At 72.9% G+C, this 114,218-nt stretch carries 97 protein-coding genes and 3 pseudogenes (1 of these 100 running past the window's edge); 45 read left to right on the forward strand and 55 right to left on the reverse strand.

What is annotated here, in order from left to right; all coding sequences use genetic code 11:
• Positions 1–126: 126 nt before the first annotated feature.
• Complete coding sequence (locus ACFY2L_RS36825) at positions 127–543, reverse strand: NTP pyrophosphohydrolase (protein WP_390662006.1); 417 nt, start codon at positions 541–543, stop codon at positions 127–129.
• Positions 544–620: 77 nt separating this feature from the next.
• Between ACFY2L_RS36825 and ACFY2L_RS36830 the strand changes: the two genes are divergently transcribed.
• Positions 621–1,637 carry a hypothetical protein gene (locus tag ACFY2L_RS36830; protein WP_390824516.1) on the forward strand — a complete coding sequence of 339 codons (1,017 nt, stop codon included), beginning with the start codon at positions 621–623 and terminating at the stop codon, positions 1,635–1,637.
• A gap of 144 nt (positions 1,638–1,781) precedes the next feature.
• On the opposite strand, the gene ACFY2L_RS36835 is transcribed toward ACFY2L_RS36830, so the two are convergent.
• From ACFY2L_RS36835 to ACFY2L_RS36850, 4 genes are all read right to left on the reverse strand, one after another.
• Entirely contained in the window at positions 1,782–3,911 is a 2,130-nt protein-coding gene (locus tag ACFY2L_RS36835) for a 3-hydroxyacyl-CoA dehydrogenase NAD-binding domain-containing protein (protein WP_390662008.1), read from the reverse strand.
• Positions 3,908–5,125, reverse strand: coding sequence for a thiolase family protein (locus ACFY2L_RS36840; RefSeq protein ID WP_390662009.1), 1,218 nt, complete (start codon positions 5,123–5,125; stop codon positions 3,908–3,910). Before ACFY2L_RS36840 ends, ACFY2L_RS36835 begins: the two co-directional genes overlap by 4 nt.
• Positions 5,126–5,252: 127 nt before the next feature.
• Entirely contained in the window at positions 5,253–6,314 is a 1,062-nt protein-coding gene (locus ACFY2L_RS36845; protein WP_390662010.1) for a LacI family DNA-binding transcriptional regulator, read from the reverse strand.
• Entirely contained in the window at positions 6,311–8,692 is a 2,382-nt protein-coding gene (locus tag ACFY2L_RS36850) for a glycoside hydrolase family 2 protein (protein WP_390824517.1), read from the reverse strand. The genes ACFY2L_RS36845 and ACFY2L_RS36850 overlap by 4 nt, the downstream gene beginning before the upstream one ends.
• Before the next feature lie 152 nt (positions 8,693–8,844).
• On the opposite strand from ACFY2L_RS36850, the gene ACFY2L_RS36855 reads away from it, so the two are divergent.
• From ACFY2L_RS36855 to ACFY2L_RS36865, 3 genes are read left to right on the forward strand one after another with little or no spacing between them, the layout of a single operon-like run.
• Positions 8,845–10,158 carry an extracellular solute-binding protein gene (locus tag ACFY2L_RS36855; RefSeq protein ID WP_390824518.1) on the forward strand — a complete coding sequence of 438 codons (1,314 nt, stop codon included), beginning with the start codon at positions 8,845–8,847 and terminating at the stop codon, positions 10,156–10,158.
• On the forward strand, positions 10,158–11,120 hold the full coding sequence (locus tag ACFY2L_RS36860; RefSeq protein WP_390824519.1) for a carbohydrate ABC transporter permease: 963 nt from the start codon (positions 10,158–10,160) through the stop codon (positions 11,118–11,120). The genes ACFY2L_RS36855 and ACFY2L_RS36860 overlap by 1 nt, the downstream gene beginning before the upstream one ends.
• A complete protein-coding gene (locus ACFY2L_RS36865) occupies positions 11,117–11,947 on the forward strand; it encodes a carbohydrate ABC transporter permease (protein ID WP_390662014.1) in 831 nt (276 codons plus the stop codon). Before ACFY2L_RS36860 ends, ACFY2L_RS36865 begins: the two co-directional genes overlap by 4 nt.
• Before the next feature lie 34 nt (positions 11,948–11,981).
• On the opposite strand, the gene ACFY2L_RS36870 is transcribed toward ACFY2L_RS36865, so the two are convergent.
• The 3 genes from ACFY2L_RS36870 to ACFY2L_RS36880 all read right to left on the reverse strand — a co-directional run bounded on the left by ACFY2L_RS36870 (position 11,982) and on the right by ACFY2L_RS36880 (position 15,026).
• Positions 11,982–13,271, reverse strand: coding sequence for an HRDC domain-containing protein (locus ACFY2L_RS36870; protein ID WP_390662015.1), 1,290 nt, complete (start codon positions 13,269–13,271; stop codon positions 11,982–11,984).
• A gap of 121 nt (positions 13,272–13,392) precedes the next feature.
• Entirely contained in the window at positions 13,393–14,055 is a 663-nt protein-coding gene (locus ACFY2L_RS36875; protein ID WP_003993737.1) for a response regulator transcription factor, read from the reverse strand.
• 302 nt (positions 14,056–14,357) lie between these two features.
• Positions 14,358–15,026 carry a DUF3000 domain-containing protein gene (locus tag ACFY2L_RS36880; protein WP_390662016.1) on the reverse strand — a complete coding sequence of 223 codons (669 nt, stop codon included), beginning with the start codon at positions 15,024–15,026 and terminating at the stop codon, positions 14,358–14,360.
• Positions 15,027–15,201: 175 nt separating this feature from the next.
• Here ACFY2L_RS36880 and hemE point away from each other — a divergent pair, with 175 nt between their 5' ends.
• The gene (gene hemE / locus ACFY2L_RS36885) at positions 15,202–16,269 is read left to right on the forward strand and encodes a uroporphyrinogen decarboxylase (protein WP_390662017.1); all 1,068 of its coding nucleotides are present in this window, start codon (positions 15,202–15,204) and stop codon (positions 16,267–16,269) included.
• 80 nt (positions 16,270–16,349) lie between these two features.
• Here the strand turns inward: hemE and ACFY2L_RS36890 are convergent, their stop codons facing one another.
• Complete coding sequence (locus ACFY2L_RS36890; protein ID WP_390662018.1) at positions 16,350–17,162, reverse strand: rhomboid family intramembrane serine protease; 813 nt, start codon at positions 17,160–17,162, stop codon at positions 16,350–16,352.
• Between the two features lie 124 nt (positions 17,163–17,286).
• Here ACFY2L_RS36890 and ACFY2L_RS36895 point away from each other — a divergent pair, with 124 nt between their 5' ends.
• Positions 17,287–17,556: a hypothetical protein gene (locus ACFY2L_RS36895; RefSeq protein ID WP_390662019.1), complete on the forward strand. Its 270-nt coding sequence runs from the start codon at positions 17,287–17,289 to the stop codon at positions 17,554–17,556.
• A gap of 81 nt (positions 17,557–17,637) precedes the next feature.
• On the opposite strand, the gene ACFY2L_RS36900 is transcribed toward ACFY2L_RS36895, so the two are convergent.
• Positions 17,638–19,020, reverse strand: a complete 1,383-nt coding sequence (locus ACFY2L_RS36900) for an FAD-dependent oxidoreductase (protein WP_390662020.1) — start codon at positions 19,018–19,020, stop codon at positions 17,638–17,640.
• A 27-nt stretch (positions 19,021–19,047) separates the two neighbouring features.
• Positions 19,048–20,037 carry a DUF4349 domain-containing protein gene (locus ACFY2L_RS36905; protein ID WP_390662021.1) on the reverse strand — a complete coding sequence of 330 codons (990 nt, stop codon included), beginning with the start codon at positions 20,035–20,037 and terminating at the stop codon, positions 19,048–19,050.
• Between the two features lie 163 nt (positions 20,038–20,200).
• Here ACFY2L_RS36905 and hemG point away from each other — a divergent pair, with 163 nt between their 5' ends.
• Entirely contained in the window at positions 20,201–21,658 is a 1,458-nt protein-coding gene (gene hemG / locus ACFY2L_RS36910; RefSeq protein ID WP_390662022.1) for a protoporphyrinogen oxidase, read from the forward strand.
• Positions 21,659–21,663: 5 nt separating this feature from the next.
• A complete protein-coding gene (hemQ, locus tag ACFY2L_RS36915) occupies positions 21,664–22,395 on the forward strand; it encodes a hydrogen peroxide-dependent heme synthase (RefSeq protein ID WP_390824520.1) in 732 nt (243 codons plus the stop codon).
• An 81-nt stretch (positions 22,396–22,476) separates the two neighbouring features.
• On the opposite strand, the gene ACFY2L_RS36920 is transcribed toward hemQ, so the two are convergent.
• From ACFY2L_RS36920 to zapE, 12 genes are all read right to left on the reverse strand, one after another.
• Entirely contained in the window at positions 22,477–24,093 is a 1,617-nt protein-coding gene (locus ACFY2L_RS36920; RefSeq protein ID WP_390662024.1) for an alpha/beta hydrolase, read from the reverse strand.
• Positions 24,094–24,247: 154 nt separating this feature from the next.
• On the reverse strand, positions 24,248–25,060 hold the full coding sequence (locus ACFY2L_RS36925) for a TIGR04222 domain-containing membrane protein (RefSeq protein ID WP_390824521.1): 813 nt from the start codon (positions 25,058–25,060) through the stop codon (positions 24,248–24,250).
• Positions 25,061–25,150: 90 nt separating this feature from the next.
• On the reverse strand, positions 25,151–25,918 hold the full coding sequence (locus tag ACFY2L_RS36930) for a DUF4142 domain-containing protein (protein WP_390824522.1): 768 nt from the start codon (positions 25,916–25,918) through the stop codon (positions 25,151–25,153).
• 115 nt (positions 25,919–26,033) lie between these two features.
• Positions 26,034–27,473 (reverse strand): DUF692 domain-containing protein, encoded by a 1,440-nt coding sequence (locus ACFY2L_RS36935; RefSeq protein ID WP_390824523.1) that lies wholly within the window; start codon positions 27,471–27,473, stop codon positions 26,034–26,036.
• 117 nt (positions 27,474–27,590) lie between these two features.
• Positions 27,591–28,307: a peptidyl-tRNA hydrolase gene (locus ACFY2L_RS36940; RefSeq protein WP_390824524.1), complete on the reverse strand. Its 717-nt coding sequence runs from the start codon at positions 28,305–28,307 to the stop codon at positions 27,591–27,593.
• Between the two features lie 304 nt (positions 28,308–28,611).
• Complete coding sequence (locus ACFY2L_RS36945) at positions 28,612–29,487, reverse strand: polysaccharide deacetylase family protein (protein ID WP_390824525.1); 876 nt, start codon at positions 29,485–29,487, stop codon at positions 28,612–28,614.
• Positions 29,488–29,565: 78 nt separating this feature from the next.
• Positions 29,566–30,942, reverse strand: a complete 1,377-nt coding sequence (locus ACFY2L_RS36950; RefSeq protein ID WP_390662030.1) for a PhoX family protein — start codon at positions 30,940–30,942, stop codon at positions 29,566–29,568.
• Between the two features lie 90 nt (positions 30,943–31,032).
• Entirely contained in the window at positions 31,033–32,001 is a 969-nt protein-coding gene (locus tag ACFY2L_RS36955) for a slipin family protein (RefSeq protein WP_390824526.1), read from the reverse strand.
• Positions 32,002–32,124: 123 nt separating this feature from the next.
• Positions 32,125–33,630, reverse strand: coding sequence for a SulP family inorganic anion transporter (locus tag ACFY2L_RS36960; RefSeq protein WP_390662032.1), 1,506 nt, complete (start codon positions 33,628–33,630; stop codon positions 32,125–32,127).
• A gap of 8 nt (positions 33,631–33,638) precedes the next feature.
• The gene (locus ACFY2L_RS36965) at positions 33,639–34,220 is read right to left on the reverse strand and encodes a carbonic anhydrase (protein WP_390662033.1); all 582 of its coding nucleotides are present in this window, start codon (positions 34,218–34,220) and stop codon (positions 33,639–33,641) included.
• Positions 34,221–34,312: 92 nt separating this feature from the next.
• The gene (locus tag ACFY2L_RS36970) at positions 34,313–34,720 is read right to left on the reverse strand and encodes a hypothetical protein (protein ID WP_390662034.1); all 408 of its coding nucleotides are present in this window, start codon (positions 34,718–34,720) and stop codon (positions 34,313–34,315) included.
• Between the two features lie 185 nt (positions 34,721–34,905).
• Positions 34,906–36,051 (reverse strand): cell division protein ZapE, encoded by a 1,146-nt coding sequence (gene zapE, locus ACFY2L_RS36975; RefSeq protein WP_390824527.1) that lies wholly within the window; start codon positions 36,049–36,051, stop codon positions 34,906–34,908.
• On the opposite strand from zapE, the gene ACFY2L_RS36980 reads away from it, so the two are divergent.
• The 4 genes from ACFY2L_RS36980 (at position 36,050) to msrB (ending at position 39,347) form a co-directional block, all read left to right on the forward strand.
• On the forward strand, positions 36,050–36,832 hold the full coding sequence (locus ACFY2L_RS36980) for a pyrimidine reductase family protein (protein ID WP_390662036.1): 783 nt from the start codon (positions 36,050–36,052) through the stop codon (positions 36,830–36,832). The two genes, zapE and ACFY2L_RS36980, sit on opposite strands and share 2 nt — an antisense overlap.
• A 155-nt stretch (positions 36,833–36,987) precedes the next feature.
• On the forward strand, positions 36,988–37,461 hold the full coding sequence (locus ACFY2L_RS36985) for an indole-3-glycerol phosphate synthase (RefSeq protein WP_390662037.1): 474 nt from the start codon (positions 36,988–36,990) through the stop codon (positions 37,459–37,461).
• Positions 37,462–37,540: 79 nt separating this feature from the next.
• Positions 37,541–38,926 (forward strand): UDP-N-acetylmuramate--L-alanine ligase, encoded by a 1,386-nt coding sequence (murC, locus tag ACFY2L_RS36990; protein WP_390824528.1) that lies wholly within the window; start codon positions 37,541–37,543, stop codon positions 38,924–38,926.
• A gap of 13 nt (positions 38,927–38,939) precedes the next feature.
• A complete protein-coding gene (gene msrB, locus ACFY2L_RS36995; RefSeq protein ID WP_390662039.1) occupies positions 38,940–39,347 on the forward strand; it encodes a peptide-methionine (R)-S-oxide reductase MsrB in 408 nt (135 codons plus the stop codon).
• Between the two features lie 89 nt (positions 39,348–39,436).
• Here msrB and ACFY2L_RS37000 read toward each other — a convergent pair whose 3' ends face one another.
• Positions 39,437–40,891 carry a sensor histidine kinase gene (locus ACFY2L_RS37000; protein ID WP_390662040.1) on the reverse strand — a complete coding sequence of 485 codons (1,455 nt, stop codon included), beginning with the start codon at positions 40,889–40,891 and terminating at the stop codon, positions 39,437–39,439.
• Positions 40,888–41,580, reverse strand: coding sequence for a response regulator transcription factor (locus ACFY2L_RS37005; RefSeq protein ID WP_390662041.1), 693 nt, complete (start codon positions 41,578–41,580; stop codon positions 40,888–40,890). The genes ACFY2L_RS37000 and ACFY2L_RS37005 overlap by 4 nt, the downstream gene beginning before the upstream one ends.
• 151 nt (positions 41,581–41,731) lie before the next feature.
• Here ACFY2L_RS37005 and ACFY2L_RS37010 point away from each other — a divergent pair, with 151 nt between their 5' ends.
• Genes ACFY2L_RS37010 through ACFY2L_RS37020 form a run of 3 tightly spaced genes read left to right on the forward strand, consistent with a single transcriptional unit; the run spans position 41,732 to position 44,253 of the window.
• On the forward strand, positions 41,732–43,069 hold the full coding sequence (locus ACFY2L_RS37010; protein ID WP_390824529.1) for a ferric reductase-like transmembrane domain-containing protein: 1,338 nt from the start codon (positions 41,732–41,734) through the stop codon (positions 43,067–43,069).
• A 19-nt stretch (positions 43,070–43,088) separates the two neighbouring features.
• Entirely contained in the window at positions 43,089–43,481 is a 393-nt protein-coding gene (locus ACFY2L_RS37015; protein WP_390824530.1) for an FMN-binding protein, read from the forward strand.
• Between the two features lies 1 nt (position 43,482).
• Positions 43,483–44,253, forward strand: coding sequence for an FAD:protein FMN transferase (locus ACFY2L_RS37020; protein ID WP_390824531.1), 771 nt, complete (start codon positions 43,483–43,485; stop codon positions 44,251–44,253).
• Positions 44,254–44,788: 535 nt separating this feature from the next.
• Here the strand turns inward: ACFY2L_RS37020 and ACFY2L_RS37025 are convergent.
• Entirely contained in the window at positions 44,789–46,885 is a 2,097-nt protein-coding gene (locus ACFY2L_RS37025) for an ArnT family glycosyltransferase (protein ID WP_390824532.1), read from the reverse strand.
• Positions 46,882–47,742 carry a glycosyltransferase gene (locus ACFY2L_RS37030; RefSeq protein ID WP_390824533.1) on the reverse strand — a complete coding sequence of 287 codons (861 nt, stop codon included), beginning with the start codon at positions 47,740–47,742 and terminating at the stop codon, positions 46,882–46,884. Before ACFY2L_RS37030 ends, ACFY2L_RS37025 begins: the two co-directional genes overlap by 4 nt.
• 209 nt (positions 47,743–47,951) lie before the next feature.
• On the opposite strand from ACFY2L_RS37030, the gene ACFY2L_RS37035 reads away from it, so the two are divergent.
• From ACFY2L_RS37035 to ACFY2L_RS37045, 3 genes are read left to right on the forward strand one after another with little or no spacing between them, the layout of a single operon-like run.
• Positions 47,952–49,091 carry an ABC transporter ATP-binding protein gene (locus tag ACFY2L_RS37035; RefSeq protein ID WP_390824534.1) on the forward strand — a complete coding sequence of 380 codons (1,140 nt, stop codon included), beginning with the start codon at positions 47,952–47,954 and terminating at the stop codon, positions 49,089–49,091.
• Positions 49,088–49,768: an ABC transporter permease gene (locus ACFY2L_RS37040; protein WP_390662048.1), complete on the forward strand. Its 681-nt coding sequence runs from the start codon at positions 49,088–49,090 to the stop codon at positions 49,766–49,768. The genes ACFY2L_RS37035 and ACFY2L_RS37040 overlap by 4 nt, the downstream gene beginning before the upstream one ends.
• Positions 49,765–50,439 carry an ABC transporter permease gene (locus ACFY2L_RS37045; protein WP_390824535.1) on the forward strand — a complete coding sequence of 225 codons (675 nt, stop codon included), beginning with the start codon at positions 49,765–49,767 and terminating at the stop codon, positions 50,437–50,439. The genes ACFY2L_RS37040 and ACFY2L_RS37045 overlap by 4 nt, the downstream gene beginning before the upstream one ends.
• 80 nt (positions 50,440–50,519) lie before the next feature.
• Here the strand turns inward: ACFY2L_RS37045 and ACFY2L_RS37050 are convergent, their stop codons facing one another.
• The 4 genes from ACFY2L_RS37050 to ACFY2L_RS37065 are packed head-to-tail and all read right to left on the reverse strand — an operon-like array spanning position 50,520 to position 55,059.
• A complete protein-coding gene (locus ACFY2L_RS37050; protein WP_390662050.1) occupies positions 50,520–51,119 on the reverse strand; it encodes an ATP/GTP-binding protein in 600 nt (199 codons plus the stop codon).
• Positions 51,106–51,546 (reverse strand): DUF742 domain-containing protein, encoded by a 441-nt coding sequence (locus tag ACFY2L_RS37055; protein ID WP_390662051.1) that lies wholly within the window; start codon positions 51,544–51,546, stop codon positions 51,106–51,108. Before ACFY2L_RS37055 ends, ACFY2L_RS37050 begins: the two co-directional genes overlap by 14 nt.
• A 31-nt stretch (positions 51,547–51,577) precedes the next feature.
• The gene (locus tag ACFY2L_RS37060) at positions 51,578–52,054 is read right to left on the reverse strand and encodes a roadblock/LC7 domain-containing protein (protein WP_390662052.1); all 477 of its coding nucleotides are present in this window, start codon (positions 52,052–52,054) and stop codon (positions 51,578–51,580) included.
• Positions 52,051–55,059: an ATP-binding protein gene (locus ACFY2L_RS37065; RefSeq protein ID WP_390824536.1), complete on the reverse strand. Its 3,009-nt coding sequence runs from the start codon at positions 55,057–55,059 to the stop codon at positions 52,051–52,053. Before ACFY2L_RS37065 ends, ACFY2L_RS37060 begins: the two co-directional genes overlap by 4 nt.
• Before the next feature lie 355 nt (positions 55,060–55,414).
• Here ACFY2L_RS37065 and ACFY2L_RS37070 point away from each other — a divergent pair, with 355 nt between their 5' ends.
• The gene (locus ACFY2L_RS37070) at positions 55,415–56,374 is read left to right on the forward strand and encodes an ABC transporter substrate-binding protein (protein WP_390662054.1); all 960 of its coding nucleotides are present in this window, start codon (positions 55,415–55,417) and stop codon (positions 56,372–56,374) included.
• Positions 56,375–56,413: 39 nt separating this feature from the next.
• The gene (locus tag ACFY2L_RS37075; RefSeq protein ID WP_390824537.1) at positions 56,414–58,081 is read left to right on the forward strand and encodes an aromatic amino acid lyase; all 1,668 of its coding nucleotides are present in this window, start codon (positions 56,414–56,416) and stop codon (positions 58,079–58,081) included.
• Between the two features lie 12 nt (positions 58,082–58,093).
• On the opposite strand, the gene ACFY2L_RS37080 is transcribed toward ACFY2L_RS37075, so the two are convergent.
• Positions 58,094–59,464 (reverse strand): glycoside hydrolase family 43 protein, encoded by a 1,371-nt coding sequence (locus ACFY2L_RS37080; protein ID WP_390662056.1) that lies wholly within the window; start codon positions 59,462–59,464, stop codon positions 58,094–58,096.
• 196 nt (positions 59,465–59,660) lie between these two features.
• Here ACFY2L_RS37080 and ACFY2L_RS37085 point away from each other — a divergent pair, with 196 nt between their 5' ends.
• Positions 59,661–60,125, forward strand: a complete 465-nt coding sequence (locus tag ACFY2L_RS37085) for an ankyrin repeat domain-containing protein (protein ID WP_390824538.1) — start codon at positions 59,661–59,663, stop codon at positions 60,123–60,125.
• Between the two features lie 229 nt (positions 60,126–60,354).
• Here ACFY2L_RS37085 and ACFY2L_RS37090 read toward each other — a convergent pair whose 3' ends face one another.
• The 9 genes and pseudogenes from ACFY2L_RS37090 to ACFY2L_RS37130 all read right to left on the reverse strand — a co-directional run bounded on the left by ACFY2L_RS37090 (position 60,355) and on the right by ACFY2L_RS37130 (position 67,630).
• Positions 60,355–60,945, reverse strand: coding sequence for an ATP/GTP-binding protein (locus tag ACFY2L_RS37090; RefSeq protein WP_390662058.1), 591 nt, complete (start codon positions 60,943–60,945; stop codon positions 60,355–60,357).
• On the reverse strand, positions 60,932–61,288 hold the full coding sequence (locus ACFY2L_RS37095) for a DUF742 domain-containing protein (protein ID WP_390662059.1): 357 nt from the start codon (positions 61,286–61,288) through the stop codon (positions 60,932–60,934). The genes ACFY2L_RS37090 and ACFY2L_RS37095 overlap by 14 nt, the downstream gene beginning before the upstream one ends.
• Before the next feature lies 1 nt (position 61,289).
• A complete protein-coding gene (locus ACFY2L_RS37100; RefSeq protein ID WP_390662060.1) occupies positions 61,290–61,724 on the reverse strand; it encodes a roadblock/LC7 domain-containing protein in 435 nt (144 codons plus the stop codon).
• An 11-nt stretch (positions 61,725–61,735) separates the two neighbouring features.
• Positions 61,736–64,525: a nitrate- and nitrite sensing domain-containing protein gene (locus tag ACFY2L_RS37105; protein ID WP_390824539.1), complete on the reverse strand. Its 2,790-nt coding sequence runs from the start codon at positions 64,523–64,525 to the stop codon at positions 61,736–61,738.
• A gap of 68 nt (positions 64,526–64,593) precedes the next feature.
• Complete coding sequence (locus ACFY2L_RS37110) at positions 64,594–65,616, reverse strand: substrate-binding domain-containing protein (RefSeq protein WP_390824540.1); 1,023 nt, start codon at positions 65,614–65,616, stop codon at positions 64,594–64,596.
• Between the two features lie 316 nt (positions 65,617–65,932).
• Positions 65,933–66,283 (reverse strand): annotated as a pseudogene (locus tag ACFY2L_RS37115) (SAM-dependent methyltransferase); the annotation flags it as partial.
• Positions 66,169–66,624, reverse strand: a complete 456-nt coding sequence (locus ACFY2L_RS37120; RefSeq protein ID WP_390824557.1) for an SAM-dependent methyltransferase — start codon at positions 66,622–66,624, stop codon at positions 66,169–66,171. The pseudogene ACFY2L_RS37115 and the gene ACFY2L_RS37120, both read right to left, overlap by 115 nt.
• Complete coding sequence (locus ACFY2L_RS37125; protein WP_390662063.1) at positions 66,513–66,965, reverse strand: DUF6114 domain-containing protein; 453 nt, start codon at positions 66,963–66,965, stop codon at positions 66,513–66,515. The genes ACFY2L_RS37120 and ACFY2L_RS37125 overlap by 112 nt, the downstream gene beginning before the upstream one ends.
• On the reverse strand, positions 66,962–67,630 hold the full coding sequence (locus tag ACFY2L_RS37130) for a DUF6230 family protein (protein WP_390662064.1): 669 nt from the start codon (positions 67,628–67,630) through the stop codon (positions 66,962–66,964). Before ACFY2L_RS37130 ends, ACFY2L_RS37125 begins: the two co-directional genes overlap by 4 nt.
• Before the next feature lie 685 nt (positions 67,631–68,315).
• Between ACFY2L_RS37130 and ACFY2L_RS37135 the strand changes: the two genes are divergently transcribed.
• On the forward strand, positions 68,316–68,951 hold the full coding sequence (locus ACFY2L_RS37135; protein WP_390662065.1) for a Tat pathway signal sequence domain protein: 636 nt from the start codon (positions 68,316–68,318) through the stop codon (positions 68,949–68,951).
• Positions 68,952–68,969: 18 nt separating this feature from the next.
• Here the strand turns inward: ACFY2L_RS37135 and ACFY2L_RS37140 are convergent, their stop codons facing one another.
• Complete coding sequence (locus ACFY2L_RS37140; protein ID WP_390824541.1) at positions 68,970–69,917, reverse strand: lytic polysaccharide monooxygenase; 948 nt, start codon at positions 69,915–69,917, stop codon at positions 68,970–68,972.
• A 372-nt stretch (positions 69,918–70,289) separates the two neighbouring features.
• Here ACFY2L_RS37140 and ACFY2L_RS37145 point away from each other — a divergent pair, with 372 nt between their 5' ends.
• Positions 70,290–72,095: a S8 family serine peptidase gene (locus ACFY2L_RS37145; RefSeq protein WP_390824542.1), complete on the forward strand. Its 1,806-nt coding sequence runs from the start codon at positions 70,290–70,292 to the stop codon at positions 72,093–72,095.
• Positions 72,096–72,181: 86 nt separating this feature from the next.
• Here ACFY2L_RS37145 and ACFY2L_RS37150 read toward each other — a convergent pair whose 3' ends face one another.
• Positions 72,182–72,832, reverse strand: coding sequence for a ScbR family autoregulator-binding transcription factor (locus ACFY2L_RS37150; protein WP_390662068.1), 651 nt, complete (start codon positions 72,830–72,832; stop codon positions 72,182–72,184).
• Between the two features lie 181 nt (positions 72,833–73,013).
• Here ACFY2L_RS37150 and ACFY2L_RS37155 point away from each other — a divergent pair, with 181 nt between their 5' ends.
• The 3 genes from ACFY2L_RS37155 to ACFY2L_RS37165 all read left to right on the forward strand — a co-directional run bounded on the left by ACFY2L_RS37155 (position 73,014) and on the right by ACFY2L_RS37165 (position 75,874).
• The gene (locus ACFY2L_RS37155; RefSeq protein WP_390662069.1) at positions 73,014–73,916 is read left to right on the forward strand and encodes a ScbA/BarX family gamma-butyrolactone biosynthesis protein; all 903 of its coding nucleotides are present in this window, start codon (positions 73,014–73,016) and stop codon (positions 73,914–73,916) included.
• A gap of 70 nt (positions 73,917–73,986) precedes the next feature.
• Positions 73,987–74,634, forward strand: a complete 648-nt coding sequence (locus ACFY2L_RS37160) for a ScbR family autoregulator-binding transcription factor (protein WP_390662070.1) — start codon at positions 73,987–73,989, stop codon at positions 74,632–74,634.
• A 52-nt stretch (positions 74,635–74,686) separates the two neighbouring features.
• Entirely contained in the window at positions 74,687–75,874 is a 1,188-nt protein-coding gene (locus ACFY2L_RS37165; protein ID WP_390824543.1) for a damage-control phosphatase ARMT1 family protein, read from the forward strand.
• Between the two features lie 13 nt (positions 75,875–75,887).
• Here ACFY2L_RS37165 and ACFY2L_RS37170 read toward each other — a convergent pair whose 3' ends face one another.
• Both ACFY2L_RS37170 and ACFY2L_RS37175 read right to left on the reverse strand, forming a co-directional pair.
• On the reverse strand, positions 75,888–77,156 hold the full coding sequence (locus ACFY2L_RS37170) for a cytochrome P450 (protein ID WP_390662073.1): 1,269 nt from the start codon (positions 77,154–77,156) through the stop codon (positions 75,888–75,890).
• A complete protein-coding gene (locus tag ACFY2L_RS37175; protein WP_390824558.1) occupies positions 77,153–77,929 on the reverse strand; it encodes an alpha/beta fold hydrolase in 777 nt (258 codons plus the stop codon). Before ACFY2L_RS37175 ends, ACFY2L_RS37170 begins: the two co-directional genes overlap by 4 nt.
• 162 nt (positions 77,930–78,091) lie before the next feature.
• Between ACFY2L_RS37175 and cyc2 the strand changes: the two genes are divergently transcribed.
• Positions 78,092–80,269 carry a germacradienol/geosmin synthase Cyc2 gene (cyc2, locus tag ACFY2L_RS37180; RefSeq protein WP_390662074.1) on the forward strand — a complete coding sequence of 726 codons (2,178 nt, stop codon included), beginning with the start codon at positions 78,092–78,094 and terminating at the stop codon, positions 80,267–80,269.
• Here cyc2 and ACFY2L_RS37185 read toward each other — a convergent pair.
• Positions 80,257–80,991 carry a hypothetical protein gene (locus tag ACFY2L_RS37185; RefSeq protein ID WP_390824544.1) on the reverse strand — a complete coding sequence of 245 codons (735 nt, stop codon included), beginning with the start codon at positions 80,989–80,991 and terminating at the stop codon, positions 80,257–80,259. The genes cyc2 and ACFY2L_RS37185 overlap by 13 nt on opposite strands.
• A gap of 87 nt (positions 80,992–81,078) precedes the next feature.
• Here ACFY2L_RS37185 and ACFY2L_RS37190 point away from each other — a divergent pair, with 87 nt between their 5' ends.
• The 4 genes from ACFY2L_RS37190 to ACFY2L_RS37205 all read left to right on the forward strand — a co-directional run bounded on the left by ACFY2L_RS37190 (position 81,079) and on the right by ACFY2L_RS37205 (position 85,171).
• Positions 81,079–81,945, forward strand: coding sequence for a LysR family transcriptional regulator (locus ACFY2L_RS37190; protein WP_390662076.1), 867 nt, complete (start codon positions 81,079–81,081; stop codon positions 81,943–81,945).
• A gap of 320 nt (positions 81,946–82,265) precedes the next feature.
• Positions 82,266–82,895: a LysE family translocator gene (locus ACFY2L_RS37195; protein ID WP_390662077.1), complete on the forward strand. Its 630-nt coding sequence runs from the start codon at positions 82,266–82,268 to the stop codon at positions 82,893–82,895.
• 152 nt (positions 82,896–83,047) lie between these two features.
• Complete coding sequence (locus tag ACFY2L_RS37200; RefSeq protein WP_390662078.1) at positions 83,048–84,175, forward strand: M24 family metallopeptidase; 1,128 nt, start codon at positions 83,048–83,050, stop codon at positions 84,173–84,175.
• Positions 84,176–84,238: 63 nt separating this feature from the next.
• A complete protein-coding gene (locus ACFY2L_RS37205; RefSeq protein WP_390824545.1) occupies positions 84,239–85,171 on the forward strand; it encodes an aminoglycoside phosphotransferase family protein in 933 nt (310 codons plus the stop codon).
• On the opposite strand, the pseudogene ACFY2L_RS37210 reads toward ACFY2L_RS37205, so the two are convergent.
• Together ACFY2L_RS37210 and treZ are read right to left on the reverse strand one after the other, a co-directional pair.
• Positions 85,168–85,719, reverse strand: a pseudogene (locus tag ACFY2L_RS37210) (IS5 family transposase); the annotation flags it as partial. The gene ACFY2L_RS37205 and the pseudogene ACFY2L_RS37210 overlap by 4 nt on opposite strands.
• Positions 85,720–86,240: 521 nt before the next feature.
• The gene (gene treZ / locus ACFY2L_RS37215; RefSeq protein ID WP_390662082.1) at positions 86,241–87,986 is read right to left on the reverse strand and encodes a malto-oligosyltrehalose trehalohydrolase; all 1,746 of its coding nucleotides are present in this window, start codon (positions 87,984–87,986) and stop codon (positions 86,241–86,243) included.
• A 174-nt stretch (positions 87,987–88,160) separates the two neighbouring features.
• Between treZ and ACFY2L_RS37220 the strand changes: the two genes are divergently transcribed.
• From ACFY2L_RS37220 to ACFY2L_RS37235, 4 genes are all read left to right on the forward strand, one after another.
• Positions 88,161–88,715, forward strand: a complete 555-nt coding sequence (locus tag ACFY2L_RS37220) for an FHA domain-containing protein (protein WP_390662083.1) — start codon at positions 88,161–88,163, stop codon at positions 88,713–88,715.
• Positions 88,716–88,867: 152 nt separating this feature from the next.
• Positions 88,868–90,187 (forward strand): M14 family zinc carboxypeptidase, encoded by a 1,320-nt coding sequence (locus ACFY2L_RS37225; protein WP_390824546.1) that lies wholly within the window; start codon positions 88,868–88,870, stop codon positions 90,185–90,187.
• Positions 90,184–90,639: an SSI family serine proteinase inhibitor gene (locus tag ACFY2L_RS37230; RefSeq protein WP_390824547.1), complete on the forward strand. Its 456-nt coding sequence runs from the start codon at positions 90,184–90,186 to the stop codon at positions 90,637–90,639. Before ACFY2L_RS37225 ends, ACFY2L_RS37230 begins: the two co-directional genes overlap by 4 nt.
• A gap of 253 nt (positions 90,640–90,892) precedes the next feature.
• Complete coding sequence (locus ACFY2L_RS37235) at positions 90,893–91,330, forward strand: DUF4241 domain-containing protein (RefSeq protein WP_390824548.1); 438 nt, start codon at positions 90,893–90,895, stop codon at positions 91,328–91,330.
• A 104-nt stretch (positions 91,331–91,434) separates the two neighbouring features.
• On the opposite strand, the gene ACFY2L_RS37240 is transcribed toward ACFY2L_RS37235, so the two are convergent.
• The 3 genes from ACFY2L_RS37240 to glgX form a co-directional block, all read right to left on the reverse strand.
• On the reverse strand, positions 91,435–92,685 hold the full coding sequence (locus tag ACFY2L_RS37240) for a M14 family zinc carboxypeptidase (RefSeq protein ID WP_390662087.1): 1,251 nt from the start codon (positions 92,683–92,685) through the stop codon (positions 91,435–91,437).
• Between the two features lie 309 nt (positions 92,686–92,994).
• A complete protein-coding gene (gene treY, locus ACFY2L_RS37245) occupies positions 92,995–95,340 on the reverse strand; it encodes a malto-oligosyltrehalose synthase (RefSeq protein ID WP_390824549.1) in 2,346 nt (781 codons plus the stop codon).
• 284 nt (positions 95,341–95,624) lie between these two features.
• Complete coding sequence (gene glgX / locus ACFY2L_RS37250) at positions 95,625–97,745, reverse strand: glycogen debranching protein GlgX (RefSeq protein ID WP_390662090.1); 2,121 nt, start codon at positions 97,743–97,745, stop codon at positions 95,625–95,627.
• 191 nt (positions 97,746–97,936) lie between these two features.
• Between glgX and ACFY2L_RS37255 the strand changes: the two genes are divergently transcribed.
• The 4 genes from ACFY2L_RS37255 (at position 97,937) to ACFY2L_RS37270 (ending at position 102,301) form a co-directional block, all read left to right on the forward strand.
• The gene (locus ACFY2L_RS37255; RefSeq protein ID WP_390824550.1) at positions 97,937–98,749 is read left to right on the forward strand and encodes a Tat pathway signal sequence domain protein; all 813 of its coding nucleotides are present in this window, start codon (positions 97,937–97,939) and stop codon (positions 98,747–98,749) included.
• 58 nt (positions 98,750–98,807) lie between these two features.
• Complete coding sequence (locus ACFY2L_RS37260) at positions 98,808–100,124, forward strand: copper amine oxidase (RefSeq protein WP_390662092.1); 1,317 nt, start codon at positions 98,808–98,810, stop codon at positions 100,122–100,124.
• 102 nt (positions 100,125–100,226) lie between these two features.
• On the forward strand, positions 100,227–101,465 hold the full coding sequence (locus ACFY2L_RS37265; protein ID WP_390662093.1) for an SAV2148 family HEPN domain-containing protein: 1,239 nt from the start codon (positions 100,227–100,229) through the stop codon (positions 101,463–101,465).
• 110 nt (positions 101,466–101,575) lie between these two features.
• Complete coding sequence (locus tag ACFY2L_RS37270; RefSeq protein ID WP_390662094.1) at positions 101,576–102,301, forward strand: 3'-5' exonuclease; 726 nt, start codon at positions 101,576–101,578, stop codon at positions 102,299–102,301.
• A 7-nt stretch (positions 102,302–102,308) separates the two neighbouring features.
• Here the strand turns inward: ACFY2L_RS37270 and ACFY2L_RS37275 are convergent, their stop codons facing one another.
• A complete protein-coding gene (locus ACFY2L_RS37275) occupies positions 102,309–103,172 on the reverse strand; it encodes a phosphotransferase enzyme family protein (RefSeq protein ID WP_390662096.1) in 864 nt (287 codons plus the stop codon).
• A gap of 100 nt (positions 103,173–103,272) precedes the next feature.
• Between ACFY2L_RS37275 and ACFY2L_RS37280 the strand changes: the two genes are divergently transcribed.
• The 4 genes and pseudogenes from ACFY2L_RS37280 (at position 103,273) to mgt (ending at position 107,578) form a co-directional block, all read left to right on the forward strand.
• The gene (locus ACFY2L_RS37280) at positions 103,273–104,220 is read left to right on the forward strand and encodes a carbohydrate ABC transporter permease (protein ID WP_390662097.1); all 948 of its coding nucleotides are present in this window, start codon (positions 103,273–103,275) and stop codon (positions 104,218–104,220) included.
• On the forward strand, positions 104,217–105,050 hold the full coding sequence (locus tag ACFY2L_RS37285) for a carbohydrate ABC transporter permease (RefSeq protein WP_390662098.1): 834 nt from the start codon (positions 104,217–104,219) through the stop codon (positions 105,048–105,050). The genes ACFY2L_RS37280 and ACFY2L_RS37285 overlap by 4 nt, the downstream gene beginning before the upstream one ends.
• Positions 105,050–106,324, forward strand: a complete 1,275-nt coding sequence (locus ACFY2L_RS37290; protein WP_390662099.1) for an ABC transporter substrate-binding protein — start codon at positions 105,050–105,052, stop codon at positions 106,322–106,324. The genes ACFY2L_RS37285 and ACFY2L_RS37290 overlap by 1 nt, the downstream gene beginning before the upstream one ends.
• A 20-nt stretch (positions 106,325–106,344) precedes the next feature.
• Positions 106,345–107,578: pseudogene (gene mgt / locus ACFY2L_RS37295) on the forward strand (macrolide-inactivating glycosyltransferase).
• 69 nt (positions 107,579–107,647) lie between these two features.
• Here the strand turns inward: mgt and ACFY2L_RS37300 are convergent.
• Positions 107,648–109,903 carry an MMPL family transporter gene (locus ACFY2L_RS37300; protein ID WP_390662100.1) on the reverse strand — a complete coding sequence of 752 codons (2,256 nt, stop codon included), beginning with the start codon at positions 109,901–109,903 and terminating at the stop codon, positions 107,648–107,650.
• Positions 109,904–110,152: 249 nt separating this feature from the next.
• Between ACFY2L_RS37300 and ACFY2L_RS37305 the strand changes: the two genes are divergently transcribed.
• Together ACFY2L_RS37305 and ACFY2L_RS37310 are read left to right on the forward strand one after the other, a co-directional pair.
• Positions 110,153–110,701 carry a DUF1697 domain-containing protein gene (locus tag ACFY2L_RS37305; RefSeq protein ID WP_390662101.1) on the forward strand — a complete coding sequence of 183 codons (549 nt, stop codon included), beginning with the start codon at positions 110,153–110,155 and terminating at the stop codon, positions 110,699–110,701.
• A 28-nt stretch (positions 110,702–110,729) separates the two neighbouring features.
• Positions 110,730–111,746, forward strand: a complete 1,017-nt coding sequence (locus ACFY2L_RS37310; protein WP_390824551.1) for a ketopantoate reductase family protein — start codon at positions 110,730–110,732, stop codon at positions 111,744–111,746.
• Between the two features lie 22 nt (positions 111,747–111,768).
• On the opposite strand, the gene ACFY2L_RS37315 is transcribed toward ACFY2L_RS37310, so the two are convergent.
• Together ACFY2L_RS37315 and ACFY2L_RS37320 are read right to left on the reverse strand one after the other, a co-directional pair.
• The gene (locus ACFY2L_RS37315; RefSeq protein WP_390824552.1) at positions 111,769–112,575 is read right to left on the reverse strand and encodes a hypothetical protein; all 807 of its coding nucleotides are present in this window, start codon (positions 112,573–112,575) and stop codon (positions 111,769–111,771) included.
• Positions 112,572–114,218, reverse strand: the end of a protein-coding gene (locus ACFY2L_RS37320) for a hypothetical protein (protein ID WP_390824553.1). The gene runs 2,349 nt beyond the window's last position; the window shows 1,647 of its 3,996 coding nt (coding positions 2,350–3,996); its start codon lies beyond the right edge, outside the window; the stop codon is at positions 112,572–112,574. The genes ACFY2L_RS37315 and ACFY2L_RS37320 overlap by 4 nt, the downstream gene beginning before the upstream one ends.

The raw sequence follows: 114,218 nt of genomic DNA on the forward strand, positions 1-114,218 counted from the left end.
GCCCGGCACGCACCCTCGCCGCACCGGCCGAAGACCCAAGCAGCTCCGCTACGAGGGCCTTCGTCCGGCACGCCGAGGGCACGCACCGAACACCGAGGGCACCGCACAGGACTTTCGAAACACCCCCTAGGTGTGCCGCCCCGGAGGACGGGGACCCCGGCCCGGGTCCGCGGGGCCCCGTACCGTCCGAGGCCCCGTCACCTCCGCGCCCAGCTCCGTCACCCGGCGCCGCAGTTCGCGGTCGGCGGTGACGACCAGACACGGGCGGCCGTCGGCCCGGGCGACCACGGCGACGATGTGGTCGTCCCCGCTGCCGGCCGCCGACTCGACCCGTACCCCCGGCACCGGCTCCACCCCGCGCGCCGCGCCCTCGACGACGAGCACGATCTCCACGGGCCCGGGACGCCCCGGCAGCCCGTCCGCGGCCAGCCGGTCACGCAGCCGCTCCGCGGCGCCCCGCCGGTCCCGCCACCATCCGTCGGGCACCGACCCGACCACGTTCGCGGCGTCCACGATCACGAGAAGCGCGGGGCTGTCGTCCATGCGGCCAGGGTCCCACGGAGGCCCCGACGACGGGCCCGCCGGGCGTGGCGGGGAGGCCGCCGACATAAAGTGAACGGGTGAACGGCGACTGGCTCATACGTGGCCGCGACGGGCGGCTCAGTGTCTACCTGACGTCGGACGACGCCGTCCTGTGCCGCGCGGAACGCGCGCCGGGCGGGTCCTGGGACGGCCCGCGCAGGGTCGGCGGCAACCAGAAGGTGCACCCGGTGCTCGCCGTCGGCCAGGGCGCCGACGGCTACGCCCATCTGGTGTCCTGGCGGCCCACCGTGAAGGCGGAGGCGGGCCTGGTGCACTCCACCCACTACCGGCCCCTGCTCGCCCCCCTGGACTGGGCGCCGGTCGGCCACCCCGACAAGAAGGGCGCCCGCACCGGACCTCCGGCCGTCGCGGTGGACGCCCAGGGCCGGGCCCATGTCTTCGTCCGCGACACGGCCACCGGGATCCGCATGGTCGCCCAGAAGGAGAAGGGCGGCTGGGAGCCCTGGCGGGACCTGAAGGGCGAGGGCGTCGAGGGAGCGCCCGTCGCGGTGACGGGGGAGCGCGGACGGGTCGAGGTGTACGCGGCCGTGCCCGGCGGGGTCCTGCACTGGCGGCAGGGGGAACCGGGCGGGCAGCCGGTGCTGGAGGAGGCCCTGGAGGCGCCGGTCCGCCCCGGCACCCTGCGCGCGCTGGCCACCTCCCCGGAGCACACCACCCTCTTCTACACGGACGACTCCGGCGATCTGTGGGCCTGGCGGCCCGGCACCAAACCCGCCCCCCTGCTCGCCGCGGCGGGGGCCGGTCCGGTCGCCGCGATCCGCTGCGAACTCGACGGCCACGACTGCACGTTGCTCGCCCAGCGCTCCGCGAGCGGCCGGGTCGCCTTCGCCGCCTACCCCACCGAACAGGAGTCGGCCGGCGCCTGGTGGACCGAGTCCGGGCCGCCCCTGCCGGCCGACGCCGAGGTGGCGCTGGCGACGGACCACGAGGACCGGGTGGTCGCCGCCACCCTGTCCCCGTCGACCGGCCGCCTGCTGCTCAGCCGCCGCAAGGACGAGCCGGTGCTCGCGCTGACGGCCTGGCAGGAGGTGTGACCCCGGGCCCCCTCCGCCCGGCGTCGAAGCCACGGTGACCCGCACGACCCCCTCGGCGCCGCCGGAGACGGATGAGGTGGCGGCGTGAGACGGCGGAGGGCCTCCGCCCGGCAGGCGGAGGCCCTCTTCACTTCCGTGCGACGGTCACGCCGGGACCGACGCCACGCCGGGAGCGAGGAAACGCTTCCCGTTCACCCGCTCGGAGACGCCCTCGCGGTCCAGGTACGGCGTGATGCCGCCCAGGTGGAAGGGCCAGCCCGCGCCGGTGATCAGGCAGAGGTCGATGTCCTGGGCCTCGGCGACGACGCCCTCGTCCAGCATCAGCCCGATCTCCTGCGCCACCGCGTCCAGGACGCGCGCCCGCACCTGCTCCTCGGTGAGGACCGAGTCGCCCTGCTCGAGCAGCGCGGCGACCTCGGGGTCCAGCTCGGGCTTGCCGCTGTCGTAGACGTAGAAGCCGCGCTTGCCGGCCTCGACGACCGCCTTGAGGTTCGGGGAGACCGTGAAGCGGTCCGGGAACGCCCGGTTGAGCGTCTCCGAGACGTGCAGACCGATCGCCGGGCCGACCAGCTCCAGCAGGACCAGCGGGGACATCGGCAGACCCAGCGGCTCCACCGCCTTCTCCGCGACCTCGACCGGGGTGCCCTCGTCGATGACGTTCTGCACCTCGCCCATGAAGCGGGTCAGGATGCGGTTCACGACGAACGCCGGGGCGTCCTTCGTCAGCACCGCGGTCTTCTTCAGCTTCTTGGCGACGGCGAACGCGGTGGCCAGGGAGGCGTCGTCGGTCTGCTCGCCGCGGACGATCTCCAGGAGCGGCAGGACCGCGACCGGGTTGAAGAAGTGGAAGCCCACGACCCGCTCGGGGTGCTGGAGCTTCGAGGCCATCTCGGAGACCGAGAGGGAGGAGGTGTTGGTGGCGAAGATGGCGTGCGCCGGGGCGACCGCCTCGACCTCCGCGAACACCTGCTGCTTGACACCGATCTCCTCGAACACGGCCTCGATGACGAAGTCCGCGTCCGCGAAGCCCTCGGCCTTGTCCAGGACACCGCTGACCAGCGCCTTGAGGCGGTTGGCCTTGTCCTGGTTGATGCGGCCCTTGCCGAGCAGCTTCTCGATCTCGGCGTGGACGTAGCCCACACCCTTGTCGACGCGCTCCTGGTCGATGTCGGTCAGGACGACCGGGACCTCCAGGCGGCGCAGGAACAGCAGCGCCAGCTGCGAGGCCATCAGACCGGCGCCGACGACACCGACCTTGGTGACCGGGCGGGCCAGGCTCTTGTCCGGGGCGCCGGCCGGGCGCTTGGCGCGCTTCTGCACCAGGTTGAACGCGTAGATGCCGGCGCGCAGTTCACCGCCCATGATCAGGTCGGCGAGCGCCACGTCCTCGGCGTCGTAGCCCTGCTGGAGGTCGCCGTTCTTCGCGGCGGCGATGATGTCCAGCGCGCGGTAGGCGGCCGGGGCCGCGCCGTGCACCTTGGAGTCGGCGACGAACCGGCCGCGCGCGACGGCCTGGTCCCAGGCCTCACCGCGGTCGATCACCGGGCGGTCGACGACGATCTCGCCCTTGAGGACGGCCGCCGTCCAGATCAGCGACTGCTCCAGGAAGTCGGCGCCCTCGAAGAGCGCGTCGGCGATCCCGAGCTCGTAGACCTGCTTGCCCTTGAGCTGCTTGTTCTGGTTGAGGCTGTTCTCGACGATCACCGAGACGGCCTTGTCCGCGCCGATCAGGTTCGGCAGCAGCGTGCAGCCGCCCCAGCCGGGCACCAGGCCGAGGAAGACCTCGGGCAGCGAGAAGGCGGGCAGCGCCGCGGACACCGTGCGGTAGGAGCAGTGCAGACCGACCTCGACGCCGCCGCCCATCGCCGCGCCGTTGTAGTAGGCGAAGGTGGGGACGGCCAGCGTCGCGAGGCGCTTGAAGACCTCGTGGCCGCCCTTGCCGATGGCGAGCGCGTCCTTGTGCTCCTTGAGGAGCTCGACGCCCTTCAGGTCCGCGCCGACGGCGAAGACGAACGGCTTGCCGGTGATGCCGGCACCGACGATCTCGCCGGCCGAGGCCTCCTTCTCGACCTGGTCGATCGCGGCGTTGAGGTTCGCGAGGGACTGCGGCCCGAAGGTGGTCGGCTTGGTGTGGTCGAAGCCGTTGTCGAGGGTGATCAGGGCGAAGCGCCCGGCCCCGGCCGGCAGGTCCAGGTGACGTACGTGCGCCTGGGTGACGACCTCGTCCGGGAACAGCTCGGCCGCACCCTTCAGCAGCTCAGCGGTGGTGCTCACTTGTCCCCCTCGAAGTGCGGGTTCTCCCAGATGACCGTCGCGCCCATGCCGAAGCCGACGCACATGGTGGTCAGGCCGTAGCGGACGTTCGGCTGCTCCTCGAACTGGCGGGCCAGCTGCGTCATCAGACGGACGCCGGAGGAGGCCAGCGGGTGGCCGAAGGCGATGGCGCCGCCGTACTGGTTGACGCGCTCGTCGTCGTCGGCGATGCCGTAGTGGTCGAGGAAGGCGAGGACCTGGACGGCGAAGGCCTCGTTGATCTCGAACAGGCCGATGTCGGAGATGGACAGGCCCGCCTGCGCGAGGGCCTTCTCCGTGGCCGGGATCGGGCCGTAGCCCATGACCTCCGGCTCGACGCCCGCGAAGGCGTACGAGACGAGGCGCATCTTGACCGGCAGGTCGTTGGCGCGGGCGAAGTCCTCGGACGCGATGAGCGAGGCGGTGGCGCCGTCGTTCAGACCGGCCGCGTTACCGGCGGTGACCCGGCCGTGGACGCGGAACGGCGTCTTGAGGCCGGACAGGTTCTCCAGGGTCGTGCCAGGGCGCATCGGCTCGTCGGCGGTGACCAGGCCCCAGCCCGTCTCGCCCGCCTCGGGGTTGGTACGACGGACCGAGACCGGCACCAGGTCGGCCTGGATCTTGCCGTTGGCGTACGCCTTGGCGGCCTTCTCCTGGGAGCGCACCGCGTACTCGTCCGCGCGCAGCTTGGTGATCTGCGGGTAGCGGTCGTGCAGGTTCTCCGCGGTCATGCCCATGAACAGCGCGGACTCGTCGACCAGCTTCTCGCTGACGAACCGCGGGTTCGGGTCGACGCCCTCGCCCATCGGGTGGCGGCCCATGTGCTCGACACCGCCCGCGACGGCGATGTCGTACGCGCCGAAGGCGACCGAACCGGCGACCGTGGTGACGGCGGTCAGGGCACCGGCGCACATGCGGTCGATGGAGTAACCGGGCACCGACTGCGGCAGACCGGCGAGGATGCCGGCCGTACGGCCGATGGTCAGGCCCTGGTCACCGATCTGCGTGGTCGCGGCGATGGCGACCTCGTCGATCTTCTTGGGGTCGAGACCGGGGTTGCGGCGCAGCAGCTCCCGGATCGCCTTCACGACGAGGTCGTCGGCACGGGTCTCGTGGTAGATGCCCTTCGGGCCCGCCTTGCCGAACGGGGTACGGACGCCGTCTACGAAGACGACGTCCCTGACGGTACGAGGCACGATGGCTCTCCTCCAGGGTGCGGGATGGCACTGCTGCTGCGGCGCGCCAGCGCTGAGCGCGCGCTCAGGAGCCATGCTACTTGTGGGTAACGTGACTGCCCAGTCCCGGAGGCCCAAGCGGCGAAGGTCACACCTTCGGGGGTGCCGTCGACCCGCGCGGAGTCAGCACCGGAGTGGGCACCGGATGGGATCCGGGTCCCTTCCGCAGGATTACGCCGAACAGGGTGCGCGCCGCCTCCGCGCCGAATCCGTGCACGTCATGGCTCATCGCGGAGAGGGTGGGATGGGTCAGCCGGCACAGCTGGGAGTCGTCCCAGGCGAGCAGGGAGACGTCCCGCGGGACGCTCAGCCCCATCTCGGCCGCCACCGCCAGTCCGGCCACCGCCATGATGTCGTTGTCGTAGACGATGGCCGTCGGCCGGTCCCGCGGGGCGGCGGTCAGCATGGACCGGGTGGCCCGCGCCCCCGCCTCCCCGGAGTAGTCGGTGGCCACCTGCCACGCCCCGGCCAGCCCCAGGCTCCGCGCCGCCGCGTCGAAGGCCGCCGTCCGCATCACCGTGTGCCCGAGCGCGGCCGCGCCGCCGACCCGGGCGATCCGGCGGTGGCCGAGCGCCGCGAGATACCGCACCGCCTCCGTCACCGCCGTCGCGTCGTCCGTCCACACCGACGTCAGACTCCCGGTCAGCGACGGGTGTCCCACCGCCACCACCGGCATCCCGAGCCGCTCGGCCGCCGCCACCCGGGGATCGTCGGCCCGGAAGTCCACCAGGATCGATCCGCCGATCTGCCGCCCCCGCCACCACGACTCGAGGAGCCCGGCCTCCTCCTCCACGTTCCTCACCAGCCGCAGCAGCAGCGAACAGGAGTGCTCCGTCAGCACGCTCTCCACCCCGGAGACGAACTCCATGTAGAACGGCTCCAGCCCCAGCATCCGCGCCGGCCGGCAGATCGCCAGCCCCACCACGTCCACCCGCGAACTCGACAGTGACCGTGCGGTCAGGTTCGGTTCCCAGCCCAGCTCCCGCGCCGCCGCGAAGATCCGCTCCCGGGTCGCCTCGGCCAGGCCCGGCTTGCGGTTGAACGCCAGCGACACGGCCCCCTTGGACACACCGGCGCGCGCGGCGACGTCCTTGATGGTGACGCGGGGAGAGGAGGACGGGAAAGGAGACGGCGACGGGGACGCTGTCATCGAGCGGGCTCCAGGCAGTACAGGACGGCACGGGCGGCGTCGGCATCGGGAGTCTCCCAGCCCTCGACCCCGATCGTCACGCGTTCCCCCGGAAGCAGCGTCACCAGCCCCCGGTCGGCCCGCACGTCCGGTCCCAGCCGGTCGGCCTGCAGCAGCAGATCCCTGACGAGCGTACGGGCCGTCACCGTGACGCTCCCCGGCGCGACGGCCACCTCGAAGTCCGGGATGGGATAAGGCACTTCACGGTCGGCCACCGGAAAGTGCAGGGCCCGCAGCCCGTCCGCGTCCGCCACCAGGAACTCCTTCGCCCCCGCCGGCGCCAGCTCCGCGGGCACCCGCACCACCCCCACCTCCCGTGCCCCCGCCGCCAGTTCGGCACGCGACGACCCGAGCACCTCCCCCTCGACGGACATCCGCCGCAGCTCCACGACGGCCGTCCACGGCCGCGCCGACTGGTTCACGGCCGCCAGCACCGGCTCCCCGTCCCGCACCTGAAGCGTCAGCAACCGGTCCGCGTAGAGCCGCCGCAGCTCGTGGTACAGCGGCTTCTCCCGCCCGTCCCCGTCGATCGCCGACCAGGACGTCACCGGCCAGCAGTCGTTGAGCTGCCAGACGACCGTCCCCGCGCACACCGGCCAGTGCGACCGCCAGTGCTCGATCCCGGCGGCCACCGCCCGCGCCTGGTTCACCTGCGTCAGATAGTGCCAGCGGTCGAAGTCCCCCTCCGGCACGGCGAAGTGCCGGGCGAGCCCGCGCTCCAGCTTGCCGTTGCCGTCCTCCGCCTTCTGGTGGTGCAGCATCCCGGGGGAGTCCGCCGCGAGTTCCTCACCCGGCAGCGCCCGCCGCAGGGTGGCGTACGCGGGCGGCGCCTGCCAGCCGAACTCCGCGACGAACCGCGGCACTTCACTCCGGTACTCGGCGTAGTCCCGGCGGTTCCACACCTCCCAGGAGTGGTGTGTGCCGTGCGCCGGGTCGTTCGGATGGTGCGCCCACGACCCCGACCAGGGACTGCCGGCCGTGTACGGCCGCGTCGGATCCGACTCGGCCACCACCCGCGGCAGCACGCCGAGGTAGTACCCCTCTCCCCAGGAGTCCCCGGCGAGCCGCCCCTCCCACCCCCAGTCCCGGAACCCCCACAGGTTCTCGTTGTTGCCGTTCCACAGCACCAGCGAGGGGTGCGGCATCAGCCGGACGACGTTCTCCCGGGCCTCCGCCTCCACCTCGCCGCGCAGCGGCTGCTCCTCGGGGTAGGCGGCGCACGCGAACGGGAAGTCCTGCCACACCATGAGGCCCAGCTCGTCGCAGGCGTCGTAGAAGTCCTCGCTCTCGTAGATCCCGCCGCCCCACACCCGGACCAGGTCCACCCCGGCGCCGGCGGCCTGCCGCAGCCGGCCGCGGTAGCGCTCCCGGGTCGTCCGGGACGGGAAGACGTCGTCCGGGATCCAGTTCACGCCGCGCGCGAAGAGCCGCTCCCCGTTGACGACGAGGGTGAAACCGGTGCCGTGGGCGTCGGCGGAGGTGTCCAGCACCACCGTGCGGAAACCGATGCGCCGCCGCCACAGATCGAGCGGGGCGTCGCCGTGGAGCAGGGTCAGCTCGACCTCGTACAGCGCCTGCCCGCCGTACCCCCGCGGCCACCACAGCTCGGCGTCCGGCACCTCCAGCCGCACCACGCCCCGGGTGCCCGTCACCTCGCCCCGCACCCGTACGTCCCCCACCCTGGCCCACAGCGTCAGCGCGGCCTCCACCCGGGTGCGCTCCACCTCGACGTGCAGTTCCACGACACCGGTGCCGTCGCGGACGGTGACGAGCGGCCGTACCCGGGCGAGCCTCGCCGTGGACCAGCGCTCCAGCCGCACCGGCCGCCAGATCCCGGCCGTGACCAGCGTCGGCCCCCAGTCCCAGCCGAACGAGCACGCCATCTTGCGGAGGTACTGGTAGGGCTCGGCATAGGCGGCCGGCCGCTCGCCGGTCCTCCCGCGCACGGCCTCCGCCTCGGCGTAGGCCGAGGCGAACCTGACCGACAGCGGCCCGCTCGACCCCGTCACGTCGAACCGGTGGGAGCGGTGCATGTTCCGGGTCCGGCCCAGCAGCCGGCCGTCCAGACGGATCTCGGCGGCGGTGTCGAGCCCGTCGAAGACCAGGTCCGTCTGCTCGTGCCCGGACGGCCCGGCCGGCAGCTCCGTCTCGTACGTCCACTCCCGCCGCCCGACCCACGCGACCTCGGTCTCGTTCCGCCCGAGGAACGGATCCGGGATCAGGCCCGCGGCCATCAGATCGGTGTGCACGCACCCCGGCACCACGGCCGGAAGCGCCTCCGCCGCGCTGTCGGGGTGTCGCAGGGTCCATCCGTCGGTGAGCGGTGTGGCCTCCAGCATGCGCGCTCCCTGAACCGGTCGAGCCGAGTATGGGGTGCCGTCTCTTCATCGTTGGCGGGAATGGGACTTTACCGGTTGAGAAAGCGCTGTCAGAGTGCCGAATCAGCCAACCCCGCACGTGCTCGTCCGTCCCTAGAACGGAGCTGATGCACATGAACCGCCGTACAGTCCTGGCCATGGCCGTGGGAGCCGCCCTGCTGGTCCCCGGCTGCACCGGCACGGGAGGAAGCGCGAAGGGCGCCGACGCCGAGGCGCCCGGCGATCCTTCCAAGGTGAGCGGCACCATCACGGTCCTCACCGTGCGCACCGACCTCGTGCAGGACGGCACGATGAAGAAGTACGCCGCCGAGTTCAACAAGACGTACCCGAAGGTGAAGGTCGAGTTCCAGGCCCTCACCAACTACGAGGCCGAGATAAAGATCCGGATGAACACGGAGGACTACGGCGACGTCCTCCTGATCCCCGGGGTCATCAAGAAGAGCGACTACCCGAAGTTCTTCGCCTCCCTCGGCACCCGGGCCGAGCGCAGCAAGAAGTACCGCTTCACCGACTTCACCACCGTAGACGGCAAGGTGTACGGACAGAGCCCGGTCGGTGTCATGCCCGGCTTCGTCTACAACAAGAGGGTCTGGAAGGAGGCCGGGGTCACCGACTGGCCGGCCACCCCGGCCGCGTTCCTCGCCGCTCTGAAGGCGATCAAGTCGAAGACCGACGCGATCCCCTACTACACCAACTTCGCCGCCCAGTGGCCGCTGACCTCCTGGACCTTCGTCAACGGCTCCGTCTCCTGCGACCCGCAGGCCACCACCCGGCTGGCGGAGGGCGACCCGTGGGCGAAGGGCAGCGACCTGCGCACGGGCGACACCCTGCTGTACGACATCGTCAAGGAGGGGCTCGCGGAGAAGGACCCGACGACCAGCAACTGGGAGGAGTCCAAGCCCCGGACGGCCAGGGGCGAGATCGCCACCCAGTGGCTCGGCACCTGGGCGATCGTCCAGTTCCAGGACGCCGCCCGGAAGGCCGGGGTGAACCCGGACGACATCGGCTTCATGCCGTTCCCCGCCCAGACGGGCGGGACGTTCTGCGCGACCGTGGGTCCCGACTACAACCAGGCCGTCAACGTCCACTCCCCGCACAAGGAAGCGGCCCGCGCCTGGATCGACTGGTTCACCGACAAGTCCGGCTACGACAAGGACAACCTCGCCATCTCCCCGCTCAGGTCCGCTCCGATGCCCGAGGTCCTCGAGCCGTACGAGGACGCGGGCGTGAAGCTCATCGAACTGGACGACTCGGCGGGCGCCGAGGTGAAGCTGATCGACGACGAGTCCGAGGTCGGCATCAACAAGCCCGAGTACCGCCAGGACCTCGTCGACCTCGCCCGCGGAGCGAAGAAGGGCAGCCTGGACGAGTTCTTCGCCGGTCTCGGCGAGAAGTGGACCGACACGCAGAAGACCGTGGGCGACTGATGACGCACACGCACCCCCACCCCACCGGGAAGGCCCACTCCGGGGCCGCGGCACCGGCCCCGAAGGGCGCCGCCCCCGCTCCCGCACCACACCGGACGCGCGTCCGGCGGTGGCCGACCCCCTGGCTGTTCCTGCTGGCCCCCCTCGTCCTGCTGGTCACCTTCACCTATGCGCCGATCGTCAACATGCTGGCGTACAGCGTCACCGACTGGGACGGTGTGAGCCCCGAACTGCACTACACGGGCGCCGAGAACTACGCGGAGATCTTCACCCGGGAGGACCTCTTCCAGGTCTTCTTCGTCAGCGGCTACTACCTGGCGGCCTCGGCGGTCCAGATCGTCGCCGCGCTGTACTTCGCCACGGTCCTGAGCTTCAGGGTCCGGTTCCGCAACTTCTTCAAGGGCGTGATCTTCTTCCCGTCCCTGGTGAACGGGGTGGCCATCGGGTTCGTCTTCCTCTACTTCTTCCAGGACGGCGGGACCCTCGACACGGTCCTCGCTCTCTTCGGCGTCCACACCGACCACGCCTGGCTGGGCACCCCGTTCTCGGCGAACGTCTCCCTCGCCGGCGTCTCGGTCTGGCGCTACCTGGGCATGAACTTCGTCCTGTTCCTCGGCGCGATCCAGTCCATCCCGGGCGAGCTGTACGAGGCGTCCGAACTGGACGGCGCGAACCGCTGGAACCAGTTCCGCCACATCATCCTGCCCGGCATCAAGCCGGTGCTGACGCTGACCGTGATCCTCTCGGTCTCCGGCTCCCTCGCGGCCTTCGAGATCCCGTACGTCATGACGGGCGGCGCGACCGGCACCGAGACCTTCGTGATCCAGACGGTGAAGCTGGCCTTCCAGTTCAACAAGACGGGCCTCGCCTCGGCGGCGGCCGTCGTGCTGCTGCTGATCACCCTGCTGGTGACCTGGGTGCAGCGGCGCCTCGTCCCCGACGACAGGGTGGATCTCGTATGACGCGCCGAGCCGTTGCCCGCACCCTCGTGTACCTGTCGCTGGCCGCCGCGGCGGTGATCGTCCTGCTGCCGCTCGGCGTCGTCCTGCTCACCTCCCTGAAGACGGAGCACGAGACGGCGAACAGCGGCGGGGCGCTCACCCTGCCCGAGGACCCGCTGAACTTCCACAACTACGTGGCGGCGTTCCAGGACGGCGGCATGCTCAGGGCGTTCGGGAACACCGCCCTCATCCTGGTGATCTCCGTCGGCGGGACCGTCCTCATCGGTTCGATGACGGCGTACGCGATCGACCGCTTCACGTTCCGGTTCCGGAAGCTGGTGATCGCCCTGTTCCTGGTGGCCGCCCTGGTCCCGGGCGTCACCACCCAGGTGGCCACCTTCCAGATCGTCCACAGCCTCGGCATGTACGACACCCGCTGGGCCCCGATCGCCCTCTACATGGGCACGGACATCGTCTCGATCTACATCTTCCTGCAGTTCGTCCGGTCCATCCCGGTCTCCCTGGACGAGGCGGCCCGCCTGGACGGCGCCAACGCGTTCACCATCTACCGCAAGGTGATCTTCCCGCTGCTGAAACCGGCGGTCGCGACGGTCGTGATCGTGAAGGGGATCGCCGTCTACAACGACTTCTACATCCCCTTCCTCTACATGCCCTCACAGGATCTTGGCGTGATCTCGACGTCCCTGTTCCGCTTCAAGGGTCCCTACGCCGCCCACTGGGAGACGATCTCGGCAGGAGCCGTGCTGGTGATCCTGCCGACCCTGATCGTGTTCCTGGCGCTGCAGAAGTACATCTACAACGGCTTCATGCGGGGAGCGACCCGGTGAGAGCCCCCCGGGGGAACGGCCCGGGGGAGCGGCCTCAGCCGGAGAGGGCCGCGACCAGCACCGGCGTGACCTGCTCCACCTGCCACGGCCGGGCCCCGAGCGCCACGAGCGCGCCGCCCACCGACTCGGCGTCCAGCGGCTGGGGCGGCTCCCAGCAGACCCTGCGCACCGAGTCCGGCGCGATCAGATTCTCCTGGGGCATGGTGAGCTCCTCGGCCAGCGCGGAGACGGCGGCCCGCGCGGCGGACAGCCGGGCGGCGGCCGCCGGGTCCTTGTCGGCCCACGCCCGCGGCGGCGGAGGGCCGGCGACCGGCTGCCCCGGCTGCGGCAGCTGGGACTCGCTGAGCGCCTTCGCCCGGTCGACCGCCGCCTGCCACTGCTCCAGCTGCCGCCGGCCCATCCGGTGCCCGAAGCCGTTCAGCGCCGCCAGCGCGTGTACATTGGCCGGAAGCGAGAGCGCGGCCTCCACGATGGCCGCGTCCGAGAGCACCTTGCCCGGCGAGACGTCCCGCCGCTGGGCGATCCGGTCCCGTGTCTGCCACAGCTCCCGCACCACCCCGAGCTGCCGCCGCCGGCGCACCTTGTGCATGCCGGAGGTACGGCGCCAGGGATCCTTGCGGGGCTCCGGCGGCGGGGCGGACGCGATCGCGTCGAACTCCTGGCGGGCCCACTCCAGCTTGCCCTGCCGGTCCAGCTCCTTCTCCAGCGCGTCGCGCAGGTCGACGAGGAGCTCGACGTCCAGGGCGGCGTACCGCAGCCAGGGCTCGGGCAGCGGCCGGGTCGACCAGTCGACCGCGGAGTGTCCCTTCTCGAGGACGAAGCCCAGCACGCTCTCGACCATCGCGCCGAGGCCGACCCGCGGGAAGCCGGCGAGCCGCCCGGCCAGCTCGGTGTCGAACAGGCGGGTCGGCACCAGGCCTATCTCGCGCAGACAGGGCAGATCCTGGGTGGCGGCGTGCAGCACCCACTCGACGTCGGAGAGGGCCTCGCCGAGCTTCGACAGGTCCGGGCAGGCCACGGGGTCGATCAGCGCGCTGCCGGCGCCCTCGCGGCGCAGCTGCACCAGATAGGCGCGCTGTCCGTAGCGGTAGCCGGAGGCGCGCTCGGCGTCCACGGCGACGGGGCCGGTGCCGGCGGCGAAGGCGGCGATCGTCTCGGCGAGCGAGTCCGCGTCCGCGATCACGGGAGGAATGCCCTCGCGCGGTTCGAGCAGAGGTGTCGGCGCCCCGGAAACAGGAGAAGCAGTAGTTCCGCCGTCGTCCGGAGGGGCGCCTCCGGTGGTTCGCAGTGAGCTGGCTGCTGCGGTTTCTTGGGCGTCGGTCACCTGTCAAGGGTATCCGTGAGTGGACGGGACCCGCCGACGGAACGTTCCGCCGACGGGTGCCCCAGGGTCGTAAACCGGTCAGGGTCGGGAGGGAGCCGCGGGGAACGGTCCCGCCGGTGGATCAGTGGATGATGCCGGTCCGCAGCGCGACCGCGACCATGCCGGCACGGTCGCCCGTGCCGAGCTTGCGGGCGATGCGGGCGAGGTGGCTCTTGACGGTCAGCGCGGACAGGCCCATCGAGACACCGATGGCCTTGTTCGACTGGCCTTCGGCGACCAGGCGCAGCACCTCGACCTCGCGGCCGGAGAGCTCGCGGTAGCCGCCCGGGTGGCTCGGGGCACCCGGGGGGCGGCGGTGCAGACGGGCGGCCGCGGCTCCGATGGGGGCCGCACCGGGCCGGGTGGGGAGCCCGACGTTGGTGCGGGTGCCGGTGACGACGTAGCCCTTGACGCCGCCCGCGAGGGCGTTGCGCACGGCACCGATGTCGTCGGCGGCGGAGAGGGCGAGCCCGTTGGGCCAGCCCGCGGCGCGGGTCTCCGACAGGAGGGTGAGGCCGGAGCCGTCGGGCAGGTGGACGTCGGCGACGCAGATGTCGCGGGGGTTGCCGATGCGGGGACGAGCCTCCGCGATGGACGAGGCCTCGATGACATCGCGCACACCGAGCGCCCACAGATGTCGGGTGACGGTGGAACGCACGCGCGGGTCGGCCACGACCACCATGGCGGTGGGCTTGTTCGGGCGGTAGGCGACCAGGCTTGCGGGCTGCTCGAGGAGAACGGACACCAGGCCTCCTGGGTGGGGGGACGGAGCCGGTTCGGGGGCTGGTGGGGAGGGAGCCGGGACGAACCGTGCTTTCAAGGTCACAGTCGTCTTCGGCAGCGGGCCCGGGGTCCTTTAGAAAATGATCACGATCTAGTGAGTAACAATACGTGCAATTCGGACACGCGATCGATCATCCGAAGATCGAATCGGTTTGGGTGGATGTCGTACAGGATCGAAAGTGGCCGTATCGACAAAGAGATGGTCAATCAGGACGGCCGAACGGGTCGGTCGCCGTTTACCGGCGACCGGTCCACCCGAATCGCTCAGCGCGACTGCGGCCCCCGCCGCTGCGGCAGCGTCACCACCGACGCGTCCCCCGGCCCGGCCGGCGGCAGCCCCGCCACCTGCGCCAGCAGATCGCACCAGGACGCCAGATGCGCCCCGGAGTCCGGCACCCCGCCCCGCCCCTCACGGGGCGTCCAGGAGGCCCGGATCTCGATCTGCGAGTTCGCCGGGCGCTCCGCGAGCCCGCCGAAGTAGTGCGAGCTCGCCCGTGTGACCGTCCCGCTCGGTTCGCCGTACGCGAGACCGCGTGCCTGCAGCGCGCCGGTCAGCCAGGACCAGCACACCTCCGGCAGCAGCGGATCGGCGGCCATCTCCGGCTCCAGCTCGGCCCGGATCAGCGTCACCAGCCGGAAGGTGCCGCGCCAGGCGTCGTGCCCGGCCGGGTCGTGCAGCAGCACCAGCCTGCCGTCGGCCAGGTCCTGCTCGCCGTCCACGACCGTCGCCTCCAGCGCGTACGCGAACGGGGCGAGCCGCTTGGGGGCCGGGGTCGGCTCGACCTCGATCTGCGGCCGCAGCCGCGCGGTCCGCAGCGCGTCGACGGCGGCCCGGAACGGCAGCGGTGCCGACCTGCTCCCATCGCGGTCCCCCTCGTTCGCCTCGTCCATCCCGCCAGCGCCGTCCGACAGTCGTCCCTGAGCCGCAGCCATGCGGGGAAGATTAAGGGGAACCGGGGCCTCGCGCAGGGCAAGACACCCGCGCGCGGGCCGCGGGCGGCTGCGCGCTGGGCGAACACGACCCCGGACCGCAAGGGCCGAACGGGTGTCTCCGGGGCACGGCAGGGGGCGACGCCACCGCCTCCGGCGCCGTGGGAGACTTGCCGACGTGAGCCTGAACGAGAGCCCTGCGGGCCGGCAGCCGACAGCGACGTACGACAGCGCCTTCCTGAAGGCGTGCAGGCGGGAACCCGTGCCGCACACACCCGTGTGGTTCATGCGGCAGGCCGGGCGCTCGCTGCCGGAGTACCGCAAGGTCCGTGAGGGCATCCCGATGCTCGAGTCCTGCATGCGGCCCGAACTGGTCACCGAGATCACCCTCCAGCCGGTCCGCCGGCACGGCGTGGACGCGGCGATCTACTTCAGCGACATCGTCGTCCCGCTCAAGGCCATCGGCATCGACCTCGACATCAAGCCCGGCGTCGGCCCGGTCGTCGAACAGCCGGTCCGCACCCGCGCCGACCTCGCCCGGCTGAGGGACCTCACCCCCGAGGACGTCTCCTACGTCACCGAGGCCATCGGCCTGCTGACCGCCGAACTCGGCGCCACCCCCCTGATCGGCTTCGCGGGCGCGCCCTTCACGCTGGCGAGCTACCTCGTCGAGGGCGGACCGTCGCGCACGTACGAGAACGCCAAGGCGATGATGTACGGCGACCCCGGGCTCTGGGCCGACCTCCTCGACCGTCTCGCCGAGATCACGGCCGCGTTCCTGAAGGTCCAGATCGAGGCGGGCGCGAGCGCCGTCCAGCTGTTCGACTCGTGGGCCGGCGCGCTCGCCCCCGGTGACTACCTCCGCTCGGTGCTGCCCGCCTCGGCGAAGGTCTTCCGCGCGGTCGAGTCCTACGGCGTCCCGCGCATCCACTTCGGTGTCGGCACCGGTGAACTGCTGAAGCTCATGGGCGAGGCCGGCGCGGACGTCGTCGGCGTCGACTGGCGCGTCCCGCTGGACGAGGCCGCCCGCCGGGTCGGCCCCGGCAAGGCCCTGCAGGGCAACCTCGACCCGACCGTCCTGTTCGCCGGTACCGAGGCCGTCGAGGCCAAGACCCGCGAGGTGCTCGACACGGCCGCCGGCCTGGAGGGCCATGTCTTCAACCTCGGCCACGGCGTGATGCCGTCCACCGACCCGGACGCGCTGACCCGCCTCGTCGAGTACGTCCACACGCAGACGGCCCGCTAGGCCGTGTCTGACAATTCCCGTCTGCCCCGCGGGGCGACGACGCGAATTGTCAGACACGGCCCTGGCCGTACCGGGAGCGCTCACCACGTGTGCCGGGGACGGGCCCGCCTGCCGAACAGCAGGCCGCGCGGCTCCGGCGGCGGGGGTGTGCCCGGCTTGAGCGGCCAGGCCAGCAGCATGCCGGCGAGGAAACCCACGATGTGCGCCGCGTACGCCACGGTGCCCGCCGCGGAGACGCCCTCGCCGGAGGAGTACACCGCCTGGAGCACGAACCAGAAGCCCAGCACCAGCCAGGCCGGCAGCCGCAGCGGCAGGAAGACCAGGAACGGCACGAGCACCCACACCCTGGCCTTCGGATACAGCACCAGATAGGCGCCCAGCACCCCCGCGATCGCCCCCGAGGCGCCGATCAGCGGGTCGCCCGAGTCGGCGTTCAGGACCGCGAAGCCGTACGACGCCGCATAGCCGCAGGCGACGTAGAACAGCGCGAAGCGGACGTGGCCCATACGGTCCTCGACGTTGTTGCCGAAGATCAGCAGGAACAGCATGTTGCCCAGCAGGTGCAGCCAGCCGCCGTGCAGGAACATCGCGCTGAGGACGCTCAGCGCCGGGGACTTGTCGTACTCCGGCGGGCCCACCAGACAGCCTCCCGCCCGCACCTCTCCCGTCGGGACCACCTGCGGGAACTGATGGTGGATCAACTCGCGCGGCACGGCGGCGTACTGCTCCAGGAAGGCGTGCAGATGACATGTCTGCGCCAGCGTGCTGTCGCCGGCCACCGACCCGGACAGGCCCGGCATGAACAGGAAGACGAGGACGTTGGCGGCGATCAGCGCGTACGTCACCACCGGCGTACGCCGCACCGGGTTCACGTCATGGACGGGGATGACCACAAGGAAGTACTGCCCCCGATCCGTTCGGCGAATCGGTGAACACGGCTCCCCGCGGGCGCGTATGAACCGTCAACCGTCCGCGGCACGGGGATGCGGGTCGCGGGGACGACGTGAGGAACAGGCGATGAACGACCGAGTTACCCCTCCGATGCACGCCATGCCCGACGGTGAGGCGGAGATCGCTCTGGTGATCCGGCTTCCCTGGGAGGACGTGGCGCGGCTCGGCCAGGAGGCCGGGCGGCTGGCCTCGCAGATGCAGCGGCCGGTGACGCTGGACGAGGCCGTGTCCCACCGGCTGCGGTCGCGGCCCGCGGCCGCCGCGCACGCGAAGCCCGCCGAGCAGCCGGCCTCGGCGCCGGTCTCCGCGTTGCCGCGGCTCAGCGGTACCGCGTAAGCGGCGTCGTCGGGTGCGGGCGCGGGTGCGTGGGGGCCGGTCGCGCCCCCGCGCCCCCAGGTCGGTCGCCCGCGCGCCCGCCTAGGAGTTCCGTACCCTGGCCGCGGCCTTGCGGGCCGCGACCAGCACCGGATCCCACACAGGGCTGAACGGTGGGGCGTAGCCCAGGTCCAGGGCTGTCATCTGGTCGACCGTCATGCGTGCCGTCAGGGCCACCGCGGCGATGTCGACCCGCTTGCCCGCGCCCTCCCTGCCGACGATCTGGACGCCCAGGAGGCGGCCCGTGCGGCGTTCGGCGAGCATCTTGACCGTCATGGGGGAGGCACCGGGGTAGTAGCCGGCCCGGCTGGTGGACTCGATGGTGACCGTCTCGTACTGCAGGCCCACCCTGCGCGCGTCCTTCTCGCGCAGGCCCGTGCGGGCGATCTCCAGGTCGCAGACCTTGCTGACGGCGGTGCCGACCACGCCGGGGAAGGTGGCGTAGCCGCCGCCGACGTTGGTGCCGATGACCTGGCCGTGCTTGTTGGCGTGGGTGCCGAGCGCGACATGGCGCTCCTGGCCGGACACCAGGTCGAGGACCTCCACACAGTCGCCGCCCGCCCAGACCGTCCCGTCGGCGAGAGGGCCGCGCACCCGCATCGCCAGGTCGGTGAGCAGCCCGCCGTGCGCGCCGAGGGGCAGGCCGGCGGCCTGGGCCAGGGTGGTCTCCGGGCGGACGCCGATGCCCAGGACGACCACGTCCGCCGGGTACTCGGCGTCCTTCGTGACCACCGCCCGCACCCAGCCGTCCTCGCCGGTGAGCAGCTCGGTGACCTCCGCGTCGTTGACCATGGTGACGCCCAGGCCCTCCATGGCCTCGTGCACGAGCCGGCCCATGTCCGGGTCCAGGGTCGACATCGGCTCACTGCCCCGGTTGACGACGGTCACGTCGTAGCCGCGGTTGATCAGCGCCTCGGCCATCTCCACGCCGATGTAGCCCGCGCCGACGACCACGGCCCGCTTCCCGCGCGCGCGTGCCAGCGTGTCGAGGAGTGCCTGGCCGTCGTCCAGGGTCTGCACCCCGTGCACACCCCGCGCGTCCATGCCCGGCAGGTCGGGCCGGACCGGGCGGGCCCCGGTCGCGATCACGAGCTGGTCGTACGACGTCCAGGACCCGGCCCCGGTCTCGACGTCACGCGCGTGCACCCGCCGCCCGGCCACGTCGATCTCCGTGACCTCGGTGCGCAGCCGCAGGTCGATCCCGCGCGCGCGGTGCTCCTCGGGAGTGCGGGCGATCAGTGCGTCCCGGTCGGCGACGTCGCCGCCCACCCAGTACGGGATGCCGCACGCGGAGAACGACGTGAAGTGGCCGCGTTCGAAGGCGACGATCTCCAGCTCCCCGGGGCCCTTGAGGCGACGGGCCTGGGACGCCGCGGACATGCCCGCCGCGTCCCCGCCGATGACGACCAGTCGTTGCATGCTCATGCGAACACGCTACGGGGCAGGCCCCGTTCAGTCCCGCCCGGGCGCGCTCCCCGGCATCGCCGGGCCCGTCGTGCCCGCGGGCTCTCCCGCGCCCACCGGGCCGTCCGCGTTCGCAGCGTCCGCCCCGTTCGCCGCGTCCGCCGTCCGGCGGCGCGGGCGCAGCAGCCGCAGCCACGCCAGCACGAGCAGCACGCCCACCACCAGGAACGGCAGCACCGCGCCGAAGGCGACGGCCAGCCAGCGCAGCATCGTCACGAACGCGCCCCAGCCACCCGCCAGCGCGTCGAGGAAGCCGGGGTCGTCGTCCTCGGCGGCCCGTACGACCGGCTTCTCGGACAGGGTCAGCGTGATGGTCGCCAGGCTGGTGCGGTCCTTGAGGGACGCCTGCTGGGCGAGCAGCGCCTCCAGGTCGGCCTCACGGCTGCTCAGCTCGCCCTCCAGGGCGACCACGTCACTCAGCTTGGTCGCGCGGTCCATGAGCTCACGGACCCGGGCGACACTGGCGCGCTGCGACGAGATCCGGCTCTCGACGTCGACGACCTGGTCGGTGACGTCCTGGGCCTTCGCGGTGCGCTCCAGCAGCCTGCCCGCGCCCTGCAGGCCGGCGAGGACGGTGTCGTAGCGCTCGACGGGCACCCGCAGCACGACACGGGTGCGCTCGCCGCCGTCCGGGTCCCGGGTGGTCGCCTCCTCACCGACGTATCCGCCCGCGGCCTCGGTGGTCGCGCGCGCCTCGCCGAGGGCCTTCGGGACGTCCTTGACCTGCACGGTCAGGGAAGCGGTGCGGATGATGCGGTTCGCGGTGAGCTCGGGCGCCGAGGAGGCCCTGGAGCCGCTCGCCCCGGCGCCCTGCTTGGCGTCCTCCTGGACGCCGGCGTCCCCGACGGCCGCCTTGTCGGCGGAACTGGCGCTGCCGCCCGAGTCGCTCGCGCCGCTGCATCCGGTGAGCGCGAGGGCGGCGGCGAGCAGGATCCCCGCCACCGCGGGAACGGGTCGTGCCGGACGTCGTGTGCGCATGTGGGTGTACCCCCCGAGGGTCGTGGTGACGACTGACGTTCCTTCGACGCCGGGACGGCCCGGGACGTTGGCGGGAATCGGTTCCGAAGCGGTCACGGTAGGGACTCGGCAGGGCCACATGGCCCTGGCGGGCGTGTCGGTGGGGTCTGAGAGAGTGGGAGGCATGAGCGCAACGGGTTCGGCTGCGGGGCAGCACGTCGTCGTCATCGGAGCCGGGATCGCCGGTCTGGCCGCCGCCCACCGGCTTGTGCGGCGCGGGACGCGGGTGACCGTGCTGGAGGCGTCCGAGCGGGTGGGCGGCAAGCTCCTGCCCGGCGAGATCGCGGGCGTGCGGGTGGACCTCGGCGCCGAGTCGATGCTGGCCCGCCGCCCCGAGGCGGTCGCCCTCGCGCGCGAGGCGGGACTGACCGACCGGCTCCGGCCGCCGGCCACCGCCACCGCCTCGATCTGGACCCGCGGCGCCCTGCGCCCCATGCCCAAGGGCCATGTCATGGGCGTTCCCGGCACCGCCGCGGCCCTGTCCGGCGTGCTGTCCGACGAGGGCCTCGCCCGCATCGAACGCGACGCCGACCTGCCGCGCACGGAGGTCGGCGAGGACGTGGCGGTCGGGGAGTACGTGGCCGCGCGCCTCGGCCGCGAGGTCGTCGACCGCCTGGTCGAGCCCCTGCTCGGCGGGGTGTACGCCGGTGACGCCTACCGCATCTCGATGCGCTCGGCCGTCCCGCAGCTCTTCCAGGCGGCACGCACGCACACCTCGCTGACCGAGGCCGTACGCGAGATCCAGGCGAAGGCCGCCGCCGCGGCGCAGACCGGACCCGTGTTCATGGGCATCGAGGGAGGCGTGGGCTCGCTGCCCCTCGCGGTCGCGGCGTCCGTCACGGCACGCGGCGGAGAGATCCACACGGGCGTGCCGGTGACCGGGGTGCGCCGGGAGCCGGACGGCGGATGGCGGGTGACCGCCGGGGACCGCGTCCTGCGGGCCGACGCCGTGGTGGTCGCCGTGCCCGCGCCCGCCGCCGCCGGGCTGCTGGCCGCCGAGTCCCCGGCGGCCGCCGCCGAGCTGCGCACCGTCGAGTACGCCTCGATGGCCCTGATCACCCTCGCCTACCGCCGCTCCGAGACCGACCTGCCCGAGGGCAGTGGCTTCCTCGTCCCGCCCGTCGACGGCCACACCATCAAGGCGTCGACGTTCGCCTCCCGCAAGTGGGGCTGGATCGCCGACGAGGACCCGGACGTGACCGTGCTACGCACCTCCGTCGGGCGCTACGGCGAGACGGAGATCCTGCAGCGCGACGACGCCGGCCTCGTCGAGGTCTCCCGGCACGACCTGCGCGCGGCGACCGGCCTGGACGCCACCCCGCTGGAGACCCGCGTCACCCGCTGGACGGACGGCCTGCCCCAGTACCCGGTCGGCCACCACGCGCGCGTGGCCCGCATCCGCGAGCACCTCGCCAAGCTCCCCGGCCTCGCCGTGTGCGGCGCGCAGTACGACGGCGTCGGCATCCCGGCCTGCATCGCGAGCGCGTACGCGGCCGTCGACCAGATCCACGGCGACCTGAGCGCCGTACGGGAACTCACCGCCGACCCGGTGCAAAGTCTGCACGGCGGAGCAGGAGAATAAGAACCATGAGTGACGACGCCCCCACCACCGAGTCCGGCAGGATCCCGAACAAGGGCAAGCTGGCCAAGGACCTGAACGAGGTCATCCGCTACACCCTGTGGTCGGTCTTCAGGCTGAAGGACGTGCTGCCCGAGGACCGCGCGGGCTACGCCGACGAGGTCCAGGAGCTGTTCGACCAGCTCGCCGCGAAGGACGTGACGATCCGCGGCACCTACGACCTGTCCGGTCTGCGCGCCGACGCCGACGTCATGATCTGGTGGCACGCCGAGACCAGCGACCAGCTCCAGGAGGCGTACAACCTCTTCCGCCGTACGAAGCTGGGCCGCGCCCTGGAGCCGGTCTGGTCGAACATGGCGCTGCACCGCCCCGCCGAGTTCAACCGCTCGCACATCCCGGCCTTCCTCGCCGACGAGACGCCCCGCGACTATGTGAGCGTCTACCCCTTCGTGCGCTCCTACGACTGGTACCTGCTGCCCGACGAGGACCGCCGCCGCATGCTCGCCGACCACGGCAAGATGGCCCGCGGCTTCCCGGACGTCCGCGCCAACACGGTCGCCTCGTTCTCGCTGGGCGACTACGAGTGGATCCTGGCCTTCGAGGCCGACGAGCTGTACCGCATCGTCGACCTCATGCGTCACCTGCGCGCCTCCGAGGCCCGTATGCACGTCCGTGAGGAGATCCCGTTCTTCACGGGCCGCCGCAAGTCGGTCGGGGACCTGGTCGCCGGCCTCGCCTAGAGCGCCCCGCAGAGGCGTGGGGAACCGCCCGACCGGCCGTGGCCGGCCGGGCGGTTCCCCACGGCCCCGCCCCTCACGTCTTCACTTCTTCGAGGCGTTCGCCTCGGGCTCGGCATGTCCCGCGCACGCGGCCCGCCGCACCGGCAGACGGTCCTCCAGCAGATACGCGTCGAGATGCCCGTTGACGCACCGGTTGGGCCCGCCCGCGATGCCGTGCGTACCGGAGTCCCGCTCGGTCACCAGCACCGAGCCCGCCAGCCTGCGGTGCATCTCCAGCGCCCCGTCGTAGGGCGCCGCGGCGTCCCGCTCGGCGGCGAGAATCAGCGTCGGCGGGAGCTCACCGGCCTCGGTCCGCACCTCCACCGGCCGCTGACGCGGTGCGGGCCAGTACGCGCACGGCAGGTTCGCCCACACGTTGTCCCAGGTCTCGAACGGCGCCACCCGCGCGAGCCGGGTGTTGTCGCGGTCCCACACCTTCCAGTCCGTCGGCCAGGGCGCGTCGTTGCACTCCACGGCGGTGTAGACGGCGGCGGAGTTCTCCGCCTCCGCCGCGGCCTCGGTCACCGGCCCGGCCTGCGCGACCAGCTCCGCCGGGTCGCCCTTGAGGTAGTCCGACAGCGCCCGCGCCCGGTGCGGCCAGTAGTCGTCGTAGTACCCGGCCTGCAGGAACGCGCTCTGCAGCTGCGCCGGCCCGACCTTCCCGCCCGCCGGCTCCGCGGCCAGCCGGGCCTGGGCGCGCTCGTAGCTCGCCAGCACCTTGCGGGCCGTGTCCCCCAGCCCGTACACCTTGTCGTGCTTGGCGATCCACTCCCGGAAGTCCGCCCAGCGGCTCTCGAACGCCATCGACTGGTCGAGGTTGTTGCGGTACCAGATCCGCGCCGGGTCCGGGTTCACCGCCCCGTCGAACACCATCCGGCGTACGTGCGAGGGGAACAGCGTGGCGTACACCGCGCCGAAGTAGGTGCCGTAGGACGCGCCCATGAAGTTCAGCCGCTTCTCGCCCAGCGCGGCCCGCAGCACGTCCAGGTCGCGCGCGTTGTTCAGCGAGTTGTAGTGCTGCAGGGCGGCGCCGGCCCGCTGGGCGCAGCCGCGCGCGTACGCCTTCGCCTCGGCGATGCGCTCCCGCTTGTACGACTCCGAGGGGTGGGTGGGGGCGGGGGAGGGGCCCTTGAAGAAGTGCTTGGGCTCCTTGCAGGACAGCGGAGCGGAGCGGCCGACGCCGCGCGGGTCGTAGCCGACGAGGTCGTAGGCCGCGCCGATGCGCTTCCACTCCGGGAGCAGGCCGATCAGCGGGAAGTACAGGCCGGAGCCGCCCGGACCGCCCGGGTTGAAGACCAGCGCGCCCTTGCGGGGCACCCGGTGCTTGCTGTTGTGCGGGTCCCGGTGGGTGGCCTCGACCCGGCTGACGGTCAGTTCGATCTGCTTGCCGTGCGGCCGCGCGTAGTCGAGCGGAACCGCGACCGTGCCGCACCGCACGCTGCCGGGCAGGTCCTGTGCGTCGGCGCACTTGCCGAAGGTGACGCCCTTCGCGGCGGCCCGAGCGGCGGCGATCGCGACACCGGCGGGGGCTGCGCCGGCAGCCGGGGCACCCGGGGCTCCAGGGACGCCCGGGCCGGCCGGGAGGCCGTCTGCCGGGGCGACGGAGAGGGTGGTCAGGAGCATGGCTCCCATGGCCGAGTAGAGCGCGGCAGCTCTCATTCGCGTGTCCCTTCGGTGCGCGGCGGCGACAAAAGGGATGTTTCGTACGGCCGTGGAGGAAGGCAAGCACCGCCCCCTGGTGTCGGCGCCAATGCTCCAAGTGCGCCCCCCGGGAGGCGAACAGGCGCCCCGTGCCCCGCCGGGCGGACACGACCTAGTGCTCGCGGTACGCGAAGGCCGCCCGCAGGTCCGGCTCGCCGACCGCGCGGACGCCGAGCACGGCGACGGAGGTCAGATACGAACGGTCGTCCTCGGCCCCCGAGGTCCCGCCGGCCGTGCCGGTCCGGCTCCGGCCGCCCGCCCGCCGGGCCAGCGCGCCCAGGAGGCGCTGCCCGGCCGGTGAGGCCCAGCGCGTGTACGGGTGCACCTCGACGCGCGCCATGGCCAGACAGCTCAGCGTGAGCGCGAGGGGCAGGGCGAACCACAGGGCGATCAGGCCGCGCGGCATGTCGGTGCCGGCCGCGGAAGCCGTCGGCATCAGCAGCGCGACCGCGGCCACCGCCGAGACGAACACGGCCGCCAGCCGCACCTGCCGCACCCCTGCCGCCACCGTGGTGCGGGCTCCGTCGGGCACCGCGAGGCCGGCGCTGACGAGCCGGTCGGAGAGGCCGCGCACCGCGTCCGCCGCCGCCGTGGCGGCGCGCACCGGCGCTATACGGGACTGTCCCCCGGGGCCGATGGCCCCGATCACGGAGCGCTCCATCTCGTCGCGCCCGCGCGGGTCCACGACGGTCGCCCAGCCGGTGCGGGCGAGCAGCAGCCGCCGCTGCCGTGCCATCGACACCATGGTCAGATCGGCGACCCGGCCCGGCCCGCCGGACAGGAACGCCGCCTCGTAGAGCGTCAGGTCGTGTCCCTGACCCGCGTCCGCGTCGACGGCCGCGGCACGTACGGCGGCCAGGCACAGCCGGGTGCACGCGGCGCCGGCCACGGCCCAGGCCAGAAGCAGCAGAAGGACCCAGAACATGCCACGTTTCTATGCCGGGTGCACCGGAAGACGCCATGCCTTGTTCACCATCCGGACCGAGCGTCGTGGGTGTGTGACGTTCCGCTCGGTTCAGGTGCCGGCGGGCGCCGGACTCGCCGCGGCGGGCGGCAGCGTGTACGTCGGCGACGGCGTCACCGGCACGACGGTCCCGGGGCCGGCCGCGGGGGCGGAGGCGCCTGCCGCGGGGGCGGAGGTGCCGGTCGCCGCCATGTCCCGGGCCAGGGCGTCGAAGTCGACGAACCCGGTGGCCTCCAGGATCTTGATGTGGTCCAGGACGGTCGTGTTGGCGTCGTCGGCGAGTTCGCGCACCAGGGAGTTCTGGGTGACGGCCCGCACCTGCGCGACGACGGAGAACACGCGGCCGTGCGCGAGCCGCAGCGTGTTGGCGAACGTCCGGTCGTAGTCCATGCCCTGAGCCGCGTTCAGCTCCGCCAGCCAGTCCTTCTGCTGGTCGTTGGGCTCGTTCGGCAGGGAGACCCCCAGCTTCGCCGCCACCTCGCGCACCCGCTCGTCGAGGAAGGTGTGCCCCTCGACGAGGTGCTGCCCCGCCGTCCGCACGGCCACGGTGGTGCCCTTCAGCCGCGCCTGCTGCCCGGCGGGCAGCTCCCACAGCCCGGCCAGCCGGACCTTCGTGAGGAACTCCTGGTCGAGTGCGGACAGCGGTCCGTACTGCGTCGCCACGGTCTGGGCGTTCAGTACGTCGGCGCCGGTCCCCGACTGGTTCTCGTACGACCAGACCGGGAAGATCAGCGCCGCGAGGGTCGCCGCCAGACCCGTGACGATGATTCCGGTGCCGCTGAATATGCCTCTGCCCTTGACGGGGGGTCGCGGTCGCATGGTGCCTCCTGCTCACGGCACCGCTCGCCTGTGCGCTGCGGGTGCGGTTGCGGAAAGGCATATTACTGCCCAGGCAACCTCGAGTTCCCTGCCGGGGCCGCGGGCGGGCGGAGGGCTACCGCCGGATCAGCGCCCTGCCGATCCGGCCCACCCGGGCCAGCGGCGACCGCGCCCTCGGCGCCGGCCCCGACCGGTCCAGCCACCAGGTGCGCAGCTCCCGCCTCGCCCGTCCCTCCTCCAGCCGCCCGTCGAGCAGCACCTGCTCCGCGAAGTCCAGGGCGTCCTGCCGGTAGCCCCCGCGCATCGGACGGCCCTGGGCGTACGCGAGGAACGCCGGACGGTATCCGTCGCCGAGGATGACCGGCAGCTCCGGCGCCACCTTGGCCACCACACCGGCCCGCTTCGCCGCCAGCGCCCGCGCCTGCACGCCGAGCCGCACCCGGTCGAACCCCTCCGGCACCGGTGTCCCCGCGACCAGCGCGGACAGCAGCGCCGCCTGGGCGACACCGAGCCGCTCCCGGACGGCCCCGTCGACGGCGTCCTCCTCCGCGCCCGGGCCGGCCTGCACCGGCTCCGCCGACGGCGCCGGCTCCGCCACCTCCGCGGCCGGGCGGACCGGCAGTGGTCCCGCCGCGTCCGCCGTCCCCTCCGCGTCCCGGTGGAGCCGCGCGTGCCGTGCCGCCGACGCGTCCTGGCCGAGCCGTACCAGTTCCCGCTTCACCGCGCTCCGCTCCCCGTCCCGCACGGCCTCCCGGATCGCACCCAACTCCCGCTCCAGCTCGGTTGGTTCGGGGAAGTTCTCGTCGCGCTCCAGCAGCACACCGGGCGGCGAGACCCGGGACGCGAGGTCGGTCAGGACGTCGAGGACCGGACGCGGGACGGGGTGGGCGTGGCTGTCGTGCCAGACGCCGTCCCGTTCGAAGCCCCCCGCGACATGGACGTAGGCGATGGCCTCCAGGGGCAGTTCCGCGAGCGCCTTGGCGGGGTCCTCACCGCGGTTGACGTGGTTGGTGTGCAGGTTCGCCACGTCGATGAGCAGCCGTACGCCCGTCCGGTCGGCCAGCTCGTACAGGAACTGCCCCTCCGTCAGTTCCTCGCCCGGCCAGGCGATGAGCGCGGCGATGTTCTCGACGGCGAGCGGCACGGGCAGCGCCGCCTGCGCGATGCGCACGTTCTCGCAGAGCACGTCCAGGGCGTCCCGGGTGCGCGGCACCGGCAGCAGGTGCCCGGCCTCCAGACTCGGGCTGGCGGTCAGCGGGCCGCCCGCGCGGACGAACGCGATGTGCTCGGTGACCAGCGGCGAGCCCAGCGCCTCGGCACGCTCGGCGAGCGCGGTCAGCCGCCCCTCGTCCGGCCGCTCGGCACCTCCCAGCCCCAGCGAGACCCCGTGCGGGACGACGGTGACCCCCCGCTCGCGCAGCCGCCCCAGCGACTCCGGGAGGTGTCCGGGGCAGGTGTTCTCCGCCACGACCTCCACCCAGTCGATGCCCGGCATCCGCTCCACGGCGTCCGCGATCTCCGGCCGCCAGCCGATCCCCGTCCCCAGTCGCGTCATCGTCACCGTCTCCTTCGGTCCCCCCGGTGGTGACGGGGGTATGACCCCGCCGTCGCGCGCCGAACCGCCCGGGACGCACCTTCAGAGCAACATTTGAGGTTCGGCGCGGCGGGAGCCTCAGCGCAGGGCGGGATGGTCGGCGACGACCGTGCAGCTGCCCGGCGCGATCTCGGTGAATCCCGCGTCACGCACCAGCGGCAGCCCGCTCGCCGTCAGCTCCGGCCACCGCTCGGCCCCGGCGGTCCGCACGGCGAGCGGGAATCCGGCCTCGCGCCAGGCGTTCCGCTCCTTCTCGGATAGCTCCCACCAGGCGAGCTGGACGCCGTGCCCGGCCTGGGCCATGGCCTTGCCGGCGGACATCCCGAGCTCCGGGTTCAGCCAGATGACCGGGGCCGAGGGGCCGGCGGCGGGCGGCGGCTCCGGGTCGTCGAGGTCGGTCCCGGAGACCTGGAGCTTCGCCAGCTCCCTGGGCCAGCCGTCCAGGGGCACGGGCGGGAACACCCGCACCTCGGCCGTCCCGCAAGTGACGGTGATGCCGGGCAGCGCCTCGGCCCGCCGCCACTCGGCTCCCCGGGCCCGCCGCACCACCTTGCGTATCCGGGCGTCCTGCCAGTCCCGCATCGCCTGCGCCCACTCCCCGTCCCCGAGGGACCGCTCGTCGCTCAGCATGACGAGCACCGCCCGGGCGGCGGCCTCCAGCGCGTCGGTACGAGCGGGCGGCGCCGTCTTCTCGATGCGCACGACGAGGGGCAGCACGAACTGCGGCGCGCGGTCGCGGGCACTCGGCTCGGCCCGGAAGGGACTGTCACCGGGGGACTTATGAACAGGGCTCACACCGGCCCACCCTAAAGGGCGCGGGGGCTGTGCCGATGTGCGGCTCCGCCCGGGGATCAGCCCACCGCTGCTCCCGCTCGCCGCCGCGGCCGTCCTCACCGCGGCGGCGATCGCCGCGGCCTGCGCGCTCACCTCCCGCAGATCACCCTGAACAAGCGGTCCGCTGTGCCTCCTGCCTCCCCCACTCTCGGCTTCGCCCGAGCGGGGGGACCCCCGTCGCACTGGGCGGCCCGTCGGCCTGCGGCGGCTTCGCCGGGCCGATCAGGCAGCAGGAGTCCTCGCCCATACCTCCAGCGTACGAGCCCTACGGCCGCCCCCGCGCCGCCCCGATCAGCTCCGACACCTTCACGAACCGGTAGCCGCGCCGGCGCAGCTCGGGCACGATCGTGCGCACCGCACGCTCGGTCGCCGGGGCGGCGCTGCGGGTGCAGTGCATGACGACCACGGACCCCGGCCGCACCCCGTCCAGCACCTCGCGGGCCACCGCGTCCGCGTCCGTCGCGAACGCGTCCCCGCTCACCACGTCCCACTGCACCGCGGTCACGCCGGTGCCGCTCACCGCCCGCAGCGCCCGCCGGTCGTAACAGCCACCGGGGAAGCGGAAGTACGGCATCGCGTCCGGCACCCCCGCCTCGCGGAACGCCGTGTACGCCCGCTCCACGTCCGCCCGCATCCGGTCGGCGGCGACGGTCGGCAGGCCGTAGCAGTCGTCGGTGAAGGCGTAGTGGCTGTAGGAGTGGTTGGCGACCTCGAAGAGCGGGTCCCGCCCGAGGGAACGGGCCTGGTCCGGGTACTCCTCGGCCCATCGCCCCGTCATGAACACGGTGGCCGGCACCTTCAGCGTCCGCAGGGCCGCGATCAGCCCCGGATTGTCGAAGTGCTCCCCGGCCGCCGCCCGCGGCCCCTGGTCGGCGGTCATGTCGGCGTCGAAGGTCAGGGCGACGGTTTTGCCGAGGGTGCGGGGACCGTTCCGGAACACGGGGGTGAGACCGGCCGGTCCCGGCGCCAGGGTCGGCGGCCGGGAAGGCGCCGCGGAGGGCGACGGCGAGGCCGGGGCGGGTGCCGCCGGGCGGGCGGCCGGGGGTGCCGGGGGTGCCGGGGGTGCCGGGGAGGTGCCGCAGGCGGTGAGAGCGGCACCGAGGGCCCCCACGGCGGCCAGACGACGTACGGGAGTGATCACCGTATGACGGTAGGAGAGGCCAAGCTGTAAGTAGGACCATATGACTCAGCCTCTCCGGTGGCGTCACCCGCCCGGCCGCTACCTCCGCCAGGGCCCCGTCACCGCGAAGGTCGTCCCCGGTGTGTAGCAGTTGACGTACATCGTCCCGCCGTCCGGGGAGAAGGTGACGCCCGCGAACTCGCCCCACTCGGGCTGGTCCGGGGTGCCGATGTTCTGGCGGCCCCGCGCCATCGGGTAGACCTCGCCGCTCCTCGTCACGCCGAAGACGTGCTGGGCGCCGTTGCCGTCCTCGCAGACCATCAGGCCGCCGCTGGGCGCCAGGCAGATGTTGTCGGGGGACTCGCCGGGGAGCTGGACGTCCGTGTCGGGACCGAAGACGATCACCAGGGTGAGCCGGCGGCGCGCGGGGTCGTAGCGCCAGATCTGGCCGAAGTGGTCGGCCGCCGAGCCGTCCGCGCCGCGGGCGAAGGAGGAGACGAAGTACACGCAGCGGCCGCCCCAGTAGCAGCCCTCCAGCTTCTGCGCGTGGGTGATGCCCTTCGGGCCGAAGTCCTGCAGGCGGATGGGGGTTTCGGCGGCCAGCGGGTCCGGGACGTCGACCCACTCGATGCCCTCGAACACCGCCCCGGTCTCCTGGATCGAGGACAGGTCCGGCACCCCGGGGACGCGCATGGCCTGCAGCCGGCCGCCCGCGCGCAGGGAGCCCACCCCGCCCAGCGGCTTCTCCGGCAGGAAGCGGTAGAAGAGGCCGAACGGCTTCAGGAACGCGTCCTCCGTCTCGTAGACGACCCCGAGGTGCGGGTCGACGGCGATCGCCTCGTGCTGGAAGCGGCCCATCGCGGTCAGCGGGACGGCTCCCGTGCGGCGCGGATCGGAGGGGTGGACCTCGAAGATGAAGCCGTGGTCCTTGGTGTACCCGTTGGTGCCGGCCTTGTCCTCGGTCTCCTCGCAGGTCAGCCAGGTGTGCCAGGGGGTGGGCCCGCCCGAGCAGTTGACGGCCGTGCCGGCGATCGCGACCCGCTCCGACAGCACCCTGCCCCGGGAGTCCAGGGTCAGGGCCGTACAGCCGCCCTTGCCGGCCGGGTCGTACGTCAGACCCTCGACGGTCGGGACCGGGTACTTCGCGGTGGGGCGGTTCTCGTGGTTGCGGACCAGGTGGACGCGGTGGTGGGGCCCGGGCAGGGCGGTCATGCCGTCGTGGTTGGAGGGGACCGGGCCCTCGCCGGAGCGCAGCGGGTCGCCCTCGCGGGACAGGACGCGGTAGCGGAAGCCCTTGGGGAGGTCGAGGAGACCGTCCGGGTCGGGGACGAGCGGGCCGTAGCCGGCGTGGCCGAGGTTCTGTGCGGCGGCGGTGCCCGCGAAGAGGTCGGAGAGGGCGCCGGTGAACGCGATACCCGCTCCCAAGGCACCGGTACGGGCGAGGATCTGACGTCGAGTCGCTGACGAGCTGGACATGCGGAAACCTTCCTGCTGGCGGACAGGAACTGTGATCCCGCTGTGTCTATCACCCCGCGCCCGCCCCGGGAACCACGCCTGTACCACGTGTCACGGCTCGGCGTCGGAGGCCGTCGGGGGCGCAGGGAAGGCCGGGGGAGACCCGTCGACGGCCGGAGGAGGCGCATCGACGGCCGGAGGAGCGACCTCCGGGGCCTCCCTGGCCTCCCTGGCCTCCCGGGTCTCCCTGGCCTCCCTGTTCTCCCGGGTCTCCCGGGTCTCCCGGGTCTCCGAGGAAGCCTCCAGGGAGGCCGGTGCCGGCTGGGCGCCCTTCTCCAGGAAGCGCAGCAGCTCCACCGGGATGGGCAGCACCAGCGTGGAGTTCTTCTCCGCCGCCACCGCCATCACCGTCTGCAGCAGCCGCAGCTGGAGCGCCGAGGGCGTGTCGGCCATCTGCTGCGCCGCCTCGGCCAGCTTCTTCGAGGCCTGGAACTCGGCGTCCGCGTTGATGATCCGGGCGCGGCGCTCACGGTCGGCCTCGGCCTGGCGGGCCATGGACCGCTTCATGGTGTCCGGCAGGGACACGTCCTTGATCTCGACCCGGTCGATCTGCACCCCCCAGCCCACGGCCGGGCTGTCGATCATCAGCTCCAGGCCCTCGTTGAGCTTCTCGCGGTTGGACAGCAGGTCGTCCAGCTCGCTCTTGCCGATGATCGAGCGCAGCGAGGTCTGCGCCATCTGGGAGACGGCGAAGCGGTAGTCCTCGACGTTGATGACGGCGGCCGCCGCGTCCACGACCCGGAAGTAGACCACCGCGTCGACCCGCACCGTCACGTTGTCGCGGGTGATGCCCTCCTGCGCCGGAACGGGCATGGTCACGATCTGCATGTTGACCTTGCGCAGCCGGTCCACGGCCGGGATCACCAAGGTGAACCCCGGTGCGCGCACCTCCCCGCGCAGCCTGCCGAGCCTGAGGACCACCCCGCGCTCGTACTGCTTGACCACCCGCGCGGCCGCCCCGAGATACACGATGCCCGCGGCGCCCGCCGCCAGGGCCACGCCCAGCAGCTCCTGGAGCATGACGACCTCCTCGGCAAGAGGGCCGATCCGTCTGCTCCTGCAACGATATGCCCGCCGTCCGGCCCGGGCCATGCTCCGGGCCGGACGGCGGGCGCCGCGGCGGTGCGGGCGGTTCCGCCGTGCTCAGACCGCCGTGGCCCGTACCGGCTCGGTGACCCGCACCGGTTCGGTGCCGGCCGCGCTGTGCTGCTGGGCCCAGGTCTCCAGGGCCGTGCGGCAGGCGTGGTCGAGGTGGTGCAGGCCGGTGAGGTTCAGCTCGACCGGGCGGTCCTGCGGCAGGGCCTCCAGGCTGTCGAGGATCTTCGGCAGCTTCAGGAAGGTCGCGTTGCCCGACAGGTACGCCTGGATCGGGCCCGCACCCTTGTCGACGACCTCCAGCCGGATGTGCGAGGCCTCCCACGCCGTCTTCACCACGGCCAGCGCGAGACCGATGAGGACGCCCTCGAACATGCTGACCGTGACGATCGACACGGCCGTGACCACGAGGATCAGCGCCTCGCCGCGGTGCTCGCGCCACAGGGCGGCGAGCGCGCGGACCGGGACCAGCTTGGCACCGGCGTGGACCAGGACGCCGGCGAGCGCCGGGAGGGGGATGTAGGCCAGTGCGTCCGGGAGCAGTGCCGCGAACAGCAGCAGCCACACGCCGTGCAGCACCCGGGACGCCTTCGTCCGGGCACCCGCCTGGACGTTGGCCGCGCTGCGCACGATCACCGCGGTCATCGGCAGCGCGCCGAGCACACCGCACAGGGCGTTGCCCGCGCCCTGCGCGACCAGTTCCCTGTCGTACTCGGTGCGCGGACCGTCGTGCAGCCGGTCCACGGCCGCCGCGCTGAACAGCGACTCGGCGGACGCGATCAGCGTGAACGCGACGATCGTGCCGAGCAGGCCGATGTCCGCCAGCTCGCCGAAGGCGGACGGTGACGGCGGCTGGATCGAGCCCAGCAGGCCCCGCACCTCCACGGTCGCCACCGGCAGGTTCAGCACCAGCGCGGCCAGCGTCGCGAGGCCCACCGCGGCGAGCGGGCCGGGCACGACGCGCACCTTCGCCGGCATCCGCCTCCACAGCACGAGCACGGCGACGGTGCCGGCGCCGAGGGCGAGCGAGGCCGACGCGGCGGTGTTCCCGGCCGCGTCCACGAGCGCCCCGGGCAGCCCGGCGATCTTCTCCGGGCCGGTGTCCGGCGCCTTGGCGCCGACCACCGAGTACAGCTGTCCGGCGATCAGCACCAGGCCGATGCCGGCGAGCATGCCCTCGACCACGGAGACCGAGATGGCCCGGAAGTAGCGGCCCAGCTTCAGGGTGCCCATGGCGATCTGCAGGGCGCCCGTGGCGAGCACGATCACTCCGAGGGCGGGCAGGCCGAACTCCTGCACCGCCTCGAAGACCAGCACGGTCAGACCGGCCGCGGGACCGGACACCTGCAGGGAGCTGCCCCGCATCAGACCGGTGACGATGCCGCCGACGATGCCGGTGACGAGCCCGAGCTCGGCCGGCACGCCGGAGGCCACGGCCACGCCCACGCACAGCGGGAGCGCGACCAGGAAGACGACGAGTGACGCGGCGAAGTCCTGCCGCAGATGGGGGAACCTGGCTATTCGGCCGGTGTTCCGGCCGGACGTGTCGTTCATCGCGGCGCTCACAGGGCCTCGAAGCCGTCCGTGTCCACGCGGTGTTCGAGCACCGCTCCGGTGTGGACCTCGTAGTACCAGCCGCGCACCCGCAGCCGGCCGTCCGCGAGCCGCTTCTCCACGCAGGGGTAGGAGCGCAGCCGCAGCAGCTGGGCGAGGACGTGGTGCTGGACCGCGGCGGCGACCGTCGGGTCGTTCGGGTCGGCGGCTCCCGGCTCGTCCGCGGCGTGCGCGAGCCAGTCGCGTACGGCGGGAACGGCGTCGAGGTCGTCGCCGCGCACCAGCGCGCCCACGGCACCGCAGTGCGAGTGGCCGCAGACGACGACGTCCTGGACGCCGAGAACCTCCACCGCGTACTCGATGGTGGCGGCCTCGCCGGTGGGACGCTCGGAGCCGTACGGCGGCACGATGTTGCCCGCGGTGCGCAGCTCGAAGAGCTCGCCGGGCCGGGCGCCCGTGATCAGGGCGGGGACGACCCGCGAGTCGGAGCAGGTGATGAACAGGACCTGCGGGGACTGGCCTTCGGCCAGCCTGGCGAACTCCTCAGGGCGCTGTCCGAACGTACGGGCGTTGTCGATGAGGGGCTGCATGATGTCGTGACTCCTCCTGGCGCGCTGTGGGGGCGCGTCGGACGTGCAGGAAAACAGGACAGGTGGGGGAACTGCTGTTCTGCTCCGTGCTCTCAGCAGCGGAAGACCTGAAGTGCCGCCGGAGAGTGGGCCGTCGACGATCTCGACGAGCGGTGATGGGGGTCGGCGGGCCGCACGGGTTCGTGCACGGCGGCCGGATCCAGTGCCAGCAGCGCGCGCTCGGGCTCCTGGGGGCCCGAGGCCGCGCCGGCGGTGGCGCGGTGGCGGTCGCGGGAGCGCAGGGGGTCCGTCGGCCCCCCGGTGCGGCCGCAGTCGCGGACCGTGACGTACTCGTCGCGCAGCGGCGTGCCGGAGGGTTTGATTCCGGTCTTGGTCTTGGCCTCCACCTGACGCACGGTGTGCGCGTGTGCGAAGGAAGACGTGGGTGCGAAGAACGGGAGGGCGAGCAGGACGGCGGCGAGGAGGGCGAGAGCGGTCCGGGCCGTCGCACCTCGGAACATGTGCCCCCCTCCCGGCGGTACCCGCCTCTAGTCCAGACCAACGGTTGGTCAATGGCTGGTCAAGAAACACGTTAACCCTGCGAAGTTGTTTGCAGGGTTAACTCGGCGTTTCGAGAAGAAGTGCGCCTCAAAAGCGAGGGGTATGTGGCGCGAACCGACTCTTGACCGGGAGGGGGGGAGATCCTTTACCGGGGCTCGACGAGCCGCCTGGCGTCCCGGGCCAGCGCGGTGAGACGGGAGATCGCCCGGAAGTACTTCTTGCGGTAGCCGCCGTTCAGCATCTCCTCGCTGAACAACTGGTCGAAGGGGAGCCCGGAGGCCAGCACCGGGACCTCGCGGTCGTAGAGCCGGTCGGCCAGCACGACGAGCCTGAGCGCCGTCGACTGGTCGGGAATCGGCCGTACCTCCGTGAGACACACCGCCTTCAGGCCATCGGTGAGCGCTCCGTAACGGCTGGGGTGGACCTTGGCGAGGTGCTCCAGCAGGTGCGGGAAGTCGTCGAGCGAGGCGCCCGGGGTGGCGTACGCCGTCTTGGTCACCTGTTCGTCGGAGTACGGCGCCGGCGCCTGCGGCAGACCGCGGTGGCGGTAGTCCTCGCCGTCGATGCGCAGCGTGCGGAAGTGCGCCGACAGCCCCTGGATCTCGCGCAGGAAGTCGGCGGCCGCGAACCGGCCCTCGCCCAGCTTGCCGGGCAGGGTGTTGGAGGTGGCCGCGAGCGCCACGCCCGCGTCGACCAGCTTCCCGAGCAGGGTCGAGACGAGCACGGTGTCGCCCGGGTCGTCCAGCTCGAACTCGTCGATGCACAGCAGCCGGTGGCCGGAGAGCGTCTGGACCGTCTTCTGGAAGCCCAGGGCGCCGACCAGGTTGGTCAGCTCGACGAACGTGCCGAACGCCTTCAGCGCGGGCTCGGCCGGGGTGGCGTGCCACAGGGACGCGAGCAGATGGGTCTTGCCGACGCCGTAGCCGCCGTCGAGGTAGACCCCGCGCGGGCCGGCCGGCGCCTTGGCCGCCCTGGCCCTCCCGAAGCCGAAGAAGCCCCGTTTGCCGCCGCCGACCGCGTGCGCCCCGCCGAGACCGCCCGCGAAGCCCTCCAGGACGCCGACCGCCTCGGTCTGGCTCGGCTGGTTCGGGTCCGGGAGGTAGGTGCTGAAGCGCACCGAGTCGAAGCGCGGCGGCGGCACCATCTCGGCGACCAGCCGGTCCGCGGGGACGTACGGCTCACGGGCGCACAGGGACAGGGGGGCCGCGTCGGCTATCTCGTCGACAGGGGCGGCTGGGATGGAGGACGACACGGTTCCCCATGCTAATCCGCGTGCCAGACTGCGAGGCATGCGACGGCTGTTCCCTGTGACCGACCAGACACCCGCCACGGCCCCCGGCGACCGGGAGTGGAGCCTCGACGAGCTCGCCGACGCCTACGCCTACCCCGAGCCCCCGCCCGGGGAGCCGCGGCCCTGGCTGCGGGCCAACATGGTGTCCACGCTCGACGGCGCCGCCCAGCACGAGGGCCGCTCCCAGCCCATCTCCACCGCCACCGACATGCGGATCTTCGGCACGCTGCGAGGGCTCGCGGACGTGGTGGTCGTGGGCGCGGAAACGGTACGCCAGGAGGGGTACCGGCCGGCCCGCGCGCGGGAGGACTTCGCCGCGCGGCGGGAGGCGGCCGGACAGGGGCCCGCGCCCGCGATCGCGGTGGTCACCGCCGCCCTGGACCTCGACTTCTCGCTCCCGCTGTTCACCTCGCCGCTGGTGCCGACGCTGCTGCTGACCGGTGCCGCGGCCGCCCCCGACCGGGTGGCCGCCGCGGAGAAGGCGGGCGCGCGGGTGGTGATCGCCGGTGACGGCATGGGCGTGGAGCCCGCGCGGGCCGTACGGGCGCTCGCCGAGCTGGGGCACACCCGGCTGCTGACCGAGGGCGGACCCCGGTTGCTGGGCCAGTTCGTCGCGGCGGGGGTGCTGGACGAACTCTGTCTGACCGTCTCGCCGCTGCTCACCGCGGGGGACGCGCAGCGGATCGCGGGCGGCCCCCAGGTCGCGGTGCCGCAGCGGTTCGCGCTGGTGTCCCTGCTGGAGGAGAACGGTTTCCTCTTCAGCAGGTACGGCAGGGTCTGAAACGGCCCCGTGGGGTTAGGTGTGCAGGTGCGACACCCCAGGGCCCCGAAACGGCGGAATCTGCCGTTCCGGTTAGCCCCGGGTGGGCAGACTAGGACTCGCAGTTCCCGTGCCGGCACGGGCAAGGATGGCTTCCGCAGGAGAATGGGGCTCTGGTGTTCACAAGCGTTTTGATGATCGAGAAGGCCCTGACGTCCGCCGACGTGGAGTTCGTCACGACCCTGCACGGGGACGAGGCGGTCTCCTTCCACGTCCTGCTCCAGCCGCGCGGCGACCAGGCCGACCGGCTGCTGCGGGCCATCGACGACGTGGCCCTCGGAGAGCTGGACGAGGCGGCGCGCGAACGCGAGACGCCGGAGGGGGAGGAGGCCAAGGGGTTCGGGGAGAGAGCCCTGGAGGTCTCCCTGCAGGCGCTGCACGCGGCCGGCAGCGAGGCGCGGGGACGGCTGGTCGAGGACCATCCGCTGGACGCGCTGAAGACGCTCGTGGCGGAGGTGGACGCGGACGAGGTGATCGTCCTGACCGATCCGCACTACGTGGAGGAGTTCTTCCACCGGGACTGGGCGTCGCGGGCACGGCACAAGGTGGGCGTGCCGGTGCTGAAGCTGTTCTCGCACAGCAAGGCGTGAGGCGTTCCGTGCGCGCGGGGCGTGTGCCATAGGGTTCGGGATGACCGACCACGTCCGCCGTACCACCCAGGAGACACACATGGCACCCGGCCTCCCTACCGCCATGGACCGACCGCACTTCATCGGCATCGGCGGCGCCGGGATGTCGGGGATCGCGAAGATCCTCGCCCAGCGCGGGGCGAAGGTGGCGGGCAGTGACGCGAAGGAGTCGGAGACCGCCGCTGCGCTGCGGGCGCTCGGGGTCACCGTGCACATCGGGCACGCGGCGGAGCATCTCGCAGGCGACGCGAGCTGTGTCGTCGTGTCGTCGGCGATCCGCGAGGACAACCCGGAGCTGGCCCGCGCGGCGGAGCTGGGGATTCCGGTGGTGCACCGGTCGGACGCCCTCGCCGCGCTGATGGAGGGGCTGCGGCCGATCGCGGTCGCCGGCACCCACGGCAAGACCACCACCACGTCGATGCTGGCCGTCTCGCTCTCCGAGCTCGGCCTGAACCCCTCCTACGCCATCGGCGGCGACCTGGACGCCCCCGGCTCCAACGCGCTGCACGGCGACGGCGAGATCTTCGTCGCCGAGGCCGACGAATCGGACCGCAGTTTCCACAAGTACGCCCCCGAGGTCGCGATCGTCCTCAACGTGGAGCTCGACCACCACGCCAACTACGCCTCGATGGACGAGATCTACGAGTCCTTCGAGACCTTCGCCGGGAAGATCGTGCCCGGCGGCACGCTGGTGATCTCCGCGGACCAGGAGGGCGCCCGCGAGCTGACCCGGCGGGTCGAGGGCGTGAACGTGGTGACGTACGGGGAGGCCGAGGACGCCGACGTACGCGTCCTGTCGGTCGTACCGCAGGGCCTGAAGAGCCTGGTGACCGTGGTGCTGGACGGGCGGGAGCTCGCCTTCACCGTCTCCGTGCCGGGCCGGCACTACGCGCTCAACGCCGTCGCCGCGCTGACCGCCGGCGTGGCCCTGGGCATCCCGGCCGGCGAACTGGCCCCCGCCCTGGCCGCGTACACCGGGGTCAAGCGCCGCCTCCAGCTCAAGGGCGAGGCCGCGGGCGTCCAGGTCATCGACTCCTACGCCCACCACCCCACCGAGATGACCGCCGACCTGGAGGCGATGCGCGCCGCCGCCGGTGACGCCCGCATCCTCGTCGTCTTCCAGCCGCACCTGTTCTCCCGGACGCAGGAGCTCGGCAAGGAGATGGGCCGGGCCCTGGCCCTGGCCGACGCCTCCGTGGTCCTGGACATCTACCCGGCCCGCGAGGACCCGGTCCCGGGCGTCACGAGCGCACTGATCATCGACGCGGCCCGCGCGGCGGGCGCCGACGTGACGGCCGTGCACGACAAGGGCGAGGTGCCCGGGACCGTGGCGGGAATGGCGAAGCCCGGTGATCTCGTTCTCACCATGGGCGCGGGCGACGTGACCGACCTGGGCCCGCGCATTCTGGACCGTCTTTCGCAGTGAGGGGCTGAGGATCGTGTCGTACGACGTCGAGAAGCCGGACGAGCAGTGGCGGGCGGAGCTCACTCCGGCCGAGTACGCCGTGCTGCGCCAGGCCGCGACGGAGCCCGCCTTCACCGGTGAGTACACCGACACGAAGACCACGGGCGTCTACTCCTGCCGGGCCTGCGGCGCCGAACTGTTCACCTCCGCGACCAAGTTCGACTCGCACTGCGGCTGGCCGTCCTTCTACGACCCGAAGGACACCGACGCGGTCGAGCTGATCGAGGACCGGTCGCACGGGATGGTGCGCACCGAGGTGCGGTGCGCCCGCTGCGGATCCCACCTCGGTCACGTCTTCGCCGGGGAGGGGTATCCGACCCCGACCGACCAGCGGTACTGCATCAACAGCATCTCGCTGCGGCTGGCGGCCGACGAGGGCTGACCCGCCGGCCGGCCGGTCTCACAGCCGTCCGCGCCGCACCAGCGCGGACCAGCACAGCGGGAGGTCCAGGGCCCTCCCCACGCCGGCCCTCAGCGCGCGCCGCCGCCCGGTGCGAGCGGCAGGGTCACGAGGAACGCGGTCGTGCCCGGCTCCTCGCCCAGCTCCAGCCTGCCGCCGTGCGCCCGCACCAGGGAGCGGGCCACGGCGAGGCCGAGGCCGCTGCCGCCCCGGTCGCGGCTGCGGGCCTTGTCGACGCGGTAGAAGCGGTCGAAGACCCGGGCCCGGTCGCCGGGCGGGATGCCGGGGCCCTTGTCGGCGACCCGGACGAGCGCCGAGGAAGCCGTGACCGACACCTCGACCGTCACCGGCGTGCCGGCCGGGGTGTGCACGGCCGCGTTGGTCAGGAGGTTGTCCAGCACCTGGCGGATGCGGTGCGGGTCCATGCACAGCCGTACGGCCGCCGGGCCCGTGACCACCGTCAGGGGGTGGCCGGGGCGGCCGGCGCGGAACGCGTCGGCCGCCTGCCCCACCAGCTCCACCAGGTCGGCGTCCTCCCTCCGCAGCGGGGTCTCCACCTCCGCCGCGTCCAGCCGGGCGAGCAGCAGCAGATCGTCGAGGAGGACGCCCATCCGGGCGGCCTCGGCCCGCAGCCGGGCCAGATGCCTGTCGCGCTCCTCGGGGGCGTTCGCGGCCGCGTACTGGAAGAGATCCGCGTAACCGCGCACCGACATCAGCGGGGTGCGCAGTTCGTGCGAGGCGTCCGCGACGAAGCGGCGCAGACGCTGCTCGGCCTCGGCGCGCACGGCGAGCGAGTCGTCGATGTGCTCCAGCATCGTGTTGAACGCCGTGCGCAGCTCCTCCACCTCGGGGCCGCCGCCCGCGCGGTCGGCGCGCAGCGGCAGCCGGGACGCCGACTCGGTCAGGTCGTGGGAGGTGATGCCGTGCGCGGTGTACGCCATGTCGCTGAGCGGCTTCAGACCGCGCCGCAGCATGGCCCGCCCGAACACCACCAGGGCCGCCAGCGCGAGCACGAACGTGACGACCTGGATGGTGATCAGGTGCTGCACGGTGTTGTCGATGTCCTCCAGGGGCGCGCCGCTGACCAGGACCACCCCCGGCTCCACCTCGCAGGCGCGCAGCCGGTACACGCCGTCGCCCCTCAGATGGGCGGTGCGCACCACCTCGTGGTCGGCGACGGTCTGCGCCCGGGCCAGGGTGGTGAGGTCGTCGATGTCCTCGGGCACGTCGCCGGGGTCCTCCGGCTCGCGCAGCACGGGCGTGCCGTCGCGTACGTCGTACACGGCGTAGTACCAGCCCCAGTACTTCTTCCCGGTCAGGCTGCCGGAGTCGGCGATGCTCTTGGACTGGGCGACCTGGGCGATCGCGAGCTGCTCGTTGAGCTGGGCCGACAGATAGTCCCGCATGTAGGTGGTCAGCGCCGTGCCGACCACGGCGAAGACCACCAGGGCGAGCGCGCCGAGGCCCAGCGCCAGCCGGGTGCCGAGCCGCATCCCGCGGTACGTGCGCCGCAGCCGGCGGATCACTCGGCCGCCTGCCGGATCACGTATCCGAAGCCCCGTACCGTCTGGATCAGCGGATCGTCGCCCGTCGCGTCCAGCTTGCGGCGCAGCCGGCTGACGACCAGCTCCACGACGTTGGAGCGGCCGCCGAAGCCGTACTCCCACACGTGGTCGAGGATCTGCGCCTTGGTCAGCACGGTCGGCGACTTGCGCATCAGGTAGCGCAGCACCTCGTACTCGGTCGGGGTGAGCGTGAGCAGCTTGCCGGCGCGCCGGACCTCGCGGGTGTCCTCGTCCATCGTCAGGTCCGCGACCCGCAGCACCGAGCGCTGGAATCCGGGCCCGGTGCTGCGCCGCAGCACGGTCCGCAGCCGGGCCATCAGCTCCTCCACCGCGAACGGCTTCACCAGGTAGTCGTCGCCGCCCCGGGTCAGTCCCGCCACCCGGTCGGCGACGCCGTCCCGGGCCGTGAGGAACACCACCGGCACCATGGTCCCGGACTGCCGCAGCCGGTCCAGCACGCCGAAGCCGTCGATGTCGGGCAGCATCAGGTCGAGCACCACGATGTCCGGATGGAACTCGGCGGCGCGGCGCAGCGCCTCCTCACCGGAGTTCGCGGTGACCGCGCTCCAGCCCTCGTAGCGGGCGACCGTCGCCACGAGATCGGCGATCGGCGGGTCGTCGTCCACGACGAGGAGTCGTACTTTTTCCACCCGCTCATACTGCGGTACGCGCCGCACGCCGCGGGACCCGCCCGTCACACGCGCGCCGATCGATAGGCTCTTGAAAGTTGTACGACAGGAAATCGACAGCGCGGCACGGACAAGCTCTGTGTTCCAGGACCCGATCAAGGAGTTTGCGTCCGTGACGACCGTCCAATCGCCTCCCGTACCCCCCACGGCGATACGTCCCAAAGTCGTGGCCCGCACCGGCCTGTACACCGTGCTGGCCGCGAACGCGGCCGTCGTGACCCTCTTCGCCGTCCAGGCGGGCTTCGCCTCCAACGCGCTCGTCGTGATCGGCCGGTTCGCCGGTCTGTACGGCGCGCTGCTGATGGCGTTCCAGCTGCTCCTGGTGGCCCGGCTGCCCTGGCTGGACCGCCGGATCGGCATGGACCGGCTGACCGACTGGCACCGCTGGACCGGCTTCGGCCTGCTGTGGACGCTGGTGGGGCACGTCGTGTTCATCACCTTCGGCTATGCCGAGTCCTCGTCGATGGGCCCGGTCGGCCAGCTCGTCGACCTCGCCGAGACCGTCGAGGGCGTGCTGCGCGCGGCCGTCGCCATGGTGCTGATCCTGGTCGTCGGCGGTGTCTCCGCCCGCTGGGCCCGCCGTCGACTGGCCTACGAGACCTGGCACTTCATCCACCTGTACACCTACGTCGCCGTGGTGCTGGCCTTCACCCACCAGGTCGCGGTCGGTACGACCTTCACCGCGTCGTCCGCCGCGACGGCCTACTGGTACGGCGTGTGGACCGTCGCCCTCGGCTCGGTCGCCCTGGGCCGTCTGGTCCTGCCGCTGTGGCGCAACTGGCGTCACCAGCTGCGCGTCGAGGCCGTCGTCCCCGAGTCGGACAACGTCGTGTCCGTCTACATCACCGGCCGTGACCTGGACCGGCTGCCCGCCCGGGCCGGCCAGTTCTTCCTGTGGCGGTTCCTGACGAAGGACCGCTGGTGGCAGGCGAACCCCTTCTCCCTCTCCGCCGCCCCCGACGGCACCCGGCTGCGCCTGACCGCCAAGGCGGCCGGTGACGGCTCCGCCGGCCTGCGTCACCTCGAGCCCGGCACCCGGGTCTTCGCCGAGGGCCCCTACGGCGCCTTCACCGCGATGCACCGCACCCGTCCCGAGTCCCTGCTCATCGCCGGCGGGGTCGGCGTCACCCCGATCCGGGCGCTGCTGGAGGAGATCCAGGGCCACGCGGTCGTCGTCTACCGGGTGGCCGGCGAACGCGACGCCGTCCTCTACGACGAGCTGCGCGAGCTGGCCGTCGCCAGGGGAGCCGAACTCCACCTGGTCACCGGGCCGGCGGTGCCGGACCGGCTGGCGCCGCGCGAACTCGCCGCGCTGGTACCGGACATCGCGGAGCGGGACGTCTTCCTGTGCGGGCCGCCGCCGATGATGAACGCGGTCCTCGGCAGCCTGCGCGAACTGGACGTGCCCAGGACGCAGATCCACTTCGAGCGCTTCAGCCTGGCGGGATGAGGGAGACGAGGAGAACACCGTGAAGCGAGCCATCCCCGTACTCGTCCTGTCCGTCGCCGGTCTGATCCCGGTCTGGCGCTACGAACCGTCCACCGGGACGTCGTCCTCCTCGTCCGTCGCGGACGCGGCGACGACTCCCTCGACGTCCTCCCCGGGCACCACCTTCACCGGGACGACCGTCACCACCGAGAAGGGTGACGTCCAGGTCCGGATCACCTATGACGGCGACCAGATCACGGCCGTCAGGATGCTCAAGCAGCCGAACCATCCGCAGACGACGGCGGCGGTGCCGAAGCTGATCGCCGAGACGCTGGAGGCGCAGAGCGCGGACATCGACACGGTGTCCGGTGCGACCCTTACGAGTGACGGCTACAAGGAGTCCCTCCAGGCCGCGATCGACGCGAAGGGCTGACATGCACAGGGTGGAGCACGTCATGGGCTTCCCGGTCTCGCTGCGCATCGACGACGAGCGGGTCCCGGAGGGGGCCGTGGACGCCGTCTTCGCGTGGCTGCGGGAGGCCGACGCGCGGTTCAGCCCGTTCAAGGAGGACAGCGAGGTGTCCCGGCTGGACCGGGGCGAGCTGTCCCCCGGCGGGCTGAGCGCCGACCTCGCCGAGGTGCTCGACCTGTGCGAGGAGTACCGGGCCGCCACCGGCGGCGCCTTCGACGTACGGCTGCCGGGGCGGGGCCTCGACCCCTGCGCGGTGGTCAAGGGCTGGTCGGTGCAGCGGGCGGCGGAGCTGCTGACCGGGGCCGGACTGACCCGGTTCTGCCTCAACGCCGGGGGTGACGTGGTCGTCTCCGGCGGCCCCTGGCGGGTGGGGGTGCGGCATCCGGAGTTCGCCGACAAGCTGTGCGCCGTCCTCGACCTCACGGACGCGGCGGTCGCCACCTCCGCCCGGTACGAGCGCGGCGACCACATCCTCGACGGCCGCACCGGCCTGCCCGCGACCGGTCTCGACAGCCTGACCGTCGTCGCCCCGACCCTCACCCTCGCGGACACCGTGGCCACGGCCGCGTTCGCGCTGGGCGCCGAGGGCGTGGAATGGGCGGCCGGGCGGAAGGACTGCGAGGTGTTCGCGGTGATCGAGGGCGGTCGCGTCCTGCGCACCCCGGGATTCCCCACCGCGGGGGAGCGGGCCGCCGCCCGGCCGGTCGGGCAGCAGGGACCACCGTCTTCCTGACGAGGCCGGTGGTACCGAGCCAGGAGCCGAGCAGGGTCTCCCCCGTACGCTGCCGGCCTTGGCACGCGGCCTCTCGCGGTGATCTCCGTGGAACCACGTACCCCGCCCCGGTCGGCCCCCGCGGTCGTGCCGTCGGCCACGGGAGGTCCGGGTCCGAAGCTCTCGACTTCCTCAAGTCGCGCTTGGTGTGCGGTCCGGGCGGGGCATCCCCCAGCCACACAGATCCGCAACGGGAGAGTCGGGGGGCGGGAGAGATGGATTTCCTGATCATCGTGGGGTTCGGGGTGGTCGTGCTGTTCGTGGTCGGGACCCTGAGCGGGGGAGGGTCGTCGTCGCGGCGCCGGCGCCGGCGCAGGGGCGGCTGGGGGGACGGCGGCGGGGGCGGCTGCGGGGACGGCTCGTCCTGCGGGGGCGGCTCCTCCTGCGGGAGCGGTTGCGGGGGCGGCGGCGGAGGCGACTGATCCCCGCGCCCCGCGGACGCCGGCGGGCGGGCCACCGGAAGGGAGTCCGGTGGCCCGCCCGTCCTCACCGGGGGTCAGCCGACGTCGGAGGCGTCCAGGCGGTACAGGCCGCTGTAGTCGGAGACCGCCGTGCCGTTCTTCTTCACCCAGGTCGAGACCTCGGAGTTCGAGGAGCCCTGGCCGCTGTCGCCGATGACGACGTAGTGCAGCTTGCCGGACTTCACCAGGCTCTTGAGCTTGGCGAGGGTCATCGCGTCGTCGGAACCGGACCACCCGCCCATCGAGATGACCGGCTGACCCGACTCCAGGATGATCGAGGAGGCCGTCTGGTCGGTGGCCACGGCCACCAGCCAGGTGGCGCCGTCCTGGTGCTTCTTCAGGTACGTGATCATCGCGGAGGAGACCTGGCTGCCGCCGCCCGTACCGCCACCGGTCCGGCCGCCCTCGGTCCCGGACTCCGTGCCCGCCTCCGTGCCGGACTCGTCCGTGGCCGAGGAGCCGTCGCCGGACGGGGCGCTGCCCGACGGGGGTTGGCCCATGGACTGGCCGCCGGCGCCGCTCGTCGAGCTGCTCGAACCGCCCGGGCCGCCGGGCTGCCGGCCGCCGCCCGTGCCGCCCATCCCGTCGCCGGTGTTCGGGCCGGCCGTCGGGTTGGTGCCGTTGGTGCCGGAGGTCGCCGCCGAGACCGAGTAGGCCGCCGGACCGGCGAGCAGGGCGACGACCGCGGCCAGCGCCGCGACGCCCGTCAGGCGGTGCCGCCTGGTGAAGCGGCCGGCCAGCAGGCCGAGGACGGACACCGCGCCGGCGACGGCCACCACGGCCTCCGCGACCGTGTACAGCGTGCCCGAGCCGGAGACCCGCTGGAGCAGGACGACCGCCCAGAGCGCGCTCGCCGCGATCGCCGCCGGGAGCACCCAGCCCCACGTGGCGGCGGCGCCCTCGCGGAAGGCCTTGTACAGCATGACGCCGCCCGCTCCGGCCAGCGCCGCGACACCGGGGGCCATGGCGGTGACGTAGTACGGGTGGAAGGTGCCCTCGGCGAGGGCGAAGGTCAGGTAGTGCAGGACGAACCAGCCGCCCCACAGCAGCAGGGCCGCCCGCCGGGCGTCCGTGCGAGGGGCGCGGCCGCGCAGGACCAGGCCGGCCACCAGGGCGATCGCCGCGAAGGGGATCAGCCAGGAGATCTGACCGCCCATGATCTCGTTGAACATGCGGTACAGGCCCGCCTCGCCGCCGAAACTCGCGCCGTTGCCGGCCGACCCCGCCGACGAGCTCGCCCCGAAGATCCGGCCGAAGCCGTTGTAGCCGATGACGAGGTCCCAGACCGTGTTGTCGGTGGAGCCGCCGATGTAGGGGCGGGAGGACGCCGGGATCAGGTCGACGACCACCATCCACCAGGCGCTGGAGACGACCAGCGCGACCGTGCCGGCGGCCAGGTTGCGGATCCGGCGGCCGAGTGAGGCGTTCGCGGCCCACAGGTAGACCAGGAAGAAGGCGGGCAGGACGACGTACGCCTGCATCATCTTCGTGTTGAAGGCGAAGCCGATCGCGACGCCCGACCACACCAGCGGCATCGTCCGGCCGGTGCGCACGGCCTTCAGCAGGGCGGCCGCGCCCAGCAGCATCAGGAAGACGAGGACCGGGTCGGGGTTGGTGTCACGGGTGATGGCGACCGTGATGGGGGTCAGGGTGAGGGCGAGCGCGGCGATCGTCGCCGCGACCGCGCCGAAGTCCCGCTTGACCAGGCGGTACAGCAGGGCCACCGAACCCACGCCGACCGCCACCATCGGCAGCAGCAACTGCCAGGTGCCGTAGCCGAAGAGGCGGGCGGACAGGCCCATCACCCAGAGCGCGAAGGGCGGTTTGTCGACGGTGATGAAGCTGCCGGCGTCCAGCGCGCCGAAGAAGAACGCCTTCCAGCTCTTCGTGCCGCTGTAGACGGCCGCGTCGTAGAAGGTGTTGCCGGTGATGGAGGACAGGTTCCAGGCGTACAGGGCGGTGGCGAGGACGAGGACCGCCCAGAGGGCCGGGCGGGCCCAGCGCGGGTCGTCCGGGGCGCCGGTGAACAGGCGCCGGGCGCGGGAGGCGAGGCCGCCGTCGCCGGGCGTGGCCGCCCGGTGGCGGGGTCCGTCCTCCCGGACGGGGGCGGGCGGCGGGGCGAGGGTCGTCATGACGCGTACTCCAGGTGGGTGTTCGCCCCGGCGGGCAGGACGTCGGCGGGGGACGGGGTGCGCGCGGCCGGCACCTGCGGGGTGCTCGTGCGGCGGGGAACCGAGGGGACGCGGGTGCGGCCGGTGAGGGTGGAGCGGAGCATGCGGCTCATGCCCTTGAGGTCGTCGACGGCCGTGCGGACGATGTCGACCCGGCTGTCGGGGTCGTCGGTCCAGTCGACCGGGACCTCGTGGATGCGCAGCCGGTTGCGCTGGGCCAGCACCAGCAGCTCGGTGTCGAAGAACCAGGCGGTGTCCTGGATGTGCGGGGCGAGCGCGCGGAAGACGTCGGTGCGGACCGCCTTGAAGCCGCACTGCGCGTCCGAGAAACGGGCGCCGAGGCCGGCCTTCAGCAGGGCGTTGTAGGAGCGGGAGACGAACTCCCGCTTGGCGCCCCGGACCACGGCCGCCTGCCGGTGCAGCCGGCTGCCGATCGCGAGGTCGCTGTGGCCGGAGAGGAGCGGGGCGACCAGGGGGAGGAAGGCCTCCAGACCGGTGGAGAGGTCCACGTCCATGGAGGCGACGACATCCGCGGCGGACCGGGACCACACGTGCTTCAGGGCGCGGCCCCGGCCCTTCTCCTCCAGCCGCCGGGCGTGGACGTGGGGCAGACGCAGGGTCAGCTCCGTCGCCACGCTCCAGGTGGCGTCCGTGCCGGCGTTGTCCGCGATCGTGATGCGGAACGGGAACGGGAAGGACTCTTCGAGGTGTGCGTGGAGACGGCCGATGCTGTCGGCGAGGACGTGCGCCTCGTTGTACACCGGCACCACGATCTCGACCGACCGGCGCCGGACGCCTCCCGCGTTCGTTGCGTTCATGGCCATGACGATGGAGCCCGCATCTGGGGACCGCCTGAGCCGCTTCTGAGCGCGGAGTGAGAATCAGGGGACTCACAGGTCGCGCACAGCGGGGGCGATCGGGCGACAAAGCGCCGCAACACAAGAGGTCTAGACTCTCCCCGCAACGGTCCGAACGTATGTGGTCGAGAGCGGGCGGGCATGGCCAGACCCGAAGGGCATTCGGCGTTTTGATACGGATAGATTCAGTCACCAAGCGGTACCCGGACGGCACCGTGGCCGTCGACCGGCTTTCCCTGGAGATACCGGACCGCGCGATCACCGTCCTCGTCGGCCCCTCCGGATGCGGCAAGACGACCACCCTGCGGATGATCAACCGGATGGTCGAGCCGAGCGAGGGCACGATCTCGCTCGACGGTCAGGACATCCAGCAGCAGCCCGTCAACACCCTGCGCCGGTCGATGGGTTACGTCATCCAGAACGCCGGACTCTTCCAGCACCGCACGATCGTCGACAACATCGCCACCGTGCCCCGGCTGCTCGGCTGGAGCAAGGACAGGGCACGTGGCCGGGCACGGGAGTTGATGGAGCGCGTCGGGCTCGACGCCTCGCTCGCCAAGCGGTACCCCTACCAGCTCTCCGGCGGCCAGCAGCAGCGCGTCGGCGTGGCCCGGGCGCTCGCCGCCGACCCGCCGGTGCTGCTGATGGACGAGCCGTTCTCCGCCGTCGACCCCGTCGTCCGCAAGGGCCTGCAGGACGAGCTCCTGCGGATCCAGGACGAGTTGGGCAAGACCATCGTCTTCGTCACGCACGACATCGACGAGGCCGTCAAGCTCGGCACCATGGTCGCCGTCCTGCGCACCGGCGGCCGGCTCGCCCAGTTCGCGCCGCCCGCCGAGCTGTTGTCCGACCCCGCCGACGCGTTCGTCGAGGACTTCCTCGGCGCGGACCGCGGCATCCGGCGCCTGTCCTTCTTCTCCGCGGCCGAGCTCGACCTGCTCACCACCCCGATCGTCGCGATCGACGCCACCGCCGAGCAGATCGCCGCCCGCGGCACCGGCGCGCCCTACCTCCTCGTCACCGACCTGGACGGCAGGCCCCTCGGCTGGAGCGAGCCGGGCGAGCTGACCGCCGGGCGGATCGACCCCGTACGACTGCTGCCGTACGGGCGGCCGTTCAGCGCGGGCAAGGACTCGCTGCGGTCCGCCCTCGACTGCGCCGTCCTGTCGCCCACCGGCTGGGCGGTCGCCGTGGACGGCGAGGGCCGCGCCACCGGAGTCGTCTCCCAGGCCGCCGTCGGCGAGGCGATCCGGGGGGCGCACGCCGCCGGTGACCAGGAGCGGCCGGCCGTGCAGAAGGCCGTCCGGTGAACCGCTTCTTCGACATCCCCAGCGACCTCCAGCACGACTGGTTCGGCCTGATCGTGCTGCATCTGCGCGAAGCCCTGCTGCCGGTCCTGGGCGGTCTGCTGCTCGCGCTGCCGCTCGCCCAGCTGTGCGCGCGGCTGCGCTGGCTGTACCCGCCGGTGCTGTGGGTGACGACCGTGCTGTACGCCGTCCCCTCGCTGGCCTTCTTCGTCGTCCTCATCGACTACACCGGGCAGACCGAGCTGACGGTGATGATCCCGCTCACCGTCTACACCCTCGTCGTCCTGGTCCCTGCGATCGTCGACGGCGTCCGCTCGGTGCCGCAGGAGACCCTGGCCGCCGCGACCGCGATGGGCTTCGGACCCGTACGCCGTTACGTCCAGGTCCAGTTGCCGATCGCGACCCCCGCGATCATCGCCGGCCTGCGGGTGGCGACCGTGTCGAGCATCAGCCTGGTCAGCGTCGGCATGCTGATCGGCAACCAGGGCGCCCTCGGCAACCTGCTGCACGACGCGCAGATCTACAACCGGCCCGAACTGGCCTGGAACTCCGTGCTCACCACGGCCGCCCTCGCGGTCCTGGTGGACGCCCTGCTGGTCGGTCTGCGGGTCCTGCTCACCCCGTGGATGCCCGGCGGCGCGGCCGCCGCCCGTACCCGCAAGGAGGCCGCGGCCCGGTGAACGTCCTCAACTTCGTCAGCGCCTTCTTCAGCGACGGCTCCCACTGGCACGGCTACGACGGCATCCCCACCCGGCTGCTCGAACACCTCCGGTACTCCCTGGAGGCACTCGCCCTCGCCGCCCTGATCGGACTGCCGGTCGGCCTGGTCACCGGCCACTACGGCAAGGGCGGCAACACCCTCGCCCTGATCGCCACCGCGGCCCGGGCCCTGCCCACCTTCGGCCTGCTGGTGCTCATCGTCATGATCGCCGGCTTCGGCATGCTGCCCGTGATGATCCCGCTGGTCGTCCTCGCCGTCCCGCCGATCCTGGTCACCACCTACGAGGCGGTGCGCTCCGTGGATCCGTCCCCCGTGGACGCGGCGCGGGGCATCGGGATGGCGGAACCGCGGATCCTGCTCCAGGTGGAACTCCCGGTCGCGCTGCCTGTCATCCTCGGCGGACTGCGCTCGGCGGCCATCCAGATCGTCTCCACGGCCACCATCGCCGCGTACGTCGGACTCGGCGGCCTCGGCCGCTACATCGTCGACGGCCTCTACCAGCACGACTACGAGAAGGTCGTGGGCGGCGCCACCCTCGTCGCCGGCCTGGCCCTCACGACCCTCGGGGCCTTCTGGGCGGTGGGCCGGCTGGCGGTGTCACCGGGGGTGCGGCGCGGCGCCCCGGCGTAGCGGCCCGCGGGCCGGCCACCCGGCTGCCGGGCGGCCGGCCTCCGAGGGCGTGCGGCAGCGCGGCGTCGACCGCGCCTGCCTCACCCCTCCGTGCGCGCCAGGGCCTGTTCCAGGACGACGAGCAGCGCGTCGCGGACCGAGCCGCGCTCGCGGGCGTCGAAGACCAGGACCGGGACGCCCTCGGAGACGTCGAGGGCCCAGCGGACCTCCTCCAGGGAGTGCTCGACCCGCCCGTCGAAGGCGTTCACGGCGACGGCGAACGGGATCTGCTTGTGCTCGAAGTAGTCCACGGCGGCGTAGCAGTCGTCGAGGCGGCGGGTGTCGACGATGACCAGCCCGCCGACCGCGCCCTCCACGATGTCGTCCCACATGAAGCCGAACCGCTCCTGCCCGGGCGTGCCGAACAGGTACAGCTTCAGCGTCGGGTCGATGGTGATGCAGCCGAAGTCCATCGCCACGGTGGTCGTGGTCTTGCGGGGGGTGTGGCTGAGGTCGTCCACCCCCGCCGCCACCTCGGTGATGGCCGCCTCGGTGGTCAGCGGCTCGATCTCGGAGATCGAGCCGACGGCGGTGGTCTTGCCCACGCCGAAGCCGCCCGCGATCACCAGCTTCACCGGCAGCGGCGGCCGTACGGCGGCCTGGCCGTCGGCGGGCCGGACGAGCGGTTCAGTCGGAGTCACGGAGTACCCCCCGGGAGTCGGGGATGGCCCTGAGGCCATCGATAACCCTGCGCAGGACGGATGCGTCGTGGGTGACGCCGGAGTCGGGCACGTGCACCGACAGCTGCCCCGCCGCCCGCAGGTCCTCGGCGAGGACCCGCACCACGTTCAGGTGCAGCCGCAGCCGGGCCGCGATCTCCGCGATGGACTGCGGCTGCCGGCAGGCGGCGACGATGTCGTGCTGTTCGAAGGAGAGCCGGTCGAGCGCGTCGAGCCCTTCGGCGGTGGCCACCAGCTGGGTCTCCACGGGCATCGTCCGGCCGGACGACGCCGCGTCCGCGCCCGCGACCCGGCCGGCGGTGACCAGGAAGGGCCGTACGGCGCTCGCGGGGCCGACGGGAACGCCCTCGCCCCCTCCGGCGCCGCGCGGGATGCGGCCGTCCGCCATCGGTGTTCGCTTCCTCTGTGGTGGCCCGCGGTCAGCGGGTCCGGGTGGCGCCGACGCTGTTCTTCAGCTCCAGGACGAGCTGCGGGCTGAGCGCGGCGCCGGCCCGGTTGGCGAACACGGTCATCTCGTAGGCGATGTTGCCCAGCTTGGCCTCCTTGTCGGTGACCACGCCGAGGACGGCGCCGCTGCCGATCGCGGAGACCAGGACATGGCCGCCCTCCAGGTCGATGATGACCTTGTTCAGGCCGCCCAGGCCGTAGTTGCCGGAGGCGCCGGCGGCCAGGCTGGTGATGCCGGAGACGATCGCCGCCAGCCGCTCGGAGTCGGCGTGCTCGCGCAGCTCCGACACGGCGATCAGCAGCCCGTCGGAGGACACGGCGATGGCGTCCACGACGCCCGCCGTCTCGGTGGCGAAACGGTTGAGCAGCCAGGTGAAGTCGGCTGCGGCGGCCCGCAGATCGGTCGGCGTGGCGTCTCCGGTGGGAGTGTCACCTGTCGACGTGCTCACTGCTCGGCTCCTTCCGGAAGGTGGTTCTGGTGGTGCGGGGGGTTCCGGTGGTCGTCCGGAACCCGTCGGTCGTTCGGGTGGTACGTGTCACCGGGGCGGGGGTGCTCACCCGTGTCGCCGCCGGTGTCGCGGTGGGCGCGTTCCACGGCCGCCTCGAACTCCTCCAGCGCGCTGCGCACCGCGTCCGCGTCGGCGGGCCGCACGGCCCGCCGCGCCGCGGCCTGCGCGGCGGCGTCCGCGGTCGTCCGCAGGGTGGCACCGCGCACCCGCCGCCGCAGAGGCCGGGCGCCGTCGGCGGGGGCAGGGCGCTCCGCTACGCGGGCGGGGGCGCGTTCGGTGAGCGCGGGGTCGGGGGTACGGCTGTGGGTTGCGGGGGTTGCGGGGGTTGCGGGGGTTGCGGGGGTTGCGGGGGTTGCGGGCGCCGTGGCGGGTTCGCCGGGCGCCGGGGTGGCGGCGGTGCCGGTGTCGTGGTGGTGCTCAGCCGCCGTGTTGTGGGCCGTGGGGGCCGTGGCGGGTTCGCCGGGCGCCGGGGCGTCGGGCGTGCCGGTGTCGCTGTGGTGCTCAGCCGCCGTGCTGTGGGCCGTGGCGGGTTCGCCGGGCGCGTGAGTGCCGGCCGTGCCGGTGTCGCCGTGGTGCTCCGTCGTCGTGGCCTCGGGCGGGGTGGTCTCGTCGGCGGGCGGGGGCACGGGCCGTCCGCTCGTGCGGCGGGGGAGGACGGGGGCCGGCGTACGGTCGTGGGTGCCCGCCTCGGGCGTACGCCCGTCGGCGTTCGTTTCCGTGGCCGTGGCGCTCGTCTCCGCCGCCGTGTCCGGCTGCGCGCCGCCGTTCCCGGGCGACGTGTCCGGCTGGGCCCACGACGGCTGTTCGCGGCGGGGGACCCGGCGGGGGAGGGAGACCGCCTCGTCGCCGGTGTCCGGGTCCGCGGCCGGCAGCGCGGACGCGGGGGACGGCCCGGCGGCGGGAGCCGAGGGGGCCGGAAGGGGCTGCGCGGGGCCGCCCGTGGCCAGCGGCGGCACCCCGACGGCGCCGAGCGTGAGCAGCAGCGTGGAGGGGATGCGGATCTCGGCCGTCACACCGCCGCCGGGGGTGCGGGAGAGGGTGACGTCGACGTCCCAGCGGCGGGCCAGCGCGCCGACCACGAACAGGCCGAGCACCTTCGTCGGGACGAGGTCGAGGCGTTCGCGGCGCACCAGACGCGCGTTCTCCTCGGCGAGGCGCTCGGCGCTCATGCCCAGTCCGTGGTCCGAGACGGTGATCGACGCGCCGTCCCGGTCGGAGCCGACCCGCACCTCCACGGGGCTGCCCTCGGGCGAGAACGACACGGCGTTCTCCAGGAGTTCGGCGATCATCAGCGTCAGGTCGCCGACGATGTCGGGCTCCACCATCACCTCGGTGCCGGCGTGCAGCCGCACCCGCTGGTAGCCCTCGATCTGGCCGAGCGCCGCGCGCACGACGTTGGTGAGCTCCGTCGGACCGGAGTCCAGCACGGTCTCGCGGATGCCGGCCAGCAGCATCAGGCTGTCGGCGTTGCGGCGCAGCCGGACCGCGATGTGGTCGATGGAGTAGAGCCGTTCCAGCAGGGCCGGGTCGGTCTCGCCGCGCTCCACCGCGTCGATCAGGGCGAGCTGCCGGGTCGTCAGGTTGGAGACACGGCGCCCGACGTTGCCGAACATCTCGGCGACGTTGCGCCGGCTGAGCACCTGACGCTCCAGCAGCGCCGCCGCGGTCGTCTGCACGTTGTTGAAGGCCTCGGCCAGTTCGCCGATCTCGTCGTCCGCGGTGACCGGCAGTTCGCGCAGCCGCGGTGAACCGCTCTCCTCGGCGTCGTCGTCGGCGACCCGGGCGAGCTCGCGCCCGGCGACGTCGGCGACCTCCTGGGCGGCCCCGGTCAGGGCCAGCACCGGGCGCACCACGGAGCGGCGCACCAGGATCGAGAAGGCGATCCACAGGGCGAAGCAGAGCAGCGCCAGGTTGAGCAGCAGCCCGGCGCGCCACTGGGCGGTGACGGAGGCGTCGTCGGCGCGGTCGGCGATCTGGTCGATGAGCGTGGTGGTGATCTTCAGCCGGGTCTCGGCCTGCGCGCTGTACTCGGGGTACGAGGCGAGGGCGTCCCGGAACGTTCTGCGGATCTCCGCCTGGGTCCCGGCCTGCAGCGCGCTCGGGTCGACGGCCAGTTCGGCGAAGTGCTGACCGATGGAGGCCTGCGAGGTGTTGTGCTCGATGCCGCCGAGCCGTTCGCGCTGCGCCTCGGAGGCGAACCGTCCGAACCGCTCGGCCTGGTAGGTGTACAGCTTGTAGGAGCCGACGGCCCCGGTGAACTCGATGAGCGCGTTGCTGTCGCCGGTGCGCGCGGAGAACACGCCGGTCTCGTAGGCGCCGTGGGCGGCGTCGGCGCGCAGCAGGGAGTCGAGCAGGTTGCCGGTGAAGGTGCTGGCCAGCTTGGTGTCGCGGTCGAGGCCCAGTCCGTCGATGAGGCCGTTGGCGGCGCCGGAGTACGCCGGGTCGATGTTGTCGGCGGGCAGATAGCCCTGCTCGATGGTGGTCCGCAGGCCCGCCAGGCCCTCGACCTCCCTGAGCGCCTGCGCCTCGGTGTCCGGCAGGCGGTCGCCGAAGGCGTCGATCACCTTCTGCACCTGGGCGTCGACGGCGAGCTGCGCCTGCCGGTAGCCGTCGGTGGAGGGCGTACCGCCGTCGAAGGACGCCTGGTGCCGCACCGAGAGCAGGATCGCCTGCTGGTGTTCGTCCTGGAGTTCGGAGACGAGCCGGGCCACCTGGGTGCTGTCCCGCACCAGTTGGGCGGCGTCCTCGGCGCGGTTGGACTCCTGCACCAGGTCGACGAAGAGGTACGTCAGCAGCAGGGCGATCACCGTGAGCGGGATGCCGACGAGCAGGTTGAGCTTGCGCTGGAAGGGCCACCGGTCGGCGAATCCCCGCAGACCCCGGCGCACGGACGACGGTGCCGAAGTTGCCGACCGAGCAGGCGCGTCCACCGGGTTCGTGGACACCAGGCCTCCTTCGAAGGGGTGTTGCGGGCGTGCCGGCGCACGCGTGTGGCCGAATGTGAACGAAAGCGCACGGGCCGGCATCCGAGCGGCCCCCGCACACCGCCGTGGCAGACGCCGACCCCGGCGACGATATCGCTTCTCTGATCGATCGAGCACGTCGCCCTACGTCAAGAATCCATTACGAAGCGCCCCCGAAACGCTGCGGAAGTGCTCTCAAACACTGCACAACTGCCCACGAATCGAATCCAATCGGTAACAGGGCTGCTCTTGACTGATCAAGAAGAGGGTGGATTGGATCAGGCCAGGCTCCATCCTCGTCAGTTCCTCATCGCCCCCCAGAGCTCGGAACGGAACCGTGACTTCCAACGCCCACCGCAGCAGGTCCAGGTCCCTCAGGAACACCGGCGCGGCGGCCGTCGCGTTCGCCGCGACGACGGCCCTGCTGGCGGGATGTTCCTCCTCCGACGACACCTCCGACCCGCTCGCCGGGGACAAGGCGGACAACGGCACCGTCGTCGTCGGCTCCAACAACTTCGCCGAGAGCATCCTCATCGCCGACATCTACGGCGAGGCGCTGAAGGCCAAGGGCATCAAGGTGTCCTACAAGCCCAACATCGGCAGCCGCGAGACCACGTACGGTCTGCTCAAGAACGGCTCCATCACCGTTCTCCCCGAGTACAACGGCTCGCTGCTGGCCTACCTCGACCCGAAGGCGGAGCAGAAGTCCCTCGCGACCGTGAACGCCGCGGTGAAGGCCAAGCTCGACTCCAAGCTGACACTGCTGGAGTCCTCCCCGGCCGAGGACAAGGACTCCGTCACGCTCAACAAGGAGACCGCCGACAAGTACCAGCTCACCTCCGACTCCACCCTCGCCGACCTCAAGGACGTCGCGCCCGAGCTGGTCCTCGGCGGCTCGCCCGAGTTCCAGACCAGGCAGCAGGGCATGGTGGGCCTGGAGTCGGTGTACGGGCTGAAGTTCAAGTCCTTCAAGGCGCTCGACGCCGGCGGTCCGCTCACCCAGGCCGCACTGAAGAAGAACACCGTGCAGGCCGCGGACATCTTCACCACGGACCCGACCATCACCAAGGAGGGGTTCGTCGTCCTGCAGGACCCGGAGAACCTCTTCGGCTTCGCGAACGTGACGCCCCTGGTCTACAAGAGCGGGCTCTCCGACGAGGGCGTCGCCGCGCTCGACGCCGTCTCCGCCAAGCTCGACACCAAGACCCTGCTGGACCTGGACTCCCAGGTGCAGCTGGAGAGCAAGGACCCGCTGGACGTCGCCAAGGCCTGGCTGAAGTCGGCCGGCCTGGACTGACGTACACCGTTGGACCGCACCACCGACGGACCGGCCCAAGTGTCCCCGCAGCGACGGGACACCCGGGTCGTCCTGACCGGCACCACCCTCACCGTCGGCGAGCTGACCGCGCTCGCCGACGGTGCGGCCGTGCCCGCCGTGGCCCCCGAGGCCCGCGAACGGGCCGTACGCTCCTGGCACGCCGCCCAGCGCCTCGCCGCCGGCGGGCGGCTCTACGGCCGCGGCACCGGTGTCGGCGCCCACCGCTCGGTGGCCGTCGAGGAGGACGACGAGGCCGCCCACGGCCTGCGCCTGCTGCGCAGCCACGCGGGCGGTGCCGGCGCGCTGCTGCCCGCCCGTCAGGTCCGGGCGATGCTCGCCGTCCGCGCCAACCAGCTCCTGGCCGGCGGCTCCGGCATCCAGCCCGCCTTCGTCGACGCCCTCACCGAGGCCCTGCGCCTGGGTGTCCACCCCGCCGTCAACGAGTACGGCGGCATCGGCACCGGCGACCTCACCGCGCTGGCCCAGACGGGCCTCACCCTGATCGGCGAACGGCCCTGGGTGACCGTCGAACCGACCGCCCCGGCGGTACACCCCCGGCCGGACGACGGGACACCGCACGCCCCGGCGGGCGGCGCCCCGGACGCCGATCTGTTCGACTCGGCCGCGGACGCCTGGCGGGCCGGGGACCGGCGCGGACCGGGAGGGGGCGCGTACTCCGGCGAGACGGCCGCCCGGCCCGACACCTCGTGGTGCGACGCCCGCCCGGACCGGGCCGGGGCGCTGCCCGCTCCGGTCGTCCTGCGGGCCGGGGACGCCCTCGCGCTGCTCAGCAGCAACGCGCTCGCGCTCGGGCAGGCCGCGCTCGCCCAGGGGGAGCTCGACGTGCTGCTGCGGGCCACGCACGCCGTCGCCGCGCTCTCGCTGGCCGCGGTGTCCGGGTCGGCGGAGGCGTACGCCGCTCCCGTGCACGCCCTGCGGCCGTATCCCGGCGCGGCGCGGGCCGCCGGGGAGGTGCGGCGGCTGCTCGGGATCGACGACCGGGCGTCCACGGCGCCCGGCCGGCGCATCCAGGACCCCTTCGGGTTCCGGGCGTTCCCGCAGGTGCACGGCTGCGCCCTGGACGCCTCCGAGCGGCTGCGCGAGGTCGTGGAGGTGGAGGTCAACTGCCCCTCCGAGAACCCCCTCGTGACACCCGACGGCTCCACCGCGTACCACCACGGCGGCTTCTTCGCCGCGCCCCTCGGCCTCGCCCTGGACGCGGCGAACCTCGCCCTGCTGCAGACCGCCCAGCTCTCCGCGGCCCGTCTGACCGCGCTCGGCGACCCCCGGCTGACCGGTCTGCCCGGCTTCCTCGCGGCCGGCCCCGCGAGCAGCTCGGGCACGATGATCCTGGAGTACTCCGCCCACTCCGCACTCGCTGAGCTGCGTTCGTGCACGGCGCCCGCCTCGGCGGGGCACGCCGTCCTCTCGCACGGCCTGGAGGAGGCCGCCAGCTTCGCCGGCCAGGCCGCCCGCCAGACCCTCCGGGCCACGGACGCCTACACCACGGTCCTCGCCTGCGAACTGGTGGCGGCCGTAAGGGCGTTGCGCCTGCGGCCGGTGCCGCCCGAGGTGACCGCGTTCACCGCGGCGACGGCCGCCCTGCCCCTCGGCACGGACGACCGCCCCCTGACCGCGGACCTCACGGCGGCCGCCGAACTGCTGCCGCGGCTCGCCGAGGTGTGAGCGGGGAGCCGCTCAGTACCCCACGTGGAACGTGGCGTCCTGCTGTTCGGTCGCCGTCGAGACCGGGTCGATGCGCAGGACGTAGTTCGAGTGCCGGATGTACCGGGTCGGGTTGTTGTACGAGCGGAACGAGGACCAGCCCGAGTCCGCCAGGCCCGCCGTGCGGTAGAAGGTCGCGTCCGCCGCGAACGTCGACGTGCCGTCGTTGACGTCCAGTTGGAGCTGGTAGTTGTAGTGCCGCAGATAGCGGGTCGGGTAGTTCACCGACTGGAAGGAGACGCCCGAGCCGTCGGCGAGGCCCGGCACCAGCGTCCACAGCGAGTCCTTGTACGGCTCGACCGGGTAGGTGTCGATGCGGCCGACGTAGTTGGAGTGCCGGACGTAACGCGCCGGGTAGTTGTACGACTTGAGCCGGTTCCAGGTGGGCGCGCCCCACTTCGCCACCAGGTTGGTGTACTGCGTGCCGGTGATCGTCGTGATGCCGCAGTGCTTGGAGTTCACCGGCTGGGTGTACGTCCGCTGGTCGAGCGCGGTCCAGGTGCCCGCCGAGAGGTCGCCCGACTGCCAGGCGTAGAACACGCCGTTCGGGGTGTAGGTGTCTCCCCAGAGCCACCAGGTGCTGGACGTCAGGGACTTGACGAGCGTCGGGGCCTCGGTGCCGCCGTGTGCGACGCCCGTCGTGAAGGGCGTGAAGCTGCCCGGGTCGAGCGAGGTGGAGCGGGCGCCCACCAGCGTCTGGTCCTTCTTGAAGTAGAGGTAGTTGACGCCGTTGACGCCGACCGCCATGTCACCGTCGATCACGTCGTAGCCGGGGTCGAAGAAGACCTGGGGCGCCGAGGCGGTGACGAAGTCGGTGGTGTAGTTCACCATGATCACGTTGTGGCCGCTGTCGTTGACGGCGGAGTAGATGAGCGCGTACTGGCCCCGGCCCGCGTCCCAGAACGCCTCGGGCGCCCAGCTGTGGGTGTTCATGTCGTGCAGCTTCAGCCGGTGGTAGCCGGTGAAGGTGCGCAGGTCGGTGGAGTTCCAGACGTGGACGTACTGGCTGACGTAGCTCCAGTCGGTGCCCTTGAGGTCGGTGGCGAGCACCACGAAGGTGCCGTCCTGCTTGCGCAGGATGAACGGGTCGCGCAGTCCGAGCGCCCCCTCGGTGGGCGTGACCACCGGGTTGTTCTGGTTGAGCGGCATCCAGCGCAGCCCGTCCGTGCTGACGGCCAGATGCAGGCCGTAGTCGGTGCCGTCGCCGAGGTTGGTCGACTCGGTGAAGTAGCCCATCACGTACGCGGAGTCGGCCGCGTGGGCCGCCGGGGTGCCGAGGGTCAGCGCGACGGGGACGGCGGCCGCCGCGCCGAGGAAGAGGCGGCGGGAGGGGTTGGGGGTCATGTGCTCTCCACGGGGATGCGGGTGACCTGATGGCCGATATGTCGAACGAAGTTCGATGAGCCGGTCAGAAAGTAGGGGCGGGAGGGAATCAGGTCAATCACTGGGACAGGCTTGGCGGTTTCCCGCCGTCCGGCTGTGTGCCGGCCATGAGAATGCGGGCGAACACGGCGGACGAAGCGGGCTACCCTCGGCCGCAGTGAACAGAAGACGGCGCAAGAAACTGACGAAGAGCCTTGTCGGGGCGGCGATGTGCGACGACGGCGGGGAGGTCGCCCGGCTGCTGCGGGCCGGAGCCGATCCGGCGGCGCCCGACGCCGACGGCACGACCCCGCTGTACGCGGCCTGTGTCCAGGGCCATGCCGGCATCGCCCGCACCCTGCTCGGGGCCGGCGCCCCGCCCGACGCCGAGAGCGCGGGCCCCGGCGCGGAGGGCACCCCCCTCTGCGCGGCGGCCTGCTGGGGCCACACCGAGACCGTCCGCGCCCTCCTCGCCCACGGTGCGGACCCCGGCCTCCGGGAGGACCACGGCACCGGCTGGACGCCCCTGCAGTGGGCCCAGGCGGGCCCCCACCCGGAGACGGCCGCCGCGCTGCGGGCCGCCGGAGCGGGCCGGGGACTCCCCGGCGGCGATGCCTCAGCAGACCCCGCCTCCCCGGCGTGACGGGCCGGACAGACCCTAGGCCGTGTCCGCAAAGTCCCGCCTGCCTCGCGACGCCCGGCACGTGCTCTCGCCGCACCGGGCGAAAGCCCGAGTACACCCAGTACGAGGCCTTCCGCCCGGCACGCCGAGAGCACGCTCCCCCACGCTCGGCTTCGCTCGCGCGGGAGGGGCCCCCACGGCGCCGCGAGGCCCGCCCTGCGGGCGAACGGCGGGACTTTGCGGACACGACCTAGGCGCGGGACGAGGTGACGTCGGCGATCAGACGGTCGATCAGGGCGATCAGGACCTCCCGGCACGAATCCCGTTCCCGCGCGTCGCACAGCAGCACCGGCACGTCCGCCGGCAGCGCCAGCGCCTCCCGGATCTCGTCCGCCGGGTAGGGGTGCCGCCCGTGGAAGCCGTTGACCGCGACGACGAAGGGAATGCCACGCCGCTCGAAGAAGTCGATCGCCGCGAAACTGGACTCCGGCCTGCGCACGTCCACCAGCACCACCGCGCCCAGGGCGCCGACGGACAGGTCGTTCCACATGAACCAGAACCGCTGCTGCCCGGGGGTGCCGAAGAGGTACAGCACCAGGTCGTCGCCGATGGTGATCCGTCCGAAGTCGAGGGCCACGGTCGTGGACCGCTTCTCCTCGATGCCCTTCAGGTCGTCCACACCCAGCCCGGCGACGGTCAGCGGCTCCTCCGTGCGCAGCGGCGCGATCTCGCTGACCGCCCCGACCATGGTGGTCTTGCCGACGCCGAAGCCGCCGGCGATGAGGATCTTCACCGTGTCGGGTGCCGCGACCGGTGCGGCGGTGCGCTCAGATCCGGCCAAGGCCGTCCCTCACTTTCTGCAGCAGGTCCAGATCCGCGGCGCCGGAGACGGAACGGGGCGGCCGGGCCGTGATCAGGCCCGCCTCCAGCAGATCGCAGAGCATGATGACGACCACGCTCACCGGCAGGTCCAGATGGGCCGCGAGCTCCGCCACGGCCACCGGCCGGGCGGACAGCCGCAGGATCCGGGTGTGTTCCGGCTGCGGCCGCGCGGCCCGCTCGGGCGGCGGATCCACCGCCGTCACCGTCGTGATGAGCGTGAAGTCGGCGCGGCTGGGCCGGGTCCGGCCTCCGGTCAGGGTGAACGGTCTGACCAGCCGGCCCGCTTCGTCGCCTTGGCTCACCTCACCCGCCGTTGCCGCGGACGGCGGGGCCGATACCGGTCCGCGGTGCCGCGCTCAGGTGCTCGCCGATCTTCTTCACCAGCATGTTCATCTGGTACGCCACCACGCCCACGTCCGCGTGCGAGCCGGCCAGCACCACCAGATGGGCCCCCGGTCCCGCCGAGGTGAGGATCAGATAGCTGTGGGCCATCTCGATGAGCGCCTGGCGCACCGGGCCGCCCCGGAAGTCCATGCTGACGCCCTTGCTGAGGCTCATCAGGCCCGAGGCCGTCGCCGCGAGCCGCTCGGCGTCCTCGCGCAGGAACCCGGTGGACTTGCTGACCACCAGCCCGTCCTCGGAGAGCACGACGGCCTGGTTCACATCGGCCACCCGGTCCACGAGACCGGTGAGCAACTGGTCGAGCTGGGTGTTCGTGGCGGGGATGGAGTGTGTCATCGCGATGTCCTTCATGAGCGGTCGGCGGGCGGGGTCGGGGTCTGGGGGGCGCCTGCGGCCGTGATCGCCGGGCCGGGGGCCTGCGCGGCGTCCGCCGTCTCCGCCGCGCCGGACGGCGCCGCGTCCGTGCGGGCGTCGGCGTCGTCGCGTGCCCGCAGCGTGCCGCGCTGGAAACCGGCGAGGGAAGAGGCCGCGCGCTCCGCGGTGAAGTCGTCGGGGAAACCGTCCTCCTCGAGGGGCACCGCCTCCTCGCGCAACTCGGCGGCGAGACTGGTCTGCGGGATCCGGCGGGGCAACGGGGTGAGTCCACCGGGCCGGGCACCGCCACCGGCAGCGGAGCCGTGAGCCGCGTCCGCCTCGCCGTCCGGCGGAGCCGGCGAGGTGCGCACCGCGTCCTCCGCGGTGCCCGCCGGAGCGGACGCCTCGCGTATCGCGGCGGATCTCTCGCGCCGGGGGAGAGGCAGGGCACGTTCGCCGCGGGGCCTGCTGTGTTCCGGATCCGGCCCGGCCCCGGCCGGTACCGCACCGGCCTGCTCGCGCACACCGTCGGCCGGCTGCGGCTCCGTACCGGAGGGCTGGACCGCCGTACTGGAGGGCTGGACCGCCGTACCGGACGGGGCCGTTGCGGGTGCGGGCGCGGTGTCCGACGGCCCCGGCGCCGAGCCGGAGAGCCGGGCCGCCGTGCCGGGCGGGTCCTGCGCGGGCGCGGCGTGCGACGTCTGTGGTGGGGAGCCGGAGGCGTCCCGTGTCGGCTCCGGAGCGGTCCGGCTGCCCGGCGGGAGGTGGTTCTCGGGCGCCGGGGAGCCCGTTGCGATCGAGGGCGTCGCGGCGCGGAGGGCGCCGGCCTCCGAGGGGTCCGCGTCGGGGGCCTCGCGGACCACGATGTCGTGCGGAAGCAGCACGATCGCCGTGGTTCCGCCGTACGGCGAGGACCGCAGGGTCACCGCGATGCCGTGCCGGTTGGCCAGCCGGGCGATCACGAACATGCCCAGCCGCAGGTCGTCGGCGAGCGCCACCACGTCGAACTGCGGCGGCACCGCCAACTGCGCGTTGAAGGAGGCGTAGTCCTCCTCGGACAGGCCGAGGCCGCGGTCCTCCACCTCGATCGCCAGGCCCTTGGCCACCAGCGCCGCCCGCACCCCGACCGGACTCGGAGCCGGCGAGTACGAGGTCGCGTTGTCGATCAGCTCGGCCAGCAGATGGATCACGTCGGCCACGGCGGGCGGGGCGACGTACACCTCCTCCTCGGTGTGCACCTCCACCCGCTGGTACTCGGCGACCTCCCCGACCGCGCTGCGCAGGATGTCGATCAGCGCCACCGGCTCCGACCAGCTGCGACCGGGCCGACCGCCGCTGATGATGACGAGGTTCTCCTCGTAGCGGCGCAGCTGGCTCGCCGTGGAGTCCAGTTCGTACAGCCCCTTGAGGACCTCGGGGTCCTGGTGCGCGCGCTCCAGCGCGTCGAGCTTGCTGAGCTGCAGGTTGACCAGGTTCTGGCTCTGCCGGGCGATGCCCAGGATGACCTTCTGGAAACCGCGCCGGGTGTCGGCGAGTTCGACGGCGGTGTGCACGGCGGTGCGCTGCGCCGTGTTGAACGCCTTGGCCACCTGGCCGAGTTCGTCGCCGCCGTAGTCCAGTGGCGGAGTCGCGGAGTCCACATCGACAGTCTCTCCCCGGTCCAGCCGCGCAACCACATCCGGGAGCCGTTCCTGCGCGAGGCTCAGCGTGGCCATCCGCAGCCCGCGCAGCCGCAGGGACAGCGAACGGGTGATCCGCCAGGACATGCCGACGCACAGCAGCAGGGCGACGAGCCCGCCGGCGCTCAGCGCACCCGCCTTGACCAGCAGTCCGCGCGCGTTGTCCGCGCTGCGCTGCAGCAGTGCCGTGGTCTGCTGCCGGATGAGGGCGGAGTACTGGTCGGAGACCTCGATGAGCGCGGCCCGCCACTCCTTCTGCACCTCCGGCAGAACGATCGAACCGTCCCCGCTCATGTCCGTCCGGGCCGCCAGCACCTTGTCCTCGACGGACTCCAGGATCTGCCACTGGTAGCTCGTGAGGATCTTCTCGGTCTGCGCCTTCGCGCTGCCCGTCAGCGCGGGGACGATCTGGTCCCGCACCAGCCAGCGGCGGGTGTGCACCCGTTGCGCGAACTCCGCCCAGGTCTTCTCGTCCATCCGCCCCCGCGGCCCGGCGAGGGTGAGCTGCAGATCCTCCTCGGAGACCAGTTCCGCGGCGTGTTCCAGGGCGATGAGCGGACCGGCCTGCGAGGTGAGGTCGCCGTCGTCGACCTGGGACAGCTCCTGGAAGGCGTGGATCTGGTCGTCGATGATCGAGGTGTACTGGTCCAGCGCCTGGGCGGCGGTGATGTCGGTGGGATCGTCCACCTGCCCCCGGTAGTACTCCAGGCTGCTCACCGAGGCGACGACCGAGTACAACCGGTCCCTGACCCGGGCGGGCGCCTGCTGGATGGCGTCCGCCCGGTCGACCAGCTGGGCGACCGCCGCGTCCGTCTTCACTCGCTGCGCGTCCAGTGCGGCGCGGGAACCCTCGGGCCGGGACGCCAGCCACACGGCCGACAGACTGCGCTCCTGCTGCAGCGCGAGCGTCGCCTCGGTGCCCATGGCACCGGTCGACCGGCTCAGTTCGGTCTGCGTGCGCAGCCGCAGTCCCTCCGAGAACATCTGGATCGTCGTCACGCCCCACATGGCGGCGAGGGTGACGCCGGGCACCAGGGCCAGGAGGATCAGGGAGAGACGAATGGAGCCGAGGCGGCGGCGCCGGGCACCTGTCCGTGGAGACATGGTCGTCCTAGGGCGATCGGTGGGGGAGGGGCGGCGGGAAGGGGCGGGCACCACCGGGAACCGCCGGGTCAGCGCGTTCCGTCGGAGGCGAACCGCGCGACGTCGGCGACATTGGTCTTGGTGACGAAGGCCGGGCCCGTCAGCACGGGGGCCACGCCGCCTCCGCTGATGTTGCCGTTGGTCTTGTAGAGCCAGAGCGCGTCCACCGCCAGATAGCCCTGGAGATACGGCTGCTGGTCCACCGCGAACTGCACACTGCCGTCACGGACGGCCCCGACCAGGTCCTTGTTGAGGTCGAAGGTGGCGACCTTCGCCTTGCTGCCCGCCTTCCCCGCCGCCTTCACCGCGGCCAGCGCGAACTGCGCCCCGTTGGTGATGACCTCGTCGATGTCGGGTTCCCGCTGGAGGCGGGCCGTCACGGTGGCGGACATCGCGTCCATGTTGGTGCCGTCGACGTAGAGCATCTCCGTCTCGCCGGAGAACGTCTTCTTCACGCCCGCGCAGCGCGCCTCCAGCGCGATGTTGCCCCGCTCGTGGATGACGCAGAGGGTGTGCTTCGCGCCGAGACCGTCGAGCTTGGCGCCGACGGCGCGGCCCGCGACGCTCTCGTCCTGGCCGAAGTACTCCATGAGGCCCGCCGACTGCCAGGCGTCGATACCGGAGTTGAGGCCGACCACCGGGATGCCGGCCGCCTTGGCGGCGGCCACCGGGCTCTTCATCGCCTGCGGCTTGGCCAGGGTCACCGCGATGCCGTCGGCCCCGTCGCGGATCGCGTCCCGTACGAGCTCGGCCTGTCCCGTGGCGTCGGCGTCGCTCGCGTAGGTCAGGTCGACGTCGTCCTTGGCGGCCGCCGCCTCCGCGCCCTTGCGCACCAGCTCCCAGAAGGCGTCCCCCTCGGCGCCGTGGGTGACCAGCGTGACCTTGAGCCGGCCACCGGAGCCGCCCGCCCCGTCCCCGTCCGAGCCGGACGAGGCGTCGCCGGAGCAGCCGGCGAGAAGGAGGCAGCAGGCGGCCGCCAGGACGGTGAGCCGGGCGGACGCGCGGGATCTGTCGGATCTCCGGGACGGGGGAGCGGGGAGGGGACTGTTCATGGGGGGCTGCACCTCGCTGTGCGGCAGAGCATGAGGACGGGGCGAGCACCGCCGGGGCGATGGGGATGCGCCCCGGCGAGAGGCTGTCGCTGGCTCGGAGCCAACCGTGTGTGACCGGCGGTAGTCAAGTGAACAGCCACTTGGGGTGAGGTGCTGCTGCCGCATTGTGATGTGGGACGGGACCGGAGGGCGGAAAAGGGAGCATAGCCGCAGGTCGATTGACTGATCGTCAATACTGCGGAGCGCTCCGGGCGCCGGCGGAGCTCAGCGCTCGCGGCTGCCTGCGGAGCACAGGGCTCGCGGCTGCCACCGGAGTTCAGGTCTTGCGGGCCACCGCCCCGTACATCGCGATGTCCTCGTCGCGGAGCACCTCGGTGCCGGTGCCGTCGGGACGCCAGTGCTGCACCTGGACGACGCCCGGGTCGACGAGATCGAGTCCGGTGCAGAACTCCGCCGCCTCCGCGCGGGTGCGCAGCCGTATCGGCATGCCCCGGGCCGCGTACTGCCGGGCCACCCGCCCCACCTCGTCGAGCAGGAAGTGCACGATCGCGATCACCGTGAGGGCCACCGGCCGCTCCAGGTCCAGCGTCGAACGGAACGCGGGCGCGGCCAGGATCCCCGCCGGGTCGCGACCATCGCGTCGCCGGCCTCCCGGTCCGCCGGGAAGTGGTTCTCGCCGCCGATGAGGTAGTCGTAGATCCGCGCGGAGTGTGCCGTAGGGCGAGTTGCGCAGGCGTGCGCGGGTTCCTCACCGGACGTGCGGTGCCGTCGTGTGCTGCCGCCGTGGGGCGTCGGCTCCGTCCGGCGCCTCGGTGACGCGCGCAGACCGGCGGGGCCGGGAGCGTCCCGCTGTGCGCAGGTCGTCCCGGCCCCGCCGGTGAGGTGAGGCGTGTGCGTCAGGCGGGCTCGCCCGCCCCCGGCAGGGAAGCCTGGCGAAGCGCCTCCGCCGCCCGGGCCGCCTTGCGCCGCTTGCGCCGGCCGACCCGCGGTTCCTGGTCGGGCAGCCAGCCGAAGGCCATGCAACTGCCCGTGACCCCCAGCAGCAGGCCGACCATGAAGCCGCCCAGGTTGGAGGTGACCCAGGTGGCCAGCGAGACCAGCACCGCGATGACGGAGTAGAACAGCCGCTGGGAGGGGTTGAAGAGGATCAGCAGCCCGCAGACCACCATCAGGGTGGGCAGCAGGTAGCCGGCCAGCCCCTGCATACCGATGTGCAGGATGACCGGAAGCGGCGCCTTCATGGTCACCAGGATCTCGGCACCGCCGAGTGTGAGCAGCAGACCGCCCACGAAGGGCCGGCGCCCCCGCCAGGTGCGGAAGGCGCTGCGCCACTGGCCCGGGCCGCTCATCGCGGGCAGCCCTCGCTCCCGAACCGCATGTGCAGGTCGGGCAGCTTGAAGACGCCGGCGGTGGCCGCGTAGTTGTGCTGGTAGAGGTTGTTGATGAGCACCGTGTCGGCCTGCTGGCCGTAGACGCCCTCGGGGCCCTTCACGCCGCCCTTGTTGAACGTGCTGGCGTCACCGCCGATCTCGATGCCGTGGAACTCGGCGTCGCCCTTGATCACGTCGGAGTCGATGGCCAGGTTCTCCACCTTCACCGGCGTGCCCTCGCCACCGGCGGTGAGGACGAGCTGGATGCCGCCGAGGTCGACGCTCTGGCACATGTTGGTGATCTTGCCGTTCTGCACGACCGAGGTGACGACCAGGACCTGGCCGCCGGTGTCGCCCTGGTTGGGACTGTTCTCGATCATGGTGTCCAGAGCGCCGAACTGCTCGAAACCGGTTCCGTCGAGCTTGTCGGCGGTGACCACGAACGGCATGCCGGAGATGGCGAACTGCACGCCGAGGGCGCCCTCGGCGGTGAGGACCGCGAGGCCGGCGGCGACCACGGCGGCCGGCACCGCCATCACCGCGGCCCGGCGCGGCCGGACCCGGCCGCGTCTGCCTGAGGAACCGCTTTCCGGGCTCCCGGGTGTGTTGTCGGCGGACGACGTGACGTCCGAGGACGAGGCCATGTCTGCTCCCATGCGCTTGAAGTGGTGCGGGTTGGGCTTCAGTGGCGCGTTGTCCTGGCGCGGACAGCGGCTGCCGCGTACGCCTCCTCGCAACTCCCGGAAGCCGCAAGGGCTTTCACGCTACGCGGCAGTAGCCATCGAGGAAGTTACCGATGGTTACACCGAGGGGTCAAGGGAGATGTGGAAAAAGAGTGTCCATCACGTGCCGACTGTGGATCAAGTCCGTCACACGTCCTGTGCATATATCTGTCGGGTCATCAACTTGCTTACAAACTATTGACGTTGACGGAACATCAGGTCTACAACTCTCCCTGGCTCAGCCCCGATTCGCGGCTCGGCCCGGGTCCGTGGCGCCGGATCCGTCGCGCGGCGACCGCCGCACTCCCGGACTCTGGTTCCGCACGGGCGTATCCGCCCCAGTCCGATCCCTCTCACGGCACCGGTACGGCCGCTTCCCCCCGCGGGTCGCGACCGGTCGCCCCTTCCGCCCGGCCCGGCCGGAGTCACCCCCCAGTGCCTCCGGCCGGTCACCGGCCGGCTGCCGTTGCCGGTCCGTCACGTACGGAGAAGGCGTCACGGCCCGGCAACGGCAGACGCCGCCTCGCGCCACCGTGCTGCGAACGGCACCCCTTCGCAACACCCGACTCCCCCGATTTCCCCCAGCTCAGAGAAGAGGCACCCGCCCATGCGTACTCGCTCCCTCCTCGCCGTCGCCGGTACCGCCGTCGCCCTCACCCTCCCGGCCGTCACCCCGGCCTCCGCGGCCGGCGCGGTCCTGACCACCGCGAACGGCGATGTCGCGGTCGGCGACGTCCTCAACGCGTCCCTGGCCGCCGGCACCGCCGCCACGCTGTACAACAGCGCGACCGGCACCAGCGGCATCTCGTGTGCCGCGTCCACGTTCAGCGCCACGGTCACCGACAACCCGGCCGCCCCCGGCACCGCCACCGAGTCGCTCACCGGGCAGACCTTCAGCAACTGCACCTCGAACGTCCTCGGTGTCACCGGCGTCACCAGCATCACCGTCAACAACCTGCCGTACACCACCACGGTCTCCTCGGACGGCACCGTCACGGTGACCCCGCCGAGCGGTTCCACGGTCCAGACCACCGTCGTCCTGCGCACCCTGCTGGGCAGCGTCACCTGCGTCTACCAGGCGTCCGGTCTGACCGGCACGGCGAGCAACACCGACAACAGCATCAACTTCGCCAACCAGGCGTTCGCCAAGTCGTCCGGCTCGACGCTGTGCCCCTCCGCCGGCTACTTCACCGCCAAGTACGCCCCGGTGACCGACGGAACCGACGCGGTCACCGTCAACTAGGCACGCGCAGGCAGGCGTTCATCGCCTGCGCAGACGCAGCGCCAGGGCGGCGCCACCGGTGAGCACCAGCACCGCGGTGGCGCCGCCCGCCAGCAGCGGCGCGGACGGTCCCGAACCGGCCCCGGTGCCGGACGCCACCGGGGTGCTCGCGGGCGTGGCCGCGGAGGCCTGCGCGGGCGAGACGCCGGTGGTGCCCGGGGCGGACGGACCCGCCGCCGTCGCGGACCCGCTCGCGGTGGGTGCCGGCGTGACCGACGCGGCCGCCGCCGCCTTCTCCTTCTCCTTCGGCTCCTCCGTGCCTCCGGCTCCCGCCGGCTGGGAGAACACCACGTCCGAGCACGAGTAGTACGTGTCCGGCGTGCTGCTGTTCTGCCAGATCGTGTAGAGCACCTGATGCCCCGTCCGGTCGGCGGGCAGCTTCACGCCGAAGCGGTACGCGCCGTTCGTCAGCGCCGGGTCCTTCACCTCGGCGAACGGGCGGTCCGGCAGGTCGGCCCAGGTGAGCGGCTTGGCGGGGTCGTACCCCTGTTTCGTCAGATAGAGCCGGAACGTCCCCGTGTGCGGGATCGTCGAGGCGTACGTCATCCGCAGCGTCCCGCCCGGGGTCAGCCGCGTCGACGGCCAGTCGGCGCGGGCGAGGTCGAGCCCCTTGTACGCGGGCAGCCCACCGCTGCACAGCTTGCCGTCCGGGACGGTCTGCCGGTCCCGGCCGTTCACGTTCGCCACCCGCAGGTTGTCCCAGGCGGTGAAGGGCGCCCCGTTGGCGGCGACGGCCGCCTTGCAGGCCGCGGTGCCGGACTGGGCGCCCTCGGGGGAGCAGCCGTAGACCCGGCTGACCGGTTCCGTGGGGGCGCCGTGCGCCAGGGCCGGACTCGCGGCCCACAGGTTCAGCAGCAGCGGGCCCATGGCGGCGGCCGTCAGGGCGGCGGTGCGGCGGGCGGTCACTCGGGCGGTCATCCGGGGCATCGGGGACGTCTCCTCGGCCGGCGCGGGAAGGGTCTGTTCAGTCCAGTACGGGAACCGTGCCCGGCGCGTTCAGTGCGTGCCCGTACCGGACGTCGCGCGGCAAATCGGTGCAAGGGCTGCCCAGTTGTGCCCACCGACGTCCATTTCACGTTCGTCAAGGGTGGGTTTCCGGCCGGATCGAGGGTTTCCCCTGTATCCGGATGACCATCCCTTTGCCTATCGTTCCACCACAGCTGACCCACGGGTAACCCCTGTTCGAGTCCGCCTCCCCAAGCCTGGCCGGCCCCCGCGATCCACCCCCCGCCGCTTCGACGCCGAAGCGAATCGACCGCCGCTCCGCGCTGCCCGGAGCGGGCCACGAAAGGCACGCCCTTGCGCACCTCACCCGCTCTCCGGCGGAAGCTGATATCCGCCGCCGCCGTCTCCGCTGCCCTCCTCACCGCCGCCTCCACCGCCTCCGCGGTCGCCGCGCAGGAGCCCGCCTCCCCCGCCGCCGTGCCCGCCGCGCAGACCGAGGCCGCGCCCGGCACCCCGGCCGAGCGTCTCATCGTCGGCTACAAGTCCGGTGCCACCGAGGCCACGTCGAACGCGGCCGCCGAGGCCGACGCCGCCGCCAAGGGCGAGGCGGCCGGCGAGGACGTCGACTTCCGGCGCCGCCTCGGCACCGGTGCGGCCCTGGTCGACCTGGGCCAGGACCTCACCAGGGCGGACGTGGCCGACGTCGTCGCCCGGTACCAGGCCGACCCGCAGGTCGCCTACGTGGTCCCGGACCGCCTCAACAAGCCGAAGGCCGACCCCAACGACACCGAGTACGCCAAGCAGTGGGACCTGTTCGAGGCCACCGCCGGCATGAACGTGCCCGGTGCCTGGTCCACCTCGACCGGCACCGGCGTCACGGTGGCCGTCATCGACACCGGTTACGTCGCCCACACCGACCTCGCCGCGAACATCGTCGGCGGCTACGACTTCATCGCCGACACCGCCGTCTCGGTGGACGGCGACGGACGCGACAGCAACCCGGCCGACCCGGGCGACTACTACGCCGCCAACGAGTGCGGCTCGGGCATCCCCGCCTCCAACTCCTCCTGGCACGGCACCCACGTGGCCGGCACCATCGCCGCCGTCACGAACAACGGCAAGGGCGTCGCGGGCATCGCCTACGGTGCGAAGATCTCCCCGGTCCGTGTCCTCGGCAAGTGCGGCGGCTACGACTCCGACATCATCGACGCGATCACCTGGGCGTCCGGCGGCACCGTCTCCGGCGTGCCCGCCAACTCCAACGTCGCCAAGGTCATCAACATGAGCCTGGGCGGCGACGGCGCCTGCACCTCGGCCACCCAGAGCGCGATCAACGCCGCCGTGAACCGCGGTACGACGGTCGTCGTGGCCGCCGGCAACGAGAACGACAACGTCGCGAACCACTCGCCGGGCAACTGCAACAACGTCATCTCGGTCGCCGCGACCAACCGCTCCGGCGCCAAGGCGTCCTACTCCAACTACGGTTCCCTGGTGGACATCTCGGCGCCCGGCGGCCAGACCAGCACCGGCACCGCCAACGGCATCCTGTCCACGCTGAACTCCGGCACCAAGACGCCGTCCTCCGAGTCGTACGCCTACTACCAGGGCACCAGCATGGCCACCCCGCACATCGCGGGCCTGGTCGCGCTGGTGAAGGCGGCGAACTCCTCGCTCACCCCGGCCCAGATCGAGACCGCGATCAAGAACAACGCCCACGCGCTGCCCGGCGCCTGCTCCGGCGGCTGCGGCGCGGGTCTGGCGGACGCCGCGAAGACCGTGGCGGCCGTGAGCGGCTCCGGCGGCTCGACCGGCGGCACCACCTTCTCCAGCACCACCGCGGTCGCCATCCCGGACAACGGCTCGGCGATCACCTCCTCCCTCGCCGTCAGCGGACTCAGCGGCAACGCGCCCTCGGCCCTGAAGGTCACCGTCGACATCACCCACACCTACCGCGGCGACCTGGTCGTCGACCTGGTCGCGCCGGACGGTTCGACGTACCGCCTGAAGTCCTCCAGCTCCTCGGACTCCGCCGACAACGTCAACACCACCTACACGGTGGACGCCTCCGGCGAGACCGCGAACGGCACCTGGAAGCTCAAGGTCCAGGACGTGGCCGCGCAGGACACCGGCACGCTGAACGGGTGGAAGCTGACCTTCTGACACCGTCGCGGGGACATCCCCGCACGACATGAACGGGCGGGCCGGCCGGTGTGGATGGACACCGGCCGGCCCGCCGCACGCCGTCCTCAGGAGGCCGCCCGCTCCTCCAGCCGGGCCAGCACCCGCGCGCCCCGGTCGGCCCGGGTGTCCAGCCGGGGCAGCAGACCGGGCACGGCGATGCTCGGCAGCATGTGCGCCCACATCACCGACAACCGGTCGGCGAGGTCCGCGCGGTCCGACAGCGCCCGGGACATCAGCTGAATGCCGGTGAAGGAGCCCACGAGCAGCTCCACGGTCTCCCGGGGCCGCACCGTCGGCAGCAACTCACCCCGCTCACGGGCCAGTTCGAGCAGGCTGTTCAGTCGCTGCGCCCACTGCCGGAACGGCTCGCCGTGATCGATCCCCGACGGCGTCTCCTGGTCCACCGCGAGCCGCACACTGCCCCGCAACAGGGCGTTGTCGAGCAGCCGTTGGCCCACCACGAAGGTCATGTCGACGATCTCCTGGAGCTTGCAGGGCTGGGGCGGCACCGAGCCGAAGGGCACCTGCTCGTCGAGCACCGCCTGGGCGAGCGACTCCTTCGACGGGAAGTGGAAGTACAGGGCGCCCTTGGTGACCTCGGCGCGTTCCAGGACCATGGCGATGGTGGTGGACGTGTAGCCGTGTTCGTCGAAGACCGCGCCGGCCGCCTCCAGGATCGCCCTGCGCGTCCTGATGGCGCGCTCCTGTTTCGCCATAAGAGCCCCTTAACGGCAGCGAGTTGGCCGGATGCCCCGCGATCGCCCGCGAGTTCGGCCCGATCATAGGATGCCGTCGACTGATCTCATTGAAAACAAACCGGTCGCCTCGTACTCTAACGCTTACCGGAGCGGACGGTTCGCCGTCTGCCGTGGCCTTCGGGGGACCGTAGGGAGAGACATGACTCGACCGCGGCAGCTTGCCGACGCTCCGTCCCTGACCGCAACCGTGCCACGCCAACTGGTGCACCGCGCGGCCCTGTCGGAGACCCTTCTCACCGGCTGGCGGCGCACCGGCGACGACCGGTTCTCGGTCTCCTCCCAGTGGCCCCGGGCACATGGATTACACGTGTCTCCGGACTGGTCCGCATACGACCCGCTGCTCGTCGTCGAGACGATCCGGCAGGCGGGCACCCTGATCACGCACACCGAGTACGACGTGCCCCTGGACCACCAGTTCGTGATGCAGGAGTTCCAGGTGACCACCCTCGCGGGGCGGTTGCACGTCGGCCCGCTCCCGGCCGAGCCCGAGGTGGAGCTCGTCTTCACCGACGTCCAGCACCGCGGCCGGCGCCTCGCGGGTGCCCGCTACACCGCCCATGTGCTGCGCGACGGTGACCGGGTGGCCACGGCGGACGTCGCCTTCACCTGTGTCGCCGCGCCCGTCTACCGGCGGCTGCGCGGCGGCCGCACCCCCGGCTCGGTGACGGCGATACCCCTGCCGGCCGGGCTGCCGCCGGACGCCGTGGACCGCGCGCTGCCCGCCGACGTGGTGCTCTCCCCGACGGCCGGCTCCGACCGCTGGCAGCTGCGAGTAGATACCGCACACCCCGTTTTCTTCGATCATCCCCTGGACCACGTCCCCGGCATGCTGCTCCTGGAGGCGGCCCGCCAGGCCGCCCGGCTGCTCGGAGCCGACGGGCGGTCACCCGTGGCGTACCACGCGCTCTTCCACCGGTACGCCGAGCTGGACGAACCCATCTGGATCGAGGCGAAGGGCGGTCATGACACCGATGTCCAAGTCGTCGGCACACAAGGGGAGTCGACGGTCTTCGAGTGCCTGGTGAGTACCGCCGCACGGTGAGCTATTGTGTACTGGGGGTAAGAAACAAACGGCATGACCCGTTCTTTACCGGCCCAGGAGAGTCCAGTCGATGGCGAGGCAGTTACGCGCCGAGCAGACCCGCGCGACGATCATCACGGCCGCTGCCGATCTGTTCGACCGGCACGGCTACGAGTCGACCAGCCTCAGTGAGATCGTCGAGCACGCCCATGTCACCAAGGGCGCCCTCTACTTCCACTTCGCGGCCAAGGAGGACCTCGCCCACGCCATCATGGAGCTGCAGTCCCAGGCGTCACGCCGGGTCGCCGGCGAGATCGACGACCGGGGCTATCCGGCACTCGAAGCGCTGATGCGCCTCACGTTCGGCCTCGCGCGGCTTTCGGTCGAGGGCCCGATCGCCCGCGCGGGGCTCCGGCTCGCCACCGGGGGAGTGCCGGTCAAGCCGCCGCTGCGCCACCCGTTCACCGAGTGGCTGGAGCTGATGACCCGTCGGCTCATGGGCGCGATGAAGGAGTCGGACATCCACGCGGACGTCGACGTCGACGCCGTCGCCCACTCCCTGGTCTGCTTCTTCGTGGGCACCCGCGTGGTGGGCCGCTCCCGCGAGCCCGCCACCCGGCTGCCGCGCCGTATGGCCGAGATGTGGTACGTCCTGATCCGGGGCCTGGTGCCGGTGCCACGCCGCCCGCGCTATCTCAGCCTGGCGGCCCGGCTGGAGCGGGAGATCATGGTGGGATGAGCCGGGCGGGGAAACGGCCAGGTGGAACGGCCCGGGCGATACGGTGAGCCGTATGCCCGACACCCCTGCCCCGCCCCCCGTGATCCTCGGCGGCGAACCCGGCTCCTTCCCGCACGGCGTCCTGGCCGAACGGCACCCGGCGATCATCCGGCAGGTACGGGACGCCTTCCCCTACGACCCCGGCGTGCGCGGCGCTCTGGACGCGCTGCTGGCGAGCTGCCTGAACGGCGTGATCGAACCGCTTCCCGCCGACGCGCACGACGGGGACCGCTGGCGGGACTGGGGACTCGGCGCCAGCACGGGCCGGTCCTGGTTCGACGTGCCCTGGCTGTGGTCGGAGAGCTACTTCTACCGCCGCCTCCTGCACGCCGTCGGCTACTTCGGCCCGGGCCCCTGGCAGGGCATCGACCCGTTCCGCCCCTTCAAGCTCGCCGAGCTCGACGCCCCCGGGACGGGCGAGGAGCTGGCCGCGCTCGACGCCCTCCGGGGCCGCCCGGCCGACGAGTCGGCCCAGGCCCTGCTGCTGGGTTCGCTGTGGGGCAACCGCGCCGACCTCGGCTTCCGCCTGTCCGACGCCGGGTCCGGGAGCCGGGCCGCGGTCCCGGGACTGGTCGCCGACGACAGCGACGCCCTGTGGTCGCTGCTCCCGGCCGCCGGCGACGCCGCCGGCACCGTCTGCCTGATCGCCGACAACGCGGGCCGTGAACTGATCCCCGACCTCCTCCTGGCCGCCCACCTCCTCGCCCACGGCCGGGCCGGCCGGGTCGTCCTGCACGTCAAGCCGTACCCGTACTACGTCTCCGACGCCACCCCGGCCGACGTCGTGGACGCGCTGCGGAAGCTGACGGCAGCCCCGGGGGAGGCCGCCGTGTACGGCCGCGCGTTGTGGGCGGCGACGGCGGACGGCACCCTCACCGTCCGCGCCCACCCCTTCGCCGCGGCCCCGCTGCCGTACGAAAACATGCCGGACGACCTGCGCGCGGAGTTCGCCGCAGCCACCCTGACCGTCGTCAAGGGCGACCTCAACTACCGCCGGCTGGTCGGCGACCGGCTCTGGCCCCCGACCACCCCCTTCGCCGACGTCACCGCGTACTTCCCCGGCCCGGTCGCGGCGCTGCGCACCCTCAAGTCCGACGTGATCACGGGCCTGACCGCGAAGACCGAGTCCGACCTCGTCGCGGCGGAGGAGCAGCGCTGGCGGACCGGCGGCACCCATGCGCTGATCCAGGTGCGCCGGTGAACCGCCGGCGGCCTCACGTCACGTGCATCGGAAGCGACTTGATGCCGTTGATGAAGTTCGACACCAGCCGCCGGGGCGGCCCGGCCGGCCGCAGCACGGGCAGGGTCCGCACCACCTCCGCGTAGAGCAGCGTCAGCTGGAGCCGCGCGAAATGGGCGCCGAGGCAGACGTGTGGACCGTCGCCGAAGGACACGTGCGGATTCGGCGCCCGGGACAGATCCAGCCGGTCCGGGTCGGCGAAGACGCGTTCGTCCCGGTTGGCGGCGGCGTGGAACACGACCACCTTCTCGCCCGCGCGGATCCGCCGTCCCGCCAGCTCGGTGTCCCGGGCGGCGGTACGGCGGAAGGTGAGGACGGGTGGATGCCAGCGCAGCAACTCCTCCACCGCGCGGCCCGGTTCGACCGCGCCGCAGCGCAGTCGCTCGTACTCCTCCGGGTGTCCGGCCAGCGCCAGCAGTCCGCCGGGAGCGGCGCTGCGGACCGTGTCGTTGCCCGCGACCGTGAGCAGGAAGAAGAACATCTCCAGTTCGCCGTCGGCGAGTTCGGCGTCCTGGGCGAGGGTCGTCAGCACGTCGTCGGCCGGGTGGCGTCTCTTGTGCTCGGCCAGCCGGCGCGCGTACGCGAACATGTCCCGCAGCGCCGCGGGCGACCGCGGGTTCACCGGCCGGCCGCTGGTGTCCCGTCGGCCGGGACCGGCCTCGTCCGGATCCTGGTAGCCGATGACCCGGCGCGTCCAGTGCAGCAGCAGGCCGCGGTCGTCCTCCGGGACCCCCAGCAGGTCGGTGAGGTTCAGCAGCGCGTACTCGTCGGTGACGGCGGTCACGAGATCGGCCGTCCCGTCCGCCGCCCGGGCCTGGGCCAGGGCCCGGGCGCACAGGGTCCGGGCCCGCTCCGCGGCCACCTCGGTGAACCGGCCGACCCGGCCCGGGGTGAAGGCCCGGCTCACCAGCCGCCGCAGCCGCCCGTGCGCCGGGGGGTCCTGATTGAGCATCATGCGCCGGATGAACGGCAGGTCGCCCGGGTCGGGGTCCCGGATCTGCGTCGCGCCGAGGCACGACGAGTACGTCTCCGAGTCCTTCAGCACCCGTACGACGTCCGCGTGCCGGGTCACCGCCCAGAACCCCGGCCCGGCGGGCCACCCCAGCACCTCCGGCTCCGGCTGCCACGCCACCGGGTGGTGGTCGCGCAGGACGCGGTAGGCGCCGTACGGCACACCCGCGGCGTACTGCCGGGGGTCGAACACCTCGGGCACCGCCACGGGCGCCGGCCGGCCGGCCGTCATACGGGGGTGTCCGCCCGCAGGAAGTCCTCCCACACCCGGACCAGCTCCAGCGGTGTCTCGTCCATGGCGTAGTGCCCGGCGGCCGCGAGCTCGTACAGCTCGGCGCGCGGGTACCAGCGCAGCCACGTCTCACGCATCAGCGCCGCGGACAGGGCGGGGTCCAGGGCGCCGGTCACCGCCAGCGCGGGAACGGCCGAGCCCTCGGTCCGGTCGTGGAAGTCCTCCAGGGCCCAGGAGTCCAGCCAGGCCCGGAACGCCTTCGGGTCGCTGACCTCCAGAGAACGGGCGACCATCCGGTCCAGCCAGGCGGCCGGGCGCCGGCCGCCCGTCGTCACGTCGAGGATGGCGCGCCGGTTCCCCGCCTTGTGCGCCGCGTCCGCGAACAGCTCCCACTGTTCGGGCGGCAGCGCCAGCCCGGACGCCGGCACGGGGGAGACGCCGACCAGCCGCCGCAGCCGGTGCGGGGCCTGCGCGAGCAGCCGCTGGGCGACCGCTCCGCCCATCGAGTGCCCCACGACCGAGAACCGCTCCCAGCCGAGCCGGTCGGCCAGCGCCACGAGGTCGGCCGCGGCCTCGGCGGTCGAGTACGTGCCGCCGAGGTCCCGCGCCCCGCCGTAGCCGCGCAGATCCACCAGCGCGTACTGGAAGGCCGTCCGGTCGAGGTCGGGCACGACGGGCGCGTACGCGGACCGGTCGGCGAACCAGCCGTGCACCGCGAACACCTTGTGGGCGCCGTCGCCGTGCAGCTCATGAGGAAGCTCGAAGGTCTCCAGGGAGGGCATGGGACCACGGTGGACCGGCGTCCGGGCTCCGGCAAGAGCGCGTGGGCGCGCGCCGCTCCCGTGCCCCGCACGCCCTTCCGCCCGGTTCACGCGATGGTGTGATCATGTGCCGCCGTCCGGATGTCCGTCCGGGCCCCCGGGTAGGGCCCGGCCATGACGCAGCCGTTCGAACTCCCGCACTTCTACCTGCCGCATCCCGCGCGGCTGAACCCGCACGTCGAGGAGGCACGCGCCCACTCGACCCGGTGGGCGCGCGACATGGGCATGCTGGAGGGGTCCGGGATCTGGGAGCAGGCCGACCTGGAGGCGCACGACTACGGCCTGCTCTGCGCCTACACCCACCCCGACTGCGACGGCCCCGCCCTGTCGCTGATCACCGACTGGTACGTGTGGGTGTTCTTCTTCGACGACCACTTCCTCGACATGTTCAAGCGCACCCCGGACCGCGCCGCCGGCAAGGCGCATCTGGACCGGCTCCCGCTGTTCATGCCGCTGGACCCCTCGACACCGGTGCCCGACCCCCTCAACCCGGTCGAGGCGGGCCTGAAGGACCTGTGGGCGCGGACCGTGCCGGCCATGTCGGCGGACTGGCGCCGCCGCTTCGCCGTCGCGACCGAGCATCTGCTGAACGAGTCGATGTGGGAGCTGTCCAACATCGACGAGGGGCGCATCGCCAACCCCGTCGAGTACATCGAGATGCGCCGCAAGGTGGGCGGCGCCCCCTGGTCGGCGGGCCTCGTGGAGTACGCCACCGCCGAGGTCCCGGCGGCCGTCGCGGGAACGCGGCCGCTGCGCGTGCTGATGGAGACCTTCTCCGACGCCGTGCACCTGCGCAACGACCTGTTCTCCTACCAGCGCGAGGTCGAGGACGAGGGGGAGAACAGCAACGGCGTGCTGGTCCTGGAGACCTTCTTCGGCTGCACCACCCAGGAGGCCGCCGACACCGTCAACGACATCCTCACCTCGCGCCTCCACCAGTTCGAGCACACCGCCTTCACCGAATTCCCCGCGCTCGCCCTGGAGAAGGGCCTGCGGCCGGACGAGGTCGCCGCCGTGGCCGCGTACGCCAAGGGACTGCAGGACTGGCAGTCCGGCGGCCACGAGTGGCACCTGCGCTCCAGCCGCTACATGAACGAGGGCGCGGCCTCCGGCGCCCCCTGGCAGCGGCTCACCGGCCCGGGTACCGCCGCCGCCGACGTCGTCGCGCTGCTCGCCTCGGCCGCCGCGGAGCGACTCCGGGCGTACGCGCACGTGCCGTTCCAGAAGGTCGGCCCGTCACTGCTGCCCGACTTCCACATGCCCTACCAGGTCGTGCTCAGCCCGCACCTGGCGGCGTGCCGTCCGCGGCTGACCGCCTGGATGCACCGCATGGGCATGCTGGAGGAAGGAGTCTGGGACGAGGACAAACTCGCCGCCTACGACCTCCCCCTGTGCTCGGCCGGCCTCGACCCGGACGCCACGCCCGACGCCCTCGACCTCAGCGCCCAGTGGCTCGCCTGGGGCACCTACGGCGACGACTACTACCCGCTGGTCTTCGGCGGCCGCCGCGACCTGGCCGCCGCCCGCCTCACCACGGCCCGCCTGTCGGCCTGCATGCCCGTCGACGGCGAGCCGGCGCCCGTCGTCCCCGTCAACGGCATGGAACGCGGCCTGATCGACCTGTGGGACCGCACCACCGCCGGCATGACCCCGGGCCAGCGGCGCACCCTGCGCGACGCGGTCGACACGATGACCGAGAGCTGGGTGTGGGAGCTGTCCAACCAGCTCCAGAACCGCGTCCCCGACCCGGTCGACTACCTGGAGATGCGCCGCGCCACCTTCGGCTCCGACCTCACCCTGAGCCTGTGCCGCATGGGCCAGGGCCCCGCCGTCCCGCCCGAGGTCTACCGCAGCGGCGTCGTCCGCGCCCTGGAGAACGCGGCGGTGGACTACGCCTGCCTGACCAACGACGTCTTCTCGTACCAGAAGGAGATCGAGTACGAGGGCGAGATGCACAACGCGATCCTCGTCGTGCAGAACTTCTTCGGCTGCGACTACCCGACCGCGCTGGGCATCGTCCACGACCTGATGACCCAGCGGATGCGGCAGTTCGAGCACGTCGTCGCGCACGAACTGCCCGTCCTGTACGACGACTTCGGACTGTCGGCCGAGGCCCGCGAGGCCATGGGGAACTATGTGACCGACCTGCAGAACTGGCTGGCGGGCATTCTGCACTGGCACCGCGAGGTCGACCGCTACAAGGCCGCCTACCTGGGCCGCCGCGCCCACGGCTTCCTGCCGGACCGGCCGCCCGCGCCACCCGTACCCCATCTGTCGGGTCACACGGGCTGAGGCTGCCTCCCGGCGGCGTGCCCGACCGCGGCTCGCGCCAGGCCCCGGATCACTGGGTGCGGGCGCGAGCCGTCGCCGAACAGCTCCGGCTGGAAGAGGGAGGCCAGGAAGAACGGGTGGCCGGGGAGTTCGGCGATCCGGGGCCGGCCGTCCTCGTCGTGGCCGGAGAAGCGCAGGCCGTGGGTGCGCAGGGTGTCGAGGTGGCGGGACGGCCCGTAGTGGCAGGAGTAGCGCTCGACCGTGCGCTCCGCGCCGAGCAGGCCGTGGGCGAGCGAACCCGGCTCCAGAAGGACGGTGTCCTCGTGTCCGGCGAGGGAACAGGCCAGGGGTTCGATGAGGAAGTCGTCGGCGTCGGGGTCGTTCTCGGCGTGCGCCACGTGCGGGAGCCCGCAGACGTTCCGGGCGAACTCCAGGAGCGCGTGCTGGAACCCCCCGCAGGTGCCGAGGAACGGGATGCCCTCCTCGCGCGCGGTACGGATGGCGGACAGCACACCCGCCTCGCTGCGGTAGGGGCTGCCCGGCACCACCCACACCGCGTCGAAGCCGCGCACCGCGTCCGCGTCCTCGGCGTCCTCGGAGGGGATCCAGTAGGCGTCCAGGACCAGCCGGTCCCGGGTGGCGAGGGCGTCCAGCAGGAGGGGGACGCGGCTGTGCGAGACGACGTTGGGGGAGCGGTCGCCGACCAGGGCGACCGTGGCGATCTGAGCTGCGCTGTCGGTCATGTCCCTCATCCTGCGGGCCCCCGCGAGTTCACGTCCAACGATGATTCCTGCACTCTCCATCAGCATCACTGATGAGACCCTGGGCGCATGGACCCGCACCTCCTGCGCACCTATGTCACCGTCGCCCGCCTCGCCTCCTTCTCCGAGGCCGCGCGGGAACTCGGCTACACCCAGTCGGCGGTCTCCCAGCACATCGCCGCCCTCGAACAGGACCTGGGCGCACCGCTGCTCACCCGGCGTCCCGTCGCTCCCACGGCGGCGGGCGAACGGCTCCTGGAACACGCGGGCCCGCTGCTGCTGCGCCTGGAGGCGGCCCGCGCCGACGTCGTACGGATCGCGGCCGCGCCCGCGCACGGGCTGAGCCTGGCCACCTCGCCGACGGCTCTCGGCCCGGCCGTGCTCGCCGCGCTCCCGCCCGCCGGGGTGACCCTGCGTGTCCTCGCCCGCGACGACGTCCCCGCCGCCGTCGCCACCGGCACCGCCGACCTCGGTCTGGTGGACGGCCTGGCAGCGCCCAGCGACCCGCTCCGACTGCCCGACGTGGCGCCCCTGACGACGTACGGCGTGGCGGAGGAACCGGTGTGCGTCCTGCTGCCCGCGACCCACCCGCAGGCCCGCCGCGCCGGTCTGCGCCTCGGCGACCTCGCCGACGCGCGCTGGCTCGACGCCCCCGACACGGCCCTGCCGCTGCCGCAGCTGCGCGCCGCGAACGGCGGCCACGGCTTCCGGGCCGCCCTGCGCTACGACGGCACCGACGTCCGGCTCCTGACGGCGCTGGCCGCCGCCGGCCACGGACTGGCGCTGCTGCCCCGCTCGGCGGCCGCGGGCGTCCCGGGCACGGTCGCCGTCCCGGTCACCGAGCCCCGGGTCGTCCACCGGACCGAACTCGTCCACGCCGGGACACCGACGGGCGCGGCGTGGGCACTGGCGCAGGCGCTGTCCACGCGCGCGTGAGCGGCGCCCGTGCTCTCCCGCCCGGTCCTGTACCGGACGCGCACGCCACCCCTGATCGCGCCGGTCCGCCGCGGGCGGGCGCATCGCCGCCGGCCGCACGGTGATGGCGACCACCACGGCGAGGGCGACGAGCCGGCCGGTCCCGCCCGGCGCCAGCCGGCGACGACCAGGCCGACGCGGTCGTCCCCGGCGTGGGACCTGACCCCGGCCGACCCGGCGCGGGGGTGGCCCGACCGCCCGGGGGACACCGGCGGGCAGCCGTGGGTCCCCCCCCGCCAAACCACTGGCCACGGCGGGCGCCCCGAGTCCACCATGTGCCCATGCTGAGCACCCTCCCCGCCTTCCTCGGCGCCTGCACCCTCATCGCGGCCTCGCCCGGGCCCAGCACCGTGCTGATCATCAAGCAGTCACTGCGCAGCCGCCGCTCGGGCCTGCTGACCGTGCTCGGCAACGAGACCGGTGTCTTCGTCTGGGGCGTCGTGGCCGCGTTCGGCCTGACCGCCCTGCTCGCGGCCTCCGAGATGGCGTACGACGTGATGCGCGTCGTCGGCGCGGTCGTCCTGGTCTGGTTCGGCGTCCAGGCGCTCCGGCAGGCCCGCCGGATGAAGAAGGACGGCGGCGAGGACGCCGAGGGCTGGGAGACCGGCGAGAAGAGCGGCTGGGCCTCCTACCGCGCCGGGCTGCTGCTGAACCTCGCCAATCCCAAGGCCGCCGTCTTCGCCCTGTCCTTCCTGCCGCAGTTCGTCCCGGAGGGCGCCCCGCACCTGCCGGCCATGGTGGGCCTCGCCGCCCTGTGGGCCGTGTACGAGGTGGGCTACTACGGCCTCTACGTGTGGTTCGTCGGCCGGATGAAGGCCGTGCTGTCCCGCGCCGGGGTCCGCCGGCGGCTGGAGCAGGTCTCCGGGGGCGTGCTGCTGCTCCTGGGCGTCCGTATGGCCCTGGAGAGCTGACCCCGAACCGCCCCCGGGCCCGCCCCGCGCCGGAAACCGGGCCGACCGGCTCGCGCGGCCCCCGCTGTCCGGGCAGGATGCTGCCCGTGGTCCTCACGTCAGCCGCGACGTCGGCCACCATGTCAGTCACCACGACTCATCGGGAGACCCGGATGACCGGCACCGCCCCCGCGCCCTTCACCACCGACGACTACCGGGCCCGTATGGAACGGGCCGCGCGCGAGGCCGCCGACGCCGGACTCGCCGGGCTCCTCGTGGCGCCGGGACCCGACCTCGTCTGGCTCACCGGCTACGCGCCCCCCGCCGACACCGAACGGCTCACCCTGCTCGTCCTGGCCCCCGGCGAGGATCCCGTCCTCGTCGTCCCGACACTGGAGGCCCCCGACGCGGCGAAGGCGGCCGGCGCCCCGGCGCTCACCTTGCGGGACTGGACCGACGGCGGGGACCCCTACGCCCTCACCGCCGGCCTGCTCGACCCGCGCGGGCGGTTCGGCATCAGCGACAACGCCTGGGCGATGCACCTGCTGCACCTGCAGAGAACGCTGCCCGCGACGTCCTACGCCTCCCTCACCGAGGCCCTGCCGATGCTGCGGGCCGTCAAGGACGCGGCGGAACTGGAGCTGATGGCGGCCGCGGGAGCCGCCGCCGACCGGACGTTCGAGGAGATCCGCACGCTGCGCTTCAGCGGCCGCCGGGAGTCCGAGGTCGGCGCCGACCTCGCCGGGCTGCTGCGGCGCTTCGGGCACTCCCAGGTCGACTTCACCATCGTCGCCTCCGGGCCCAACGGCGCCAACCCGCACCACGAGGTGGGCGACCGCGTCATCGAACACGGCGACATGGTCGTCCTCGACTTCGGCGGCCTCAAGGACGGCTACGGCTCCGACACCTCCCGCACCGTCCACGTCGGCGAACCCACCGAGGAGGAACGCCGGGTCCACGACCTCGTCCGCGAGGCCCAGGAGGCGGGCTTCCGCGCCGTACGGCCCGGCGTCGCGTGCCAGGAGGTCGACCGGGCCGCCCGCGCGGTGATCGCCGACGCCGGCTACGGCGAGTACTTCATCCACCGCACCGGCCACGGCATCGGCGTCACCACCCACGAGCCGCCGTACATGATCGAGGGCGAGGAACAGCCCCTCGTGCCCGGCATGTGCTTCTCCGTGGAACCCGGCGTGTACCTGCCCGGCCGGTTCGGGGTACGCATCGAGGACATCGTCACCGTCACCGAGGACGGCGGACGCCGCCTCAACGACACCACCCGCGAGCTGGTCATAGTGGACTGAACGCATCCCCAGGAGACCCCTCCCCAGGAGTCTGGCACCCATCCGAACGGCAACGGCGCGATCATGACCCAGGCACCGACACCCACCGCGGACACCGTCCGCCGACTGGTCCGCGCGCTCCTCAAGGAGGGCGACCTGGGCGGCTCGGGGCCCGAGGTGCGCCCCGTCGCCGAGGAGGGCGCGCACTCCACCTGGTGGGTCGGCACCCGCCATGTGCTGCGGCTCGCCCCCGACCGCGAGGCGACCGTGCGCCGGCGCCGCGAACTGCGGCTGCGCGACCTCGTCCGCCCGCACGTCCCCGTCGCCGTGCCCACCAGCGTGGCGCACGGCGAATGGTCGCCCGGCCTGATCTGCACCCTGGACACCAAGCTGCCCGGGGGCACGGCCGAGGAGCACGACGTGTCCGCCGTCGGCGAGGCCGACCTCGCAGGACTGCTCGGCGGACTGCGCGAGGTGCCGTCCCGGCAGGCCGAGGCGCTCGGCGTGCCGCGGACCGCCCCGCGCTCGCTGGAGGCGCTGCGCCGTATGGCCGTCACCGCCGCCGCGGCCCTCGCCCGCGCCGACGAGTTCGACCCGCTGCGCCTGAACCAGCTCACCCCGCCCGGCGCGGCCCAGCTGGCCGCCCAGCCCGCCACCGCCGTGCTCGTCCATCACCGGCTGCGCGGCGAGCACCTCGTGGTCAGCGCCGACGGCCGGGTGCGGGGCGTCCTCGACTGGACGGACGCGGTGATCGGCGACCCCGCCGAGGACATCGCCGGCCTCGCCCTCGCCGTGGGCTCCGGCGCCGCCGTCCGCGCCGCCACCCTCGCCGGCTACGGCGCCCGCCCCTGCCTGCGCGGCCTCTGGCTGGCCCGCTGCGACACCGTCATCCGCCTCGCCGACCGCCTCAACGGCCACGGCACGGACCCCCTCCCCCTCCTGCGCACCCAGCTCCACCGCGCCTGGGAGGCCATCCTGCTGGAGCGGGTGACAGAGTTCCGGGACGGCGACGACTAGGCCGTTTCTGATGGCTCTTGGACGGTGTCGCGGAGCCAGATGACGATCGCGGTGACGGTGAGGGTGCCGTCGAAGACGTAGTCGCGCTTGTCGTACCGGGTGGCCACCGCCCGGAACTGCTTCCACTTGTTCACGCACCGCTCGACCGCGTTGCGACGGCGGTACTGGGCCTTGTCGAAGGCCGGGGGCCGACCGCCGGCTCGTCCCCGGCGCTTGCGGTGGGCCCGCTGGTCATCGGGCTGAGCGATGGTGGCCTTGATCCCGCGCCGTTGCAGGTAGGCGCGGTTGTCCCGGCTGGAGTACGCCTTGTCGCCCCGCACCCGGTCCGGCCGGCTGCGCGGGCGGCCCGCGCCGCGGCGCCGGATGCGTAAGCCGTCCAGCACTGGAGCGAACATCGGGCTGTCACCCCGCTGACCGGGCGAGGTCAGCCAGTGCAGCGGGCGGGCCCGGTCGTCGGAGAGCAGATGGACCTTGCTGGTCAGCCCGCCCCGTGAGCGCCCCAACGCCTCGCGCCCATCTGCCTCCTCACGCGTAGCACCTTCCCGACGGTCACGGTGCAGGGAGCCAGGGGGGCGCCCGGGGGGGGCCTCACCGACGGGCGGGGCGGGCCGGGCGCCGGGCCCCGGGTTCTTGGCGCGGGTCGCCGGCCGGGTACGAGCCGGTGTAGCAGGGGCGTCCGGGGTTCTCCTCGGCGTCCAGGGGGCCGGGGCCCGGGTCCTCGGCGTGGGCCTTCGGGCAGGTACCAGCCGGGGAAGCAGGGGGAGCCCGGGGGGCCGCTTCCCAGGGGTGGGCCGGCCCCCGGGTCCTTGGCGTGGGCCGCCGGACAGGTACCGGCCCGGGGCGGGTACGGCCTCCTCTCGCGGCGGCTGCCGGGGGCCGCGTCGTCCCCCGTGCGGGCGGAACGCCGGGCCGTCTCGTCCGTCGTGCGGCCGGAGCGCGGGAGCCGTGTCGCCCCCCGTGCGGACGGAGCGCGGGGGCCGCGTCGTCCCCCGTGCGGCCGGAACGCGGGGGCCGTGTCGCGTCCCCCGTGCGGGCGGAGCGCGGGTCGCCCCGGACGGGATCGTGCGGTTCACTCCTGTTCCAGGACCACGCACGACTCCGGGGGCATGTGCAGCAGACCGTCCGGGCCCGGTACCTCCACCGGCTCCCACGCGGCGAGCACCCGGGCCGGGCGGGGGCCGAGCGGGATCGCCGCCGGCTCCTTCGCGAGGTTCACGGCCACCCGGACGTCTCCGCGCCGGAAGGCGAGCCAGCGGGCCCGGGCGTCGTGGGCGACCTTGATGTCGGCGAGGTCGGGGTCGGTGAGGTCCGGCTGGGCGTGCCGCAGCGCGATCAGCTCGCGGTACCAGGCCAGCACGCGCGCGTGGGGCTCACGCCGCGGCTCGGACCAGTCCAGGCAGGAGCGGTCCCGCGTCCTGGGGTCCTGCGGGTCCGGCACGTCCGCCTCGGCCCAGCCGTGCGCCGCGAACTCCCGCCGCCTGCCCCGCCGTACGGCCTCGGCGAGTTCGGGGTCGGTGTGGTCGGTGAAGTACTGCCACGGCGTGCCCGCCGCCCACTCCTCGCCCATGAACAGCATCGGCGTGAACGGCGCGGTCAGCGTGAGCGCCGCCGCGCAGGCGAGGAGCCCGGGGGAGAGGGCCGCCGCGAGGCGGTCGCCCTGGGCGCGGTTGCCGATCTGGTCGTGGGTCTGGGAGTAGCCGAGGAGCCGGTGCGCGGGGACGCGGGCGCGGTCCAGCGGGCGCCCGTGGTGCCGCTCGCGGAAGCCGGAGTACGTGCCGTCGTGGAAGAAGCCGCCGGTGAGGGTCTTGACGAGCGCGGCGAACGGGTCGCGCGCGAAGTCGCCGTAGTAGCCCTGGGACTCACCGGTGAGCGCGGTGTGCAGGGCGTGGTGGAAGTCGTCGTTCCACTGGGCGTGCAGCCCGAGGCCGCCCTCGCGGCGGGGGGTGATCAGCCGCGGGTCGTTCAGGTCGGACTCGGCGATCAGGAACAGCGGTCGGCCCGTCTCGGCGGCGAGGGCGTCCACGGCCGCCGACAGCTCCTCCAGGAAGTGGTACGCGCGCGTGTCGGCGAGCGCGTGCACCGCGTCCAGCCGCAGCCCGTCGATCCGGTAGTCCCGCAGCCACGCCAGCGCACTGCCCAGCAGAAACGCCCGCACCTCGTCCGAGCCCGGGGCGTCCAGGTTGACGGCCGCGCCCCACGGCGTGTGATGGCGTTCGGTGAAGTACGGGCCGAACCCGGGCAGGTAGTTGCCGGACGGGCCCAGGTGGTTGTGGACGACGTCCAGGACCACCCCGAGCCCCAGCTCGTGCGCCCGGTCGACGAACCGCTTCAGCGCCTCGGGACCGCCGTACGGCTCGTGCACGGCCCACAGCGAGACCCCGTCGTACCCCCAGCCGTGCCGGCCGGGGAACGGGCACAGCGGCATCAACTCCACGTGGGTGACGCCCAGTCCGGCGAGATGGCCGAGACGTTCGGCGGCCGCGTCCAGGGTGCCCTCGGGGGTGTACGTGCCCACATGCAGCTCGTACAGGACCGCGCCCGGCAGCGGACGCCCGGCCCATGACGCGCGCCACGCGTACCGGCCGTGGTCGACGACCGCGCTCAGCCCGTCCGGGCCGTCCGGCTGGCGGCGCGAACGCGGGTCGGGGCGGATGGGGCCGTCGTCCACCGAGAAGCCGTACCGCGTGCCGTCCGCGGCCTCCGCCTCTCCGGTCCACCATCCCGCGCGCTCCGGATCGCGCCGCAGCGCGTGCGTGACGTCGTCGCACCGCAGCGCCACCCGTTCGGCCTGCGGTGCCCACACCTCGAACTGCACGGACGGTTCCCCTTACGTCTGCTCACCGTGATGTAGCCGGGTCCATCGTGCTGTAAACGAGATCCGTCCGCCGAGGGAACACCCCCGTCGCGGCGGGTGTCGTCGGCCACGCGCGCGGACCGGCGTTTCTCCGTTTCCTGGACACCCGGGGTTCACTGACCGACAATCACCTCCGTGACGTCGTCTTTCGAGTTCAACACCTACCACCCCGCGCGGCTGTCCGACGCGGAGCGCGACAGGGCGCTGAAGGTGCTCCGTGACGGCGTCGCCATGGGCCGCCTGTCGCACGACACCTTCATCCGGCGCATGGAACTCGCCCTCGCCGCCCGCCGCTCCGACGAACTGGCCGCCCTCACCGCCGACCTGCCCAAGGAGAACCGCTTCGCGCGCGTGGTCTTCGGCACCGTCGAGGCCGTCTCCGGGTTCACCGTCCGGCTGCGCCGGGCCTGGCAGGCCGAGCGGCTGCCCAAGCTGCTGCTGCCGCACCCCGGCACCGAGCACGCGCTGCGCATCGGCCGCGACCCGGTGAGCGGGCTGCGACTGACCCACGAGAGCGTCTCGCGCGTGCACGCCGAACTCAGCCGCCAGGGCGGCATGTGGGTGCTGCGCGACCTCGGTTCGACCAACGGGACCACCGTCAACGGCCGCCGGGTCATCGGCGCGGCCGTCGTGCGCGAAGGCGACCAGGTCGCCTTCGGGAGGGTGGCGTTCCGCCTCTCGGCGAACTGAACCGGCCCGCCGGCACGGCCAAGTCCCGGCGTGGACGGCGGTGTTGACGTACACCCGCACCATGACTCACTGTGCGTACACCCGACACGCCCGGTGAACCGACGGCGCCGCCCTGGAGGTGTGCCCTGCCGCCGCTCCTCCGCTATCCGACCGTGGACGAACTCACGGCCCGCGCCGCCGCGCTCGCCGCCCGCCGTCCCCGGGACGCCGCGCTGCGCCGTGTCGGCGTCTCCCGCGAGGGCACACCCCTGTGGCTGCTCACCGTCGGCCGGGGCAGCCGCCAGGTCCTCGTCGTCGCCGGACCGCACGCCAACGAGCCCGTCGGCGGCGCCACCGTCCTCAGGCTGGCCGAACGCGCCCTCGCCGACCCCCGGCTCACCGAGGGCGCCGACGCCACCTGGAACCTGCTGCTCTGCCTCGACCCCGACGGGCTGCGCCGCAACGAGGGCTGGCTGACCGGCCCCTACAGCCTCGGCCGCTACTTCCGGCACTTCTTCCGGCCCGGCTTCCTGGAACAGCCCGAGTGGCTGCCCGACGGGGCGCCCGGCGCCGCGCTCCCGGAGACGCGGGCGCTGCTCCGTCTCCAGGACGAACTGAAACCTTTCTTCCAGTGCTCGCTGCACGGCGTCGACATCGGCGGCGGCTTCGTGGAACTCACCCGTGACCTGCCCGGCCTCGACCGGCGCATCGCCCACGCCGCCGCCCGTCTCGGCATCCCCCGCGAACTCGGGCCCTACGACACCCTGTACTGGCCCGGTCTGGGACCCGCCGTCTACCGCATCCCGCCGCCGCACCCCGGCGACCTGGCCGCCGCCATCACCGAAGCCGCCGTCGAGTCGACCTGGCACCACCCGCACCGGTACGGCACCGTCACCGCGGTCGTCGAGGCGCCCATGTGGGGCGTGGCCGCCGTCGAGGACGGCTCGCCCCCCGCCGACCGGGACGCCGTGCTGCGCGCCGTCAGCGGCGACCTGCGCCACGACGTCCAGGTGCTGGAACGCATCCTCAGCCGGGCACGGCCCCACCTCGGCGGCACCGCCGAGACGGCCCGTCTGCTCGCGCCCGTCGACGACCACCTCCTGGTCTGCCCCGGACTCGCCGACGCCTGGGACCCCGACACCACCGACCCGCGCCGCCCCCTCCCGACGCTCAGCACCGCCCATCTGACCGCCCTGCGCATCGCCGGCCGCCGCATCGCCGCCCGGACCGCGGGCCTGCTGCACCAGCTCGTCGCCGGCGCGGGCCGCGACCCGGCCGGCGTGCTGCCGGAGCTGGACGGGCTCATCGACCGCTGGTGCGCCGCCTACCAGGACGACTGCCAGGCCCGCTGGATCCCCGTCGCCCGCCAGGTCGAATACCAGGCGCGGGTCGTGCTCGCCGCGTTCGAACTGGCCGGACGGCACCGGGATCCCACGCGTTCGGGTGAGCCGGACTGGGGGACGCAGGCCGCCGTGCCGATGCACCGGGAATGAAGCACTTCCACGCGTTCCCCGCCGCACCGCTCCGGCGTGCCCTGCCGGCCGCCGCCGCCCTTCTCCTCGCCGCCGGTGCCGCCCCGGCCCGGGCGGCCTCCCAGGACCCGCTCCCCGGCAACTGGCTCCAGCTCACGGTCACCCGGGACACCTCCCCCTCCCGCGACACCCGCGCCACCCTGCTGCGGTGCGCCCCGCCCCAGGGCCACCGCCGCGCCGCCGAGGCCTGCGCGCAGCTCGCCGCGGTGAACGGGGACCTCCGCGCCCTCCCTGCGGCCGGGGACACCGTCTGCGCCCTCGTCTACGCCCCGGTGACGGCCCAGGCGAGCGGGCAGTGGAACGGGCGCCCCGTCGCGTACACCGAGACCTTCGGCAACGCCTGCGAGATGACCGCCCGCACGGGCGCGGTCTTCGCGATGGACACCCCGGACACGGTGGCACCCGGGGCCTGATCCCGGCGGGGCGACGCTGCTCACGCACGCGTGCGTGGCGGGAGGGGAAGGACCGGCGCGGGCCGCCGAGTGGCGCCTCGCGGCTGCGCGGCTGCGCGACTGCGTCACATCGTCTGGTCTGAAGTCTGGTCACCGCTGCCCGACTGGACGATTCCAAGCCCCTCACCCCGCCGGACTTCACCGCACTGTTTGCGGATCAGCACCACTGCACCCTCTGGGAGGTCGACCGGCCACCGTCTCTCTGAGCAAACCCGTGGACCTGGCACTGCCCACGGGGCAGCTGGTCGTCCGTGATCCCTTCACGGGCCTCGGTCCGTTCGCGCCCCGCCCCTTCACCGCAGAGGTGCGCCCCGGCCGGTATCCCGTCACCTTGGCGGTGGTGTCCTTCGACAACGACGGCACGCCGGCCCACGTGGCGGGCGCTGCCCGCCTGTCCGCCACTGACGCGCCCGTCACCAGGTGGGAGCTCGCGCTCGTGGCCGGCCGGGACGCCGCGGAGCTCGGTGACCGTGAATTCTTCGGCCACGAGACGGATCACGGGGACGTGTGCTTCGTCGACGCCTCCGCAGGAGATCGTGGCGTTCACCACGGGCCGCGGCCACGGGTTCTACCTGACGTGGGTCGGCCGTACCGACAGCGGCGACGTCGCCTCCTTCATCACCGACTTCCTCGTGATCGAGGAGCCCGGTGACCTCGGCAGCGGCCCGGCTCAGATCCCGGCCGCGGCCTGGCTGGATGACCGGATCTGGCCCGCCTGCCTGCGGCCGCCCGCTCGCCCTGGGGGCCACAGGGCTCCTAGGCCGACCGCTTGCGGGCGTGGAGTGCTGCCGCCAGGACCGTGCGGCTCTGGTGTTCGACCTGGTGCTCCAGCGGCACCCAGCGGGCGCGGAAGCGCACGGCGAAGGCGTCGCTCCAGTCCTCCACGAGCTGTTCGAGACGCGGGGCCGCGTGGTCGTCGCTCTCCTGCAGGACCCGCCACAGCATCGCCGCCGCCCGCAGCGGCAGCCGCCGGGCGAAGGCGTCCACGCTGCCGACGTACGCCATCGTCGTACCGGCCGGTGGCGTATGGGTCCAGTCGGCCGCCAGCCCCGGCACCAGCTCCAGCGCCCATCTGGCCGCCCGCAGCAGGGGCCCGTCGGCGCCCTCCAGCCGCGGCAGCGCCTCGGCGAGCACCGCCTCCACCTCCCGCGAGTCCCGCAGCAGCCGCTCCGCGAGGCGCCGGATCGCCGCGGCCGGGGCGGGATGCGGGGCGGGGTCGTCCACCAGGTCGCTCGCCCACATCGGCACCTCCACCACCGCGGTCAGACCGCCGTAGCGATGGACGTGGTACCAGGTGCTGTGCCGTGCGTCGTCCGGCATGCTCGGGTACGCCGCGGCCGCGCCGGCGTCCGGCATCACGTGCACCCCCGGGCCGGACGCCGGCCAGCCCGCCGCGTCCGAGGCGCCCGTCTCCACCGGGATGTGCAGCCGCGCCGCGGACTTGGCGAACGGCTCGGCGAGCCCCGGGATGTCCCTGGTCAGCTGCACCCAGCTGCCGCCCAGGTCGGTGCCGTGCAGGGTCACCTGCAGATAGGGCCGCAGCTCGTCGATGATCCGGGTCAGCGCGCGCGTCTCGGGCGGCAGCCGGTCGGACGGCAGCACGGCGGGCGACCACTCCGGCTGCTCCGGGCCCGCGGGCCGGAAGAACCCCAGGTGGTACTCCAGCAGACTGCGCGGCGCCGGCGTGATGTGCAGACTCGCCCCGTCCGGGTCCGCGCACAGCAGGAAGTGCCAGGAGACGCCGGTGCGCAACCCCCTTTCGTGCAGCACCCGTTCGGCCAGCGCCAGCAGGGTCGGGCCGCCCGTCGGCTCGTTGGCGTGGGCGCCGGCGACGACCAGGACGGCCCGCCGCGCGCGCCCCACCGACAGCAGGTGCAGGGGACGGCCCGCACGCGAGAGCCCCACCTGCCGCAGGGCGCACAGACCGGAGTGCCGCGCGGCCAGGGCACGGGCGGAGAAGGTCAGTTCGGGAACCGTGGGGTAGCGCAGCACCGGCAGGAGACTCACCCCCGTCTTGTCCGACCGGCTTCGCTCTCCGCAGTACCCCACGGACTCTGTGAACTGTCAAGGATGCCCCGGAGCCGCGAGGGGCACCCGTCAGCGCACTCGCACGGCCACGCCGAAGCCGCCGGCCGCCGACCGCCGAACACTCCACGGTCACGCCGGCCCGCCGACCCGCCGGCCGCCGCGCGCCCCCGACCGCGCGACCACCCCCGGCCCGAACCGGCACCCGCCGGCACACTCCGCACCGGCGCAGGCCGGCGCGCGTCCTCCCGGTCCCCCTTCCGGCCCCAGGCCCCCCCCGGGCACCCCTCCTCAGCCCGCCGCCCGCTCCAGCAGCGCCACCGGCAGCGGTGCGAACAGCTCGGCCACGCGCGCGTGCCCCGAGAACTCCCGCTCCGGAGCGAGCGCGTCGCGCCACCGCCCCGGTGGCAACGGCAGCCGGGTGTCCCGCCAGCCGCCCGCCTCCGCCAGCCGCAGCGACAGCCGCGTCACCGCCGTGACCGCCTCGCCCGAGCGCGCGAACGCCAGGCAGTGCTCCGCCGCCGGCCCCTCGGCGGCCAACGGCTCGTACGTCGCCGCGCTCCCGAAGACGCCCGGCCGGTGCCGGCGCAGCCGCAGGGCCGCCTCGGTCACCGCGGCCTTCTCACCGGGGTCCCCGGGCGGGAACCGCACGGGACGCCGGTTGTCGGGGTCCACCAGGGCGCGGTACTCGGCCTCCGTGCCCTGGTAGACGTCCGGGACCCCCGGCATCGTCAGGTGCACCAGCGCCGTACCGAGCACGTTGGCCCGGATGTGCGGCTCCAGCGCCTCGCGCAGTGCCGTCACCCGCTCGCCGGGCGCCCCGCACGGCCCCGCCGCGAGGAACGCGGCCACCGCCTCCTCGTACGGCGGCTCCTGCTCGGTCCAGCTCGTGTACAGGCCCGCCTCGCGCACGTGCTTGAGCAGCGCCTCCCGTACCCGCTCCGGGGCCGCGGGGCCGAGCCCGAACACCGTCTGCCAGGCCGCCCACGCCAGCTGCCCGTCCGGCACCTCCTCCTCCGCGCGCGTGACCTGCTCCAGAACCCGGTCCCAGCGGGCCGGGCACTCGGTGAGCACCGCCAGCGCGGCCCGCACGTCGGCGCTGCGCTTGGTGTCGTGCGTCGACACGACCGTCCCGGTGGCCGGCCAGTCGCGCTGCACGCGCGCGCAGTACGCGTGGAACTCCTCCGGGGACACCCCGGGGCGGCCCGGCTCGCCGCCCACCTCGTTCGCCGCGAGCATCGGGACGTACCGGTAGAACGCCGTGTCCTCCACCGACTTGGCGCGCAGCGCGGACGCCGTCTGCGCGAACCGGGCCCGGAACTCCTCGCGCAGGGGCCCCTCGCCGCCGAGCACCAGCGCGCGCACCGCGTCGACCGCGCCCGCCTCCTCCGGCACCATGAACGCGCTTCTCGCCTCCTCGGCCGCCTCCTCGGTGACCACGCGGGCCGGATCGCCCGAGGCGTACGGCCGGTAGACCTCCAGCCGGACGAGCAGCTCCACCAGCGCCGTGCGCAGCGCCCACGGCGCCCGGTCGCGCAGCGCGGGGTCCGGGGCGCTCGCGCACAGCCGGGAGGCGAGCCGGGTCAGCCGGTCCAGTTCGGCCGCCAGCTCGTGCGAGAGCACCCCGTACGCCGCCCTCCGCGCGGTGGCCGCCCAGTCGCCGCCGCGGTCCGTCTGCGGGGCCGCGAAGCGCCGGTAGAGGGCGAGCAGCTCCCGGGCCCCCGCGGGGTCCGTGAAGAGGCCGTCTACGCGGCGCAGGGCGTCGTAGCCGGTGGTGCCGGCCACGGGCCAGGAGTCCGGCAGCCGCTCGTCGTCGGCGAGGATCTTCTCGACGACCGTCCAGCGGCCCCCCGTGGCCTCGTGCAGCCGCTCCAGGTAGGCGTCGGGGTCGGCGAGGCCGTCCGGGTGGTCGACCCGCAGGCCGTCGACGACGCCCTCGTGCAGCAGCTGGAGGATCTTGCCGTGGGTGGCCTCGAAGACCTCCGGGTCCTCCACCCGCACCCCGATCAGCTCCGAGATGCTGAAGAACCGCCGGTAGTTCAGCTCGGTGCGGGCCAGCCGCCACCACACGGGGCGGTACCACTGGGCGTCGAGCAGTTGCGGCAGCGGCAGGTCCTCGGTGCCCTCGCGCAGCGGCAGGACGTGGTCGTAGTAGCGCAGCACACCGCCGTCCACCCGCAGGTGCTCCAGCTCCGTGCCGACGGGGTGGCCGAGCACCGGGACGAGCACCTGGCCGCCGCGCGCCTCCCAGTCGATGTCGAACCAGCGCGCGTAGGGCGACTTCGGGCCCTCCCGCAGCACCTCCCACAGGGCACGGTTGTGGCGCGGGGCCATCGCCATGTGGTTCGGCACGATGTCCACGACCAGGCCGAGCCCGTGCTCCCGCGCGGCGCGCGCCAGCGCCCGCAGCCCCTCCTCACCGCCCAGCTCCTCGCGCACCCGCGCGTGGTCCACGACGTCGTAGCCGTGCGGGGAGCCGGGCACGGCCTCGAGGACCGGCGACAGATGCAGATGCGAGACGCCGAGCGAGGCCAGGTACGGCACGGCCGCCGCCGCGGCCGCGAACGGGAAGGCGGGCTGCAGCTGCAGCCGGTAGGTGGCCGTGGGCGGGGCGGGGGCGGGGCGCGCAGGGGTCATGGAAACCTACGTACCCGCCCGGCACCCGTTCGTGCGCCCTGACACACCCACGGCCGCCCCCGCACCCCGAAGGGGCGCGGCGCCCCACCGGCACGCGGCCGCGCGGCGTCCGCGCGACCGGCCACGACGGACCTGCCGTGACCCTCCGGCCGCGACGGACCGGCCACGACTGAACGGCCGTGACTCTCCGGCCGCGACCGTCTCGCCGTGACGGACCGTGGTCACCGGACCGCGGGTCGCCGAACCACGGATCACCGGACCACGGCGCCACCCGCGGCCCCGGTCTACCCGGCCGGTCGCTGCAGCACCGTCATGCTCCGGTCGACCAGTGTCAGCCGGTCGCCCGCCTGCACCTTGCGGGCCGGCCCCTGTGCGAGCGCCTCCGGCTCGGCGGTGTCCACGACCACCCGCCACTGCCGCCCGTGGTCGACCGGCACCACGAACTCCAGGGACTTCGGGGAGGCGTTGAACAACAGCAGGAAGGAGTCGTCGGTGATCCGCTCCCCGCGCGGTCCCGGCTCCGAGATCGCGTTGCCGTTGAGGAACACCGACAGCGCCGACGCCTGCGCCCCCTCCCAGTCCCGCTGGGTCATCTCCTTGCCCTCCGGCGTGAACCAGGCGATGTCCGACAGCTCGTCGTGGGTGCCCTCCACGGGCCGCCCGTGGAAGAAGCGGCGCCGCCGGAACACCGGGTGCTCCCGGCGCAGCCGGGTCAGCGCGCGCGTGAAGTCCAGCAGCTCGCCGCCGGGCCCTTCGGCGTCCGGCCACGCCACCCACGCCAGCTCGCTGTCCTGGCAGTAGGCGTTGTTGTTGCCCTGCTGGGTGCGCCCGAACTCGTCCCCGTGGCTGATCATCGGCACGCCCTGGGAGAGCAGCAGCGTGGCGATGAAGTTGCGCATCTGCCGGCCCCGCAGCCGCAGCACCTGCGGGTCGTCGCTCTCGCCCTCGGTCCCGCAGTTCCACGACCGGTTGTGGCTCTCGCCGTCCCGGTTGTCCTCCCCGTTGGCCTGGTTGTGCTTGTCGTTGTACGAGACGAGGTCGTGCAGGGTGAAGCCGTCGTGGCAGGTCACGAAGTTGATGGAGGCCAGCGGGCGGCGCCCGTCGTCCTGGTAGAGGTCGGACGAGCCGGTCAGCCGGGAGGCGAACTCCGCGAGCGTGCGCTGCTCGCCCCGCCACAGGTCGCGCACGGTGTCCCGGTACTTGCCGTTCCACTCCGTCCACAGCGGCGGGAAGTTGCCCACCTGGTAGCCGCCCTCGCCCACGTCCCACGGCTCGGCGATCAGCTTCACCTGGGAGACGACCGGGTCCTGCTGCACCAGGTCGAAGAACGACGACAGCCGGTCCACCTCGTGGAACTGCCGGGCCAGGGTCGCCGCGAGGTCGAAGCGGAACCCGTCCACGTGCATCTCGGTGACCCAGTACCGCAACGAGTCCATGATCATCTGCAGCACGTGCGGGGACCGCATCAGCAGCGAGTTCCCGGTGCCCGTGGTGTCCATGTAGTAGCGGGGGTCGTCGGCCAGCCGGTAGTACCGCTGGTTGTCGATGCCCCGGAAGGACAGCGTCGGCCCCAGGTGGTTGCCCTCGGCGGTGTGGTTGTAGACCACGTCGAGAATCACCTCGATCCCCGCCTCGTGCAGCGCGCGCACCGCCGACTTGAACTCCAGCACCTGCTGGCCGCGGTCGCCCCAGGAGGCGTACGCGTTGTGCGGGGCGAAGAAGCCGATCGTGTTGTAGCCCCAGTAGTTGTTCAGGCCCATGTCGACCAGCCGGTGGTCGTTGACGAACTGGTGCACCGGCATCAGCTCCAGCGCCGTCACACCGAGCCCGGTCAGGTGTTCGATGATCGCCGGGTGTGCGAGGGCCGCGTAGGTGCCGCGCAGCTCCTCCGGCAGCCCCGGATGGCGCATCGTCAGACCCTTCACATGGGCCTCGTAGATCACCGTGCGGTGGTACTCCGTGCGCGGCGGGCGGTCGTCGCCCCAGTCGAAGTACGGGTTGACCACCACCGACGTCATCGTGTGCGGCGCCGAGTCGAGGTCGTTGCGCTTGTCGGGGGAGCCGAACGGGTAGCCGTACACCTCCTCGCCCCAGCGGACCGAGCCGCTGACCGCCTTCGCGTACGGGTCGAGCAGCAGCTTCGCCGAGTTGCAGCGCAGCCCGCGCGCGGGTTCGTACGGCCCGTGCATCCGGAAGCCGTACCGCTGCCCGGGCATCACGCCCGGCAGGTACGCGTGCCGGACGAACGCGTCGCTCTCCCGCAGTTCCACCGCCGTCTCCGAGCCGTCGTCGTGCAGCAGACACAGCTCTACTCGGTCCGCGGCCTCCGTGAAGACCGCGAAGTTCGTGCCGGCGCCGTCGTACGTGGCACCGAGGGGATACGCCTCTCCAGGCCAGACCTGCATGAAATGACTCTTTCAGGTGTGCCGCCGCGCCGGGGGCGCCTTGCCGTCGAGTCTCCCGGAAAGTGATGGAACCACCTGCGACTTACGCCCCTCTTACCTGTCGACCAGTGCATACGCCGGCATACGGCGCATGCCGAACCAGTGGGGCAGACGAACATACTCCCGGGCGACAGGGGGAGTAGGGGGCAATTGTGCGCACGACAGTGCGTCGCCACCTGGGCAAGGTGGTGGCGGGTACGGCCATCGCGGTGGCCGCGACAGCCGTGATGATCGGGATCACCCTGCCGGGCACGGCGGGGGCCGACGACACGGCAGGCGGGAAGTCCGGAGGGACGACGGGGCAGGCGGCGGCCGGGGACCAGGGCGGCGTGGTCCGGCCCGGTGTCGTCGAGCGGGCCCCGGACGAGGGGGAGAAGGGCAAGGGCAGCGACCCGCTCACCGACGACGAGATGAAGCGGGCGGAGCGTCTCGCGCTCAGCCGGCAGCAGCTCAGCGCGGGCGAGAACGTCGAGGGCGAGCGCGGACCGCAGCGCCTCGGCGTGGAGCTCGCCGCCCCGGAGGCGGACGAGCTGGACGACCCGGACGCGCCCCGGCGCGCCGAGGTGACGTTCTACGACTACAAGAACGACACCCTGGTCACCAGGACGGTCAACCTCGACACAGGCAAGGTCGAGAACACCGGCACCCAGCGCGGCGTCCAGCCGCCGCTGAGCCCCGAGGAGCAGACCGAGGCGGCCCGGCTGCTGATCGCCGACCCGCTCGGCGCGGGCCTGAAGGCCGACTACAAGGACGCCACCGGCAAGGAGCTCACCTCCCCGGACCAGCTGCTGCTCGCCAGCATGGTCTACCGGGCGGTGCCGGGCGCCCAGCCCGCGAGCCTCGACCCGTGCGGTGAGCACCGCTGTGTGCGTCTGCTGCCGAAGGTCAAGAACGGTCCCTGGATCGACGCCCGGTCCCTGGTGATCGACCTCAGCACCGGCAAGGTCGCCAAGCTCGACGGCTGAGTCGGCTCGCGCGTCCACCTTTCCCACTCACCACCTCCTGCCAAGGAGTCATGTCCACATGCGTGTCACCAGAATGAGCCGTACCCACAAGGGAGCGGCCGTCGGCCTGTCCCTGGCCGCGCTGGCCGCCGGCGCGACCGCCGGGGCCGGCCCCGCCGCCGCCCAGCCGAAGGCCGCCCCCGCCGCGGCGGCCGACTGCAGCGCGGCCTACCGCATCGAACAGAAGCTCTCCACCGGCACGACCTGGCGCATGTGCTGGCGCTACGAGGCCAAGTCCGGGCTCGTCCTGGAGAAGGTCACCTACCAGCCGCCCGGCGAGACCAAGCCGATCCGGGTCCTCACCAGCGCCAAGCTCGCCCAGATCCATGTGCCGTACGACGACGGCAAGAACGAGTACAACGACATCACCGACTACAACTTCGGCTCCGGCCTGGTGAACCTGGCCCCCGCCGAGTGCCCCGGCGGCACCATCAAGACGGTGAAGGTCCCCCAGGCGATGGACCCCCAGCACCCCGACGTCAAGGGCCTGTGCACCACGACCCGGTCGCGCGGCCACGCCTACCGCATGCAGGCCGAGGGCACCAAGGTCTACCAGGCCCAGGGCAAGGACCTGCTCGTCTACACGGTCAACCAGGTCGGCTGGTACGAGTACATGACCGAGTGGCGCTTCTCCGACGACGGCACGGTCAACATGAACGTCGGCGCCACCGGCAGCCTCTCGCCCTTCGACTACGACGCCGGCGACGGCCGCGGCTGGCCCATAGGCAAGGGCGCCACGTCCTACGCCACCAGCCACAGCCACAACGTCTTCTGGCGGCTCGACTTCGGCCTGGACGGCTCCTCGGCCAACAAGATCGAGCAGTACGACTCGGTCGTCAGCCCGCCCGCGAGCGGCCAGCAGGGCCCGACCAACAAGACCACCCGCACCCCGGTCACCAAGGAACTCGCGGGCGACGCCAAGAACATGCGCTGGTGGCGCGTGGTCAGCAGCATCGGCAAGAACAAGGACGGCCACGCGCGCAGCTACGAGCTCGTCCCCGGCGCCACCACCAAGTACTCCGGACGCGGCTTCACCCGGCACGACGTCTACTTCACCGAGTACAACAAGTGCGAGATGTACGCCAGCAACAACCCCCTCAACTGCGGTACGGGACACCCCAAGACCGTCGACAAGTGGGTGAACGGGCAGACCCTCAAGCACCCCGTGGCCTGGGTGAACGTGGGCTTCCACCACATCGCGCGCGACGAGGACCAGCAGCCCATGCCGGTCCACTGGCAGGGCTTCTCCATCGCCCCCAGGGACGTCACCGCCATGAATCCGCTCACGCCGCCCGCCCTCAAGGGTGAGAACGGTCGGCCCGACACCGGCAGTTGAGAAACGACCTGCCCATCCGGCTGCACCGCCGACCGCTCCCGGAGTACCCTTCCTTGATCGTTGAGACGGGGAGAGCTCAACGGAGCGGAAGGCGGTGCTTGGGTGGGCTCGGGAGGGCTGGAGCTGCCCCCTGGTGACGAGGGTCACGAGGGGAGCTCCACAGACGTCCCGCCCGGAACGGTGTCCCTGGCCCGGCCGATGGAGACCAACGCCATCGGGCCGGAGCTGGACTGGGACGCCGAAGCCTGGCGCGAGGTGCGCACCCGCGCCCAGCGGGCCGGCCGGGCCTACATCTGGCTGAACCTCGTCGAACAGCGGCTGCGCGCCGTGGTGGCCGCCGTGCTGCGGCCCATCTACGAACCCGTCCACGGCGACGAGTGGGTGGTCGCCGCGGCCGGCCCCGCCGGCCAGGAATGGGTGCAGCGCGCCGTCGCGGTCCGTGAAGTCAGCCGCCGCAAGGGCTACTTGCTCGACCCGGCCGACGACAACGTCATCTCCTTCCTCACGCTGCCGCAGCTGCGCGAGCTGATGGTGCAGCACTGGCCGTGCTTCGAGCCCTACCTCGACGACCGTAGGGACGTCGAACTCGCCCTGGACGAGCTGGAGGTGACCCGCAACGTCGTCTCCCGCAACCGGGCGCTGTCCGAGGCCGTCCTCGGCCAGGCCGAGCGGGCCTCCGCGCGGCTGCTGGAGATGCTCGGCACCGGCGGCGACGTGCCGTCCGCGCGCCGGCTGCCCGTGGACGCGGTCGAGGACCTCGTCGGTGACCGGTACGCGGACGTCGTCGCCGTCCACTCCGACCGGGTGCGGCTGCTGCGCCAGTTCCCCGCCGAGGACATCTTCGACGGCTCCCGCCGTATCGACGCCATCGGCATCGGCCTGAACCTGCTCGTGCAGAACTTCTCCGGCCGGCGCCTGGTCCGCCTCGCCGAGGCCGGCGCCCGCGTCCGGCTGCTGTTCCTCAACCCCGCCTCCAGCGCGGTCAAGCGCCGCGAACGCGAACTCGGGATGAAACGGGGCGAACTGAGCCGCGCGGTGGAGATGAACATCCTCCACATGCGCCGCGTCCGCTCCCGGCTGCGCGACCCGGGGGCCTTCCAGATCCAGGTCTACGACGAGACGCCCCGGTTCACCGCCTATCTCGTCGACGGCGACGGCACCGACGGCATCGCGGTCGTCCAGTCCTACCTGCGGCGCATGCGCGGCATGGAGGCGCCGGTGCTGGTGCTCCGCAACGGCAACCGGGTGGTGAAGCCGGGCGAGGTGGACGAAGGGGGGCTTTTCGCGGCATACCGCGAGGAGTTCGAACTGGCCTGGGCTGATTCACGGCCGGTGTCCTGATTCGTCCCCGCCCCGTCCGGGTGGGAAGCGGAACGCGGTCCTCTGATTGTCAGTGGCGCATGCGAAGGTGGAGACCACTGGGGGAAGCACCGCCAAGAAGGGGGGCCGTCATGGCCTGGTACCGGGAGCTGCTCGTCGGCTTCGACCTGGAGACGACCGGGACGGATCCGCGCGAGGCGCGCATCGTCACGGGCGCCGTGATCGAGGTCAGGGACGGTCAGGTCCTGGGGCACAAGGAGTGGCTGGCCGACCCGGGCGTGGAGATCCCGGCGGACGCGGTCGCGGTGCACGGGATCAGCAATGAACGGGCCGCCGCCGACGGCAGCCCCGCCGACCGGGTGGCCGACGCCATCGCCGGCGTCCTGACGGGCTACTGGCGCACCGGCGTCCCGGTCGTCGCCTACAACGCGGCCTTCGACCTGACCCTGCTCTCCGCCGAACTGCGCCGGCACGGCCTGCCCTCGCTGCGCGACCGGCTCGGCGGCCAGGACCCGGCGCCGGTCGTCGACCCGTACACCATCGACCGCTGGGCCGACCGCTACCGCCGCGGCAAGCGCAACCTCGAAGCGGTCTGCGCCGAGTACGGCGTCACCCTCGACTCCGCCCACGACGCCTCCGCCGACGCCCTCGCCGCCGCCCGGCTGGCCTGCGCGATAGCCGGCCGCCACCCCAAGGTGGGCGCCCTCGGTCCGGCGGAGCTGCACCGCCGCCAGATCGGGTGGTACGCCGAGTGGGCGGCGGACTTCCAGGACTTCCTGCGCCGCAAGGGCGAGACGGACGCGGTGGTGGACGGGGCCTGGCCGGTGCGGGAGCCGGCGGACAGCCCCACGGCGTAGGGCGGGTTCAGAAGGGGTACCAGCGCACCGCCGCGTCCCCCTCCCGCAGGGAGGCCACCCTGCGCTCGAACTCCGCGAGCGCCTTGGGGTTGGCGGGCGCGTGCTGGGCCACCCAGGCGCAGCTCGCCGTCTCCCGGGCGCCGCGCAGCACCGCACAGCCCTCCCACTCCCGTACGTCCCACCCGTAGGCCTCCGTGAAGGAGTCGTAGGCCGCGGCGGACAGGCCGTAGCGGTCACGGGAGAGGGCCATCACCACCAGGTCGTGCTCGCGCAGATCGGCGGAGACCGTCTCCAGGTCCACCAGGACCGGGCCGTCGGGGCCCACGTGCACATTGCGCGGGAGCGCGTCGCCGTGGATCGGGCCGGGCGGCAGATGAGGGGTGAGCGCGGCGGCCGCCGCGGCGAAGCCGTCCCGGCGCGCACGCAGATACGCCGCGTCCGCCGGGTCGATCGCCGCACCGGCGAGCCGCAGCCAGCGTTCCACCCCGGACAGCAGATCGCGGGGCGGCAGGCCGAAGGAGGGGGTGGTCAGGGCGTGCACGAGGCGCAGCAGTTCGGCCAGATCCCGGGGCTCGGCGGGCCGTACGGGATCGGGCAGCCGGTGCCACACCGTCACCGGGTGTCCCTCGACCAGCAGCGGCTTCGGCTCGGCCGCCCGTACCGCGGGGACCCCGGCCTCCGCCAGCCAGGCGGCGATGTCCAGCTCGCGCCGGGCCCGGTCCAGGAGTTCGGCGTCCCGTCCCACCTTCACCACCAGGTCACCGGCGGCGAACACCGCGTTCTCGCCCAGGGCGAGGAGCCGCGCGCCGTGCGCCGGACCGGGCAGCACTCCCGCACCGGCCAGTACGTCCCGCGCCCTTGCCTCGTCCATCGTCCGCCTCCCTGTCGTGTGCCGGTTCCGGCCAGTCTCGCATTCACACAGGTCGCGCCGGGTGCGCCGGCCCTTGACGGGATACCGCCCCTTCACGACCATGAACACGCCAACCGGGTCGCGCAAAGGGGATGATTCCGTGACAGGGGCGGTGGAGGCCCGGCGGTCGGCGCGCCGCGCCTCCCGACGCGGCGCGTGGTTCCTCGTACTGCCCGCCCTGATCCCCGTCCTGGTGCTGAGCGTCGGCCCGCTGCTCTACGGGATCCTGCTGGCCTTCACCGACGCCCAGTCGGGCCGTACCGCGCCCACGCGGTGGATCGGCGGCCTCAACTTCTCCGACCTGCTGCGGGACACGCTGTTCTGGGAGTCGTTCCGGATCGGCCTGGTCTGGGCGGTCGGGGTGACCGTCCCGCAGTTCCTGCTCGCCCTCGGCCTCGCCCTGCTGCTCAACCAGGAGTTACGGCTGCGCCGGCTGGCCCGGGCCCTGGCGATCGTCCCCTGGGCGATGCCCGAGGTCGTCGTCGGGGTCATGTGGCGGCTGGTCTACAACCCGGACGCCGGCGTCCTCAACGAGTCGCTGCGCGACCTCGGCCTGGGCGACGGCCGGGACTGGCTCAGCGGCCTCGCGACCGCGCTGCCCGCGGTGATCGTCGTCGGTGTCTGGGCGGGCATGCCGCAGACCACGGTCACCCTGCTCGCCGGCCTGCAGAGCACCCCGCGCGAACTGCACGAGGCGGCCGCCGTCGACGGCGCGGGCGCCTGGCGCCGCTTTTGGACGGTCACCTGGCCCGCCCTGCGGCCCGTCGCCCTCGCGATCACGGCGCTCAACCTCATCTGGAACTTCAACTCCTTCGCCCTGGTCTATGTGCTGACCGGCGGCGGCCCCGGCGGCCGCACCCGGCTGCCGATGCTCTTCGCCTATGAGGAGGCCTTCCGTTACGGCCAGTTCGGGTACGCGGCGGCGATGGGCTGTGTGATGGTCGCGGTGATCTCGCTGTTCCTGGCCCTGTTCCTGGTGGGCCGGATCGGGGGAGGCGACGCGCGATGAGGACCCGTCCCGCGGCCCGCGCCGGCCAGTACGCGGCCCTGCTCGCGTACCTCGTCTTCCTCGCCTTCCCCCTTCTCTGGCTGCTGTCCACCGCCTTCAAGCCGCCCCGCGAACTGGGCAGCCCGCATCCCGCCTGGATCCCGGAAGACCCCACCCTCGCCAACTTCCGTCAGGCCTTCGACGAACAGCCCCTGCCGCAGGCCGCGTTCAACTCCCTGCTCGCCGCACTGGCCGCCGCCCTGATCGCCGTGTGCCTGGCCACGCCGATGGCGTACGTCATGGCCCGGCAGCGCTCCCGGCTCACGCGTGCCGCCGCCGGGTGGGTGGTGGTCAGCCAGGCCTTCCCGTTCGTGCTGGTGATCATCCCCCTGTTCCTGGTCCTGAAGAACCTGCGGCTGATCGACTCACGGCCCGGCCTGGTCATGGTCTACGTGGTGTGGGCGCTGCCGTTCGCGCTGTGGATGCTCGTCGGATACGTCCGTGCCGTCCCCGTCGAACTGGAGGAGGCGGCCGCCGTCGACGGCGCCGGGCGGCTGCGGACCCTGGTGTCGGTGACGGCGCCGCTGCTCGCGCCGGGGATCGTGGCGACCGGGCTGTTCGCGTTCATCACGGCGTGGAACGAGTTCTTCTTCGCGCTGGTGCTGCTGAAGACGCCGGAGAAACAGACCCTGCCGGTCGTCCTGACCCATTTCATCGGGGCGGAGGGCGTGGCCGACCTCGGGCCGCTGGCCGCCGCCGCGTTCCTGGCCACCCTCCCCTCGCTGGTCGTCTTCGCGGTCATCCAGCGGCGGATCACGGGCGGCATGTTCACCGGGGCGGTGAAGAACTGATGCGGAACGTCGTCTTCCTGGTGCTCGTGGTGCTCCTGGCGGGCTGCTCGTCGGGCGGCGGCACGCGTGACGACGGCCGGATCACCCTCCGGTTCCAGTCCCTGGCCTGGCAGGAGGAGTCCGTCGAGGCCAACAAGGACCTCGTACGGGAGTGGAACGCCACCCATTCCGACGTCCAGGTCAGCTATGTGCAGGGCAGCTGGGACAGCGTCCATGACCAGCTCCTCACCTCCTTCGAGGGCGGCGAGGCCCCGGACGTCATCCACGACGCCTCCGACGACCTCGCGGACTTCGCCTACGGCGGCTACCTCGCCGACCTGACCGGCCTGCTGCCCGCCCGCCTCGAGTCCGGCATCCCGCAGCGCAGCTGGGAGACGACGCGCTTCGGCGACGGCGTCTACGGAGTGCCCTTCCTTCAGGAGCCGCGGGTCCTCGTCGCCAACGCCGGCTGGCTGAAGCGGTCCGGCGTGCGGATCCCCACCCCCGGACACCCCTGGACCTGGGACGAGTTCCGGGCGATCACCGAGCGGCTGAGCGGCGACGGGAAGTACGGCGTCGCCTGGCCCCTCAGGGAGCCCGTCTCCGCCACGCTCAACCTCTCCCTGTCGGCGGGCGGCCGGCTCTTCCACCGCGACGCGGACGGCAGGGTGACCGTCCGCTTCGAGGCCGGCGACGAAGTCGTCCCCCGCACCGTCCACGACCAGGTCACCACCGATCGCAGCGCCTCGCCCACCACACTCGGCAGCGGCGGCTCGGACACCCTGCCCGGCTTCTTCGGCGGCAGGTACGCCATGGTCCCGCTCGGCTTCTCCTACCGCCAGCAGATCGCGCAGCAGGCGCCCGAGGGCTTCGACTGGCAGGTGCTGCCCGCCCCGGCCGGCGCCGACGGGCTCGCGCAGGGAGTCAGCCCGCAGACGCTGTCCGTGGCCGAGGACAGCCCGCACAAGCGGGAGGCCGTCGAGTTCATCGACTTCCTGCTGCGGCCGGAGAACATGGTGCGGCTCGCCCTCGGCGACTGGATGCTGCCCACCGGCACCGAGGCCCTGAAGGACCCCGCCCTGCACACCACCGAGGACGGCTGGGCGACCGGCACCGCCCTCGCCGCCCAGCTGCGCCCGGCCCCCGCCCTGTCGGTCCGCGGCTACCCGGAGTGGAAGGACAAGGTGGCCACGCCGGCCTTCCAGGAGTACTACAGCGGTGCCATCGGCCTCGGTGAACTGCGCACCCGACTGGAGCGGGACGGAAACCTCGTGCTGGCCCGCTACCAGCGCTGACCTGCGACGGTCTAAATTCATTGCACGAGACGTATCGTCTCGCCTACGGTCGTAGGCATGACCGGTCGCGCCCACATCGCCATGTTCTCCATCGCCGCCCACGGCCACGTGAACCCCAGCCTGGAGGTGATCCGCGAGCTCGTCGCGCGCGGCCACCGGGTCACCTACGCCGTCCCGCCCGCCCTCGCCGGGAAGGTCGCCGCCACCGGCGCCGAGGTCAGGCCGTGGCACTCCACCCTGCCCGCACCCGACGACGACCCCGCCGCCTGGGGCAGCACCCTCCTCGACCACGTGGAGATCTTCCTCGCCGACGCGATCCAGGCGCTGCCCCAGCTGGCCGAGGCCTACGACGGGGACGAACCCGACCTCGTCCTGCACGACATCACCGCCTATCCCGCCCGCGTCCTCGCCCACCGCTGGGGCGTCCCCGCCGTCTCCCTCTCGCCCAGCCTCGTCGCCTGGGAGGGCTACGACGAGGAGATCGCCCGGCCCCTGTGGGCCGAGCCGAAGAGGACCGAGCGCGGACGGGCCTACTTCGCCCGGTTCCACGCCTGGCTCGAGGAGAACGGCATCACCCGGCACCACGACGACTTCCTCGGCCGCCCGGACCGTTCCCTCGTGCTGATCCCCCGGGCGCTGCAGCCGCACGCCGACCGGGTCGACGAGACCGTGTACAGCTTCGTCGGCGCCTGCCAGGGCGACCGGGCCGACGAGGGGGAGTGGACCCGGCCCGCCGGCGCGGAGAAGGTCGTCCTCGTCTCCCTGGGCTCGGCGTTCACCAGGCAGCCGGACTTCTACCGGGAGTGCGTCAGGGCCTTCGGCGAGCTGCCCGGCTGGCACCTGGTGCTCCAGATCGGCCGGCATGTCGACCCCGCCGACCTGGGCGCCGTACCGGACAACGTCGACGTGAGGTCCTGGGTGCCGCAGTTGACCGTCCTGAAGCAGGCCGACCTGTTCGTCACGCACGCCGGCGCCGGCGGCAGCCAGGAGGGACTGACCACGGCCACGCCGATGATCGCCGTACCGCAGGCCGTGGACCAGTTCGGCAACGCGGACATGCTGGTCGCGCTGGGCGTCGCCCGGCGCCTGGACAGGGCGCAGGCGACCGCCGGGGCGCTCCGGGAGGCGGCGCTCGCCCTCGTCGACGACCCGGAGGTGGCCGGCCGGCTGGAGGCCCTGCGGGCGGAGACGGCCGCGGAGGGCGGCACCCGGCGGGCGGCCGACCTGATCGAGGCCGAACTGCCCGCGAAGTGAGCACGGCCGAGGGCCCGTCGACTCCCCCGGAAGTCGACGGGCCCTCGGCAGGCGGCGGACGGCGCGGGGTCAGACCCTCAGCGGCTCGCCCTCGTCGTCCTGCGCCGCCGTCCTCGGCGCGATCGCCTCGGGCGCCTCGTCGTGCGTCAGGTCCGGCAGCCGGTGCAGCCACTTCGGCAGGTACCAGTTGTGCTCCCCGAGCAGCGCCATCACCGCCGGGAGCAGCACGCCCCGGATGATCGTCGCGTCGATCAGCACCGCGGCCGCCAGGCCCACGCCCATCTGCTTCATGGACTGCATGGACAGCGTCCCGAAGATCGCGAACACGGCGACCATGATGACGGCGGCACTGGTGACGACCCCGGCCGTGGTGACCACGCCGTGCTTGATGGCCTCGTTCGTGCTGCGGCCCCGCAGCCGCGCCTCACGGATCCGCGAGACCACGAACACGTGGTAGTCCATCGACAGGCCGAACAGGATCACGAAGAGGAACAGCGGCAGCCAGGTGATGATGGCGCCGACACCCTCGGCGCCCACCAGCGAGGCGCCCCAGCCGTGCTGGAACACGGCGACGAGGATGCCGTAGGCGGCGCCCACCGACAGCAGGTTGAGCACGATCGAGGTGATCGCGACCGTCAGCGAGCGGAACGACAGCAGCATCAGCAGGAAGGCGAAGACCACGACGAACGCGAAGACCGGGACGACCGAGCCGATCAGCTGCTCGTTGAAGTCCTGGTTGCCCGCGACCTGTCCGGTGATCGGCGCCTGCACGCCGTCGACCTTGCCGAGCGTGGCCGGCCGCACCTCGTCGCGCAGCTTGTCCAGGCTCGCGCCCGCCTTGTCCTGGTCGGAGCCGCCGACCAGCGGGACGTAGACGAAGGCGACGTTCTGCGCGTCGTGCAGCTTGATCTCCACCGGGCCGCGCGAGGCACCCGAGTCGACCGCCTGCTCCTTGAACCGCGCGAGGGCGTCCTTCACCTCGGAGGCGTTGATGTCGTCCGCCTTGACGACGACCGTGGCCGGCTCCGAACCGCCGGGGAAGGCCTCGTTGACCCGGTTGTAGGTCTGCACGATCGGCAGCGAGTCCCCGAACTCCTGGTCCAGGGTGAGGTTCTGCGTCTTCATGCCGGCCGCGGGAGCGGCGATGGCGAGCAGCGCGCCGGCGGCCACCACCACCGACACCACGGGCCTGGCGAGCACACCCTTGAGCACGGCCGACCAGAACCGGCTGCCGTTGTCGCCCCCGTTCCTGAGGCGCCGCCGCAGGAACGGGATCCGGCCCTTCTCCACCCGCTCGCCCAGCAGGGACAGCAGCGCGGGCAGCACGGTCACCGAGCCGACCATCGCCACCGCCACCACCATCAGCGAGGCCAGACCCATCGCCTCGAACGTGGCGAGCCCGGTGAACAGCATGCCCGCCATGGCGACGCACACGGTGACACCGGAGACGATCACGGCCCGGCCGCTGGTCGCCGCGGCGATCCTGAGCGCGGTCTCCGGGTCCCGTCCGGCGGCCCGCTCCTCGCGCTCCCGGCGCAGATAGAACAGGCAGTAGTCGACGCCCACGGCCAGACCGACCAGCAGCATCACGGAGCTGGCGGTGTCGTCCATCGGCTGGACGTGGCTGACGATGGCCATCAGACCCGTCGTGGCCATGATCGCGGTGATCGCGAGCGCCACCGGCAGCAGCGCGGCCACCAGCGCGCCGAACGCGATCAGGAGAATGCCCAGCGCCACCGGCACCGCGGAGTACTCGGCCTGCTGGAAGTCGTCGCCGAACGCGTCGTCGAACGTCTTCATCATGCTGGCGCCGCCGATCTCCTCGATCCGCAGCGAGGAGTGGTCCTCCCGCACCCCCTCGACGGCCTTCAGCACCGGCTCCACGCGCTCACCCGCGGTGTCGGAGTCACCGCGCATGTCGAACTGCACGAGCGCGCTGCGCCCGTCCTTGGAGATCGTGCCCGTGTCGTACGGAGAGGTGACGTCGGTGACCTTGCCGGTGCCCTCCACCGCCTTCACGACCGCGGCGACGGCGGACCGGAACTCCGCGTCCGTGGCCTTGACCGAACCGTCCTTGGCCTGGAGGAGCACGGTCTCCCCGGCCGGCTCCTCGATGCCCGCGTCCTCGACGATCTTCGCGGCGGTGTGGGTCTCCCCGCCCAGCTGGTCGCTCTCCTTGACCTCGACCGTGCCCGCCGCCGAGCCGATCCCCATGGCCAGGACGACGAAGAGCACCCAGATGCCGACGGCGGCCCATCGGTGGCGTGCGCTCCAGCCGCCGGCCCGGGCCGCCAGGCCCCGTACCCGCGTATCTCCGTTTGCCATGACGGGCCCTGCTCCCTCGTGAGCGATGGCAGCCCCCTGCCGCCACCTTTCGATTCGAAGGTATGGGCTGGATAAGAACATCTCATCGTGCTGCCCGGTGAGCTGCGGACCGGCCGGGTCCTCCCCCCGGAGCGGGCCGGCCTCACCGCTGGGGAGGAGGTGGGCCCTTACATCTATCTCGTGGTCTAGGGGGAGCGGCCCAGGGTTCGGCTCCCCCCGCGGGCCCCCGGAGCCGCCTAGGGTGGGCGCATGACGACGACGTACGCGGCCCTGCTGCGCGGCATCAACGTGGGCGGCGCCAAGAAGGTCCCGATGGCCGACCTGCGCACCCTGATGGAGGGCCTCGGCCACGGCGGCGTGCGCACCTACCTCCAGAGCGGCCAGGCCGTCTTCTCCTCCGCCCACGGCGACGAGGACGGCCTCGCCGCCGAGCTGGCCGCCGCGATCGAGAAGCGGTTCGGCTTCGGGGTCGACGTGATCGTGCGCGACCACGCGTATCTGAAGAGGGTCGCCGAGGCCTGCCCGTTCCCGGCCGCCGAACTCGAGGCCAAGCAGCTCCACGTCACCTACTTCTCCGCGCCCGTCGGCGCGGAGCGCTACGCCGAGATCGACCAGGCCGCCCACCTCCCCGAGGAGTTCCGCCTCGGCGACCGCGTCCTCTACCTGTACGCCCCCGAGGGACTCGGCCGTTCCAAGCTCGCCGAGGCGCTGTCCCGGCCCCGCCTGACCAAGGGACTCGTCGCCACGAGCCGGAACTGGAACACGGTGCTGAAGCTGGTGGAGATGACCCGGCCCTGAACCTCGGGGCATGTGCGAGGCTCGGGGGATGCGCTACATCATCATCGGGGCAGGGGCGGTCGGCGGCACCGTCGGCGGGCGGCTGGCGGAAGCCGGCCACGAGGTCGTGCTGGTCGCGCGGGGCGCGCACGGGGCGGCGCTGCGGGAGGACGGGCTGCGCCTGAGGGTGCCGGAGGGCGAGCTGACGCTCCGCCCGCCCGTGGTGGCCGGACCGGAGGAGCTCGGCGTGCTGCGCGCCGACGACGTCCTCGTCCTCGCCGTGAAGACGCAGGACAGCGAGACGGCACTGCGGACCTGGGGCCCGGCCCCGGTCGAGGGCGGCGGCATCGCCGCCGAGCGGCTGCCGCTGGTCTGCGCGCAGAACGGGGTCGAGAGCCAGCGCCTCGCCCTGCGCCGCTTCCGGCACGTGTACGGCGTCTGCGTCTGGCTGCCCTCCACCCACGTCGAGCCCGGAGTCGTCTCCGCCGCCGGTGCCCCGCTCACCGGCGTCCTGCACCTCGGCCGCTACCCGCACGGCACCGACGACACGGCCCGCCGGATCGCCGCCGATCTGGAGAAGGCGCGCTTCGAGGCACCGGTCGTCGAGGACGTGACCCGGTGGCAGTACGCCAAGCTGCTGTCCAACCTGGGCAACGCGCTGGAGGCGGTGAGCGGCCTGGTCGTGGACCCGGAGGCCGAGGCGCTGTTCGCGCGGGTCCGGGCGGAGGGCGCCGCCGTGCTCGACGCGGCGGGGATCGCGTACGCAGGCACGCGGGAGCAGCAGGCCGCGCGCGGCGACAAGGTCACCCTCGTCCCCCTCGACGGCACCCCGCGCGGCGGCGGCTCCTCCTGGCAGTCCCTGAGCCGGGGCGCCGGCACCATCGAGGCCGACTACCTCAACGGCGAGATCGCCCTCCTCGGCCGTCTGCACGGGGTACCCACCCCGCTGAACGAACTGCTGCAGCGGCTGGCGAACGACTTCGCGCGAGAGCGCCGGGCCCCCGGTTCCCTGCCGGTGGAGGAGCTGGCCCGCCTGGCCGACGAGGCCGTCGCGGACGCCCGGTAGCCCGGCGGGGGAGTGCCGGCGGTCAGAGGGCCGCCAGCACCGCCCCGGTCACCCTCGGATGCCTCAGATAGTCGAGGACGCCGTGCGGCCACACCGGCGCGATGCTGATGTCGGGAAGCGGCTCGACTCCCCTGAACACCCGGGCCAGTTCACCCTTCGGTACGGCCACGAAGTCACCCGCGTCGGCGATGTCGACCCAGCGCCGCACCGGGCCGGGCCGCGTGCCGAGCCCGTCCAGCGGGGCGGGGCGGAGCCGGTGGAACACGGCGTGCGGGAGGGCGAGGGGGGAGCCGAGGGTGACGAGGAGGCGGACGTCGAGTCCGCCTTCGCCGGCCAGGTCGTGCAGGGCCTCGTAGGCGACGACGCTGCCGAGGGAGTGGGCGAGGACGATCTGCGGACGGTGCCGCAGGAGGGCTTCGCGGACCCGCTCGCGCACGGCCTCGCGGCGGGCGGTGAAGTACCGGGCGACCTCGGGGAAGAACAGCGACACCGTCTTCTCCACCACGGCGGGCCGCTGCCCGCTGCGCCGGGCGACCTCACCGCAGATCCAGCGCAGCCAGCCCGTGGCGCGCCCCTGCACCCCGTCCGGAGCGACCCCCCAGGCGAGCGCCCACTGCTCGATCAGCGCCACCTCGGCCTCGTCCGGCTCGGCCCCCTGCCGCTCGCTGCGCAGAAGGTCGGCGTAGTAGGCGGTCTCCAGGTCGAGGGCGGGCAGCGCGCCGCTCAGGGCGCCCTGCCAGTCGGTGCGCAGCCGTGCGGCGCCGAGGACGGGAGTGGTGTCGGCGGCCTTGTAGTTGCGGACGCCGTGCACGCCCAGGATGCGGGTCATACGGGGGTGTCCTCCGGGGGGTCGGGGGTGAGCGAGTAGGTGGCGAGGGCGCCGTTGACGACGACGTAGAGGTGGAGCGGCCCCGCGAACCCGTAGGTGCTCGGTTCGGCGGGAAGGGGGATCCGGGCGTGAAGGCGCAGTGTCGAGGCCTCCCAGACCATCAGGGCGCGCGCGTTCTCGTCCTCGAGGGCGACGGCCAGGAACCTGCTGTCGGGCGAGAACTCGGGATGCTCCGCGGCCCGCCGCTCACCGAGCGGGATGACCTCGGGCTCGGGGAGCCGGTCCGGTGAGCCCGTGCGGAAGACGCACACGCGCTTGTACCCCACCACCGCCAGGGTCCGGCCGTCGGGAGAGACGGCCAGCTCGTGGGCCCGGGCCAGGGCACGGCTGCCCAGTTCCCGGCCGGTGACCGGGTCGCGGAGCGTCAGCAGCTGCTTCTCGCTCTCGTACACGGCGATGAAGCGGCCCGCGGGGGAGCCGATGACGTCGTCCCTGTCGAAGCGCGTCAGCTGGGGAGCCGGTGTCTCCCGGGTGAAGTCCTTCCACAGGCGCAGGTGTCCGTCCTGGTCGCTGCTGACCAGAACTCCCGTCACCGGGTGCATGGCGATGGAGTTGAACCGTGCTCCGCTGCCCAGCAGACGGTTGACGACCCGGTCCGAGGCCGTGTCCACGACGAGCAGCGCGTCCCAGGCGCTGACGACCAGCAGGGACGCGTCGGGGGTGAAGACGACGCTCGTTCCGTTCAGGTCGTGGGTGTCGACGCGTGCGACCGGGTCGTGGGTGCGGGCCGAGTACAGAAGGGCGCCGTCGGCGGACGCGACGGCGAGCAGCCGTTCGTCGGGCGAGAATCCGACGGCGGAGGCGGGCGTCCCGGTCAGCGGGGTCCACCGGTCGTGCTCCGGTTCGCACAGCGTCACCCCCGCGGTGCCGGCCACGACCAGCAGGCGCCCGTCGGGGCTGAATCCGACGTCCTGGACCTCCTCGACGTCGTCCACGCCCTCGCCCGGCTCACGGCGCGTGACCTCCACCGGACGGCCGCCGGAGACGTCCCACAGGGAGACCCCGTGCTCCCTGCTGCCCACGGCGAGCAGGCGGCTGTCGGGCGAGAAGGCCAGGGCGGTCGGGGCGCCCGTCCTGCACTCCCAGGGCGGCCCGGCGAACACGCGGTGCCGCACGTCCCAGAGCTGGACGCTCCGTCTGAAGGAGTCCCTTCCGACCGCGAGCAGCCGGCCGTCGGGAGAGAAGGCGACGGTGGTGACGGAGTGGTCCACCGCTCGGCCCCACTGCACCGTGACCGGCTTCCAGGTGTCCGTCTCCAGCAGGGCGAATCCCTGCCAGGTGCCGACGGCCAGCAGGCCGCCGTCCGGCGAGAAGGAGATGTGCCGCACGGGACCGAGCGGGCTCGGGATGAAGCGGCTGCCGGAGTCCACCCGGCCGCCCCGCGCCCACCGGAAGACGTGCGTCGCCGACTCCGGCCGGACCGCGAGCTGCCGGGCGACGCGGGTGAACCTCTCCCGGAGCTCGTCCAGGCCGAGCCGGTCGGCGTCGAAGACGAACACGGCCGCCCGGTCGGAGGCACCGCGGAGCTGGGAGTGGGTCCTCCACGAGGCGCTCAGCAGCCGCAGGATGTCGGCGGCCCGCCC

The sequence above is a fragment of the Streptomyces sp. NPDC001381 genome (assembly GCF_042895685.1).
Classification (GTDB): domain Bacteria; phylum Actinomycetota; class Actinomycetes; order Streptomycetales; family Streptomycetaceae; genus Streptomyces.

What these genes read in the sequence shown, in the direction of transcription:
- ACFY2L_RS37185 (WP_390824544.1), bottom strand. Translation starts at nt 80,991, where the DNA reads ATGACCGACAGCGCAGCTCAGATCGCCACGGTCGCCCTGGTCGGCGAC.
- ACFY2L_RS36825 (WP_390662006.1), bottom strand. Translation starts at nt 543, where the DNA reads ATGGACGACAGCCCCGCGCTTCTCGTGATCGTGGACGCCGCGAACGTG.
- ACFY2L_RS37135 (WP_390662065.1), top strand. Translation starts at nt 68,316, where the DNA reads ATGCGTACTCGCTCCCTCCTCGCCGTCGCCGGTACCGCCGTCGCCCTC.
- ACFY2L_RS36855 (WP_390824518.1), top strand. Translation starts at nt 8,845, where the DNA reads ATGAACCGCCGTACAGTCCTGGCCATGGCCGTGGGAGCCGCCCTGCTG.
- ACFY2L_RS37100 (WP_390662060.1), bottom strand. Translation starts at nt 61,724, where the DNA reads ATGACACACTCCATCCCCGCCACGAACACCCAGCTCGACCAGTTGCTC.
- zapE (WP_390824527.1), bottom strand. Translation starts at nt 36,051, where the DNA reads ATGCCTCGCAGTCTGGCACGCGGATTAGCATGGGGAACCGTGTCGTCC.
- ACFY2L_RS36955 (WP_390824526.1), bottom strand. Translation starts at nt 32,001, where the DNA reads ATGCTCCAGGAGCTGCTGGGCGTGGCCCTGGCGGCGGGCGCCGCGGGC.
- hemQ (WP_390824520.1), top strand. Translation starts at nt 21,664, where the DNA reads ATGAGTGACGACGCCCCCACCACCGAGTCCGGCAGGATCCCGAACAAG.
- ACFY2L_RS37020 (WP_390824531.1), top strand. Translation starts at nt 43,483, where the DNA reads ATGCACAGGGTGGAGCACGTCATGGGCTTCCCGGTCTCGCTGCGCATC.
- ACFY2L_RS37290 (WP_390662099.1), top strand. Translation starts at nt 105,050, where the DNA reads ATGCGGAACGTCGTCTTCCTGGTGCTCGTGGTGCTCCTGGCGGGCTGC.
- ACFY2L_RS36860 (WP_390824519.1), top strand. Translation starts at nt 10,158, where the DNA reads ATGACGCACACGCACCCCCACCCCACCGGGAAGGCCCACTCCGGGGCC.
- ACFY2L_RS37310 (WP_390824551.1), top strand. Translation starts at nt 110,730, where the DNA reads ATGCGCTACATCATCATCGGGGCAGGGGCGGTCGGCGGCACCGTCGGC.
- ACFY2L_RS37025 (WP_390824532.1), bottom strand. Translation starts at nt 46,885, where the DNA reads ATGACGACCCTCGCCCCGCCGCCCGCCCCCGTCCGGGAGGACGGACCC.
- ACFY2L_RS37080 (WP_390662056.1), bottom strand. Translation starts at nt 59,464, where the DNA reads ATGACCCCCAACCCCTCCCGCCGCCTCTTCCTCGGCGCGGCGGCCGCC.
- ACFY2L_RS37160 (WP_390662070.1), top strand. Translation starts at nt 73,987, where the DNA reads ATGGCGAGGCAGTTACGCGCCGAGCAGACCCGCGCGACGATCATCACG.
- ACFY2L_RS36880 (WP_390662016.1), bottom strand. Translation starts at nt 15,026, where the DNA reads ATGGCTGCGGCTCAGGGACGACTGTCGGACGGCGCTGGCGGGATGGAC.
- hemG (WP_390662022.1), top strand. Translation starts at nt 20,201, where the DNA reads ATGAGCGCAACGGGTTCGGCTGCGGGGCAGCACGTCGTCGTCATCGGA.
- ACFY2L_RS36905 (WP_390662021.1), bottom strand. Translation starts at nt 20,037, where the DNA reads ATGCGCACACGACGTCCGGCACGACCCGTTCCCGCGGTGGCGGGGATC.
- ACFY2L_RS37165 (WP_390824543.1), top strand. Translation starts at nt 74,687, where the DNA reads ATGCCCGACACCCCTGCCCCGCCCCCCGTGATCCTCGGCGGCGAACCC.
- ACFY2L_RS36960 (WP_390662032.1), bottom strand. Translation starts at nt 33,630, where the DNA reads ATGAACGACACGTCCGGCCGGAACACCGGCCGAATAGCCAGGTTCCCC.
- ACFY2L_RS36970 (WP_390662034.1), bottom strand. Translation starts at nt 34,720, where the DNA reads ATGTTCCGAGGTGCGACGGCCCGGACCGCTCTCGCCCTCCTCGCCGCC.
- glgX (WP_390662090.1), bottom strand. Translation starts at nt 97,745, where the DNA reads ATGCAGGTCTGGCCTGGAGAGGCGTATCCCCTCGGTGCCACGTACGAC.
- cyc2 (WP_390662074.1), top strand. Translation starts at nt 78,092, where the DNA reads ATGACGCAGCCGTTCGAACTCCCGCACTTCTACCTGCCGCATCCCGCG.
- ACFY2L_RS36845 (WP_390662010.1), bottom strand. Translation starts at nt 6,314, where the DNA reads ATGACAGCGTCCCCGTCGCCGTCTCCTTTCCCGTCCTCCTCTCCCCGC.
- ACFY2L_RS37305 (WP_390662101.1), top strand. Translation starts at nt 110,153, where the DNA reads ATGACGACGACGTACGCGGCCCTGCTGCGCGGCATCAACGTGGGCGGC.
- ACFY2L_RS37275 (WP_390662096.1), bottom strand. Translation starts at nt 103,172, where the DNA reads ATGGACGAGGCAAGGGCGCGGGACGTACTGGCCGGTGCGGGAGTGCTG.
- ACFY2L_RS37280 (WP_390662097.1), top strand. Translation starts at nt 103,273, where the DNA reads ATGAACACGCCAACCGGGTCGCGCAAAGGGGATGATTCCGTGACAGGG.
- ACFY2L_RS37190 (WP_390662076.1), top strand. Translation starts at nt 81,079, where the DNA reads ATGGACCCGCACCTCCTGCGCACCTATGTCACCGTCGCCCGCCTCGCC.
- ACFY2L_RS37270 (WP_390662094.1), top strand. Translation starts at nt 101,576, where the DNA reads ATGGCCTGGTACCGGGAGCTGCTCGTCGGCTTCGACCTGGAGACGACC.
- ACFY2L_RS37110 (WP_390824540.1), bottom strand. Translation starts at nt 65,616, where the DNA reads ATGAACAGTCCCCTCCCCGCTCCCCCGTCCCGGAGATCCGACAGATCC.
- ACFY2L_RS37285 (WP_390662098.1), top strand. Translation starts at nt 104,217, where the DNA reads ATGAGGACCCGTCCCGCGGCCCGCGCCGGCCAGTACGCGGCCCTGCTC.
- ACFY2L_RS37315 (WP_390824552.1), bottom strand. Translation starts at nt 112,575, where the DNA reads ATGACCCGCATCCTGGGCGTGCACGGCGTCCGCAACTACAAGGCCGCC.
- ACFY2L_RS37205 (WP_390824545.1), top strand. Translation starts at nt 84,239, where the DNA reads ATGACCCAGGCACCGACACCCACCGCGGACACCGTCCGCCGACTGGTC.
- ACFY2L_RS36920 (WP_390662024.1), bottom strand. Translation starts at nt 24,093, where the DNA reads ATGAGAGCTGCCGCGCTCTACTCGGCCATGGGAGCCATGCTCCTGACC.
- ACFY2L_RS37200 (WP_390662078.1), top strand. Translation starts at nt 83,048, where the DNA reads ATGACCGGCACCGCCCCCGCGCCCTTCACCACCGACGACTACCGGGCC.
- ACFY2L_RS37260 (WP_390662092.1), top strand. Translation starts at nt 98,808, where the DNA reads ATGCGTGTCACCAGAATGAGCCGTACCCACAAGGGAGCGGCCGTCGGC.
- ACFY2L_RS36950 (WP_390662030.1), bottom strand. Translation starts at nt 30,942, where the DNA reads ATGTCCAGCTCGTCAGCGACTCGACGTCAGATCCTCGCCCGTACCGGT.
- ACFY2L_RS37230 (WP_390824547.1), top strand. Translation starts at nt 90,184, where the DNA reads ATGAAGCACTTCCACGCGTTCCCCGCCGCACCGCTCCGGCGTGCCCTG.
- ACFY2L_RS37300 (WP_390662100.1), bottom strand. Translation starts at nt 109,903, where the DNA reads ATGGCAAACGGAGATACGCGGGTACGGGGCCTGGCGGCCCGGGCCGGC.
- ACFY2L_RS37130 (WP_390662064.1), bottom strand. Translation starts at nt 67,630, where the DNA reads ATGGCCTCGTCCTCGGACGTCACGTCGTCCGCCGACAACACACCCGGG.
- ACFY2L_RS37105 (WP_390824539.1), bottom strand. Translation starts at nt 64,525, where the DNA reads ATGTCTCCACGGACAGGTGCCCGGCGCCGCCGCCTCGGCTCCATTCGT.
- ACFY2L_RS37170 (WP_390662073.1), bottom strand. Translation starts at nt 77,156, where the DNA reads ATGACGGCCGGCCGGCCGGCGCCCGTGGCGGTGCCCGAGGTGTTCGAC.
- ACFY2L_RS37055 (WP_390662051.1), bottom strand. Translation starts at nt 51,546, where the DNA reads ATGGCGGACGGCCGCATCCCGCGCGGCGCCGGAGGGGGCGAGGGCGTT.
- ACFY2L_RS37150 (WP_390662068.1), bottom strand. Translation starts at nt 72,832, where the DNA reads ATGGCGAAACAGGAGCGCGCCATCAGGACGCGCAGGGCGATCCTGGAG.
- ACFY2L_RS37125 (WP_390662063.1), bottom strand. Translation starts at nt 66,965, where the DNA reads ATGAGCGGCCCGGGCCAGTGGCGCAGCGCCTTCCGCACCTGGCGGGGG.
- ACFY2L_RS36895 (WP_390662019.1), top strand. Translation starts at nt 17,287, where the DNA reads ATGAACGACCGAGTTACCCCTCCGATGCACGCCATGCCCGACGGTGAG.
- ACFY2L_RS37195 (WP_390662077.1), top strand. Translation starts at nt 82,266, where the DNA reads ATGCTGAGCACCCTCCCCGCCTTCCTCGGCGCCTGCACCCTCATCGCG.
- ACFY2L_RS37140 (WP_390824541.1), bottom strand. Translation starts at nt 69,917, where the DNA reads ATGCCCCGGATGACCGCCCGAGTGACCGCCCGCCGCACCGCCGCCCTG.
- ACFY2L_RS36925 (WP_390824521.1), bottom strand. Translation starts at nt 25,060, where the DNA reads ATGTTCTGGGTCCTTCTGCTGCTTCTGGCCTGGGCCGTGGCCGGCGCC.
- treY (WP_390824549.1), bottom strand. Translation starts at nt 95,340, where the DNA reads ATGACCCCTGCGCGCCCCGCCCCCGCCCCGCCCACGGCCACCTACCGG.
- ACFY2L_RS36900 (WP_390662020.1), bottom strand. Translation starts at nt 19,020, where the DNA reads ATGAGCATGCAACGACTGGTCGTCATCGGCGGGGACGCGGCGGGCATG.
- ACFY2L_RS36935 (WP_390824523.1), bottom strand. Translation starts at nt 27,473, where the DNA reads ATGACGCGACTGGGGACGGGGATCGGCTGGCGGCCGGAGATCGCGGAC.
- ACFY2L_RS36865 (WP_390662014.1), top strand. Translation starts at nt 11,117, where the DNA reads ATGACGCGCCGAGCCGTTGCCCGCACCCTCGTGTACCTGTCGCTGGCC.
- ACFY2L_RS37030 (WP_390824533.1), bottom strand. Translation starts at nt 47,742, where the DNA reads ATGAACGCAACGAACGCGGGAGGCGTCCGGCGCCGGTCGGTCGAGATC.
- murC (WP_390824528.1), top strand. Translation starts at nt 37,541, where the DNA reads ATGGCACCCGGCCTCCCTACCGCCATGGACCGACCGCACTTCATCGGC.
- ACFY2L_RS36930 (WP_390824522.1), bottom strand. Translation starts at nt 25,918, where the DNA reads ATGCGACCGCGACCCCCCGTCAAGGGCAGAGGCATATTCAGCGGCACC.
- ACFY2L_RS36980 (WP_390662036.1), top strand. Translation starts at nt 36,050, where the DNA reads ATGCGACGGCTGTTCCCTGTGACCGACCAGACACCCGCCACGGCCCCC.
- ACFY2L_RS36965 (WP_390662033.1), bottom strand. Translation starts at nt 34,220, where the DNA reads ATGCAGCCCCTCATCGACAACGCCCGTACGTTCGGACAGCGCCCTGAG.
- ACFY2L_RS37155 (WP_390662069.1), top strand. Translation starts at nt 73,014, where the DNA reads ATGACTCGACCGCGGCAGCTTGCCGACGCTCCGTCCCTGACCGCAACC.
- ACFY2L_RS36850 (WP_390824517.1), bottom strand. Translation starts at nt 8,692, where the DNA reads ATGCTGGAGGCCACACCGCTCACCGACGGATGGACCCTGCGACACCCC.